Source organism: Actinomycetota bacterium (assembly GCA_030684515.1).
Classification (GTDB): Bacteria; Actinomycetota; Actinomycetes; order S36-B12; family S36-B12; genus UBA11398.
In genome coordinates, this window is the sequence record JAUXVJ010000031.1 from 1 (window position 1) to 115,343 (window position 115,343).

General features: G+C 59.5%; 109 protein-coding genes, 4 tRNA genes and 1 pseudogene (1 of these 114 running past the window's edge). 73 read left to right on the forward strand and 41 right to left on the reverse strand.

The features are described 5' to 3' along the window. Positions 1-207 precede the first annotated feature (207 nt). On the forward strand, positions 208-1,197 hold the full coding sequence (locus tag Q8M73_12405) for a site-specific integrase (protein MDP2289352.1): 990 nt from the start codon (positions 208-210) through the stop codon (positions 1,195-1,197). Positions 1,198-1,255: 58 nt separating this feature from the next. Here Q8M73_12405 and Q8M73_12410 read toward each other — a convergent pair. Continuing rightward, positions 1,256-1,328 (reverse strand) — tRNA-Arg (locus Q8M73_12410). 96 nt (positions 1,329-1,424) lie between these two features. On the opposite strand from Q8M73_12410, the gene Q8M73_12415 reads away from it, so the two are divergent. Further along, positions 1,425-1,664, forward strand: coding sequence for a superinfection immunity protein (locus Q8M73_12415; protein ID MDP2289353.1), 240 nt, complete (start codon positions 1,425-1,427; stop codon positions 1,662-1,664). Positions 1,665-1,673: 9 nt separating this feature from the next. Here Q8M73_12415 and hemL read toward each other — a convergent pair whose 3' ends face one another. From hemL to hemE, 6 genes are read right to left on the reverse strand one after another with little or no spacing between them, the layout of a single operon-like run. Then, a complete protein-coding gene (hemL, locus tag Q8M73_12420) occupies positions 1,674-2,966 on the reverse strand; it encodes a glutamate-1-semialdehyde 2,1-aminomutase (protein ID MDP2289354.1) in 1,293 nt (430 codons plus the stop codon). Between the two features lie 3 nt (positions 2,967-2,969). Continuing rightward, a complete protein-coding gene (hemB, locus tag Q8M73_12425; GenBank protein ID MDP2289355.1) occupies positions 2,970-3,944 on the reverse strand; it encodes a porphobilinogen synthase in 975 nt (324 codons plus the stop codon). Positions 3,945-3,957: 13 nt separating this feature from the next. Beyond that, a complete protein-coding gene (locus Q8M73_12430; protein MDP2289356.1) occupies positions 3,958-5,019 on the reverse strand; it encodes a ferrochelatase in 1,062 nt (353 codons plus the stop codon). Continuing rightward, positions 5,016-5,726, reverse strand: a complete 711-nt coding sequence (locus tag Q8M73_12435) for a chlorite dismutase family protein (protein MDP2289357.1) — start codon at positions 5,724-5,726, stop codon at positions 5,016-5,018. The genes Q8M73_12430 and Q8M73_12435 overlap by 4 nt, the downstream gene beginning before the upstream one ends. Positions 5,727-5,729: 3 nt before the next feature. Next, the gene (gene hemG / locus Q8M73_12440; protein MDP2289358.1) at positions 5,730-7,100 is read right to left on the reverse strand and encodes a protoporphyrinogen oxidase; all 1,371 of its coding nucleotides are present in this window, start codon (positions 7,098-7,100) and stop codon (positions 5,730-5,732) included. 3 nt (positions 7,101-7,103) lie between these two features. Beyond that, positions 7,104-8,174 carry a uroporphyrinogen decarboxylase gene (hemE, locus tag Q8M73_12445; GenBank protein MDP2289359.1) on the reverse strand — a complete coding sequence of 357 codons (1,071 nt, stop codon included), beginning with the start codon at positions 8,172-8,174 and terminating at the stop codon, positions 7,104-7,106. A 76-nt stretch (positions 8,175-8,250) separates the two neighbouring features. Between hemE and Q8M73_12450 the strand changes: the two genes are divergently transcribed. From Q8M73_12450 to Q8M73_12475, 6 genes are all read left to right on the forward strand, one after another. Then, positions 8,251-9,510 carry a glutamyl-tRNA reductase gene (locus Q8M73_12450; protein MDP2289360.1) on the forward strand — a complete coding sequence of 420 codons (1,260 nt, stop codon included), beginning with the start codon at positions 8,251-8,253 and terminating at the stop codon, positions 9,508-9,510. Further along, positions 9,488-11,146 (forward strand): hydroxymethylbilane synthase, encoded by a 1,659-nt coding sequence (hemC, locus tag Q8M73_12455; GenBank protein ID MDP2289361.1) that lies wholly within the window; start codon positions 9,488-9,490, stop codon positions 11,144-11,146. Before Q8M73_12450 ends, hemC begins: the two co-directional genes overlap by 23 nt. A gap of 53 nt (positions 11,147-11,199) precedes the next feature. Then, a complete protein-coding gene (locus tag Q8M73_12460; protein MDP2289362.1) occupies positions 11,200-12,996 on the forward strand; it encodes a serine hydrolase in 1,797 nt (598 codons plus the stop codon). Positions 12,997-13,124: 128 nt separating this feature from the next. Next, positions 13,125-13,670 carry a single-stranded DNA-binding protein gene (locus tag Q8M73_12465; protein ID MDP2289363.1) on the forward strand — a complete coding sequence of 182 codons (546 nt, stop codon included), beginning with the start codon at positions 13,125-13,127 and terminating at the stop codon, positions 13,668-13,670. Positions 13,671-13,721: 51 nt separating this feature from the next. Next, the gene (ettA, locus tag Q8M73_12470) at positions 13,722-15,416 is read left to right on the forward strand and encodes an energy-dependent translational throttle protein EttA (GenBank protein ID MDP2289364.1); all 1,695 of its coding nucleotides are present in this window, start codon (positions 13,722-13,724) and stop codon (positions 15,414-15,416) included. Positions 15,417-15,418: 2 nt separating this feature from the next. Continuing rightward, entirely contained in the window at positions 15,419-15,823 is a 405-nt protein-coding gene (locus Q8M73_12475) for an acyl-CoA thioesterase (protein MDP2289365.1), read from the forward strand. A gap of 6 nt (positions 15,824-15,829) precedes the next feature. On the opposite strand, the gene Q8M73_12480 is transcribed toward Q8M73_12475, so the two are convergent. The 4 genes from Q8M73_12480 to Q8M73_12495 are packed head-to-tail and all read right to left on the reverse strand — an operon-like array spanning position 15,830 to position 20,767. Continuing rightward, positions 15,830-16,246 (reverse strand): globin, encoded by a 417-nt coding sequence (locus Q8M73_12480; protein ID MDP2289366.1) that lies wholly within the window; start codon positions 16,244-16,246, stop codon positions 15,830-15,832. Beyond that, positions 16,243-17,736, reverse strand: coding sequence for an SDR family oxidoreductase (locus tag Q8M73_12485; protein ID MDP2289367.1), 1,494 nt, complete (start codon positions 17,734-17,736; stop codon positions 16,243-16,245). The genes Q8M73_12480 and Q8M73_12485 overlap by 4 nt, the downstream gene beginning before the upstream one ends. Beyond that, positions 17,733-18,698 carry a mechanosensitive ion channel family protein gene (locus Q8M73_12490; protein ID MDP2289368.1) on the reverse strand — a complete coding sequence of 322 codons (966 nt, stop codon included), beginning with the start codon at positions 18,696-18,698 and terminating at the stop codon, positions 17,733-17,735. The genes Q8M73_12485 and Q8M73_12490 overlap by 4 nt, the downstream gene beginning before the upstream one ends. Positions 18,699-18,700: 2 nt before the next feature. Then, a complete protein-coding gene (locus Q8M73_12495; GenBank protein MDP2289369.1) occupies positions 18,701-20,767 on the reverse strand; it encodes a prolyl oligopeptidase family serine peptidase in 2,067 nt (688 codons plus the stop codon). Between the two features lie 22 nt (positions 20,768-20,789). On the opposite strand from Q8M73_12495, the gene Q8M73_12500 reads away from it, so the two are divergent. Next, a complete protein-coding gene (locus Q8M73_12500; GenBank protein MDP2289370.1) occupies positions 20,790-22,202 on the forward strand; it encodes an amidase in 1,413 nt (470 codons plus the stop codon). A gap of 7 nt (positions 22,203-22,209) precedes the next feature. Continuing rightward, entirely contained in the window at positions 22,210-24,348 is a 2,139-nt protein-coding gene (gene malQ, locus Q8M73_12505; GenBank protein MDP2289371.1) for a 4-alpha-glucanotransferase, read from the forward strand. On the opposite strand, the gene pepN is transcribed toward malQ, so the two are convergent. Then, positions 24,349-26,910, reverse strand: coding sequence for an aminopeptidase N (pepN, locus tag Q8M73_12510; GenBank protein ID MDP2289372.1), 2,562 nt, complete (start codon positions 26,908-26,910; stop codon positions 24,349-24,351). It lies immediately after the preceding gene. Between the two features lie 47 nt (positions 26,911-26,957). Here pepN and Q8M73_12515 point away from each other — a divergent pair, with 47 nt between their 5' ends. Beyond that, a complete protein-coding gene (locus Q8M73_12515; GenBank protein MDP2289373.1) occupies positions 26,958-27,545 on the forward strand; it encodes a disulfide bond formation protein DsbA in 588 nt (195 codons plus the stop codon). Next, positions 27,545-28,156, forward strand: a complete 612-nt coding sequence (locus tag Q8M73_12520) for a DsbA family protein (protein ID MDP2289374.1) — start codon at positions 27,545-27,547, stop codon at positions 28,154-28,156. Before Q8M73_12515 ends, Q8M73_12520 begins: the two co-directional genes overlap by 1 nt. Here Q8M73_12520 and Q8M73_12525 read toward each other — a convergent pair. The 3 genes from Q8M73_12525 to Q8M73_12535 form a co-directional block, all read right to left on the reverse strand. Beyond that, the gene (locus Q8M73_12525) at positions 28,153-28,830 is read right to left on the reverse strand and encodes a DUF429 domain-containing protein (GenBank protein MDP2289375.1); all 678 of its coding nucleotides are present in this window, start codon (positions 28,828-28,830) and stop codon (positions 28,153-28,155) included. The genes Q8M73_12520 and Q8M73_12525 overlap by 4 nt on opposite strands. A gap of 70 nt (positions 28,831-28,900) precedes the next feature. Next, entirely contained in the window at positions 28,901-30,508 is a 1,608-nt protein-coding gene (locus Q8M73_12530) for an MDR family MFS transporter (protein ID MDP2289376.1), read from the reverse strand. Further along, positions 30,505-31,002 carry a MarR family transcriptional regulator gene (locus Q8M73_12535; protein ID MDP2289377.1) on the reverse strand — a complete coding sequence of 166 codons (498 nt, stop codon included), beginning with the start codon at positions 31,000-31,002 and terminating at the stop codon, positions 30,505-30,507. The genes Q8M73_12530 and Q8M73_12535 overlap by 4 nt, the downstream gene beginning before the upstream one ends. Positions 31,003-31,110: 108 nt before the next feature. On the opposite strand from Q8M73_12535, the gene Q8M73_12540 reads away from it, so the two are divergent. Then, the gene (locus tag Q8M73_12540; GenBank protein ID MDP2289378.1) at positions 31,111-32,556 is read left to right on the forward strand and encodes a CoA transferase; all 1,446 of its coding nucleotides are present in this window, start codon (positions 31,111-31,113) and stop codon (positions 32,554-32,556) included. 3 nt (positions 32,557-32,559) lie between these two features. On the opposite strand, the gene Q8M73_12545 is transcribed toward Q8M73_12540, so the two are convergent. Further along, positions 32,560-33,192: a response regulator transcription factor gene (locus tag Q8M73_12545; GenBank protein MDP2289379.1), complete on the reverse strand. Its 633-nt coding sequence runs from the start codon at positions 33,190-33,192 to the stop codon at positions 32,560-32,562. 61 nt (positions 33,193-33,253) lie between these two features. Between Q8M73_12545 and Q8M73_12550 the strand changes: the two genes are divergently transcribed. Continuing rightward, positions 33,254-35,287 carry a hypothetical protein gene (locus tag Q8M73_12550; protein ID MDP2289380.1) on the forward strand — a complete coding sequence of 678 codons (2,034 nt, stop codon included), beginning with the start codon at positions 33,254-33,256 and terminating at the stop codon, positions 35,285-35,287. Here the strand turns inward: Q8M73_12550 and Q8M73_12555 are convergent. After that, on the reverse strand, positions 35,233-36,012 hold the full coding sequence (locus tag Q8M73_12555; protein ID MDP2289381.1) for an SDR family oxidoreductase: 780 nt from the start codon (positions 36,010-36,012) through the stop codon (positions 35,233-35,235). The genes Q8M73_12550 and Q8M73_12555 overlap by 55 nt on opposite strands. 69 nt (positions 36,013-36,081) lie before the next feature. After that, a tRNA-Gly gene (locus Q8M73_12560) sits at positions 36,082-36,155 on the reverse strand. 55 nt (positions 36,156-36,210) lie between these two features. On the opposite strand from Q8M73_12560, the gene Q8M73_12565 reads away from it, so the two are divergent. From Q8M73_12565 to Q8M73_12580, 4 genes are all read left to right on the forward strand, one after another. Then, positions 36,211-36,286 (forward strand) — tRNA-Pro (locus tag Q8M73_12565). A gap of 56 nt (positions 36,287-36,342) precedes the next feature. Then, positions 36,343-37,713, forward strand: a complete 1,371-nt coding sequence (tig, locus tag Q8M73_12570; protein MDP2289382.1) for a trigger factor — start codon at positions 36,343-36,345, stop codon at positions 37,711-37,713. A gap of 180 nt (positions 37,714-37,893) precedes the next feature. Then, positions 37,894-38,517: an ATP-dependent Clp protease proteolytic subunit gene (locus tag Q8M73_12575; protein ID MDP2289383.1), complete on the forward strand. Its 624-nt coding sequence runs from the start codon at positions 37,894-37,896 to the stop codon at positions 38,515-38,517. A gap of 8 nt (positions 38,518-38,525) precedes the next feature. Next, complete coding sequence (locus Q8M73_12580) at positions 38,526-39,125, forward strand: ATP-dependent Clp protease proteolytic subunit (GenBank protein ID MDP2289384.1); 600 nt, start codon at positions 38,526-38,528, stop codon at positions 39,123-39,125. 6 nt (positions 39,126-39,131) lie between these two features. On the opposite strand, the gene Q8M73_12585 is transcribed toward Q8M73_12580, so the two are convergent. Next, positions 39,132-40,844 carry a DUF4012 domain-containing protein gene (locus Q8M73_12585; GenBank protein ID MDP2289385.1) on the reverse strand — a complete coding sequence of 571 codons (1,713 nt, stop codon included), beginning with the start codon at positions 40,842-40,844 and terminating at the stop codon, positions 39,132-39,134. Positions 40,845-41,003: 159 nt separating this feature from the next. Here Q8M73_12585 and Q8M73_12590 point away from each other — a divergent pair, with 159 nt between their 5' ends. Further along, positions 41,004-41,516, forward strand: a complete 513-nt coding sequence (locus Q8M73_12590) for a hypothetical protein (protein ID MDP2289386.1) — start codon at positions 41,004-41,006, stop codon at positions 41,514-41,516. A 177-nt stretch (positions 41,517-41,693) separates the two neighbouring features. Next, on the forward strand, positions 41,694-42,971 hold the full coding sequence (gene clpX / locus Q8M73_12595; protein MDP2289387.1) for an ATP-dependent Clp protease ATP-binding subunit ClpX: 1,278 nt from the start codon (positions 41,694-41,696) through the stop codon (positions 42,969-42,971). Here the strand turns inward: clpX and Q8M73_12600 are convergent. Then, the gene (locus tag Q8M73_12600; protein MDP2289388.1) at positions 42,963-45,710 is read right to left on the reverse strand and encodes a hypothetical protein; all 2,748 of its coding nucleotides are present in this window, start codon (positions 45,708-45,710) and stop codon (positions 42,963-42,965) included. The two genes, clpX and Q8M73_12600, sit on opposite strands and share 9 nt — an antisense overlap. Positions 45,711-45,806: 96 nt before the next feature. Here Q8M73_12600 and Q8M73_12605 point away from each other — a divergent pair, with 96 nt between their 5' ends. Then, on the forward strand, positions 45,807-46,604 hold the full coding sequence (locus tag Q8M73_12605; GenBank protein ID MDP2289389.1) for a hypothetical protein: 798 nt from the start codon (positions 45,807-45,809) through the stop codon (positions 46,602-46,604). Between the two features lie 43 nt (positions 46,605-46,647). Here the strand turns inward: Q8M73_12605 and Q8M73_12610 are convergent, their stop codons facing one another. The 6 genes from Q8M73_12610 to pilM form a co-directional block, all read right to left on the reverse strand. Beyond that, positions 46,648-48,867 carry a hypothetical protein gene (locus Q8M73_12610; GenBank protein MDP2289390.1) on the reverse strand — a complete coding sequence of 740 codons (2,220 nt, stop codon included), beginning with the start codon at positions 48,865-48,867 and terminating at the stop codon, positions 46,648-46,650. A gap of 50 nt (positions 48,868-48,917) precedes the next feature. Continuing rightward, on the reverse strand, positions 48,918-49,595 hold the full coding sequence (locus Q8M73_12615) for a prepilin-type N-terminal cleavage/methylation domain-containing protein (protein MDP2289391.1): 678 nt from the start codon (positions 49,593-49,595) through the stop codon (positions 48,918-48,920). After that, positions 49,577-50,923, reverse strand: a complete 1,347-nt coding sequence (locus tag Q8M73_12620) for a type II secretion system protein (protein MDP2289392.1) — start codon at positions 50,921-50,923, stop codon at positions 49,577-49,579. Before Q8M73_12620 ends, Q8M73_12615 begins: the two co-directional genes overlap by 19 nt. 93 nt (positions 50,924-51,016) lie before the next feature. Further along, the gene (locus Q8M73_12625) at positions 51,017-51,706 is read right to left on the reverse strand and encodes a hypothetical protein (protein ID MDP2289393.1); all 690 of its coding nucleotides are present in this window, start codon (positions 51,704-51,706) and stop codon (positions 51,017-51,019) included. Then, the gene (locus Q8M73_12630) at positions 51,703-52,518 is read right to left on the reverse strand and encodes a hypothetical protein (protein MDP2289394.1); all 816 of its coding nucleotides are present in this window, start codon (positions 52,516-52,518) and stop codon (positions 51,703-51,705) included. The genes Q8M73_12625 and Q8M73_12630 overlap by 4 nt, the downstream gene beginning before the upstream one ends. After that, positions 52,515-53,657 (reverse strand): type IV pilus assembly protein PilM, encoded by a 1,143-nt coding sequence (gene pilM / locus Q8M73_12635; protein MDP2289395.1) that lies wholly within the window; start codon positions 53,655-53,657, stop codon positions 52,515-52,517. The genes Q8M73_12630 and pilM overlap by 4 nt, the downstream gene beginning before the upstream one ends. 111 nt (positions 53,658-53,768) lie before the next feature. Here pilM and Q8M73_12640 point away from each other — a divergent pair, with 111 nt between their 5' ends. The 17 genes from Q8M73_12640 to Q8M73_12720 all read left to right on the forward strand — a co-directional run bounded on the left by Q8M73_12640 (position 53,769) and on the right by Q8M73_12720 (position 68,042). Beyond that, the gene (locus Q8M73_12640) at positions 53,769-54,938 is read left to right on the forward strand and encodes a PilT/PilU family type 4a pilus ATPase (protein MDP2289396.1); all 1,170 of its coding nucleotides are present in this window, start codon (positions 53,769-53,771) and stop codon (positions 54,936-54,938) included. Beyond that, positions 54,931-56,610: an ATPase, T2SS/T4P/T4SS family gene (locus Q8M73_12645; GenBank protein MDP2289397.1), complete on the forward strand. Its 1,680-nt coding sequence runs from the start codon at positions 54,931-54,933 to the stop codon at positions 56,608-56,610. The genes Q8M73_12640 and Q8M73_12645 overlap by 8 nt, the downstream gene beginning before the upstream one ends. Before the next feature lie 17 nt (positions 56,611-56,627). Beyond that, positions 56,628-57,905 carry a type IV pilus twitching motility protein PilT gene (locus Q8M73_12650; protein ID MDP2289398.1) on the forward strand — a complete coding sequence of 426 codons (1,278 nt, stop codon included), beginning with the start codon at positions 56,628-56,630 and terminating at the stop codon, positions 57,903-57,905. Further along, entirely contained in the window at positions 57,892-59,109 is a 1,218-nt protein-coding gene (locus tag Q8M73_12655; GenBank protein ID MDP2289399.1) for a type II secretion system F family protein, read from the forward strand. The genes Q8M73_12650 and Q8M73_12655 overlap by 14 nt, the downstream gene beginning before the upstream one ends. 99 nt (positions 59,110-59,208) lie before the next feature. Then, positions 59,209-59,655, forward strand: a complete 447-nt coding sequence (locus Q8M73_12660) for a prepilin-type N-terminal cleavage/methylation domain-containing protein (protein ID MDP2289400.1) — start codon at positions 59,209-59,211, stop codon at positions 59,653-59,655. A 152-nt stretch (positions 59,656-59,807) separates the two neighbouring features. Further along, entirely contained in the window at positions 59,808-60,272 is a 465-nt protein-coding gene (locus tag Q8M73_12665; protein ID MDP2289401.1) for a hypothetical protein, read from the forward strand. A gap of 62 nt (positions 60,273-60,334) precedes the next feature. Next, complete coding sequence (locus Q8M73_12670; GenBank protein MDP2289402.1) at positions 60,335-61,384, forward strand: hypothetical protein; 1,050 nt, start codon at positions 60,335-60,337, stop codon at positions 61,382-61,384. After that, the gene (locus Q8M73_12675) at positions 61,381-62,097 is read left to right on the forward strand and encodes a hypothetical protein (protein ID MDP2289403.1); all 717 of its coding nucleotides are present in this window, start codon (positions 61,381-61,383) and stop codon (positions 62,095-62,097) included. Before Q8M73_12670 ends, Q8M73_12675 begins: the two co-directional genes overlap by 4 nt. Positions 62,098-62,127: 30 nt before the next feature. Further along, on the forward strand, positions 62,128-63,147 hold the full coding sequence (locus Q8M73_12680) for a hypothetical protein (GenBank protein MDP2289404.1): 1,020 nt from the start codon (positions 62,128-62,130) through the stop codon (positions 63,145-63,147). Further along, positions 63,140-63,940 carry a prepilin peptidase gene (locus Q8M73_12685; protein ID MDP2289405.1) on the forward strand — a complete coding sequence of 267 codons (801 nt, stop codon included), beginning with the start codon at positions 63,140-63,142 and terminating at the stop codon, positions 63,938-63,940. Before Q8M73_12680 ends, Q8M73_12685 begins: the two co-directional genes overlap by 8 nt. Positions 63,941-63,979: 39 nt before the next feature. After that, the gene (locus Q8M73_12690) at positions 63,980-64,405 is read left to right on the forward strand and encodes a hypothetical protein (GenBank protein ID MDP2289406.1); all 426 of its coding nucleotides are present in this window, start codon (positions 63,980-63,982) and stop codon (positions 64,403-64,405) included. Continuing rightward, complete coding sequence (locus Q8M73_12695) at positions 64,398-64,727, forward strand: hypothetical protein (protein MDP2289407.1); 330 nt, start codon at positions 64,398-64,400, stop codon at positions 64,725-64,727. The genes Q8M73_12690 and Q8M73_12695 overlap by 8 nt, the downstream gene beginning before the upstream one ends. Beyond that, complete coding sequence (locus Q8M73_12700; protein ID MDP2289408.1) at positions 64,724-66,253, forward strand: AAA family ATPase; 1,530 nt, start codon at positions 64,724-64,726, stop codon at positions 66,251-66,253. Before Q8M73_12695 ends, Q8M73_12700 begins: the two co-directional genes overlap by 4 nt. 20 nt (positions 66,254-66,273) lie before the next feature. Continuing rightward, positions 66,274-66,654, forward strand: a complete 381-nt coding sequence (locus tag Q8M73_12705) for a hypothetical protein (protein MDP2289409.1) — start codon at positions 66,274-66,276, stop codon at positions 66,652-66,654. Positions 66,655-66,684: 30 nt separating this feature from the next. Then, the gene (locus Q8M73_12710; GenBank protein MDP2289410.1) at positions 66,685-67,281 is read left to right on the forward strand and encodes a phosphohydrolase; all 597 of its coding nucleotides are present in this window, start codon (positions 66,685-66,687) and stop codon (positions 67,279-67,281) included. A 117-nt stretch (positions 67,282-67,398) separates the two neighbouring features. After that, complete coding sequence (locus Q8M73_12715) at positions 67,399-67,590, forward strand: CsbD family protein (protein MDP2289411.1); 192 nt, start codon at positions 67,399-67,401, stop codon at positions 67,588-67,590. 212 nt (positions 67,591-67,802) lie between these two features. After that, the gene (locus Q8M73_12720; protein MDP2289412.1) at positions 67,803-68,042 is read left to right on the forward strand and encodes a hypothetical protein; all 240 of its coding nucleotides are present in this window, start codon (positions 67,803-67,805) and stop codon (positions 68,040-68,042) included. Positions 68,043-68,145: 103 nt separating this feature from the next. On the opposite strand, the gene Q8M73_12725 is transcribed toward Q8M73_12720, so the two are convergent. The 3 genes from Q8M73_12725 to Q8M73_12735 all read right to left on the reverse strand — a co-directional run bounded on the left by Q8M73_12725 (position 68,146) and on the right by Q8M73_12735 (position 69,105). Then, complete coding sequence (locus Q8M73_12725; protein ID MDP2289413.1) at positions 68,146-68,313, reverse strand: hypothetical protein; 168 nt, start codon at positions 68,311-68,313, stop codon at positions 68,146-68,148. A gap of 211 nt (positions 68,314-68,524) precedes the next feature. Further along, entirely contained in the window at positions 68,525-68,668 is a 144-nt protein-coding gene (locus tag Q8M73_12730; protein MDP2289414.1) for a hypothetical protein, read from the reverse strand. Between the two features lie 176 nt (positions 68,669-68,844). Next, entirely contained in the window at positions 68,845-69,105 is a 261-nt protein-coding gene (locus Q8M73_12735; GenBank protein ID MDP2289415.1) for a hypothetical protein, read from the reverse strand. A gap of 81 nt (positions 69,106-69,186) precedes the next feature. Between Q8M73_12735 and Q8M73_12740 the strand changes: the two genes are divergently transcribed. Then, a complete protein-coding gene (locus Q8M73_12740) occupies positions 69,187-69,402 on the forward strand; it encodes a hypothetical protein (protein MDP2289416.1) in 216 nt (71 codons plus the stop codon). A 143-nt stretch (positions 69,403-69,545) separates the two neighbouring features. Here Q8M73_12740 and Q8M73_12745 read toward each other — a convergent pair whose 3' ends face one another. After that, the gene (locus tag Q8M73_12745; protein ID MDP2289417.1) at positions 69,546-70,088 is read right to left on the reverse strand and encodes an ANTAR domain-containing protein; all 543 of its coding nucleotides are present in this window, start codon (positions 70,086-70,088) and stop codon (positions 69,546-69,548) included. Positions 70,089-70,339: 251 nt separating this feature from the next. Continuing rightward, complete coding sequence (locus Q8M73_12750; protein ID MDP2289418.1) at positions 70,340-70,675, reverse strand: hypothetical protein; 336 nt, start codon at positions 70,673-70,675, stop codon at positions 70,340-70,342. Between the two features lie 157 nt (positions 70,676-70,832). On the opposite strand from Q8M73_12750, the gene Q8M73_12755 reads away from it, so the two are divergent. Further along, entirely contained in the window at positions 70,833-71,540 is a 708-nt protein-coding gene (locus Q8M73_12755) for a response regulator transcription factor (protein ID MDP2289419.1), read from the forward strand. A gap of 4 nt (positions 71,541-71,544) precedes the next feature. Next, positions 71,545-72,900, forward strand: coding sequence for a HAMP domain-containing sensor histidine kinase (locus tag Q8M73_12760; protein MDP2289420.1), 1,356 nt, complete (start codon positions 71,545-71,547; stop codon positions 72,898-72,900). Positions 72,901-73,146: 246 nt separating this feature from the next. On the opposite strand, the gene Q8M73_12765 is transcribed toward Q8M73_12760, so the two are convergent. The 3 genes from Q8M73_12765 to valS all read right to left on the reverse strand — a co-directional run bounded on the left by Q8M73_12765 (position 73,147) and on the right by valS (position 76,434). Further along, positions 73,147-73,446, reverse strand: coding sequence for a hypothetical protein (locus tag Q8M73_12765; protein ID MDP2289421.1), 300 nt, complete (start codon positions 73,444-73,446; stop codon positions 73,147-73,149). A 124-nt stretch (positions 73,447-73,570) separates the two neighbouring features. Then, the gene (locus Q8M73_12770; protein ID MDP2289422.1) at positions 73,571-73,723 is read right to left on the reverse strand and encodes a hypothetical protein; all 153 of its coding nucleotides are present in this window, start codon (positions 73,721-73,723) and stop codon (positions 73,571-73,573) included. Between the two features lie 131 nt (positions 73,724-73,854). Continuing rightward, on the reverse strand, positions 73,855-76,434 hold the full coding sequence (gene valS / locus Q8M73_12775; GenBank protein MDP2289423.1) for a valine--tRNA ligase: 2,580 nt from the start codon (positions 76,432-76,434) through the stop codon (positions 73,855-73,857). Positions 76,435-76,481: 47 nt separating this feature from the next. On the opposite strand from valS, the gene Q8M73_12780 reads away from it, so the two are divergent. From Q8M73_12780 to Q8M73_12905, 26 genes and pseudogenes are all read left to right on the forward strand, one after another. After that, on the forward strand, positions 76,482-77,852 hold the full coding sequence (locus tag Q8M73_12780; protein MDP2289424.1) for a folylpolyglutamate synthase/dihydrofolate synthase family protein: 1,371 nt from the start codon (positions 76,482-76,484) through the stop codon (positions 77,850-77,852). Next, positions 77,849-78,196, forward strand: coding sequence for a DUF4233 domain-containing protein (locus tag Q8M73_12785; protein MDP2289425.1), 348 nt, complete (start codon positions 77,849-77,851; stop codon positions 78,194-78,196). Before Q8M73_12780 ends, Q8M73_12785 begins: the two co-directional genes overlap by 4 nt. A 28-nt stretch (positions 78,197-78,224) precedes the next feature. Then, positions 78,225-78,632 carry a nucleoside-diphosphate kinase gene (gene ndk / locus Q8M73_12790; protein ID MDP2289426.1) on the forward strand — a complete coding sequence of 136 codons (408 nt, stop codon included), beginning with the start codon at positions 78,225-78,227 and terminating at the stop codon, positions 78,630-78,632. A 2-nt stretch (positions 78,633-78,634) separates the two neighbouring features. Further along, a complete protein-coding gene (locus tag Q8M73_12795; protein MDP2289427.1) occupies positions 78,635-79,993 on the forward strand; it encodes an alpha/beta-hydrolase family protein in 1,359 nt (452 codons plus the stop codon). A 57-nt stretch (positions 79,994-80,050) separates the two neighbouring features. Then, positions 80,051-81,085: a rod shape-determining protein gene (locus Q8M73_12800; GenBank protein ID MDP2289428.1), complete on the forward strand. Its 1,035-nt coding sequence runs from the start codon at positions 80,051-80,053 to the stop codon at positions 81,083-81,085. A 33-nt stretch (positions 81,086-81,118) separates the two neighbouring features. Beyond that, positions 81,119-82,084 (forward strand): rod shape-determining protein MreC, encoded by a 966-nt coding sequence (gene mreC, locus Q8M73_12805; protein ID MDP2289429.1) that lies wholly within the window; start codon positions 81,119-81,121, stop codon positions 82,082-82,084. Further along, entirely contained in the window at positions 82,084-82,593 is a 510-nt protein-coding gene (mreD, locus tag Q8M73_12810; protein MDP2289430.1) for a rod shape-determining protein MreD, read from the forward strand. The genes mreC and mreD overlap by 1 nt, the downstream gene beginning before the upstream one ends. Positions 82,594-82,668: 75 nt before the next feature. Beyond that, complete coding sequence (gene mrdA, locus Q8M73_12815) at positions 82,669-84,798, forward strand: penicillin-binding protein 2 (protein ID MDP2289431.1); 2,130 nt, start codon at positions 82,669-82,671, stop codon at positions 84,796-84,798. Continuing rightward, complete coding sequence (rodA, locus tag Q8M73_12820) at positions 84,798-85,979, forward strand: rod shape-determining protein RodA (GenBank protein ID MDP2289432.1); 1,182 nt, start codon at positions 84,798-84,800, stop codon at positions 85,977-85,979. Before mrdA ends, rodA begins: the two co-directional genes overlap by 1 nt. Positions 85,980-86,024: 45 nt before the next feature. After that, positions 86,025-87,965 (forward strand): TIGR03960 family B12-binding radical SAM protein, encoded by a 1,941-nt coding sequence (locus tag Q8M73_12825; protein ID MDP2289433.1) that lies wholly within the window; start codon positions 86,025-86,027, stop codon positions 87,963-87,965. Beyond that, entirely contained in the window at positions 87,966-88,712 is a 747-nt protein-coding gene (locus Q8M73_12830) for a TIGR03936 family radical SAM-associated protein (GenBank protein ID MDP2289434.1), read from the forward strand. A 141-nt stretch (positions 88,713-88,853) separates the two neighbouring features. Continuing rightward, positions 88,854-90,962: pseudogene (locus Q8M73_12835) on the forward strand (Rne/Rng family ribonuclease). Positions 90,963-91,304: 342 nt separating this feature from the next. Next, positions 91,305-92,054 carry an enoyl-CoA hydratase/isomerase family protein gene (locus tag Q8M73_12840; protein MDP2289435.1) on the forward strand — a complete coding sequence of 250 codons (750 nt, stop codon included), beginning with the start codon at positions 91,305-91,307 and terminating at the stop codon, positions 92,052-92,054. 185 nt (positions 92,055-92,239) lie between these two features. Further along, the gene (rplU, locus tag Q8M73_12845; GenBank protein ID MDP2289436.1) at positions 92,240-92,557 is read left to right on the forward strand and encodes a 50S ribosomal protein L21; all 318 of its coding nucleotides are present in this window, start codon (positions 92,240-92,242) and stop codon (positions 92,555-92,557) included. Between the two features lie 4 nt (positions 92,558-92,561). Next, the gene (gene rpmA / locus Q8M73_12850; protein ID MDP2289437.1) at positions 92,562-92,813 is read left to right on the forward strand and encodes a 50S ribosomal protein L27; all 252 of its coding nucleotides are present in this window, start codon (positions 92,562-92,564) and stop codon (positions 92,811-92,813) included. 95 nt (positions 92,814-92,908) lie between these two features. After that, positions 92,909-94,303, forward strand: a complete 1,395-nt coding sequence (obgE, locus tag Q8M73_12855) for a GTPase ObgE (GenBank protein MDP2289438.1) — start codon at positions 92,909-92,911, stop codon at positions 94,301-94,303. 9 nt (positions 94,304-94,312) lie between these two features. Then, positions 94,313-95,434 carry a glutamate 5-kinase gene (gene proB / locus Q8M73_12860; protein MDP2289439.1) on the forward strand — a complete coding sequence of 374 codons (1,122 nt, stop codon included), beginning with the start codon at positions 94,313-94,315 and terminating at the stop codon, positions 95,432-95,434. Between the two features lie 88 nt (positions 95,435-95,522). Next, positions 95,523-96,224: a hypothetical protein gene (locus tag Q8M73_12865; protein MDP2289440.1), complete on the forward strand. Its 702-nt coding sequence runs from the start codon at positions 95,523-95,525 to the stop codon at positions 96,222-96,224. Between the two features lie 113 nt (positions 96,225-96,337). Further along, a complete protein-coding gene (locus tag Q8M73_12870; GenBank protein MDP2289441.1) occupies positions 96,338-97,606 on the forward strand; it encodes a glutamate-5-semialdehyde dehydrogenase in 1,269 nt (422 codons plus the stop codon). 47 nt (positions 97,607-97,653) lie between these two features. After that, positions 97,654-97,800 carry a hypothetical protein gene (locus Q8M73_12875; GenBank protein MDP2289442.1) on the forward strand — a complete coding sequence of 49 codons (147 nt, stop codon included), beginning with the start codon at positions 97,654-97,656 and terminating at the stop codon, positions 97,798-97,800. Positions 97,801-97,803: 3 nt separating this feature from the next. Then, the gene (nadD, locus tag Q8M73_12880; GenBank protein MDP2289443.1) at positions 97,804-98,427 is read left to right on the forward strand and encodes a nicotinate-nucleotide adenylyltransferase; all 624 of its coding nucleotides are present in this window, start codon (positions 97,804-97,806) and stop codon (positions 98,425-98,427) included. Then, positions 98,424-99,503 (forward strand): hypothetical protein, encoded by a 1,080-nt coding sequence (locus tag Q8M73_12885; GenBank protein MDP2289444.1) that lies wholly within the window; start codon positions 98,424-98,426, stop codon positions 99,501-99,503. Before nadD ends, Q8M73_12885 begins: the two co-directional genes overlap by 4 nt. A gap of 38 nt (positions 99,504-99,541) precedes the next feature. Then, the gene (rsfS, locus tag Q8M73_12890; GenBank protein MDP2289445.1) at positions 99,542-99,937 is read left to right on the forward strand and encodes a ribosome silencing factor; all 396 of its coding nucleotides are present in this window, start codon (positions 99,542-99,544) and stop codon (positions 99,935-99,937) included. After that, complete coding sequence (locus Q8M73_12895) at positions 99,934-100,566, forward strand: histidine phosphatase family protein (GenBank protein MDP2289446.1); 633 nt, start codon at positions 99,934-99,936, stop codon at positions 100,564-100,566. Before rsfS ends, Q8M73_12895 begins: the two co-directional genes overlap by 4 nt. Before the next feature lie 73 nt (positions 100,567-100,639). After that, positions 100,640-100,715: transfer RNA gene (locus Q8M73_12900), tRNA-Ala, on the forward strand. 265 nt (positions 100,716-100,980) lie between these two features. After that, the gene (locus tag Q8M73_12905) at positions 100,981-101,208 is read left to right on the forward strand and encodes a hypothetical protein (GenBank protein MDP2289447.1); all 228 of its coding nucleotides are present in this window, start codon (positions 100,981-100,983) and stop codon (positions 101,206-101,208) included. Positions 101,209-101,463: 255 nt separating this feature from the next. Here Q8M73_12905 and Q8M73_12910 read toward each other — a convergent pair whose 3' ends face one another. Next, positions 101,464-103,644 carry a CoA transferase gene (locus Q8M73_12910; protein MDP2289448.1) on the reverse strand — a complete coding sequence of 727 codons (2,181 nt, stop codon included), beginning with the start codon at positions 103,642-103,644 and terminating at the stop codon, positions 101,464-101,466. 333 nt (positions 103,645-103,977) lie between these two features. Between Q8M73_12910 and Q8M73_12915 the strand changes: the two genes are divergently transcribed. The 4 genes from Q8M73_12915 (at position 103,978) to Q8M73_12930 (ending at position 107,687) form a co-directional block, all read left to right on the forward strand. Then, entirely contained in the window at positions 103,978-105,066 is a 1,089-nt protein-coding gene (locus tag Q8M73_12915) for a YncE family protein (GenBank protein ID MDP2289449.1), read from the forward strand. 347 nt (positions 105,067-105,413) lie between these two features. Then, positions 105,414-106,337 carry an alpha/beta hydrolase gene (locus Q8M73_12920; protein MDP2289450.1) on the forward strand — a complete coding sequence of 308 codons (924 nt, stop codon included), beginning with the start codon at positions 105,414-105,416 and terminating at the stop codon, positions 106,335-106,337. 80 nt (positions 106,338-106,417) lie between these two features. Next, positions 106,418-107,017, forward strand: coding sequence for a PaaI family thioesterase (locus Q8M73_12925; protein ID MDP2289451.1), 600 nt, complete (start codon positions 106,418-106,420; stop codon positions 107,015-107,017). Positions 107,018-107,141: 124 nt separating this feature from the next. After that, on the forward strand, positions 107,142-107,687 hold the full coding sequence (locus tag Q8M73_12930) for a glutathione peroxidase (protein ID MDP2289452.1): 546 nt from the start codon (positions 107,142-107,144) through the stop codon (positions 107,685-107,687). A gap of 6 nt (positions 107,688-107,693) precedes the next feature. Here Q8M73_12930 and Q8M73_12935 read toward each other — a convergent pair whose 3' ends face one another. The 3 genes from Q8M73_12935 to Q8M73_12945 all read right to left on the reverse strand — a co-directional run bounded on the left by Q8M73_12935 (position 107,694) and on the right by Q8M73_12945 (position 110,601). After that, the gene (locus Q8M73_12935; GenBank protein MDP2289453.1) at positions 107,694-108,269 is read right to left on the reverse strand and encodes a class I SAM-dependent methyltransferase; all 576 of its coding nucleotides are present in this window, start codon (positions 108,267-108,269) and stop codon (positions 107,694-107,696) included. A 262-nt stretch (positions 108,270-108,531) separates the two neighbouring features. Beyond that, complete coding sequence (locus Q8M73_12940; protein ID MDP2289454.1) at positions 108,532-109,833, reverse strand: MFS transporter; 1,302 nt, start codon at positions 109,831-109,833, stop codon at positions 108,532-108,534. Between the two features lie 18 nt (positions 109,834-109,851). Then, positions 109,852-110,601, reverse strand: a complete 750-nt coding sequence (locus Q8M73_12945; GenBank protein MDP2289455.1) for a dienelactone hydrolase family protein — start codon at positions 110,599-110,601, stop codon at positions 109,852-109,854. Between the two features lie 49 nt (positions 110,602-110,650). Between Q8M73_12945 and Q8M73_12950 the strand changes: the two genes are divergently transcribed. Next, positions 110,651-111,469 carry a methyltransferase domain-containing protein gene (locus Q8M73_12950; GenBank protein MDP2289456.1) on the forward strand — a complete coding sequence of 273 codons (819 nt, stop codon included), beginning with the start codon at positions 110,651-110,653 and terminating at the stop codon, positions 111,467-111,469. Here the strand turns inward: Q8M73_12950 and Q8M73_12955 are convergent. Genes Q8M73_12955 through Q8M73_12965 form a run of 3 tightly spaced genes read right to left on the reverse strand, consistent with a single transcriptional unit; the run spans position 111,466 to position 114,164 of the window. Next, positions 111,466-112,083, reverse strand: a complete 618-nt coding sequence (locus Q8M73_12955) for a DNA-3-methyladenine glycosylase I (protein ID MDP2289457.1) — start codon at positions 112,081-112,083, stop codon at positions 111,466-111,468. The two genes, Q8M73_12950 and Q8M73_12955, sit on opposite strands and share 4 nt — an antisense overlap. After that, entirely contained in the window at positions 112,080-112,694 is a 615-nt protein-coding gene (locus Q8M73_12960) for a methylated-DNA--[protein]-cysteine S-methyltransferase (GenBank protein MDP2289458.1), read from the reverse strand. Before Q8M73_12960 ends, Q8M73_12955 begins: the two co-directional genes overlap by 4 nt. 33 nt (positions 112,695-112,727) lie before the next feature. After that, complete coding sequence (locus tag Q8M73_12965; GenBank protein MDP2289459.1) at positions 112,728-114,164, reverse strand: aminotransferase class V-fold PLP-dependent enzyme; 1,437 nt, start codon at positions 114,162-114,164, stop codon at positions 112,728-112,730. 57 nt (positions 114,165-114,221) lie between these two features. Here Q8M73_12965 and gabT point away from each other — a divergent pair, with 57 nt between their 5' ends. Then, positions 114,222-115,343: the 5' portion of a 4-aminobutyrate--2-oxoglutarate transaminase gene (gene gabT, locus Q8M73_12970; GenBank protein MDP2289460.1), read on the forward strand. It continues 219 nt past the right edge of the window; only the first 1,122 of its 1,341 coding nucleotides appear in the window; the start codon lies at positions 114,222-114,224; its stop codon lies off the right edge, out of view.

A 115,343-nucleotide genomic window follows, 5' to 3' on the forward strand; every position in this document is an offset into this window, starting at 1 on the left:
CGCAGATGTCCATGGCCAGCCGCCCGCTAAGAGAAGGACGGGCAAACAGGGGAGAGGCAAGAAATGAAGCGCGCCAACGGAATGGGAAGCGTCTTCAAGCGGAAAAGTGATGGGCTTTGGATCGCAGCGATCCAGGATCCCATCACAGGCAAAAGCGTACGTCGATCTGCAAAGACAAAGAACGGTGCGGAAAAGTTGCTGCAATCGATGCTTTCGCGCGTTAGAACGGGCGAGATCGCAGTGGACAAGAATGTCTCGCTTGCGCGCTACGTTGAGGACTGGCTGGTTGATCGCGCTGGATTACGACGACGGGAATCGACCGTTCGTGAGTACGAGCGATGTCTCGTGTCATATGTGCTCCCTTCAATCGGTGGAGTGCGCTTAGCCGCGCTCAACACTCCAATGGTGGAAAGTCTCTTCGATCGGCTTGCGGAGGCCGGACTTTCGCATAACTCAATTCGCAACGTAAAGAAGGCGCTGTCCGCTTGTATGTCCGATGCCGTGGCATCCCGAGTCCTCAGCACAAACCTCGTCCGACACGCTCGACTGCCCGAGAACGCGAGGCCGCCTAAGCCCATCGTTGTGCCGACATCGACGGAAGTCCGCGACCTCCTGGAAAGCACTCAAGGAACGGCACTTGGTCGCCTCCTGGTGCTTTTGGTGTCGACTGGTGCTCGGGTTGGTGAAGGCCTGGCGACGAAATGGTCGGATTTGGACCTCGATGCTGGGACTTGGGTTCTCGCGCAAACCCTGACCGTGAATCGTGCCGGGCAGACTGTCATCGGGCGGCGTACCAAGACGGGGCGTGTTCGTAGCATCCGTCTGACTCCGGCAGCGGTACAGGCCTTGCGCGAGCAGCGAGTGGAGATTGCAGCCAATCGTCTTGCGGCCCTGGCCTGGGAGGACAACGACCTGGTTTTCCCCACCGCAATTGGAACTGTGAGTGACCCTCACAATAAACGGCGCGAACTCAAGAATCATGCTCGCAAGGTTGGGTACGAAACGTCCTTTCACGGGCTCAGGCATTACGCGGCCACAGTTGCTATGGCAAATGTGTCATCGACTCAGGTTCAGCAATTGCTTGGGCACGCCAGTCATCGGACAACGACAGATGTGTACGGGCACCTGCTTCAGGGACCCCAAGAGACGGCGGCCAATGCCATTGCGGAGAGTCTCGGTATGCAGGGGTTTGTATAGCGTTTGTACAAGTTGGGCCCATCTGTGGCATGTGTTATCAGGATTTCCTCACAAAAAGTGCGCCCGGAGGGACTCGAACCCCCAACCGACAGGGTAGAAACCTGTTGCTCTATCCATTGAGCTACGGGCGCGTGCGGTGGTCATTCTTTCTTGTCGTGTTGAACGTGGGGAACGTGGGTGCCAAGTCAATCAGTGCTGACGATGACCGCCGCATACGATCGACCACTATGAGCCAGTTTCAGATCGAACCCGCAAAGCGTTCATGGACTACAACCAAGGTCGTAGCCGTCATCGTTGCGCTCTTGAGCGCCGGATACATGTTGCCTTGGGCGATCGCCGCTGTCCGCGACGTTCCGCACTGGTCGGTGTTCTGGGTCAACTTGCTGCTGGGCTGGACGATCATCGGCTGGATCGTGGCCCTTGTCATGTCACTGCGCGCCCAGCAGCAGCGAATCATTGAAGCCTAGAAGCACCCCCTACTCGGCGGCTGATCTCGCCGAGTCATTCGCTGCTTTCTCGATGATCGCAAGATCGTCGTCGTCGTGCGCTGCTGACACAAACCAGGCTTCATAGGCCGACGGTGGCAGCCACACGCCCTTCTCCAACATTGCGTGGAAGAACTTGCCGAAGACTGCAGTGTCTTGAGTCTTGGCATCGTCGTAGTTCTTCACTTCCTGGCTTGTGAAGAAGAAGCTGAAGAGGTTGCCGGCGATCTGCGTCTGATGCTCGATCCCGTACTTGGTGAAAGCCGCGCTGACGATGTTCGCAACGGCGTTGGCCGTTGCGTCGAGATGTTCGTAGACATCTGAAGTGCAAAGCTTCAGGGTGGCAAGCCCTGCCGTGGTGGCAAGTGGATTGCCGCTGAGCGTTCCCGCTTGGTACACGGGACCGGCAGGAGCCAGCAGATCCATGATCGCTGCGCTACCGCCGACAGCAGCAAGTGGCATGCCGCCGCCAATGACCTTGCCGTAGGTGAATAGGTCGGGGGTCCACTGCTCCTGCTTGCCTTCCTTGCCCCACCAGCCGTCGGCAGCAACCCGGAATCCGGTCATGACTTCATCGAAGATGTACAGCGCACCATGCTGCGCGGTGAGATCTCGAATTCGCTGGTTGAAGCCCGGTGGCGGTGGCACGACTCCCATGTTTGCGGGAATCGCCTCGGTGATCACCGCTGCTATGTCCTGCCCTCGCAGATTGAATAGCGCTTCCAGAGCCGGGACGTCACCGTATGGGAGTACCACGGTGTCTTGCGCGGAACCTGCCGTGACGCCCGGGGAGTCCGGCAAGCCAAGGGTTGCAACGCCAGAGCCAGCCGCAGCGAGCATTGAATCGGCATGACCGTGGTAGCAACCGGCGAACTTCACAATGACGGAACGATTGCTTGCAGCGCGTGCAATGCGCAGGGCCGTCATCACGGCCTCGGTGCCGGAGTTCGTGAAGCGGACTTTCTCTATCGCATTGACCAGATCGACGATGGCTTCAGCGAGTTCGACTTCAGGGGGGCATGGAGCGCCAAAGGAGAAGGAGTCCTGCGCTGCTGCGGTCACTGCTGCTACTACGTCCGAGTTGGCGTGTCCAAGGATTGCTGGTCCCCATGCGCCAACGAGGTCGACGTAGGTCTTTCCTTCGACATCAGTGATGCGAGAGCCGTGCGCTTTCGCCACATACGGAGGTGTTCCGCCAACCGAACGAAAGGCCCGCACTGGTGAGCTCACGCCACCGGGGATCACGTTCTGCGCACGGTTGAACCACTCTTGCGAAGTTGTCATTGGCTATCGATTCAGCAGGTGGGCAACCTCAGTTGCCCAGTAGGTGGCGATGATGTCGGCTCCAGCGCGCTTGACTGAGGTGAGGGTTTCCAAGATCGCCCGTTCGCGGTCGATCATTCCCGCAGCGGCGGCGGCCTCGATCATTGACGACTCTCCAGACACCACATAGGCCGCGACGGGAACGTCGACTTCATTGGCAACTCTGGCGATGATGTCCAGATACGGCAGCCCGGGCTTGACCATCACGATGTCAGCGCCTTCGGCAACATCCAGCCGCACCTCACGGATCGCCTCGGTCACGTTCGCTGGGTCCTGTTGATAGGAGCGACGGTCGCCCTCGAGACTTGATTCCACTGCATCACGAAAGGGTCCGTAGAAGGCGCTTGCGAATTTGGCGGCATACGCCAGAAGAACAGTGTCCGTTGATCCGGCAGCGTCGAGTGCTTCGCGCACGGCCCCGACTTGCCCGTCCATCATCCCGCTCAATCCGAGGATGTCGGCGCCAGCATCGGCAAGGGTGAGTGACATGCGTTGGTACTGAGCCAGGGTTGCATCGTTGTCGACGGTTCCGTGTGCATCGAGCACCCCGCAATGACCATGCGTAGTGAACTCGTCAAGACACAAGTCTGCGATCACTGGCATCGCATCGCCGAGTTCGGCTTTGGTCCATCGAATCGCATTGGCCAGAATGCTGTGTGGATCGCAGGCCGCATCGCCATTGGCGTCCTTTGTTGACGGGACGCCGAAGAGCATGACTGCGCCGACACCTGCAGCAGCTGCATCGTTTACGGCCTTCGCGAGCGATGACTGTGAATGTTGCACAACGCCTGGCATCGAACCGATGGCCACTGGCTCGATCGCGCCTTCGCGCACGAACATCGGAAGGATGAAGTTGCCAGCATCCAAGTGCACCTGTCGGACGAGCGTACGCAGGGCATCAGTGCGACGAAGTCGCCGCGGCCGCTCGTTCAGGTTCATGATGCTGAGGAGCCTAGACCCCAGGGATCGTCGGCAATTCTGATCGGGGGTTGGGGCAGCACGTGCCCGAGCAAAGGCCGGCGAGATCAGTGCGCGTTGGTTCACCCAGCCGTGCATCTTCTATGACATCGGCGAGTGCACTGACGAATGAAGGCGAGATCCCGGGTGTCGGGATTCGCACACAGGCGAGGTTGAGTTCCTCGGCAGTGCCCATCGCCTCAGTGTCGAGATCCCACATCACTTCCATGTGGTCGCTGACAAAACCGATGGGTACGAGCACGACAGCTGTGGTCTGTCCTTGGGCAGCGATCTCGCGAAGTGCATCGTTGACGTCAGGCTCGAGCCAGGGTGTCTCGGGAGCGCCGCTGCGCGACTGGAAGACGAGTCGACTTCGCGGGTGCAGGCCTGTGGCAATGCCGACAACGCGCATCACGTCAGCGATCACCGACTCGTGCTGTTTCACGTACAGACCCGGGTACACATGCGGCGCCGGACCCGAGGTTTCGGCACTTGCAGTGGGTAGGGAATGGGTGGTGAAGAGCACATCGATGGCAGCTTCAAGGTGATTGTCATTGACGAGATAGACAAGCGCGTTGGACAGCACCTCAATCACGTGGGCTGTGAAGCCATGTCGATTGCTGTACGGGAAAGCCATGTCGACGCTGATCTGCGGAGCATCTGCTTCGTCGAGTGCAGCAGCAATGTTCTCGCGATACTGACGACATCCGCTGTACGACGGGTAGGCGCTTGTCGCGATTGCCAGCACCCTGGTTCTGCCATCTTCGTCGAGAGTGCGGATGGCATCAGTGAAGTCGGGATCCCAGTTGCGGTTTCCCCAGTAGATCGGCAGATCGATCCCGCGATCCATCAGTTCATGGTGCAAGGCATTCATCAGCTCGCGGTTCTGCTGATTGATCGGACTGACCCCACCGAAGCGCTGGTAGCGCTGGCTGACCTCGTCGAGCCGTTCGCGCGGGATGCCGCGACCTTGCGTCACTCGCTCAAGAAAGGGAATGACGTCGTCTGGACCTTCTGGCCCGCCAAATGAGGCAAGCAGGATTGCGTCATAGCTCATCGAAGGCTGTCGACCCACTCGGCTGCTGCCAATCGCCGACCCGTGAAGAAGGGCACTTCTTCACGTACGTGCAGGCGAGCCTTTGCAGAGCGAAGAGTTCTCATCATGTCGACGATTTCATCCAGATCATCAGACTCAAGGGCCAGCACCCACTCGTAGTCACCCAGGGCAAAGGCAGCAACGGTGTTTGACTGAATGCCCGAATAGTCGCGACCCATCATGCCGTGCTCGAAGAGCATTTCGCGGCGTTCCTCCTCGGGCAGCAGGTACCACTCATATGAGCGCACAAATGGGTAGACCGACACCCACTCCTTTGGCTCCTTGCCCAACATGAACGAGGGAACGTGAGACTTGTTGAACTCAGCTGGTCGATGCATGGCCATGCCCGACCAGGTGACCTCAATTGACTTCCCAAGCTCGCTGCGACGCAAGTCGCGCAGCGCTTTCTGAATGGCGTCCGCACTTGAGGCGTGGATCCATGTCATGACGTCAGCATCGGCGCGCATCCCGGAGATGTCATAGAGCCCGCGGACCACGATGTCCAGATCTGCCCACTTGGCTAGGAGTTGCTCGAGTTCCTCACTTGCCAAGGCGCTCGGCTGTCCTATGCGCTTGAACGCAGTCCAGCAGGTGTAGCGAATGATCTCGTTGGCTTCGCGCGCCGTGAGCTTGGGCGCCGAAGCGACTCGTACATCAGAAGTGACCATGCCTCAGTTTCGCACCTTGTCGATAGAGGCGCGAGCCTGCCCGATGGTGCCGGCTAGACCATTGCCGGCCATGCCAGACACGGCCACCGAAAGGCCAGGGGTGCCGGCGACTGCCGCGCGCAGTTGCGCGACCTTGGCTCGGTGCCCTACGCGAGGGTGCAGAAGAGACCCACTCCAGCGCGCCACGTAGGTGTCCTCGAAAACTGGGAGAGAGCTGCCGAGCAAGAGTTCCAGGTCGGCGTGCGCGATGTCTGGCAATTCGTTGAGGGATTCCTGGATTACTCCGTCGCGTCCATAGGACAGCCGGATCATGTGTCGTCCTGGGCCATAGGACTCGCGGATCCACCCCCACTTCGACGACGCATGGGTGATGGCCTTGGCCCGCAGGCCTGGGGTACTTGGTGCAATCAATGCTCCGGAGCCGAGCGGGTCCTGGTCGAGAAGTTCGGACGAAATGACGGCAGCGAAGACAATCACGTCACCGACGTACATCTGACTCAGTGGTTCGTGGACTTCAGGAACTGCCGTCAGCACACTCGCTGCACTGCGCGCATCAAGTGCAACGACGACCTGGTCTGCAGTGAAGACGCCGCTAGTTGTCTGCACTGTCCACTGCGTTCCGCTTTGCGAAACGTTGAGCACAGTTACGCCAGTGCGCAGATCCACGCCGCTGGCTTCAAGTGACTGAATCACAGCGGAAGCAAGCACGGACATCCCTCCGCGCAGTCCGCGGATGGCTGAACCCGGAATCCCCGAAGCAGAACGCATTGCCATCGCAGCATTGGCAAGCCCGCCGTGCTTGACAGTCGCCGACGTGATTCCGGGGCTGATGGCCTCGGCTTCGGCAAGGTCAGGATGCAGTGCGTGTACTCCGCCAACGACTGGAGTGGTGATCAAGTCAGCGACCGCATCACCGAGACGTTGACGGACGAGCGCACCCAGCGTGAGTGCTGGATCCCACTCCTTCGGCACTTGCTGCTCGTCCAACTGCGCAGCGAGTTCAGCGGCGTCTTTGCCGATGATCGCCACAACCTCAGGTGCCAGTGGGTTGGTGGGAATACCCAGAAGTGCGTGCGGCATGGCGAAGGTGCCATGAGGGACTACCAGGCGTGAGTCAGATCTGCGCGGTTCAACCGAGAGGTGCGTGAGTCCAAGCTGCTCGATTAGTGCCGAGGTGTCCGGGCGGGTGATGGCGTACGACTCCGCGCCGACATCCACTGTCACCCCGCCAAGGCTCACTCCTTGGACCGCTCCGCCTAGTCGGTTGCCGGCCTCGAGCAGGAGCACAGAGTGTCCCGCGTTGGAAGCCTCCAAGGCGGCCATAAGGCCGCCAGCGCCGCCGCCAACGATGACGACATCATGACGATCGGTCACGCGTCAGCCTTCTTCATGCACGAGAGCGACCATGCGCGTCAGCACATCAGGATCAGTGTCTGGTGGCACGCCGTGACCAAGGTTGACCACGTGGCCGGGTGCACTGAGCCCGCGATTCAAGACATCTCGCACATTGGCAGCCAAGAGATCCCAAGGTCCAGCAAGCAGTTCTGGATCGATGTTGCCTTGCAGCGCGGTGCTACCGCCAAGCAGGTCGTTTGCCATATCGAGCGGCGTGAACTGGTCGACGCCGACGACAGTGGCTCCCACGTCGCGCATCGCAACCAACAGGTGCCCGGTTCTGGTGCCGAAGTGAATGCGTGGAACGGGCAGGTCTTCAACTTGCTGCATTACAGCGGCTGAGTGGGGTGCGACAAATGTCTGATACTCATCGAGAGTGAGCGCGCCAGCCCAGGAATCAAACAACTGCACGGCGCTTGCTCCCGCAATGGCTTGAGTGCGAAGGAAGACACCCGTGGTCTTGGCTACCCAGGCAAGCAGTGCGTGCCAAGTCTGCGGATCCTCACGCATGAGTGCCTTGGTGTGGAGGTATTCGCGTGAGGGGCGACCCTCAACAAGATATGAAGCCAAAGTGAAGGGGGCTCCGGCAAAGCCAATGAGCGGCACCGGGCCCAACTCTGCGACCAGGATGCCGATTGCTTCGATGATCGGTGCCAAGGCCGCAGGGTCAAGCTCTGGCAGATTCTTGACCTGCTCAGCAGTTCGGATCGGCTCGCCCATGACTGGCCCGACCCCGGCGACAATGTCGACGTCGATGCCCGCGAGCTTCAAGGGAATAACGATGTCACTGAAGAAGATGGCGGCATCGACCTTGTGGCGGCGAACCGGCTGCAGTGTGATTTCAGCCACCATGTCCGGTCGAAGGCAGGAGTCCAGCATCGCTGTGCCCTCGCGCAGCGCGCGGTACTCGGGCAGGGAACGACCTGCTTGTCGCATCATCCAAATGGGTCGAGTCTTGGGGCGTCCGCCTCGATATGCCGTGATCAGAGCCGAATTGGAAGTCGATCCGCCGATCAGTGGGTGCCGCGCAGGCAGTCCATCTGGAGAAGTCATGCCTAGAACTTAGTAGAAGCGCGTCTGAGCAAGGTTCCGCGCGATGGCTGGGCGTGCTCGGCCCTAGAATCACAGCATGGTGATGGTCATGGTCGGCGCGAGCCATCATGACGTCACCCTCGACGAAGTCTCACGACTTACGGCCGCCGGAGAGGGCTTGGCCCGGAAGCTGACCCAATCCAGCCCGGACATCAATGGTGCTGTGGTGCTGTCCACCTGCAACCGCTTCGAGATCTATCTCGATCTCGAGCGCTTTCATGATGCGGTCGAACTCACCACCGCGTCTGTCGCGCAGGCGGCGCGCCTTGATCCAGATTTCGTTGTCGATGCCATGCGGGTACTTGTGGGCACAGCCGTGGGCCAGCACCTCTTCTCCGTCGCATCTGGCCTGGAGTCGATGGTGGTTGGCGAGGACGAAATCGCCGGACAGGTTCGCCAAGCCCTTGCCACAGCCCAGGAAGAGCGAACCACTTCACCGACACTTGAGCGGCTCCTGCAGCGCGCACTCGCGACTTCCAAAGCGGTGACGAGTTCAACCGGACTCGGTGCGGCCGGCCGTTCGATTGTCAGCGTGGGCCTGGATGTTGCTGAGCAGCGCTATGGCTCGCTCGCAGGCCGTCGTGCCCTGATTCTTGGTACCGGTTCCTATGCGCGCGTGGTCACGGCGGCACTGCAAAAGCTGGGATGCGTGGACATCCATGTGTATTCCTCGTCTGGTCGTGCAGCACAGTTTGCGCATTCGCGTGAACTTGTCCCAGTCGAAAGCGAGCAGCTCATTGCGGCCATCGCTGATGCGCAACTCATCGCCGCGTGCAGTGGCACTTCTGAATATCTCGTGGACCAGTCAGTGATGGTGGCGGCCCGAGGCCTGCGCGGGTCTGGCGATATCCCAGTGATTCCCATCATCGATCTGGCGCTTACTCCGGATGTTGCACCTGAAGTAGCGCAGTGTGCGTGGGCTGATGTCATCAATCTGGAAGTCATTCGCGAGTTCGCGCCGCGTGAGCATTCCTCAGCGATCCTTGAAGCACAGGACATCGTGCTGCAGGCCGTAGCCGAATTCGAACTCACCGAGTCCGGTCGCAGCGCTGATCACGCGGTCGTTGCCATGCGCACGCACGTCATGTCGATCATCAATGAGGAGATGGAGCGCATCCGCACCCGCGTTGATGCCGACACAGCCGAAGAAGTTGCCCGTGCCCTTCATCGAGTCTCCAACACGATCTTGCACACACCTTCAATTCGCGCGCAGGAGCTTGCCCGCACCGGAGATTTCGCGGACTACCAGAAGGCGATTCACACGCTCTTTGGTATTGACCTCGACGCCCGTGGCTAATCCGATCCGACTTGGCACTCGCGCAAGTCTGCTCGCCCGCACGCAATCGGCTACGGTCGGAAATGCGCTCTCCGAGATCACCGGGCGGCCGTGGGAAGAAGTCCATATCCGCACTGATGGTGATGACACGACAACATCGCTCAATCAGCCAGGCAATCCAGGACTGTTTGTCTCAACTCTTCGTCGTGCGTTGTTGGCGGGTGAGGTTGACGTCATCGTCCACTCGTTCAAGGACCTGCCGAGCGCACCGGAAGCCGGCATCGTGTTGGCAGCTGTGCCTGAACGCGAGAATCCCCGAGACGTGCTGGTCTGCCGAGATGGCCTGACTCTGGCGACTCTGCCTCAGGGCGCTCGAGTTGGTACGAGCTCACCTCGACGTTCAGCGATGCTGCTGGCGAAACGTCCTGACCTGAGGATCGAGCCGATTCGCGGCAATATCGACACCCGAATCCGCAAGGCGCTCGACGGCGATATCGACGCGGTCGTGCTGGCATATGCGGGCATCGCGCGCATTGGGCGCACAGATGTCATAAGCGAGGTATTTGATCCCGAGGTGGTGGTTCCTGCCCCCGCCCAAGGCGCACTTGCAGTTGAGTGCCGCGAAGGAGATCCGCTGGTCGCGTTTCTTGCTCGACTGCAGGATCGGTTTGCTCGACTGACCACTGCCGCTGAGCGTGAAGTGCTTGTCGGTATCTCAGCTGAGTGCACGACTGCCATCGGTGCGTACGCCACGTACGACGGCGCAGAACTCACACTGATTGCAGAGCTCTTCGACGAGAACCAGCATGCTCGAGTTCGGCTTACCCGTAGCGTCGAATCGAATTCGATCGCCATTGCACGGGGGATGGGATTGTTTGCTGCTTCAAAACTCGTGCTCGCCAGCGACATCAATCCAGTGCTCCTTGTACGCGCCAATGACAATGAAGCCGACCGTGATGCCTTGGCTGCACTCGGACTCGGGTCGATCACCGACTCATACCTGAACATGTCTACTTCGCTCTCGCGTTCAAATGCCGACACTCTTCTGTCCAAAATGGCAGAAGGCGTCGATTGGCTTGTGGTCACTTCTCAGATCGCAATGCCAAGCTGGGCGTCACTTGTCGGACGTGACCGATTGGTCAGCGTCCTCGCCGAAGCGCAATCCAAGGGGATGCGGGTAGCAGCAATTGGCGCCAAGACCGCCGAAAGTCTGCACGCACTTGGTGCATCGATTGATCTGATGCCGCAATTGCCATCCGCAGCGGGTCTCTTGGCGGAGTTGCCGACGAAGGCTGGCACCTTGGTGTTCCCGCACGGGAGCATTGCAATGCGGGCCCTTCCCGAAGGTCTGGCGAGTCGTGGATGGTCGATCACCGAAGGTGTGGTCTATGAAACCAGCGTGGTGCGACCAGAGCCGATTTCTACCTCGCTGCTTCGCAGCGGTGATATCAGTGCGATCATCTTGCGCTCCCCGAGCGCTGCGCGTGCTGTTGCACAGCATCTTGGTACCAGGACGTCGATTCCGGTCATTGTCTCGGGTCCAACGACGGCCGATGCAGCCCGATCGTTGGGCTTCAATGTGGCATCTATCGCAAGCAGCCCGGCTGCCGTTGAAATGGCGCGAGCGGTCAGCGAGGCCATCAACTCGGCGGGTTAGCGCGGGGAAGGGTCTGAGGAGTAGATCCTGTGGTGCTGTGGATACTTGCTTGCGTGCGCGCTCGAGTGGCCATCGCAACGCCGTTGATCCTCGTCCTCCTGGTTGCTGCTGGCCCTATGTCAGCGGGCGCGAACACGGTCAGCAATGCGCAGCTCATCGAAGGTTCTGCGCAGGATGCTGGCTTCATTCCCAAGTACCTTGATCAGATCAGGCCTGATGTAAATGAGGGCCTGGCTACGCAGTCCTACGGCCATCCGGCGTATGCGGGAGCCGCAGTCGTTGCCGCCAGACATGGGGTGATCGCTGAGTCATTCAGTACCGGGTTCGCGCTGAGATATGCGAATGCATCAAGTGAACTGCCACGCGACAAATGGTTACCCGTGCGCGAGCGCACCATGTTTGATCTGGCATCCCTCACCAAGGCCTTCACCGCGACGGCTGCTACCCAGCTCATGGCTAGCGGTCGACTGAGGCTGGAAGCACCTGTTGCGCGCTACCTGCCCGAGTTCGCACAGGCCGGCAAAGGCTCCATCACCATCCGCATGCTGCTGACCCACACCTCTGGTCTGCCAGCCGATCCGGTGCCCGCACTTTGGAGTCCGGTGTACACCAGCAACGAGCAGCGGTGGGCTGCGGTTATGGCGACCGTGCCTATTGCCGCACCTGGAGCTCAATATCTCTACTCGGACGTGAACTACTTGACCCTTCAGCGAGTGATTGAAGGCGTCACTGGGTACGGCTTGAGCCGGGTAATTCGCGAAGGCATCACTGGCCCGCTGGGCATGCGCAACACTATGTTCAACCCGCCACGCAGCCTTCGGTATCGGATCGCGGCCACCGAGTATCAAGTGCCCCCGCTGGAGCCGGCTCGGGGAATGGTGTGGGGATCAGTCGACGATGAGAACGCTTGGGCGCTTGGCGGAGTTGCTGGTCACGCAGGACTGTTCTCCACGACACATGACTTGGCGATCTTCAGCCAGATGATTCTCAATCGCGGCAGTTACGGCGGCGTCCGAGTCGTGCCTCGAGCGTGGGCTGATGGATTCTTCCGCGACTACAACAGGGCATATCCAGGCGAGGGTCACAGCCTGATCATGCAGATCAACCAGTACCCAGATTACTTCGGCGCAATGGACACCTTGCACACGATCGGCCATACCGGATTCACAGGTACGAGCATCGTCATCAACCCGGTCGACGACACATTCGTGATCCTGCTGACCAATCGCGTGCATCCGACTCGCACTTGGACAGGTTCCTACGGAAACAATCCGCAACGACGAGCGGTTGCCGATGATGTCGCCAGAGCTGTCGCGGTGCGCCCTCTTGAGGGGAAGTACTCGTGGTTCTCTGGCATGCCGACCAGCCCGCTCGACATGGCTGTGCGCACTCAAGCTTCCACACTGACTGTGCCGGTCGAGCTTGGTTCGAATGATCGGTCAGCACAATTGCATTTCAACCTTTGGTACCGACTCATCCCCTCGCAAGCCGGACCTCAGGCGCAATTGGGAACTCTTCAGACCTCAGTGGATCAAGGTCAAAGCTGGCAGCCACTGCCATTCGCCCTTCGCCAGGGCAACTCTGTGGTCAGGCACGCAGTCGGAACATTCACTGGCCTGAATCAGCCTGGCTGGTCCAACGCGATTGCGAGTCTTCCGGTGCCACCCGAGGGATCATCGAAGTTGCTGGTGCGCGTGCAAGTAGCCAATCAAGCGTTGTGGCAGGGCCGAGGTGTCTACGTCAACCACATCACGGTGCGCAGCGCAGGCAATGTCGTCTTTGACGATGCCCGTGCTCGCGATGCTGACTCCGTGGTCGTGAGTGGGGGCTTCCAACGCAGCGCCGACTAGTCCGCATGTGAACGTTGCTCGAGATTGCGGATCGTGTCCACAGCCGCCAGTTGATCGGTTCACAGTCGGTGAATGGTTCTGCATGGTTGCGACATCGAGAACTATCTCGATCCGCTCAAGGAGGTCCTATGCACGACATCACTCTTACCGTCGTGGGCAATGTGGTCAGCGATGTTTCGCTGAGGTTCAGCGCGGCAGGTGATCCCGTTGCTTCATTCCGTATTGCCTGTACCCCTCGTCGCTTTGACCGAGGCTCGGATCGCTGGGTCGACAGCGACACCCATTACTTCGGCGTCTCCTGCTGGCGCGACATGGCTCAAAATGTCGTGCAGTCAGTGACCAAGGGCATGCCGATCGTTGTGCACGGCAGATTGCGATCTCGTGAGGTGGAACGTCCGTGCGGGGAGTCATCGCATCGCATTCGCTACCAGGACATTGAAGCTCGCTCGGTTGGGCCAGATCTGGCTCGCGGAATCTCAACGTTCAGTCGGGTCAAGCGTCAGGCCGTTGTCGAAAGCGAGGAGCGGCTCATTGCCGACCTGCAAGGCGCAGAACTGGCGATTGCTGAGCTTGATGAGGTTCCTGAGGGGATTGATCCAGAGACGGGCGAGATCATGGGGGAATTCGAACGGCTTGGTTCGGACCAGATGAGCGAGGTTCCCGTCAGCGCCTAGCGGCTCTGGCTCTGAACTCGGCCATATTGGCAGGCCATTAGGCTGGCGTATATGGCCGAGTTCATTTATACCCTCAGTAAGGCGCGCAAAGCGCACGGCGACAAGGTCGTTCTTGACAACGTGACCCTCTCGTTCCTGCCCGGAGCCAAGATCGGGGTGGTCGGCCCCAACGGAGCAGGCAAGTCCAGCTTGCTCAAGATCATGGCCGGCTTGGATGACGTCTCCAATGGCGAAGCGATGCTCATGGAGGGTTTCACAGTCGGCTTCTTGCAGCAGGAGCCCAAGCTTGATGAGACCAAGACGGTGCTTGAGAATGTTCAGGATGGCGTCTCGGAAATCAAGGGGATGGTTGACCGCTTCAACGAGATCTCCGTTGAGCTGGCCAGCCCGGATGCTGACTATGACGTGCTGCTTGCTGAGATGGGCCAGTTGCAGGAGGCCATCGATCACAAGAACGCCTGGGATCTGGATGCGCAACTCGAGCAGGCAATGGATGCCTTGCGCTGCCCACCCGGCGAATCTGAGATCGGCGTGCTTTCTGGTGGTGAGAAGCGTCGGGTAGCGCTTTGCCAACTGCTGCTTCGCCAACCCGACCTACTGCTGCTTGACGAACCGACCAACCACCTTGATGCCGAGAGTGTGCAATGGCTGGAGCAACACCTCGAGAAATACCCAGGCACCGTCATTGCCATCACGCACGATAGGTATTTCCTGGACAACGTTGCCGAGTGGATTCTCGAACTCGACCGCGGCCGGGCGTTCCCATACGAGGGCAACTACTCCACTTACCTGGAGACCAAGGCCACTCGTCTGAAGGTCGAAGGCCAAAAGGACGTCAAGCTGCAAAAGCGCCTGACCGACGAACTCCAATGGGTCCGCTCAAATGCCAAGGCACGCCAGACCAAGAGCCGTGCCCGACTTGATCGCTATGAAGAGATGGCAGCCGAGGCCGATAAGGCACGCAAGTTCGACATGGAAGAGATTCAGATTCCACCCGGCCCTCGTCTGGGCGCAGTTGTGGTTGAAGCCAATGGTCTTACCAAGGCCTTCGGCGATCGCATCCTCATCGACAATCTCAGCTTCACTCTGCCGCGCAACGGCATCGTCGGCGTCATCGGTCCCAACGGTGTCGGCAAGACGACCCTGTTCAAGATGATCGTTGATGCAGCCACGAGCGAAGGCGACATCGATGCGCAGCCCACATCAGGTGAGCTCAAGATCGGCGAGACCGTCAAACTCTCATACGTTGACCAGAACCGCTCCGGCTTGGATGCCTCCAAGAACGTGTGGGAGATCGTCTCTGACGGCCTTGATTGGATCAAGGTTGGAAACGTGGAAATGCCTTCCCGGGCCTATGTCTCAGTGTTCGGCTTCAAGGGCCCCGATCAGCAGAAGGCCGCCAAGGTGCTGTCAGGCGGTGAGCGCAACCGGCTGAATCTGGCTCTCACGTTGAAGATGGGTGGCAACCTGCTGCTGCTTGACGAGCCGACGAACGACCTCGATGTTGAAACTCTCGGATCCCTTGAGAACGCACTGCTTGAGTTCCCAGGATGCGCAGTCATCACGTCCCACGATCGCTGGTTCCTTGACCGTATCGCCACACACATTCTGGCCTACGAGGGTGAATCTGAATGGTTTTGGTTCGAAGGCAACTACGAGAGCTACGAAGCCAATAAGGTCGAGCGTCTGGGTGCAGAAGCGGCTCGTCCGCATCGCGCCACGTACCGCAAACTGACCCGAGGGTAGATATGACTGTCGTACGACTCATGATGCAGCGGCGCATCAGCGACCTTGATGGGCAAGGTCACGTGAACAACGTGAACTACAGCCAATTCATTCAGGAAGCACGCGTCAATCTCAAGAATGTCCTGATGAAGGAGCGTGCTGCTTCTTTCGGGCAGGTTGTTGCCAAGATGGAGATCAACTACAAGGTTTCACTTCTTCATGGCTCTGAGCTCGTGCCGATTGACGCCTGGGTTTCGCGCATTGGCACCAAGTCCTACGACATCAACTATGTGCTCTATGACGAGCAGGGTCGGGTCTCACTCGAAGCCAAGAGCACGATGGTTGCCACATCTGGCGGCGTCTCTTGTGAGATCGCCGATGATGTCCGTGCGATTCTGGAAGCAGCACTGGAGCAGCCCGCTTCCTAGCGCCCCTTAGCTCTGCGGGCCGCTTTGCTGTGGAGGCAGATCGTCATCGACGTTTTGCATTGCGAACGCCGCTGAGGCGAGGTATTCCCAAAGTTCCTGGCCGTACTCGTGGGCAATGTCCTGCTCTTCCAGGGCAGCGTGCATCAGCACAAGCCAGCGATCTCTTGCACGAGAGTCGATGTGGAAGTCAGCATGCCGCATGCGTAGCCGCGGATGACCTCGTAACTCCCCGTAGGTCTTGGGGCCACCCCAGTACTGCTCAAGAAACATGCGCAGCCGATCTTCGGCTGGTCCCAGATCAGCTGGCGGGTACATGGGTCGAAGGATTTCGTCAGTCGCAACCTTGGAGTAGAAGGAATGCACGAGACTGCGAAAGAAGTCGGCACCACCGAAGAGTTCGAATGGCGTGGGTTCGGTTGTCACTTGTCGATTGTGCCTGATGACTCAGGCGTACTTTCCGCATGCTCCACGATGCCGCGCGCCATTGGCGGAAAGATGAATGCGTGGAACGGAGCAACTGCCCACCAGTAGATGTGCCCCGCGAGTCCACGCGGTGCGAATACAGCGCGCTGTCTGAGGGTAGATCCGCCGTCTTCCTTGGCTGATACCCGAAATTCCAACCAGGCCCGGCCAGGCAGTCGCATCTCTGCGCGCAGGCGAAGCAGAGACGGGTACTCGCGTTCCTCCACCCGCCAAAAATCCAGGGGCTCGCCGATCATGACCGTATTTGGGTCGCGTCGACCTCTGCGGAGCCCCACTCCGCCGATGAGCTTGTCCTGAAGGCCGCGCAGCCCCCAAAGGAAGTTGCCCGCGTACCAGCCATGGTCTCCACCAATGCGCTCCACAGCACGCCACAGTTGCTCTGGTGACGCTGAGCTGTTGAGTTCACGCACGTCGTTGTACAGGCTTCCGCCAGCCCAATCCGGATCGCTGGGAAGTGGCTCGCTTGCCACATTGGTCAGAGTTGCGCCGCTCCAGCGAGTGGCAACTTTGGCATCCCGCACACGCGCGAGTGCAGCTGCTACCGCCTGTTCGTAGGTGAGCAGCCCTCCGGGCGGGTCGGGCACGAACTGTTTGATGTCATCGTTGGAGCAAACGGCCGCGTGCTTCAACGAGCGCACTAATGGTCGCGCAATTGATCGTGGCACTGGAGTGACCAGATTCACCCAATGACTGGAGAGCTCTGGGGAGAGCAGGTTGATTGGAAGGATGATGCGTTTCTTGAGTCCGGCGACCTTTGCGTAGAGCTGCATCATCTGCTGGTAGCTCAGCACGTCGGGTCCGCCGACATCGAATGAGCGACTCACGCTTGGGGGCAGGGTTGCGCAGCTGACCAGATAGCGCAAGACGTCGCGGATCGAAATGGGTTGAGTCTTCGTACGTACCCATCGTGGAGTGATCATCGCCGGCAGGCGCTCAGTGAGGTATCGAAGCATCTCGAAGGAAGCTGAACCAGAGCCGATGATCACAGCGGCACGCAACTCAATGGTTGGCACGCCAGAGGCCCGCAAAGCCTGCCCCACTTTCATGCGCGACCGCATGTGAGGTGACATGTCCTGCTCGCTCAACGGTGGAACGAGGCCGCCCAGATAGATGATCTTGCCGACCGACTGCTGCTGCGCGGCCGTGGCGAAGGTCTGTGCCATCGCAAGCTCAGTCTGCTCCAACTGCGGACCTTGCTGGAGCGAATGCAGGAGGTAGTAGGCGACATCGACACCATCGAGTGCTTCCACGACTGATGCTGGATCCAATGCGTCGCCGCTGACGATCTGGACCTGTCCTACCCAAGGAATGTCACGCAGTTTCTCGGGCGATCGCGCAAGCACTCGCACGGTGAAGCCTCGTTCGAGCAACTCGGGGATGAGTCGTCCTCCGACGTAACCGGTAGCTCCTGTTACCAAGCAGAGAGTCATGGCTGCATCGGAGTCTCTGGATGATCGCCGCGCGGATCCTGCGCAAAGCGTACGGTCTGCACCGGCATCTTGATGCCTGCGGCATCCAGTGCCTGCTTCATGGCTTGCCTCAGCACTCGCGTTGCAATGAACTGCTGCTCGGGGGCCGTCTTGGCCACGATACGGATGATGACTGCATCGCCTCGGACGATTTCCACTCCGGCATACGAGGGAGCGTCAAGCAGAATCCGGTCGTACTGCGGATCGGCGCTCATGCGCTGGCCTTCGGCGTCGATCACTGCTCGGACCTGCTCCAGATCGGCGTCGTACGAAAGTGGGAAATCGATGCGTGCGATCGTCCAGCCCTTGGATTGATTGGCGACGAATGCCATCTGGCCGTTTCGGATGTACCAGACAGTTCCGTCGAAATCGCGAATGCGAGTGCAGCGCAGTGCCACATCCTCGACAGTTCCTGTGACGGTGCCGACATTGACGACATCCCCGACCCCGAGTTGGTCCTCAAAGATCATCGAGATGCCGGCGAGATAGTCAGCCACCAGTTGCTGTGCTCCAAAGCCGAGAATCACGCCTACGACACCGGCGCTGGCGAGCAGTGGAGCCAGATTGATGCCGACGGTCGTCATCATCGTCAGCACTGCGATTGTCCAAATCGTCACGATCGAGATGCTGCGCAGGAGCGCACCCATAGCTTGGGCACGCTGCTCGGTGCGTTGAGTCATGACGACAGCGGTCAGTTCTGAAGTGCTGTCCAGCGATCTCAAGTCGCTCGTACGGGGGGCACGGGACCTGGACACCATGCTGGCAACGATTCTTCGAATGGCGCGCGTGATGACCAGCTGTGCCACGACGGCGCTCACCACAATGATCAGCAGCTTGAAGGGGATGTTCCAAGGCCACTCTGTGATGGTGGTCCAGATGGAATCCCAAGTGGACTGCTCTTCAGCCAGCGTAATCATCGGCATCGTCAGACCTGCATTCCTGTCCACCTTGCCATGAAGGCAAGGGTCTCAGCAGATTCCTGAACAGATTTGCTCATCGAGCGTGCACCGTGACCAACATCTCCTTCAGCGCGCAGCAGGATCGGACGGTCACCGGACGTAGCGGCCTGCAATGCGGCGGCCATCTTGCGCCCATGCATCGGATCGGTGCGCGTGTCGTTGTCGAACACTGCAATCATTGTCGCGGGGTAATCGACCGACTCATCCACGCAGTGGTACGGGGAGTAGTTGATGAGCCACTTGAACTGCTCGGGATCGCTCGGATCACCATATTCAACTGTCCACGTGGGTCCGAGCTCGGATTCGACGTATCGAATCATGTCGAGCAAGGGCGCGACACAGACCACGGCATTGAAGAGCGTGGGTTCCTGCGTAATTGCTGCACCAACGAGCAAGCCGCCGTTGGATCCGCCGTAGACCGCGAGTTGCTGTGGGGTGGTCCAGCCCTCGACCGCCAAATAGCGAGCAGCTGCATGGAAGTCGTCGTAGACATTCTGCTTGCGATCCAGCATGCCGGCGCGGTGCCATTCCTCGCCTTCCTCACCGCCACCTCGCAGGCAGGCAACGGCCCAGACGCCTCCGGCCTCCACCCAGGCCAAAGTGGCAGCGGAGTAGCCCGGTGTCATGCCAATTCCGAAGCCGCCGTAGCCGTACAACACTGTGGGACGCGGTCTATCGGGTGCTTGTGTCGGCGAGATGATGAACATTCGCACGACCGTGCCATCTGGCGATTCGTAGGTGACAAGCGATGAGTGAACTTTGGGGACGTCGACTGCCCCAGGTGGCGATGCAAAGAGCGTCACCTCGCGGGTGCGTCCATCCAATTGGTACACATGCGGAACTGTTGCGTGGTCGGTGTAGACAAACCAGATGACGGGGCCGCCATCGATGTGCTCGATGGGTCCGCTTGTCGTGCCGGCACCCGGCAACGCGATCTGCTCTATGAAGCTTCCGTCATCGGCTCGGTGCAATGCCATTTCGCCGACCCCATGACGGGTTCTGGAAACCACGAGCATTGGAAACTCGAGTTCGTCGCCGTCGAGAAGGGCGAAGGAGTCAAACACTGCACCGGGATCTTCTGGGATGAGATCAGTCCAGTTGGACCAGTCGTTCGGATCAACCAAGGCAAGACGTGCGCGAGGCGCATCAAGGTCAGTGGAAACATAGATGCGCCCATCTCGCCCAAAGGAAATCGAGGATTGCGCATCGACATCACCCTGCACAAGGGTGAACGATGGCTGCTCGGGGGAGCACTCGTGCAAGTCTGCAACCCACAGATCGTTGCGTGGCTCGGTGCCTTCAGATGCGCTGATCTCCAGCCATCGGCCGTCGCGACTGACGTGCACGCCGTAGTAGTTCGTCTTGTTCATGCCAGCACCGAACACCAGTTGATCTTCATCGGATCCAACGCGATGGAGATAGACGCGACGATGGAAGTTCTGTTCCGACTGTGGCAGGAGTTCAGGTGCAATGCGTCGCACGTAGTAGAAGGCGTCACCACCAAGCAGCCACGCAATGGGTGAGAAGCGGCAACGATCAAGTGGACCATCCAGAATCTCGCCGCTTGCAACGTCCATCACATAGAGCACGGACTCCTCTGTTCCGCCTACGGAGATCTGATACGCAATTCGGTCGCCCTCTTTGGTGGGCTGCCAGCTGTCGAGAGTCGTGAGGCCACTGGGATCAAGCGCCATCGGATCAATGAGGGTGCGCTCCTCACCGTTCTCGCGTACCAGGAGCGAGGCGAACTGCTCGCCAGGCAGGCGGCGCAGGAAGAAGGTGCGGTCACCGCGGTAGTACGGCGGTGAAATCGTGCCAGCGCCCAGCAACAGCTCCATGCGCTCGGCGAACTGCTCGCGCATCGTCCAGCCACCGCGCTCTTCCTGCATGAGCAGCGCCTGTGCCTCAAGCCAAACACGCGTGGAGGGGTCCGTGGAATCCTCCAACCAGCGATACGGGTCGGGCACGACAGTCCCGTGATAGGTGTCCGCAATATCGGAGCGCGGGGCAATCGGGTAGGTCGGCTTGGTCACGTATCCACCATAGGCTGCTCCTGTGGCGCAGTTGCATGACCTCACGGCTCTTGAGCAGGGCCAGGCGATCGCCAGTGGTGAGGTCTCATCCCTTGAGCTCACTGACCACTACCTGGCCCGCGCCGAACTACTCGACGAAGAGCTTGGTGCCTTTGCTATTCGCACCCCCGAATTGGCTCGCCAGCAAGCCATCACAGCTGACGGCGAACGAGAGCGGGTCGGGCTTTCGCCGCTGCACGGTGTGGTCATCCCACCCAAGGATTTGAACTCCTGGGCCGGTGTGCGCTGCCGGATGGGGTCGCTGGCCTTTGACTTTGTTCCTCACACCAACGACTACACAGTGATCCGCATGCGTGAGGCTGGCTTTGTATTCACGGGCAAGACGAATACCCCGGAATTTGGATTGCCCGCCTACACCGAGTCCAATGTTTGCCCGCCTGCCCGCACGCCTTGGGACTTGGCTCGATCGGCGGGAGGCTCCAGCGGTGGGGCGGCAACCGCTGTTGCATCGGGGCTCGTTGCTGCTGCTGTTGGCTCTGATGGCGGCGGCTCGATTCGCATCCCAGCAAGCTGCTGCGGCCTCGTTGGCATCAAGCCAAGTCGTGGGCGAGTGTCAGTTGGGCCGGCTGGTGAAAGCATCGGAGAACTCGGCGTGCAAGGCCCGCTGGCTCGAACTGTTGCAGATGCCGCAGCAGTGTTGGACGCTCTGAGTGGTTCCTTCGTCGGCGACCGATCGCCAGCACCAGCGTTGGCTCGCGGGTCTTCCTTTCTCCAGGCCAGTCAGCAAGACCCGCCCAAGCTGCGCATCGGACGCCTTGCCACGCCAATCCTGGTTGAGACCGAGGTTGATCCCGAATGCCTGCTTGCATACGAGCGCACTTCGACTCTTCTTGAGCAGTTGGGTCATCGGGTGGAAGACATCGCTATGCCTTTTGATCCAGAGCTCTTCGCGGTCTTTGAAATGTTGTGGAGCTGCCTAGCTGCTGCGATCCCTCTCGATGCCGTTCAAGAGCAGCAGGTCACCCCACTGACACGCTGGTTGCGAACTGAGGGAAGTCGGGTGACAGGTCCAGAGCTCACTGTCGCCGTCTCAGTTCTGCGCACTCTTGCGCGAAAGGCGATGCAGAGCACAAGCGATGTCGATGTGATCCTGACACCGACTCTGGCGCAGCTTCCATCTGCAATTGGTGCTCTTCGCAATGATGCAGACCCGGCAGCAGACTTCGCAGCCCAGACGGCGTTCACGCCGTTCACTGCTCCCTTCAATCTCACTGGGCAGCCGGCCATCAGCGTGCCGGTGCAATGGACCGCAGCCGGGCTGCCCGTGGGTATCCAATTGATTGGTCGCCTATATGACGAATACACGCTGATTTCACTGGCCGCTCAACTTGAGACTGCGCAGCCTTGGAATACTCGACATCCAGCGAACTGGTGAGGTGCTCATGACAGATTCCACTCGACCTCCCGGATTGGTGGAGTTGGCGGCTGCCTGCGGCGTGGCCACCGAGTACTGGGATCAGGCTGGCAATCAGATCGAGGTTCAGCCGGACACGCTCCTGGCTGTGCTGACTTCAATGGGACATGACACCTCGTCCCTTGACAAGATCGAACAGTCCTTGGTTGAAGTGCAGCTGCGCAATTGGCGTCGAATGCTCCCCGTGTACGTCGTTGGCGTGCAGGGCCAGGAGCGTCGACTCTGGGTGCATGTACCAGATGGACAACCAGCGCAAGCGTGGGTGAGCTCTGACTCGGGCGTGCGCACGGAACTCACTCAGATGGATTTCTGGGTTGCACCGCTGGAAGTCGATGGCGCAATGGTTGGTGAGGCGAGTTTTGCCATTCCGGCTGATCTGCCAATTGGCTACTACACGGTTCACGCACTCTCGGGTGATGTAGAAGCCACCACGAGTTTGGCCATGACTCCCGATCGCTTGCAGCCCGAAGTCATGGCGGGCGAGCGCCAGTGGGGATTCATGACGCAGTTGTACGCCACACGTTCGCAGCAATCCTGGGGCCTTGGCGATCTGCATGATGCTGGGCAGTTGGCAGCGTGGAGCGCAAAGGAGTTCGGAGCGGGTTTCCTGCTCATCAATCCGCTGCATGCGGCGGCCCCTTCAGGGCCGATGGCCCCATCGCCATATCTGCCCGTCACCCGGCGCTTCGCCAATCCGATGTATCTGCGAATCGAAGACATCCCCGAGGCCTTGAGTCTGCGTCGCAAGGATCGCAAACACGTCGGACATTTGGCGGCAAGGCTCCAGGTCACCAACCGATCAACGGAGTACCTGGAGCGAGATGCGGTCTGGACGGCGAAGCGCGATGCACTCCTGCGGATATTCCAGGCGGGGCTTTCTCAGCAACGAGCAGCGCAATTCGCCGAATACTGTGTGAATGAAGGCCAAGGATTAGTTGACTTCGGCCTGTGGTCAACCTTGTGTGATGTCTTCGGGCACAAGCCTGCAGACTGGCCAGAGATCTATGCCGATCCGCATTCGCCGGCACTACGTGCATTCTTGAACGAGTACTCACTGGACGTGCAGTTCCACATGTGGATGCAGTGGATCCTCAATGAGCAGCTGGCGGTTACCCAAGCAGCCGCAAGATCCGCAGGCATGGCCGTCGGCATCATTCACGATCTTGCTGTTGGCGTGCACCCTGAAGGCGCCGATGCCTGGTCGCTGCGCCACGTGCTCGCACAGGGCATGGGTGTTGGAGCGCCGCCTGACATGTACAACCAGCTCGGGCAAAACTGGCACCAGCCTCCTTGGCAGCCTGAGGCACTGGCCGAGTCTGCCTACCTTCCGTATCGCGACATGCTGCGCACAGTGATGCGCAACGCGGGTGGCCTGCGCATCGATCATGTGCTGGGGCTGTTCCGCCTGTGGTGGGTCCCGTCTGGCATGCCTGCGGATCAAGGCACCTTTGTCACCCTTGACCACGAGGCAATGATCGGCATACTGCTTCTGGAAGCCCATCGCGCAGGGGTGCTGGTCATCGGCGAAGATCTGGGCACAGTCGAGCCCTGGGTGCAAGAAGTCTTGCGTGAGCGCGGAATTCTGGGCACCAGCATTCTGTGGTTCGAGCAGTGGGAGTCCGGCGCGATCAAGGTTCCGACCGATTGGCGACGTGAAGTACTCGCATCAGTCACCGTTCATGACCTGCCGCCGACAGCTGGATTTCTTCGCGATGAGCACGTGCGTATTCGCCATGAATTGAATCTGCTTTCACAGACACTTGAAGACGAACGAGCCAATGCCAGCAAGGACCGCGAGCAATGGGCCACGTACCTGCGCGAGCGCGAATGGTTGGCTGCGGATGCGGATCTGAGCACCGATGCCGGCCTTGATGCCATGGCTCTTGCTCTTCATCGAGCCCTGGCCGCGTCACCGGCTCGACTGCTGGGCATTGCTCTGCCAGATGTGATCGGGGACCGGCGGGCACAGAATCAGCCGGGCACAGATCAGGAGTACCCGAACTGGCGGGTCCCGATGACTGATGCCCAAGGCACCCCTGTGCTGCTGGAAGACTTGTTTGCGCGGACGCCTGCGGTGCGAGATTTCGTCGGCTCGTTGCTCTCCTAGTTAGGCATCGCGAGCCTGGGTGCGTATGGAGCGCTCAACTCCATCGCGACCCTCACTGATCAAACGGCGGCCTGCGGTACTCAGGTCTGCCGCTTCGGGGCTGGCCAGCAGCTCATCGGTGAGGCGCAAAGTCTCGGTGTCGGCCAGCAGGAATGGGTACATGCCGACGGTCAGCTCCTGGGCGATCTCATGCGTGCGATCACGCCAGATCCGGGCAATCTGCGTGAAGTACCGCTGACGGAACTCCGCGAGCAGTGCGCGCTGGTCAGGTTGCACAAAGCCGGCAAGTGTCGCACCGACAATGGCATTGGGAAGGTCGGTGCGCTCGAACAGATCGTTCCAGGCCGTCTCCTTGGCCTGGAGTTCTGGCCGAGCTGCCCTTGCTGATGCTGCGTGCCGGCGACCTGTGGCGGTGTCGTCGGTCGCGAGCTCGGCATCGATGGCGGATTCGTCGAGCTTGCCAGTGACGACCAGTCGGTGAAGCAAGAACCAACGCAGATCAGTGTCGACCTCAAGGCCGGTCCATGACGTGCTGCCGTCCAGAAGTGAAGCAACAACTGCGAGATCCGCATCGGTGCGTGCAGCGCCGACAAATGCTCTTGTGTACGCAAGCTGATGATCGCTTCCGGCCTCTGCTGCTTGAGCCAGTTCCAGCATGGCCGTTGCCAGTCGATCGTTATAGGCATCGCGATTCGCGATGGAGGCATACTGATCAATTGCGCTCTTCAGCTGTCGAAGTACGCCTTGGACCACGCCGATATCTGTCTCGTGTGCCGTGCCACTGAGGACTAGAGCGAGGTAGTCGCCTGTGGAGACTTCAGCGTCTCGGGTCATGTCCCAGGCAGCACCCCAGATCACCGCTCGTGCAAGCGAGTCGTCGATGTCACCGAGGTGATCAACTGCAGTGGACCAGGAGCGTTCGTCGAGCCGGATCTTGGCGAAGGTGAGATCACCGTCGTTCAACAGCAGGAGGTCGGGCTGCTTCAGGCCTACCAGTTCGGCGATGTCAGCTCTGGCCCCGTTGATGTCCACTTCAATTCGCTTGCGCAGCAGCAGACGATCGCCGCTGAGGTCGTACAGCCCAATGCCCAGTCGATGCGAGCGCAAGATCGGAGTGATGCCAGCTGGTGAGGTCGGTGGCTCCTGCTCGACCACGACTGACGTGTACCTGCCCTCAGCGTCGATTTCCACGAGGGGACGCAGGAGGTTGACTCCACTGGTCTTGAGCCATTCATCTGTCCATGAGGACAGATCACGTCCCGACGTTGCCTCGAGTTCCACAAGCAGATCGGGCAGCTGGGTGTTCTTCCATGCGTGCTTGACGAAGTATTGGTGCAGACCGTCGAGGAATTCCTTTTCGCCGACCCATGCAACGAGCTGTCGTAACGCGGAGGCACCCTTGGCGTAGGTGATGCCATCGAAGTTCACGCGAACTGAGTCCAAGTCGACCATGTCAGCTGCGATCGGATGAGTTGATGGCAGCTGGTCCTGCCGATAGGCCCATGCCTTGCGCTGGTTGGCGAAGGTGGTCCATGCATCGCTGTAGCGGGTGGCGTGAACGTTGGCATAGTGCGCAGCCCACTCCGCGAAGGATTCATTGAGCCAGAGGTCATCCCACCAGGTCATCGTCACCAAGTCGCCGAACCACATATGTGCCATCTCGTGCAGGATGGTGTTTGCGCGTTGTTCGTATGAAGCGTCGGTCACTCGTGACCGGAAGATGAGGTCTTCGAGGAATGTCACGCAGCCGGCGTTCTCCATGGCACCTGCGTTGAACTCGGGTACAAAAAGCTGGTCGTACTTGGCAAATGGGTAGGGCACTTTGAACTGCTCTTCGAAGAAGGCGAAGCCCTGCTTGGTGATCAGCAGGATGTCATCGACGTCCAGGTACTGCGCCAGAGAAGAGCGGCAGTAGACGCCCAGCGGATAGCTGCCATGGGCCCCTTCATAGACGTCGTCCACGCGGTGGTAGGGCCCGGCCACGATTGCGGTGATGTAGGTCGACATCACCGGTGTGGCAGCAAATTCCCAGCGGGAGACGCCTTCGCGCACTGGAATTGCTGCGGGGGAGGGGTTGTTGGAGACGACCTGCCAATGCGAAGGGGCTGTGACCCGAAGTTCGAATTCGGCCTTGAGATCTGGCTGCTCGAAGCAGGCATACATCCGGCGGGCGTCGGCAGATTCAAACTGGGTGTAGAGATAGGTCTCATTGTCGACCGGATCAACGAAACGGTGGAGACCCTCACCGGTATTCATATACGTGGCATTGGCGGTGATCCTTGCGGTGTTGTCCGCGAGCAGGTTCGGCAACTCGATGCGGGCGCCGTTGACGACTTTGGACACATCGAGTTGTTCGCCGTTGAGCTCGACTGACTGCACATCAGCAATATGGTCCAGCCAGGTTGATGAACCCGGAGTCACACAGCCAAATGTCACGGTGGTGGTCACCGGGAAGGTCGCTCCAGATCCCGAGAGGTCCAGATCCACGACGTATCGGTGACTGCTCAGCAGTGCCGCGCGTTCGGCTGCCTCTGCCCGGGTGAGGTTCTCGTTGTTCGCCATGAGCCGATCCTGCCATCCTCTGTTTGCCGCTGAGCTAGCGTGGCGGTGTGACCACTTCCGTTGACTTCTGGATCGACCCGTCGTGTGACTGGGCGTGGGTGACGGCGCGGTGGCTCCAAGAGGTGCAGAGCATGCGGGACATTGAAGTGCACTGGCGGGTGATGTCCCTTGGGCTGCTCGACGATAGCGCCGCTGCCAGCATCAAGCCGGTGCGCGCAATCGAAGCTGCTCGCGCTCAAGGCGGAGATGAGTCTGCTCGCAGATTGCTGTTCGCCATCGGGCAGCGGATCAATGTCCAGGGCAATTCAGATATCACGGCAGTCATTGCGCAAGCAGTTGCCGAATGCGGCTTGTCTTCCTCTGTCGCACAGGCGGTAGAGACGACAGAATTCGATGCTGCCGTGCGTGCGAGTCATGACGCGGCGCTCTTGCTCGGTGGTGAAGGAGTCGGCACACCGATCATTGGCATTCCCGGGCCAGGTGGTGAGCGGGTCGGCTACTTCGGCCCAGTGGTGACGCAGACCCCGCGCGGTGAAGCTGCCGGTCGCCTCTGGGACGGCCTGTTGATTCTTGCCTCGCACCCAGGTTTCTATGAATTGAAAAAGGAACGCCAAGCGAGAGTGGTGTGCGACTGATGCAGGCAACATTCTGGATCGATCCGATGTGCCCTTGGGCCTGGATCACCTCGCGCTGGATGGTCGAAGTCGAGAAGGTGCGAGACGTCAGCGTTACTTGGAACATCATGTCTCTGGGCGTGCTCAATGAGAACAATGATGTCTCCGAGGACTACAAGCGACTCATCGCGCGCACTTGGCGTCCGGCTCGCGTTCTGTGTCGCGCGCGAGAATTGCACGGAGACGCCGTTGTCTTCCCCCTCTTCTCCGCTTTGGGAACACGGTTTCACGTGGACAAGCGCAAGGACATGGACGCGGTCATTGCCGAAGCGCTAGCCGAAGTTGGGCTCGAAGCCGAACTCGCGTCGGCTGCAGATGATCCGCAGTACGACCAGCTCGTGCGCGCCGCGCATGCCACGGCAGTGGAAATCTCCGGTGCCGGTGTCGGCACGCCGGTGATCGCAATTGAAGGACTTGATGGAAAGCCGGTTGGCTTCTTCGGTCCGATCATCACGCCGATTCCCCGTGGTGAAGATGCCGGCCATCTCTGGGACGGATTTGTACTGGTAGCTCAGGTGCCTGGCGTTGTTGAGATCAAGCGTGCGCGCACCCTGGGTCCAGTCGTGGACTAGGCCCAGATGGTTGGTCCTCGGCCTTTAGCGGGCCAGCGCTGGGCAATGCCGTGATCAATGCGAAGTGCGCCAGCCAGTGCGGCAAGTGAGTCCAGAGCGTCGTCGACTGGCACGTCAGGTGGGCAGTTCTTCATCAGGAGAGCGCAGCTCGTTCCAAGAGTGGTGAGCCAAGGATCAAGAATGCGAATACGCGTTCCGACTCCCCGCGCGCTCTTCTTCGGTGGCGGGACGACCCCGCCATCGAGTGCGGCAAAGACCAGTTCTGGGTGTACCTCGTGCAATCGCTTGTCAGGTAGCAGAGCATTCGCAGCCAGAATTCGTTCGCTCAGTGCCAGCGCCTGACGACTCACCCCGGAGCCAGTGAGTGCAATGCTGAGGGCCTGAGTGCTTTCGTTCGGAGCTTGCAGCCCCAGTTCGAGCACCGGGCGCGGCGGGATCATGAACACACGTGAGTGATGTGCGCCGAGTGCAGCCTTGGTCTGGCGGTCACAGTCACGCCAGCCTGTCGCCACCAGTTTGAGTGGGATATCGATTGCGACGATTGAGCAACTCCGCACAGTGGCTTTGAGTTCGTGGATACCACAGGTGTGCCAGCTGATCTGTTGATCTGCAAGAACGGCAGCGATCCAGCCCTTGGGGTAGCCATCTATGCCGACCAAGGCCCCCGAAGTCACGTCCGGATCCTTGCACTGACCTGTCAGGGCTCGTGCATCGTGTCGGCGCTTGCGTGGATTCGAAGCGAACTCAATCGAATGGCAGGGGCTCCAACTCGCGTTCCTTGCCCACCAGTGGCGACAAGCGAACTTCCTTCAAGAAGAGCGCGAGCACGAATCCGATCAGCAGCAATGGCGAGGCAACAAGGAACACGTGAGCCATAGCGCTGGAGTAGGCATCAAGCACGATGTCATGCAGCGCCCCGGGCAGTGAATCAATCTTAGAAATGGCCGCAGTCAACTGCGAGACATCGGTGTTCCTGGCAGTAGTTGCGGGAAGCGCTTCAGTGATGTTCTTGGTCAACTGTGTCGCCATGATCGCGCCGAACACGGCAGTGCCGAAGGTTCCTCCGATCGATCGGAAGAAGGTGCTGCCGCTGGTGGCTACACCCACATCCTTGACATGCACCGAGTTCTGCACGGACAACACCAAGACCTGCATCGTGGAGCCCATGCCGACGCCGAGAACGAACAAACTGACAGCGAGGTACCAGTAGGGAGTTTCGGTTTGAATCCGGCTCAGCAGCAGCATTCCGGTGAAGGCCATCGCCGTTCCGAAAATCGGGAAGATCTTGTATCGACCAAGTCGTGAAGTCAGTTGACCCACGGTGATGGATGCCGAAGCCATACCGGCCATCATCGGCACCATCTTGAGCCCGGCCTGAGTCGGTGTCGCGCCTTGCACGATCTGCATGAATACCGGCATGAAGATGATCGCGCCGAACATGGCCAGGCCCACGACAAAGCCAATAGAACTGGAGACGGCAAATATCGGGTTGCGGAACAGCGACATCGGAACCATGGGCTCCTCAACTCGCAACTCATGCCACACAAAGACAGACAGCAGGATGATTGCAGCGGCGGCCATCAGCAGAATCGCGGATGAGCCCCAGTCGTATCTGCTGCCACCCCACTCGGCGATGAGCAGCAGTGTGCTGACGCCAGCGACCATCAGCGCAGCACCGATGTAGTCGATCTTGTGCTGGACCTTCTTGGTTGGCACATTGAAGACGGCAGCGATGATGAAGAAGGCTGCGATACCCAGCGGAATGTTGATGTAGAAGATCCATCGCCAGTTCAGTGACTCAACGAAGAATCCACCCAGCAATGGGCCAGCCACGCTGGCGAATGCAAAGACTGATGTGAACAGGCCGGTGTAGCGGCCACGTTCGCGAGGCGGGATGACGTCGGCGATGCTCGCCATTGCCAGGACCATGATTCCGCCGCCGCCGAGTCCCTGGAGCCCTCTCGACAGGATCAGCCATTCCATCGATTGGGATGCGCCTGCCAAGAAGGAAGCCAGCAGGAACAGCACGATGGCGATCTGCAACATGATCTTGCGGCCGTAGAGATCTGAAATCTTGCCCCAGATCGGTGTTGATGCAGTTGATGCAAGCAGATACGCGGTCACCACCCAGGACAGCGAGCTCAAGCCGTTCAAGTCACTGGTGATGGTGGGGAGCGCAACCGACACGATGGTCTGGTCGATCGCGGCGAGAAACATCGTGAGCATCAGCGAGCCCATGATCAGCGCAAGTCGTCGACCGACAATTCGATCCTCCGAAGGTGCCCCCTCGGCAATCAGTGCTGCAACCGGATCTGCAGTCAGACCAGGATCCTGATCCTGGGTAGTGCTCATGCGTGCTCCGATTCAGCAATGGTGCGATCAAAATCCAGAACGAATTTCTCGAGTAATTGGCCAAGTGCGACTCGTTCAGCCTCGGGCCATTGGGACATGACTTGCTCAAGAAGCGCTACGCGTGCACGTGTAGCTGCTTGCAGGTGCTCACGGCCACTTTGCGAAATGTCGACCCACTGCACCCGGCGGTCATTGGCGTCCGGGGTGCGGGTGACAAGGCCATCGTCAGCCATCGAACAGATATGGCGACTCACAGTCGACGGGTCCAGCATGAGGAACTGTGAAAGGTCAGCCGAGCGCATCGGGCCTTCGTTTGAGATCTTGCTGAGCATCGCATTGACCGTTGCCTGCTCGCGCTGGCGAGCGTTGAAGCGCTTGCCGATGTTCATGAGCTCGATCAGGGAGAAGGCGACCTGAGAGTTCGCAGAATCATGCACGGCGTCGGCAACAACAGCCCGGGTCCGCTCGCGATGGAGGTTAGTTGGTTGCGGCATGCAACTATCGTAGTGAACGAGTGTTCACTGAGCAAATCAGGGCCGGCCTCTGCTGACTCGCCGGCCTGCACCGCTAATCTCGCCGTACTTTCCATCTAAGGAGCAGCAGTGGCCACGGTAGACAGCCCAAGCACACAACAGGCCCTGGACATGATCCAGACTGCGCTGGGTAGAAATGAGGCGAAGTATTCCGGCAAGGTCTGGATCACTGGACAGGATCCAGTGCTGGCTTCCCGTCATCGTTTCGGTGAAATCATGGCCGCTGCTCAGGCTTCCCTTGGCATGGCGCTTGGGGATATCTGGGTTGCTCGCGGTGGTCAGCCGCAGGACGTGCGGACGGATGTCACCAATGCTGTGCACCAACACCACGGCGTTGCGTTCATGCGCCAGAATGGCCGTCAGTTGGGCTTCACGGATACCGGTACTCCGGGCTCCTTTGATGACCCGATCGCTGGTGAGTTCTACCCAACTAAAGATGGCCGGTTCATAAAGTTCGAACTGCTCTACCCCCGGCTTGGCGACGCTGTCTACCGCGTGCTGAAGTGCGCACCGACCCAGAGAGCAGTCGAGGCAGCGACCATGCAGTGGAACGCAGAAGAACTCGAGTTGGCCATCCGCGACGAAGGCGGCGCGGTCGGTGTTGTCCGTTCCCCTGAGGAATGGCGTCTGCATCCCGTTGGGGCACGCTTGGCCGCCAAGCCAGTTGTTGAGTTGACCAAAATCGGTGAGAGCGATCCAATTCCACTACCAAGCGGACTGCCGGCTGGCGGACAGCCACTGGCCGGAATCAAGGTGCTCGACAGCACCCATGTCATTGGGGGCCCGATCACCGCTCGGACACTTGCCGAATTCGGTGCTGATGTTCTCCATCTTTCGCGCGTTGACTATCCCGACCACATGAACTGGCGAATGGAAACAGATATCGGCAAGCGCGCGGCCTACTGTGATTTCAGAGATTCGGCAGATCATCAGCAGTTCGCTCGTCTCCTGCAAGATGCCGATGTCTTCACCTGCTCCTACCTGAATCTTGATCAGAAGGGGATATCACCGCGCACCCTTGCCACCATGAGGCCAGGCATCATCGCCCACGAGCTTCGATGCTTCGACTTTGAAGGGGAGTGGGCGAACTTCAGGGGCTTTGACATGCTTGCGGTGACGGTATCGGGCTACGTGGACGTTGAAGGTGCAGTCGATGCGCCGATGATGCCGGTCCAGGCGATCTTTGCTGACTATCTAGCCGGATACGTTGGCGCCGCAGCAGTCAGCGCGGCGCTGTTGAAGCGCGCTGATGAAGGTGGCAGCTATCAGGTGCGCGTCTCACTGACTCGGATGGCGATGTGGGCCCAAGAAATCGGATTGCTGGACGAGGCAGCGCTTTCGGGAGCGAAGGCGTGGTCGGATCTTGTGCGTGAAGTTGATCTGCCTACAGCGCTGATCGATAGTCCTTTTGGTGAGATCACCTATCTTCCCAGTTTGATCCAGATGACCGACGTCCGACCTGGTTTTGTGCGTGGACCCCAACCGCTGGGTTCGTCGCTACTCGCCTGGGAGTAGCGATCAAGGGAGCATGCCCTCCGAGCGTGCCTGTTGATAGAGCTCTGTCTTGGTCGAGAGCGGATTGCCAGACCTTGCGTATTTGGCTCGCACTCGCTTGATGTACTCCTGTGCAGTGCCAACGGAGACATCCATTTGTCGCGCAACGGAGGTCATCTTCAGGCCAGATGCATACAGGGTCATGGCCATTCGTTCGCGTTCGGACAGTTCTACGGTCAATTCGGGGCTCGCCAACAAGGCTGCAGCGATCTCTGGCGACATGTACTGCTCGCCGTTGATGGTGGCCTGTACTGCGTGCATGAACAGTTCGACCTCGGCCTGCTTGGAGATGAATCCGAGCGCTCCAGCCAGCAGCGTTGAACGCACAAGAGCTGGATCGCCGAGCGCACTGACCACGAGAATCGGCACGCCGCTTGCTTGGAGGGCTTCGACATTGCTCACCGGTGATCGGTGATCGCCAAGGTCAAGATCCAAGATTGCGCAGTCGCAACCAGCCGCGTCGATTTTGACTACGGCCTGCGCGACAGATGCACCTTCGTAACAGATTTCGATCTCACCGAAGCCGCGACTGAGATTGTCCGCGAGGGCTCGTCGCACCAATGGGTGATCATCGAGAATCACAAAGCGCAGCGCCAATCGAACCCCCGGTGTGTGTCAGCAATTGGATACTATCGGCCCCGAGAGTGGGGGGTTTGGCGTGGAACGAGTTGTGCCGCAACTTCCTGGCGCAGGAGAAGCGCTTCGAAGCCTGGCTAATCTCGTTCTGATTGTGGCCGGAATTACGGCCTACGCAACACTTGCTCTTACTCTTGTCCCAAATCTTGCGCTCGTGGGCACTGCTTCGACTTTGGTGCTGTTTGCCAGCATCGCAGTTTGGTGCTGCGGTTTTCTCCCGGCGTTTGCAGCCGAACGTGCGGGGATTCAGTGCTACGCCTTGGTGGGGCTCCTCGCCGCACCGTATGTGTTGAGCACGACCTGTCTTCTTCCATGGATAGACATGGGTCTCATCGGTATCAGTGCCATCCTGGGCGCGGTTATCGCAATGCCTTTGCCGAGAGCTCTGTGGGTAATTGGCTACGTGGTTGCGCTGGACATTGCGCAGATTTACCTGCCCCGACCGACGGTGGCCATCTCAGATAATTCACTTCCCGTGATCGGGCTCTGGGCGGGGCCTGCATTCTTGCTGGTGGCTGGCGTTGGACTGGCTATTTGGCGCAACAACTGGGCGGCGTCTGCAAAGGCAACAGATGACGAATTCGTCTCCGCTCAGCAGGCGCTGCTGAACGGCCGACGGGATCAATCCGTACTGGCGGCGCAGCATCAGAGCCAACGTCGGCTCCACGAAACCATGCTCAACACCCTGTTCGCGGTCGGAAGTGGAGTTGGCCGAACCAATCGGAGTCTTGTTCAGCAAACATGCAAGTCCGACCTCGGCCACCTTGATCCTGGGTCGCGATACGTGACCGCGGTTGCCGTGGAAACAGTCGCGCTCGACGCAGCCGATGTGATGCAGGGGCAATTGCTTGTTGAGATCCTTGGTGAAGCGGATGTCCAGGTCTCTGCGATTGCTGCTGGAGCGCTGCGTGATGCCATTGTTGAAGCGCTTCGCAATGTGTTGCGGCACGCGCACGCAACCCGTGCTGAGATCCACCTCTTCCAAGGAGGCGCATCTGTCTTCGTGAGAATTGTTGACCACGGGGTTGGATTCTCCAGAGTTGCAGATCAGCGCTTTGGTCTGAAGCAGGCAATCCAGGAGCCAATTGAAATCTTGGGCGGATCTGTCAGGGTGACTTCTGAGCCGGGGGAGGGCACTGAGGTAGAACTGACCGTGCCCATTGAAGCCGTCATTGTTGAACCAGAGACTGGTCCGCCGGTTCTCAATGTCGTCGTCGGACCACGCTCGGCGCGCTTGGCCGCCATCAGTCCAGTTTATTTTGGCCTGGCAACCGTGGGAATGGTGTGCACGCTGTACGCACATTGGTGGATCTTGTTGAGCGCCTATCTGGTGTTTGCGGCATGCGTGATCGCTGGAGCTCTCTGGTGGGATTCCTGGTTCATGCGCCCGTTGGCAATCCTCACTTTCGTGGCATTGGCCATCACATTTCTCGTCCTGTTGATCCCCGCATTGCATGAGAATCACTCCGCCGGGCATGACGAGGCCGGAACCATCACCTTCTATTGGCTGGTGAATGCCGGCTTCGTGGCAACTGTGATCGCAATGCTGGCGCTTCCGCCACGTGTCTACGCATGGCTTCCGTTAAGCCTGCCGTTTGCCGCCGCAGCGTTGATCATCATGAAGAGCGCTGAGACTTCCTCCATGGATCGATTCGCGTCACTTGTGCAGGCGCTGGCCTTCATGGGTCTTACGGTCTACGCCGTCACGACGATCTTCAAGGCCATCGAAGTCCAGCGCGGTCAAGCGCTGGCAACCTGGAGCCGAGTCCACGATTTAGAAACGCGCACTCAAGAGGAATTCCATTGGGACAACACCATCAGAGGCGTGCCTGATTCTGTCGTCTCCCTTGTCTCGGGCATCGCCAGTGGGGAGTTGGATCCCGGCGATGAAGGGGTGATTGCCGCTGCTCGCGAACAGGAGCGCGTCCTTCGCTGGTATCTCCTGGAGATGCGCGAACGGGGCAGTGAACGGCCAGCGAGCCTGCGTCCAATCGGGCGACGTCAGATAGCCGAACTCATGCCGCCATCGAGATTCAGCGCCGAACCGGTGACGTAAGAGGAACGATCCGATAGCAGGTAGGCGCCGAGGTCTGCGAACTCGTCAAGTTCGCCCACTCTTCCCAGCGGAATCTGTGAGTTCCTGGCCAGATTCTCGTAGATCCCTCCAAGGGGCTCACCGCTTTCTTCTGCGCGCCGCTCCCATTGATTTGACTTGATGATGCCGATGAGAATGGCGTTGACCCGGATTCCATCGGCGGCCAATTCCTTCGAAGCAGCTTTTGTCATGGCCAGCCCCGCTGCCCGAGAAGCGCTTGAGGGAAGTGAGCCCGCTGCGGCAGCCCGGGCCGCAATTGCCAGAACATTGATGATCGAGCCGCCGCCGGCGCTTCGCATATGGGGAAGCGTTAGACGAATCAGGCGCGCAGCGGCGACAACCTTGAGATCAAAATCGTCTGTCCATTGCTGATCTGTCAGATCTGAGACGCGGTTGCCTGAGGCGGCTCCGGCATTGTTGACCAGGCCGTCAATTCGACCCCAAGCATCGACAACCGAACTCACGAGCCGCTCCATGTCGTCGGGCTCAGTGACGTCCGCTGTGATGGCAAGGAGTCGATCGCGATAGGCCGCAAGCCCGCTTTGTGCCTGGGCAAGTCTTTGTGGATTCCGTCCGCAGATCGCCACCCGTGCGCCTTCCACAAGCAGGCCCCTGGCCAGAGCGGCCCCGAGTCCGTCTGTTCCACCCGTGATCACCACGACCTTGTTGTGCAGGTGCAGATCCATTCTTGGATGCTAACGACCAGCCACTGGCCCCACCGGCCCTCGCGGCCGTTCGGTGGCGAATACATGCTGTGGAGCGGGTGACCGGGATCGAACCGGCATGGCCAGCTTGGAAGGCTGGGGCTCTACCATTGAGCTACACCCGCGGGCAGTGCGAAGTGGAGTCTAGCGGTACGTCTAGACTGCTCACTCGGCCAAACGCGGGGCGTAGCGTAGTGGCTAGCGCGCCTGCTTTGGGAGCAGGAAATCGCAGGTTCGAGTCCTGTCGCCCCGACCATCAAACCGAGCTATTTGCTCGGATTTGGTTGCCCCACCAATCAGGAGTGAACTGTTGTGAAGAGCGACGTCGAGAGCCTTTCCCCCACGCGAGTCAAGCTGACCATTGAGGTCCCGTTCGACGAGCTCAAGCCCTCATTTGATGAGGCCTACGCGACGATCGGCAAGCAGGTGAGCGTGCCTGGCTTCCGCAAGGGCAAGGTGCCCGCTCGCGTGATCGAGCAGCGATTTGGTCGTGGGGCGGTAATCGACGAAGCAGTGAACAATCACGTGCCCAAGGCGTACACCGAGGCCCTTCGCAGCAACAACATCACGCCGGTTGGTCGCCCTGATGTTGAAGTCACTGAGGTCAAGGATGGCGAGCTCATCTCCTTCACAGCTGAGGTTGATGTCCGCCCAGACTTCGAGCTTCCTGCCCTGGACACAGTCCGAGTCGAGGTCGGCAATGCCGTGCCGTCAGACGAAGACATCGATGCACAGTTGACCTCTCTTCGCACCCGCTTCGCCACCCTCAAGGATGTTGAGCGCGGAGCCGAGGACGGCGACGTGCTGCTGGTTGATATCGCAGGCATGACACCTGAAGGCGACACTGTCGAGGATCTGGTTGGCAACGCGCTGTCCTATGAGCTCGGCAGCGAAGGCATGCTGCCTGGCTTTGATGACGCTGTGCGCGGCGCTGCAAAGGATGGCGAAGTCACCTTCACATTTGTTCCGCAGAACGGCGACTGGACCAATGTCGAACTCGATGTGCACGTCAAGGTTCAAGCAGTGCGCGAGCGCGAACTTCCGGAATTGAATGACGATTTCGCCCAGTTGGCTTCAGAGTTCGACACGGTTGACGAACTCCGCGCGGACCTCTCCACGCGTCTGGTGCGCATGAAGAAGATCGAGCAGGTCGGTGAGGCTCGCGAGAAGACCCACGAGGCACTGCTGGATCTCCTTGACATTCCACTGCCTGAAGGCGTCATCGCCGCTGAGGTCGAAGATCACTTCCACGATGGTCATGAAGGCGACGAGACCCACCGGGCTGAGGTTGAAGAGCAGGCGCGTAAGTCACTCAAGAGCCAGTTCATTCTTGACAAGATCGCCGAGACCGAAGAGATCTCGGTTGGCGAGTCGGAGCTGTCATCCTGGTTGGTGCAGAACGCGCCTCGCTACGGCATGGCTCCAGAGCAGTTTGCTCAGGCACTGGTCGAAGCCGATCAGGTCCCGATGGCCATTCAGGACATCCGACGTGGCAAGGCCCTGGCCGCTGCCATGAAGCAGGTGTCTGTTGTTGACGCAGACGGCAATGCGGTTGATCTGGATGCGCTTGAGGCTGAACTCAATGAGATCCCAGGCCTTGAGGATTTCTCGATCGCAGATGCCGCCGAAGACGATGATCATGACCACGAAGGCCATGATCATGAAGGTCACAGCCACGCCTAGTCAGCTCGGTTTCTCATAGTCCTAACGCGGGTGCGGCCTTCGGGCCGCACCCGCGTTTTGGCTGGCGGCGAACATGCGCCATCTGGGGAAGTTCTCGCAGGGCTTGCAGGTTAGGGTCAGTGCAGTTCTCTTCAGGAGGTTCGCGTGACGCAACAATTTTCAGCTGGTTCGGGTCCAGTCATGGCTACCGGAGGCCTCTCAGGTTTCGGTGACATGCTCGACGAACGACTCCTGCGCGAGCGCATCGTGTGGCTCGAAGGTGAGGTGCGCGACGAGAACTCCAACCGCATTGCCAAGCAACTCCAGGTACTCGCGGCCGAAGATCCCGATGCGGACATCACGCTGTACATCAACTCACCGGGTGGCTCGGTCACTGCGGGCATGGTCATCTACGACACCATGCAGTTGATTCCCAATGACGTCACCACCATTGCGATGGGTCTTGCAGCCTCGATGGGTCAATTCCTGCTGTGCGCTGGCACGACGGGCAAGCGATACGCGACACCCAATACGCGCATCCTTATGCACCAGCCTCTTGGCGGCATCGGTGGCACGGCCAGCGATATCAAGATCCAGGCTGAGCAGATGCTGTTCATCAAGAAGCGTCTGGCCAAGTTGATCGCTGAGCACAGCGGGCAAACAGTGGAGCAGATCGAAGCCGACTCTGATCGCGACCGCTGGTTTGATGCCGAAGAGGCAAAGGCCTACGGGATCATCGACCATGTGTACGCGGGTCCGGAGTCAGGCCCTGCGGACGCACCGGAAGCGACAACGAAGAAGAGCTCCAAGGGAGAAGACAAGTGAATAACCTGATGCCTCAGAGTCGCTACATCCTGCCGGAGTTCCGTGAGCGTCATGCCAACGGTGAGCGCACTCACAATCCGTACACCAAGCTCTTCGAAGAGCGCATCATCTTCCTGGGCGTGCAGATTGACGACGCCTCGGCAGATGACGTGATGGCTCAGTTGCTCTGCCTTGAGTCGATGGACCCTGATCGTGACATTCAGATCTACATCAACTCACCGGGCGGCTCGTACACCGCGATGACGGCGATCTACGACACGATGCAGTTCGTCAAGCCGCAGATCCAGACCGTGTGCCTTGGCCAGGCAGCCTCCGCAGCAGCCGTGGTCCTGGCTGCGGGAACTCCGGGCAAGCGCTTTGCTCTGCCGCACGCGCGCGTGCTCATCCACCAGCCTTACACCGAGGGTGGTGGTCAGGGTTCTGACATCGAGATCCAGGCCAACGAGATCCTGCGCATGCGACTTGAGATGGAAGGGATGCTGGCCAAGCATTCCGGCCGCACTCCTGAGCAGGTTGCCAAGGACATCGAGCGCGACAAGATTCTGACCGCTGCTGATGCCAAGGAGTACGGCATCATCGATCAGGTCATTGCCTCGCGCAAGGGCTAGCCGCTCTCAGCCTGCTGCTTCAGGGCACTTGGTCACCTTGAAGACCATGCGCAGCTCAGTGGATTCCCCGCGCTTGAGTTCCACGGGCACCATCCAGTTGGGGCGCCCCGAGGTTCCGCCGTATGCCGGCTCAATTGCCTTGCCGTCCTTGTTTGCTTCCTTCAAATAGGAGGAATCCTCAAGAGTGGTGCCGGGAGCATAGGCAGTCACAAACGTGCGAGTGAAGCCGCTGGGCACAGATGGGTCAGGAATGCCATCCTGGTCAAGAGTCACGTCGACGTAGGGCGGCAGATTCTTTGGAACCTGGTTGTGCATGCGGATCGTGGTTGAAACCGTGCCGTCCGTCGGGCAGTTGCTGGAGTCGATGTCGATTTGGCGCGTGACGTATGGGTCCAGCTTTCCGCCGGTCCCATTGACGAAGCCAATGATCAAATCCTGTGGATGCTGGGCGAAGGCTGCCGCAATTGGCAGGGTTTCCAGCCACGCTTGATCGATCCTGTTCTTTGACCAGACCTTCAAATGACCTGCTTCGACTGCTTTGCTCATCGCGCCCCACAGTGCTGACCCATCCAGCGGTCGTTTCAGTGCGGCGTCGATGGTTGCGTAGGTCAGGCCCATCGCCAGCTCGTCCTTGGCCGCAACGTCGCTGAAACCGGGAAACTCCTCGTAGAGATCCTGGGTGAAGAACCTCTCTGCTGTAGAGGAGTCGATCGTGACGCCCTTGTGCTCGACCGGGCCGGTGCCGGCCAGGATCGCGGCGGTCACCGACGGATCGATTGCGATGACGCCGTCAATTGGAGTGCCGCGTTTGGTCATGCCGGCACTGGCCAGCCTTGCCACCGTCGGGAAGTCAGCCGCGATGTTGAATGAGGCCCACTCACCCAAGGCTGGGCCCCACGTTCCGGCAGTCTCTGGACTCACGGCCTTCCAATACGGAATCTGCTGGGCCCGCGGGAATTCCTTGTCCAGATTCTTGCGACTTCCAGCCTCGATGATCTCCATGTTCCCGTTTGTGAAACGAACAATCAGATATGCACTGAACAGACCACCAGAACCGCGCAATTCGGCGGGGTTCTGCGCCATCACCAGCCAGGTTGTGGGCCTACTGGCCCCCAGCATGTTGCGCAATGGGCCGCCTGCCTGAACTGCCGTATTGAGGGCCGTCACCAGATTCGGCAGGGACTGCTTGGCTGAGGCGATCGAATCAGACAAGCCGATCGCCTTGCCCAGTGGATCCGTGAAGCCTCCACTGGAGACCGACGCCAGTTGCGTGTTGGCGCGGTCAGCTGCCACCCGCAATTGCTCGATCAGGTCTGGCGAATCCAGCGCAGCCATGATCTTGCCAACTGTCGACTCCTGCCCTCCGATAGCGGCCATCAACGGCACAGCGGCGGTGGCCAGTTCGTCCGCGGCTATCGCGGCAGCCGTGGTCGCCCGGGCACTTGACCCCAAGAACGGGAGAATCTCTGCCACTTGCCACACCGGCTTTTCAGTGGCGGCCCGAAGCTCGGCTGCGGTAGCGGCAAGGGCCGTCAGATCGGTCGCTGCTTGCTTGGTGTCCAAGGTGCTGATGGACTTCTGAGCGGCGTCGACCTGGCTCTGCAGCTGGTGCGCTTGGCGCGCTGTGGCAACGATATTGAAAGCGAACCAGGCACCTACAAAGAGGAGAACCAATCCCAGAAGAACAGGGAGCAAGCGTGAGGCGCCGCGCGATTGCATCGCACGAGGGTACGTCAATTCCACTTGGGCTCGGTGGCGCTACTCCCTCGCGTCTTTTTGACCCGAATAATCTTCTGAGGACTGGTAACAAAATTGCAACACGTCTGGGGTAGTCTGACTCCCAGTTTCGGATCGCAGCCGCTCACGCCTGGGGGATACATGTCGAAGATCAAAGCAACCGTTGGTGCAGCCATTGCCACCATCGCCATTGCCGGGATGGTTGTCGTAGCACCGCCAGCCTCTGCTGCGCTGTGTGGCTACCCACCAGTTGAGTGCCCGGCAGGTGCTACCAATCCGCCCGAGGACCAGAGGATCGGCGCCACTCCTGCAGCTGCTGCTCAGGCCGGCATGACTCTGCCTTCCGAAGAAACTGCCAAGGAGACTCCTCCCACGCGAGCTCCCGAGCCGGCCAAGAGCATCGGTGAGTCACCGAAACTCCCTGCCACCAGGGGTGACGTTGTGAAGGTGCGGGCAGTTGTTGATGGAGGAGTGACGTACCGGGTGCTCGTCAAGCGCAACGACGGTCCGTACAACTTCGTCGGAACAGTGACTTCAGGCCCCAATGGAGCCGTAACGCTGCCTGCCATCCAGTTCGACCGCAGAGGCACCTACACGATCGCTCTGCAGGACGGCAAGGGTGGCACGGACTACATCAAGGTGAACGTCGCATAGTGTTGCTTTCAATGAAGGCCGCCCACTTAGGGCGGCCTTCATTGCGTTGAGAGCGGATTCGGCGTGCCGCGAGGCTGCAATTGGGCCATCGGGAAGGTACGGTCATTCCTAGTCGGGCTGTAGATCTGACTGGATTGCAATGGACAAGCCCCTTGGGGCGTTGAAAGGGGCATGGGCGTGGCGCGCATCGGCGAGAGCGGCGATCTGCTCAAGTGCTCCTTCTGTGGAAAGAGCCAGAAGCAGGTCAAGAAGCTTATTGCTGGCCCTGGTGTCTATATCTGTGACGAGTGCATCGACCTGTGCAACGAGATCATCGAAGAGGAGTTCAGCGAGAGCCTGGAGCTCGGGCTGGGTGAGCTTCCTAAGCCTCGCGAGATCTTCGAGTTCCTGGACCAGTATGTGATTGGCCAAGAAGTCGCAAAGAAGGCACTGGCCGTTGCCGTCTACAACCACTACAAGCGCGTGCAGGCTGGCGGCGAAGGTGGCAAGGATGACGCCATTGAACTTGCCAAGTCCAACATCCTCTTGCTGGGTCCAACTGGCTCTGGCAAGACTTTGCTGGCCCAGACCCTGGCACGCATGCTCAATGTGCCGTTCGCCATTGCAGATGCCACTGCGCTGACCGAGGCTGGCTATGTCGGTGAGGACGTTGAGAACATCCTGCTCAAGCTCATTCAGGCTGCTGACTTCGATGTGAAGAAGGCCGAGACCGGCATCATCTACATCGACGAGATCGACAAGGTCGCCCGCAAGAGCGAGAACCCGTCGATCACTCGCGATGTGTCGGGTGAAGGTGTGCAGCAGGCACTGCTCAAGATCCTGGAAGGCACGACAGCATCTGTGCCGCCACAGGGCGGGCGAAAGCATCCCCATCAGGAGTTCATTCAGATCGACACGACCAACGTGCTGTTCATCGTCGGTGGAGCATTCGCCGGTCTGGATCACATCATTGAGCAGCGCACCGGCAAGAAGGCCATGGGCTTCACCTTCGACCTCGTCGATGGCGAGCGCCCGGAGATCGACACCAACCCCGCGGACATCTTCAGCCAGGTGATGCCTGAGGATCTCCTGAAATTCGGCATGATCCCGGAGTTCATCGGCCGTCTTCCCGTCTTCACCGCCGTGAGCAAGCTCGACCGCGATGCCTTGGTGGCAGTGCTGACCGAGCCGCGCAATGCGCTCATCAAGCAGTACCAAAGACTCTTTGATCTGGATAACGTCGAACTCGAATTCACCGATGGGGCTCTGCAGGAAATTGCCGATCAGGCCCTGTTGCGTGGTACTGGTGCTCGTGGTCTGCGCTCAATCCTTGAAGAAGTACTGCTCAATGTCATGTACGACGTTCCCAGCCGCGACGATGTCGGCAGGGTTGTCATCAACGACGAAGTCGTGCGCGACAACGTGCATCCCACACTGATCCCTCGTGAAGAGGAACGTCGCGACAAGTCAGCCTGACGCGAATCCGCGCTGATTCACTGCATCGACTGCCAGCATTAACTCGCGCGAATCGCGCAGGGCTGTTGCTACCTCATCACTTGTCTCGTCGGGACTGATGATCCAGGTGATGCCTTGGCGCAAAAGTGCCCGAGGATCGATGTAGCGATCCACCTCGCCGATCAGGCGCGTGCCATGCCCGGAAATTGCGGTGACTGTCTGTTGGATTGTCAATGCGTCCACGCCCGTCAACCCCTGCAGCATCGCTTGGGGAAACATGATCGCCCAGCGAGACCAGCCGACGAGATCGTCAGGATCAGCTTCGGCGGCAGCAGATGCACTGACGGCGATGTGGAAGCCACGATCTGCAAGCACGCGCAGCGACTGACCGCTTCCGCCTGCGATTCGGTCGAGAAGTACAACGGTGCGCGCACTTTGGCTGCGATCCAGCCGCGGGCTGACCAGATTGGGCAGGGCAAGGTGCCCCACATCTGGTCCCAGCAGGACAGAAGGCAAGGGCAGCATCACGGGAAGTCGCGCGCTGCAGTGGCGATCAACCTGACTCATGACTTCCAACAGCTGATCGATCATGATCTGGGTGCCGACTGCCGCCAGTTCCGGCTGTCGATTGATCAGCGTCGTGAAATCTGCGGGTCGGCTGAGATCCACATTGCCGATCACGCGATTCCATCCGACTTCCAGCATCAGAGCCTGCACCGCCATTGTGGATGCGTCATCAATTCGACGCAGTTGCAATGGAAACGCAGACAGGTCTTGCTCATCCTTGAGCTGCTGCAATACGTCCAGAGCAGTGAGTGGCATCTCTGACTCTCCGATGATGTCTTCTGGGCGAATGTCGTAGGTCAGCATCGAGTCGATGATGAAGGAGTTGCGCGTGCTCGCATCCGCAGCCAGACGACTCTCGGCTGTGGCTATCAGTCCTTCTTGAGTGAAGTCATCCACCTGATGTGCGGCGTAGCCCATCGAGATGCTGACGTGCACATCGACAGCCAGGCGATGCGCGGGAACCGAGCCTTGATCATTGATTGTCTGCTGCAGTTCTCGCAGGAGTGTGATGCTGTTGCGCACGATGGGTCCACCGGCGAGAGCCAGCCAGATGCGACCAGGTGCTTGGTATGCCATGAAGATGTCGTGCCCTGCGAATGGCTCATGAGCCATGGCCATTCGCGCAATCTGGGCTACTGCAGCCTGCTCAAAGCGACCGCCATTGAGGGCACCGAATTCGTCGATCGCGAGCACTGCGACAACCAAGGAGTCGCTGTGCGGATTGGTATCTGCGCGAGCCTGCATCCGCTGCACGGCCTGCCCGAACGCTGCCAGAGTCGGCCATTGGTGAATTGCATCGAAGAAGTGGTCGAAGGACTTCTCATCGCTGCTCTCGGCATCGCCGAGCATGGGCATCACCAATGTCAATGCCGCGAGGTTGGAGAACTGCGCGAGTATCGCGGGTGAGCGTGTGATGAACCAACCGGGCCAGAGCCACGACGCGATTGTCACCCCTGTCATGTTCAAGACGCTTGGATTCGGATAGCAGTTCACATGCATGTGCGGAAAGGCCTGCAGTGCTGAGGCGTCAAGCACAGGTGTGCTTTCGTAGCGGTCACGTCCCACTAGACAGGTGTTCATGCGGCCACCGCCGTAGTCGACTACAGACATCGCGCGGGTGGCGCCGAAGATCGCGATTGCCATGCGCGCAACTGTGGGCAGCGCGGCCCTTCGAGCAAGTTCATTGCTGAGTGATCCTCCTGCCAGACGAACCACGATCTGTGCCTGATGCTCACCCCAGAGGCTCAACGTGCGCTTGGCATCGCGCCTCCACATCCAGATAGAGGCGCACCACAGCAGCAGCCATCCGGCAACGAACACTGCCAGGCTGGAGAGCTTGATCTCCAGCAGCGGACCGGAGTTATCGAGCGTGCGCATTGCAGAGTCTGCCCACGCAACGCTCCACGCAAGCCCTGCGCTCACTAGGGCCACGATGATCCGGTGCGAATCGGTTGCGTCGATGAGCAATGCCCACGGACGCGCCGTCGCATAGACCCAGCGCTGGGTGGCATTGAAGCCAAGGCCAAGAGCCATCGCGGCCAGACCGGCGAGCACCATTGGCCACGGTGATCTGTTGTAGTTCACGGTTGCAGCCAGCGGGCTGACGATTACGAAGGCGACCAATCCAACTGCGGCTGACATCCAGGCCTCGATCAGCACGTGGAAGCGTGCGTTGGGGTCGGCCTGCAGCCGTGGTCCAGTCGTGGTCAGCATCTTGACGACTAAGGCGATGATGAACAGATCCAGGGTGAGCCAAGGCTCCAGGTAGAGCCCGGCAAGCATGCCGCCTACGAGCACGGCATCGAAGTTCAAGGTCGACGCCTGCCAAGGTTGAATCGGAGTCGATGGATTATCGAGCAGTTCACGCGTGCGCGCGGCGTTGCGGGTGCGAAAAATGGCCTGAGGCGTGAACACGCTGAAAGCAATCAGGATGATGGCTACCAGCGTGGTCTGTCCCGCCGAGTCTGCAGCGCTTGCATCTGCGTTCTTGGACATCGCCAATTCGCTGATTCCCAGCGCGAGGGCGGCAATTGCGCTGGCGATGCACACAGCTCCGACGACGCCGGCCCGAAACTGGGTGCGCGACTCTGTGAGGCCTGCTGAGCGACCAGAAGTCTCCGGATGCAGCCAGGCTCCAAGCGTGGCAATGAAGCCGACTGGCATGATGGACGTCCGAGGGCGCATCGCCGACATCACCCACCCTTCGCCGACCTGAGGTCTCAGGATTGGTTTCGGACCGATTGCCGCACGATGGCCACGTACTATTGAGGGTCCAAGGGTGGGAGTCCAGTGCAGATCGGTGATCAGTTCTCCGCTGATGCGATCTATGCCCAGACTCTGCACCGTGCCAGGGTCTTCGAACGAGCCTCCCGTCGGAAGGCGGCGGCTGGGGAGGCCCTCAGTGCCCTGATCTTCGCTTGGGGCGCAGACATCTCGCTCATGCAGACAAGCCTGTTCGAGCGCGTTGTGCTCGGTGCCAAGGCATTGACCCGGCAGTATTTTGCTGAGGCGCAGACCCTGCTGGCCGCATTCGACCCGACTCTGCCCGACACTGTCGGAGTCGAATCCGTGGCGGATATGCAGTTGCGGGTGCGCGAGCAACTGTTCCGCGCCTTGCCCCGTGACTTGGCGATGGACGTCACTGGGCGCCTGCCAGACATCACCTACTTGGCTGCATTGCCCGCACCCACCGCAGATGCGATGCGGCGGGGAGTGCGCGAGCGCCTGCAGGGGCTCTCATCTACGCAGTTCTGTGCACGCCGCAGACGCGATGCTGACGAGCTGATGTTGCAGGCTTTGGCCGCGCATGCGCGTGCCGACAAGCGCTCAGCTGCTGATCTGTCCTACCAGAGTGTTGTGCTCTGCTTGGAGGCGTACCTCGTGGAATCCGCTGAGGCAGCCGGCGACCATGGGCTCTGGACCGTGGAACTGCGCTGGGAGCTTGGGACGTGCGCGATGAGCGAACTCGTGGGACTCCCGGATGATTTCCACTCAGCAGTGATCACTGTGCGGGAAGCCTTGGCTCACGGCCTGGGTGAGCCTGACGGAACACGTTTCCTGAGCATGCTTCCAGACCTGGGTAGTTAGGTGTGCAAGGAAGCCTGATCCAAGAGTGCAGGACTCAGTGCGTCTAACTGATCGAGATCGCCAGGACTTGTGCAACTTTGGTGCGGTCTGGCTTGGTAATCACGAACTCCGCTGAAACGGTGCTGATTCCGCCGGGACTGGTGAACGCCACGCGATTGTTGACCACAGCGACGCTTCCGAAACCACTGGTAATTCTGGCGAAGTCCAGGGTGCTGCCTGCTGGAGCACCAGCGAGCACGTCGTAGGTCACGACAGTGTTGCGGCCCTGCGTTGCGGAAATGGCCGCCACGTCAGTTCGCGCCTCAGCATCACGTCGGACATCGGTCTCGGACACCGCAAGCACGTGCCAGGGCTCCTGCGAGAGCTCTTGCATGAATGGAGGCGGGCTCAATGTCTTGAATCGTTGGTCGTAATGGACGATCAGGTCCTGGTAGCCGGCATTGCTTCCGGTATTCGTCAGTTTGCATCGGTAGTTCTGCCCAATCGAGCCGACGATGTCAAGGTTGCCCATCGTGGGGGATGACGTGTAGTCCTGAACTGCGAAGCAGCCTTCACGCGACAAGATCGCCATGTTGATGATCAAGTTCTGCATGTTGGCCGAGATCCACTGGTTGTTGCCTGAGGTCACAGACGGATGGAAGATGTAGAGGTAGGCCTTGGGCACCACGCCGAGCAGGTTTGTCGAAGTCAAGGGCGGCACGCCGTAGTCATCCGCTGGTGGTGACGTGTAGGTCGTGTTGGTCACGGTGCTGTCGATCGTCCTGCCCGTCACAACGATGTCACCGTCGGCCACGACCGTGTACTGCCCGGTGTAGGAGCCCTGCATGTACGTCGTTCCGCGACGACACATCGTCGAAGTCGGCGTGGACCATGTGTCGATCTGCTGACCGCTTGGATTGGTCGTCTCGATGGGGAAGCCCAGATTGGTTCCCGACCCCGAGAAGAGGGAGTTGTCGTTCAGGCTCAATGTGGGATCAGGGATCACGAATGGATAGGGATTGGACCCGTACTTGATTTCACACGTCGGAGGCGTCACGCTCCAGTAGTTAGGGTCCGTCGTCGCAGTTGGGACATCCTGCACATAGATCACGCCATTGAATCCGGCCGCGACCATGGTGGCGTAGTCCAAGATCGCAGTCGGGTGGCGCTGGCCTGAAGTAGGCACCGTTGCATGCGTTGCGCCTTGCAGGACTGTTCCCGCCTGGCAGAAGGCGTTGGTCGACTTGGTATCCGGACTTGTCACAGCGATCTTGCCTGCACCACTGACGGTGTAGAAGCGCAAGCGAGTTGTGCCAGTGAACAGGCAACCCGATGACTGCGCAAGTTGCTTCATGGTCGAGACCTGAACGGTAGAGGGCATCTCCAAGGTGCTCTCAAAGCTGGGATTCCAGAGCTTGGGAGCCACGGTGTCGATGATCTCAGCGCCTAGGTAACTCTGATTGGAGTTCGAGTTGAGGTATATCTGGTCGATCCAGTCGTGGTTGACCGGACACCCCGCTGTTGCGGCAGTCGGCAGCGGACACGAGCTCGTGATGCGACCGTGAAACGTCTGGCCGGCCACACCTGGGATGGTCGAGGGGTCAATATTGGCGATATCGGAGTTGAAGTACCAGACATCGTTGGTGTGCATGTCGCCGTACCAGCTCTCTGAAGAGTTGATCGCGTCGTGCTTGCATTTCAGCGAGTTGCGATGCATACCGTTCTGCGTCACGTTTACCGTGCCCCCAGTGGTATTCACGAGCACTGGACCGGCAGTTGCCCACAGTCGGTTGCACATGACTGCGGCTTCGGCAGCCGTGAGTGTTCCCGATTTTCCGTCATAGGCGCCGGGGTAGCTCGCTGGCCAGGTCTCGAGGTTGCTCATGTACGAGTAGTCAGCCGACGAGCGCTTGACGATCACGGCCTCCACAGTTCGTATGACTTGTTCCGAGCCTGAGTTGGCGCGACCCGATGCGGTCACGCGGATTCGACCGGTGCGCGATGCCGCTGCGGAGTCGATGCTGTAGGTGAACTGCGCGGCACTGCTTCCACCAGGTACATCAACCCATGACGTGAGCGCGGCATTGCTTGGATCATTTGTCTTGTAGTAGTCGATGTTCGCTGCGAGCCGCGCGCGGTAGTCGTCGATGCCCGCCTCAGCAGCGGCCCACGCCTGATAGGAGATCTCGCTTCGCTCAGATGGCCGAATCTGGTTTGTCACCGCCTGCGCGATGATCGATGAAAGCGACAGGAGCACTGCCGACCAGATGATGACCAGGATCATTGCCGCACCCTTGTCTCGCTCGGTCGCGGGCGTTATCGAATCTGGGGAAATCATCTTGGGTTCTCGAGAAAGACAGTCTGCACCAGTGACTGGACTGAGGCGGAATCGCTGATCGTGATGTCGACAGTGGAGATGGCTCTCATCTGCTCGGCCGTGAGCGAAGCACCGGCAGGTGGCACGAGTTCTGTGGAAACCTGATTGGAAAGACTCCAATAGCGGAAGCTGATCGTGGGAGATTGCTGTGATGTCGTTTGCACGAGAGTGCGCGTCGCCGGCACACCTGTATAGCTTGGGAGTCCATTGGTGAGCACCGCAGTGCCGGATGCGTTCGCCGGCGTGTGAATCTGCGAGATGACGCCTGCTGAAGTCCTGGCAATGTGCACCAGATACGGCAGCCGATCTACCGGGCCGGTGCCTGAGTAGGTGGTGAACGTCATCGAGTTTGCGGTGGCCTCAGTGACTGCAGGCGGTGGGGACGCCCCTTCGACCGGATTGTCTGCGTAGCGGACCAGACGGGTGAGCCATTCCATCGCATTTTGCTGCTGCGCTTGAGATGTCGACCCGAGTTGCGCTACCTGCATCGTGCGAATCCCGCGCACGAACAGCGTTGTGACGATCGCCATCAGAACAGCGAACACTCCGATTGCGACCAAGAGTTCGATCAGCGTGAAGCCCTCATCACGCCCGCGGATCCGGAATCTGTTCATCGTCACGCCGGCAGAGGGCATGGGTCGCTCACTGTTGGGTAGATCAGCAGTGGGGAGTTGGACGGCGACGGCGACGCAGTTGGGGTTGGAGTGGGAGAAGGAGTCGCGGACACAGAGCCAGGGATCGGCCACTTGGCGCTGCACACACCAGTTTGTGGTGATGTCTGGATGCTGATGGTCGTGGAACTTGTGGAGCTTGAGAGCTTCCATGCTCCGAAGGGAAGCTTGGTCTTGAGCACCATGCTGCTGCCGACGGTCCCCACGGCGATGGACTCCACACAACCTCCCGAGCCGCCGAGTGCGTCGGTGTGAGAGGCAATGATCACGCTTCCGCCAGAGGCGACCACGTCGATTCTGGCGCCATTCAAATTGGCATCTGTGGTCTCACCGGCGCTGGTATTGACCGAAGTGGACGCAGTCGTTGCCGAGTCTGAACACTGTCCAAGCCAAGTCGAATAGCCGGCTGTCCTGGGCCATAGCCCAGTGACGGTAATCGGGTAGTCCTGAATCTGGGATGGTGCGCGTCCCAAAGGATCAGGGCTGAGGGTGATGGGGACATTGGGCGGCACGCGATAACCGTCTGATGCGGTGCTCAACCGGATCGACGCTGGCAGGTCATAGGTGAAGGTGTAGGGCGTGTTTGCCAGCGCCTGCACCTGCTTGACCGCGGTGTTGGTACCCGGCGACTCGGTCATGTATCCCGCTTTGCTGATCCCCACTTGCCATTGCGTGCTGATAGGAACATTGGGGATGAAGACACAACCGTCTGCGCCAGTGGTGTAGGAGAACGCGCTCGACATCCCTGTCAGATCGGTCCCAGAGATTGCGACTCCGCTCACTGGCTGCCCGTTGACGTTGACGACTGAGATGGTCGCGGTGCCGGTGTTGTTCACCGTCGGGATCGGATCCTTGGGGTACACCAGAAAGTCCGAGGTCTGCGGTGCTCGGAGTTTGTTGCTGGTGACCTCTACATGCACCCTGACATAACTCTGACCCGACACCATGCCAGTACCGACGTTGCATGGATTCATCGCCTGTCCGATGCCCACCCAGTTCGCAGTCGTGAGCACCGTGTACTGGCCCTGGCTGGTGATGACTGCTCGCGAGGACTGCCCGATGGGGATTGCATAGGCGCCGCTGGCTCGCAGAGTCTCGGCCTGGCTTCGGGCAACCGTGGCTGCGGCGACCCGGTCTGCATTGGCGCCCACGGTCTTCAGCGCTCCAATAACCATGGTGAGAGCCGCACCGGCAACGACGAGGAACACGGCCATTGCGGCAATCACTTCAATCAGGGTGAAACCTTCCTGTCCTGATCGGCACAGGTCTCCACGGTTTGGCAGATCGCACATGGTCGCTCCACCTTCCGCTGATAATCCGCAGCCCTCAACGAGTTTCGGACGGAATCAATAGCGTCACACCCAAGGGTCGAAGTCGTTCAAGAGCTAGTTGGCTGTCGTGGAATCCTGAGCATCCTGCTGCGCCTTCTGGATGATCTGCTGTGCAGTCGCGACCAGATCGGGGAGCTGGGACTCCAGTACAAACATGGTGCCCGTCACGGTGAGGGTGCCAGCGTTCGACTTCGCGCCATCGCTCACCGTGTTGGCTCCCGTGATCAGCAGTTCGCGATCCAGTCTTCGAAGCAGACTCAGGAATACCAGACGTTGACCGTCGGATCCGCTCACGGTGACCTCGATGGTCATCGTCGCCAGATGCACCCCGAGATCGACTTTGGCGACAGCAGTTGTGGGCTGCGCCGCGCTGCCTGTCTTGTCCACGCTCTCGGGGATCGAGGCATTGATGACCTGCACATTGCGTGAGCTGATGCCTGCCTGCCGAGCAGCCGCGGTTATCTGCCGAAAGACTTCCGGCAGCTGCGCGGACTGTGGCATGCGCGAGAACAGGCGCTGGGCCTCCTGGGCCAACTGCGGCGCCTGCTCCCCGAGCCGCAGGATCTCCTGATGCTTCTTCACCAAAGTGATATTGGCTGTTTCAACCTGCTCGGTCTGAGTCTTCAGCTCCTGAGCCGTGGCGATTCTCGGTGATAGCACCAGGGTCCACATCGCCAAGGCCAGCAGCCCAAGTACCGCGCACGTGATGATGCCGGTCACTTGCTCTTTGCTGAGACTCCTCACTGCGCACCACCATTGCCTGAGCCCGGCGGTGCGGGCGGATTCAGCAGCTGAGCGACTTGCTCCTTTGTCAGCGGGGTCGCCAACCCTGCCGGCGAGATGCCCACTGTTCCCGTGAATGAGACAGCCTGCTGACCGGTACCTGCCGCGTTGGCCAGGGTGGAGGAGTTGACGTAGGGACCAACAAACAGTGGATCGCGACCGAGTGCTACCAGCAGCCGAGAAACCTGATCGCGACTCTGCGCACTGGCATTGAAGGTCGCGCAACCGATGGTCACATGCTGGGCGAAAGGATCGGGGTCCGGACAGGCCGACTGCGCTGCGCGGTTTGCCGATGCTGGCGTGTAGACCACGGCCAAGGTGGTGAATCGGACTGCGGGGTAGCCAGCGGCGCTGGCGGCCGCCAGGAGTTGCTGGTAGATGGCTGCAACTTTGGGCTGCGAAGCCATCGTGGTGCGAACCAGGTCTTCTTGTCGCCGGATCTGCGTCACCATCTGTGCGATCGGTGCCAGGGCCTGCACTTGAGCCTGTTCGTTGGCGTTGGTGCTCTGGGCTTGGACCAGCGCTTCCTGCGACGCTCGGATTGCCGGGATCTGAGCAGCCCAAAGGAGCCCAGCGATCAGCAGAATCACCATGCCTGCGAAAGTTCCCGCTCGGCGAATCTTTCGCATAGCAATGCCGGCAGCAATTGATGTGGGAAGCAGATTGACCTGTGGGAGTTCCAGCGGGAGATCCTCGCGCAGGCTTGATGGCTGCGGGGATCGGCTGAAGATGTCCCCAATGCTCTTGTTTCGCCAGCTCGTGTCGGCGCTCATCCCACCCTCGCTGTCGCCAGGCCAATGGCCAACGCCAAGCGTGCGTCAGCCGGCTGGTGTTTGAGCCGTTCACCGCCGGGCAGGCCCATCCATGGCTGGCCGCTTGTGATCGGATAGGGCAGTTGTGTGGCGATGCGTTCCACGAGCCCAGGCATGCTGGCTGCCCGGCCGACGATCGTCAGTTCCGTGACTGCAGCCGAATTCTCGTCGGAACGGTAGTAGTCAAGGGAGTTGCGAATCTCTGTCACAACGGTGCTGGCCCAGGAGTTCATCGTTGCAATCACCCGAGAGTCCTGTGCTTGCTCCAAGGAGGCAGGACTGTCGAATGCGGCACTGAACACACTGGATTCGGCAACCGGGACAAGCACGGGAACGGGAACATTGAGTTCAGTGGTCACTTTCAACTGCTCGGCCTGATGAATGTCAATGCCGAGTTCTGCTGCAATCTCTTGAGTGGCACCCGATCCGCCTCCTGGGCTGAGCACCCTGATGAACAAGGGCTGTCCCTGTGACTGGATGGCCACTGTCATCTGCTCGGCGCCAATGTCGACGATCGCACGTGCTTGCTCACCTTCTGGGACCTGGCCTTGGCACATTGCTCGAATCAGTGCCAGGGGTGCGTGATCAGCGATCACCGGCTCGAGCTTGGCCTGGCTGATAGCGCGGGCTATTGCGGTGGTTTGCTCACGCTCGGCGGCGACAACAAGGATGCGGTTCTCATCCACCGCCTGTGCCTTAGCGCCGGCTCGAGACCTCCGTTCGAGCAGGTGGTAGTCAAGTTCCACTGAATCGATGTCCATTGGCAACGCATCGATGACCTGATAACGCAGAGCCGAGCGGAAGTCTGCTGGCTGCATCCAAGGCAGATCGAGCTGCCGCGTGAGAACACTGGGCGCAGGCACGGCAAAGGCCACCTTGTGCCGTGTGAAGCCGCCACTTCGCCAGAGTTGGCGCAGGGCCTTGGTCAAGGCCTGGGGATCCACAAGCACGCCTTCGTGCATGATGCCCGGCGCGAGATCGACCCAGGCTGCTCGTGCGATCTGCGGCTGGGCACTCTTTCGGGCAGAGCGCAATTGGACCGCGCGGATTCCACTGGATCCGATGTCCAGCCCTACCAGGCTGAAGCCGGCCTTGGCCATGCGTGTCCTCCTCACCTCTTCGGCGTGGGTATCGGCTGGATTCAGGTGGAAGGGACGAAGGCGTCTGCCGCTGGAGTGCCGAGAACCCGAATCTGAGCCGAAACCCAGAGCATGTCTGCTCACCTTGCAAAGCCGCCTGATGTGACAGATCACATCGAGGTGTCAGAAGGTCTGTGTACCGCACAGGAGGCGACCACTGCGCGGCCACAGTTGCGCGAGATTCTGGCTGCGGCCATCTCGCACGGGGCATCCGATGTGCACATCCGACCCGGCAATGCCCCGCTGCTGCGCGTCTCAGGGCAGTTGTACCCACTCGACCTTCCTGAGCTATCTGCGGCGGACACCAGAGATCTGATCGACGAGGCACTCGTAGTGCAGGCCGATCGAGCCGCCTTCGAACAGCGTCATGAATGCGACTTCGCTTTGACGATGGAGGGTCTCGGACGCTTTCGGGCCAATGCTTATCGAACGCGGGGCGCCGATGCGATGGTGCTCCGACACGTACATGAGCAGGTGCCATCGCTGGACGAACTTGGGCTGCCGCGCTCGGTGCGAAGTCTGGCCCTGGCCACTGGCGGCATCCTGCTGGTCTGCGGCCCCACTGGGTCCGGCAAGTCGACTTCGCTCGCAGCAATCGTCGATTACATCAACAGCAATCGACGATGCCACATCCTTACGATCGAAGATCCAATCGAGTATCTGCACCCGCACAAACTTTCGACAGTGAGTCAGCGCGAACTGCATACAGACACGAGCGAATTTGCGAGTGCCTTGCGGGCCGGCATGCGGCAGGACCCGGACGTGATCCTCATCGGCGAGATCAGGGACGCGGAGACTCTGCGCACTGCCCTGCAAGCTGCTCAAACAGGACACTTCGTGCTTGCCAGCATGCACGCCCGATCGGTCGTTGATGCCGTGCACCGCATCGTGGACTCATTTCCATTGGAGGAGCAACGACAGATCCGAGCTTCCTTCGCCGAGTCGATGCAGGCGATCATCTGTCAGCATCTGGCGAAGTCCGCGCGCAATGACGGTCGCGTACTCACTTGCGAGATCGCGGTCTCCACACCACGAGTCAAGGACGCGATCTGCGATCCTGAGAGAACCGCACAGTTGCACGACATCATCGCCGACGGCGATTACTACGGCATGCACACATTTGAGCAGGATCTCGTGCGACTGGTGCTTGTAGGCGATTTGGCAGTTGAACAAGCGGAGACAGTGTCCAGTCGGCCTGCAGACCTTCACGTCGCCCTTCGCAGGGCAGGTCATCGTGACTAGCGTGCAGGATTCAGTGAGCGATGTGCTGATCGCAGGTGGTCTTATCACTCGCGAGCAATGGCAGGCCGCCAGCGCAAGCGCCGATCAGCGTGGCGAACCAGTGCTCAATGTGCTGGTTGAGCAAGGGAGTGTCACTCGGAAGGATGTCGTGCGCGCCACTGTGCAGGCAGCAGGTCTTGAGTTCGTCGACATCATGAACGTCCCCATAGACCAAGGCCTAGCGAAACTGATCACTGGTGATCAGGCGCGCAAGTATCACGTCATTCCGATCGCGCTGGATGGCGACACCCTTGTCGTGGTGGCTGACTCCCAGACCGCTGCCAATTGGCAGGTGGCTGAGGACCTGGAAGCGATCACTCGACGCTCGATCCGCTTCGCATGCGCTATGAAATCCGAGATCGCCATTCGGCTGAACCAGATCTATCGCGCAGAGTCCGAACTCGGGGAGCTCGTCAAGGGAATGCTGGATGACGAGCGAGTCATCGACATCCAGGCACCTGTCGTCGCCACAGCAGATGCGCCGCTGGTTCGCTATGTGAATTTGTTGTTGAGTCAGGCAATCTCAGACAAGTCCTCGGACATTCATATTGAGCCAAGTGAAGATCACATCCGCATTCGCTTCAGGATTGACGGAGTGCTCAAGGAGCAGTCGCCAGCACCGAAGGAAATGCAATCGGCTCTCATCTCTCGGCTGAAGATCATGGCTGACATGGACATCGCGGAGCGACGAGTGCCGCAGGATGGGCGCTTGTCCCTGTACTGGCAGGGGAAGAAGATAGATCTGCGCGTCAGTTGCCTGCCCACAGTGTGGGGCGAGAAGATCGTCATGCGAATCCTTGACAATTCCTCTGCTCAAATGACTCTGGCCGATCTTGGATTCTCGGCTCCCAACCTTGCGCATTGGACACGCGCCTACGAGCGACCCAATGGGATGCTCATCGTCAGCGGGCCAACGGGCTCCGGCAAATCCACCACTTTGTACGCGACTTTGAACACCGTCGCCCGACCTGAGATCAATATCGTGACGGTGGAGGATCCGGTCGAATATCGCATTCCAGGGATCAATCAGATTCAGACGCATGCCAAAGCCGGACTCACCTTCGCCTCGGCATTGAGATCCATTCTCCGGGCGGACCCGGACTTGATTCTCATCGGCGAGATTCGTGATCACGAAACTGCGCAGATCGCCATTGAGTCCGCATTGACCGGGCACTTGGTCCTGACGACCCTGCACACGAATAATGCGCCGAGCGTGATCACCCGTCTCATCGAAATGGGGATCGAGCCCTTCCTCGTGAGTTCAGCTCTCGCCTGCGCCACGAGTCAGCGACTGGCGAGGCGACTGTGCCCTACTTGCAAGCGCCCGGCGCTGAAATCAATTGCGGAACTCTCGGCTGCGCAGTTTGAGTTTCCCCCTGGAGTGGATCCAACATTCTTCGAGCCGGTCGGCTGCTCGAGTTGTGCGAACACCGGATATCGCGGTCGGCTGGGATTGCATGAAGTGATGCCGATGTCTGAGGCGATCGGCCAGCTTGCTTTTCAGCGCGCCTCGTCGGACGAAGTGCGCCGAGTGGCCATCGAGGCCGGCATGCGAACACTTCGTCAGGACGGCTGGCTGAAGGTCTCGCAGGGACTCACCACGATCAGCGAGGTGCTGCGTGTCATCGCCTAAGGAAGCCAGGCCTAGTCATGGATGAACAGGAGTTCGTGCTGCCTTTGGCAGCTGCACCCGTCATGGTTTCCACGCTTCCAACAGCACCCTCTGGTCCACCGGACCGCGTGGCAATGATGCCGAAGTCGTGGCCCGACATCGAAGCTCCCGCGTTGCCGCCATTGGCCTCCGACGTCGGGATCCTGTCTTTGGAGCGCGATCCAGCGCAGCAGTCAACACTGGAACTGGACTCCCTTCTACTGCGATTGCTGGAAGCAGAAGGCTCCGATCTCCATCTGAGCATGAATGCTCCACCGATGGTTCGGATCAAAGGCGAACTGCAGCCCTTGCCTGGTTATCAGGCACTGACCGCTCGTGCGATCAGGGAGTCGGTCTACTCCATCCTCACCGACCGGCAGAAGCAGGTCTTTGAGGAGAACAAGGAGCTGGATCTGGCCTATGAACTGCCCGGCGCTGCCCGTTTCCGCATCAACCTGCTACAGCAGCAAGGCTCCATGGGTGCAGTGATCCGCTCGATCCCTTGGGAGATACGCAGTCTGGAGGCTCTTGCGATGCCGGCTCGCGTTGCAGAGCTCACCGAACTTCCGCGCGGGCTGGTGCTCATCACTGGGCCCACGGGTTCAGGCAAGACCACGACCTTGGCTGCCCTGATCGACCGCGTCAATCGCACTCGCAAAGGGCACATTGTGACCATCGAGGATCCCATTGAATTTGTGCATGCCCATAAGCAGTGCGTGGTCAACCAGCGCGAGGTCGGAACTGACACCTGGTCCTTCGCAAATGCCCTCAAGCATGCTCTTCGACAAGATCCCGATGTCATCTTGGTGGGAGAGATGCGCGATCTGGAAACCATTTCCATCGCGCTGACGGCAGCAGAGACTGGGCACCTGGTGTTCGCAACATTGCACACCAGTTCTGCGGCGAGCACTATCGATCGCATCATTGATGTCTTTCCCGGTGACCAGCAGGCCCAGATCCGCACCCAACTGGCGACCTCTTTGGAGGCTGTGGTGTGCCAGACCCTGTGCAAGACCAGTGACGGACAGGGTCGAGTGGCAGCGACTGAGGTGATGATCGCGACTCCAGCGATACGCAACCTCATTCGTGAAGGCAAGCTCCAGTCCATTCCATCAGCACTCCAGACCGGATCGCGACACGGGATGCACACCTTGAATCAGCATCTGGCCGAACTGGTCATAGGGGGCCAAGTTCAGTTCGAACACGCTCTGGAGAAGTGCTCTGACGCAGCAGAGCTCCGCCAATTGCTCGGACGGGACACAGATGACTCAGACTGAGTACTTCGTTCGCGCTCGTTCGCGCAATGGCAGTCTTGTCGAGCAGAAGATCAAGGGCTCGAGCGAGGCTGACGCTCTCACCAGGATTCGTCAGCTTGGACTTACACCGATCTCGGTTGAGGCTCAAGTTTCGAGCTGGAACCGCGAGATTCATCTGCGCAAACCCAGAGTCAAGGCCAAGGACCTGGCGATCATGACTCGGCAGTTCGCCACCATGCTTGGGGCAGGACTGCCGATCCTGCGCTGTCTGGTCATCTTGGCCGAACAGACACAGAGTGTGCGCTTAAAGGACCTTCTCCTTCAGGTGCGTGACGATGTTGAGCGTGGTACGTCATTGTCTGAGTCATTAGCGCGCTACCCGGAGTTTCCGCCTCTCATGGTGAACATGATTCGTGCGGGTGAGCTTGGCGGTTTCCTTGACGAGACCATGCTGCAGATTGCTGAGTCGATCGAAGCAGATGTACGGCTGCGCGGAAAGATCAAGGCGGCGTTGACGTATCCGGTGGCCGTCGGTGTGATCGCGGTCGTGGTGACCACGGCAATGCTGGTCTTCGTCGTTCCAGTCTTCTCGGAGATGTTTGCCTCGCTCGGGGGACAGCTGCCAGCCCCAACGCAAGTCTTGGTCAACATCTCGAACTTCGTGAAGAACCCGATGTTCATGCTTCCAAGCATTGCCGTGGTACTCATCCTCATCGGCTGGTATCGACGCAGTAAGAATGATCCGCGATTGCGTGCGGTAATAGATCCTCTGAAATTCCGCCTTCCCGTCTTCGGTCAACTGTTCCACAAGATCGCACTGTCTCGCTTCTGCAGAAACTTCTCTGCACTGCTGCGTGCTGGAGTGCCGATCCTGTCCGCACTGGACATCGTGGGCGGCACCGCAGGCAATGTGGTGATCGTCAACGCGGTGCGTGACGTAAAGGCAAGTGTGAGTCAGGGTTCAGGGATGTCGCGTCCACTGCAGGATCACCCGGTGTTCCCCGACATGGTGGTCCAGATGATTGCGGTAGGTGAGGACACCGGAGCCCTGGATCAGATGCTGGCAAAGATCGCCGACTTCTACGACGAGGAAGTCGAAGCCACCACCGAGCAGTTGATGGCACTCATCGAGCCCATCATGATCATGCTGCTCGGTGCGCTGGTCGGAGGAATGATCGTGGCGATGTACCTGCCGATCTTCAACATCTTTGAGTTGGTCAAGTAGTCCGGTGTGCTTGGCGTCAATTGGTCCGAAACAGATGTTGTCAGTCCATTGGGGACCGACACCCCTCAGAAGAGGGATTGTTCGATCAGGAGTAATGCCATGATCACTCGCCTTTCACGGATGCGGGACGAACGCGATTCGGGTTTCACCCTGATCGAACTTCTCGTCGTCGTCATCATCATCGGAATCCTTGCTGCAATTGCTATCCCGGTCTTCTTGAACCAGCGCAACTCGGCTCGTACGGCGTCGGTTGAATCCGATGTGCGCAACGTCGCAACGCTCATGGAGACGGCCTACACGCAGAACGGGGTGTACCCGGCTGCGGGAACCGATCTCATCGTCACCAACAACGCGAAGATCTCTGATGGCAACGTCCTGGTGGCCACAATCACTGGCGGCGGAGCTGCATTCACCATCACGGCCTGCAACGACGAGGCAGCGGCCGACAGCTTGACGTACTACGACTCAGCCGGTGGTGGACTCATCACTCCGCCTGCCCTGGTCGCCTGTCCGGCCACGGGCGGACCCGCAGCTGACGTGGTGTAACTGCACTCTTCTGCACCATGCGAAGTGGACTGGAGGCTCTGTGCTTCCAGTTCACTTCGCGTTTCGCCAGTGTTTCGAAGTAGCCCACAGAGTTCATCAGATTGATACGGCTGCACCTTGCGCCTGACTGAACCTCCTGCTTTACTTACAGCATGACCAGTCAAATGACCGGACAATCGGACTTGACCGATACTGTCCTTCCCCCCATGGATCTGCAGTTCGCCGGGATGGACAAGGAAGTCGAACTCGCAGTCCGTTTCGCCCCAAGTTTTCAGGCAGCAGGTCGAGCCGCCGCCTCTCTGGCGCACATGATCGCCCTGAACCCCGGCATACCTGTGCGTCTGGCTGGCATCGAGGTCTCACGCAGCCGGGTGCACTTGACGATTGCCGTGACTCTGGGATTCCTTGACGAGATCAAGGTTGCCGGACCACTTGCCTGCAGCAGTGTGGCGTTCATGCGCGCCCTTGTGAAGTCGATGTCAGCCTTTGATCCAGCCTTCGTGCAGGTGCCAGATCCCGCCTCTCGCGAGGCAATGCAGGCTCGAGCGACACCGATTATCGAAGGATCCTCGGCCCATCGCGCCGCTCGCGGTGAACAAGCTCTGCGATCGGCATAGGAATGGCAAGAGTCGAGCAAGACGAGGTTATTGTCACTGCGCAGCACAGGCTTGGACGCAAGGTGCCTGACCTTTGTGTTCGGGAGATGCATGAGCAGCAGATTCTGGATATGGCTCCGGCGATGACATGCGATCGCATCCACTGGGATGCAGTAGACGGATGCGATATGCCCGCACTCATGGAACATCTGGGCCCTGGAGTGTTCACCCGGCAGTGGAGCGATGGCCAGTTTCGCGTATGGGTTCCGCAGGGCGCCGGCTATGACTTTCGAGATCAAATACGAGTGTGGGCCGCTGCGAACGGAGTGGAGCTAGTCAATGCTCGTGTCGAGCCCAAAGTTCCATTTCGCGATCTTGACTCCGTTCCGGATGGACTCATACCGGAGCTGATTGGCGCGTGTACAGACTGGCTCTTTTCTCGTTCCTATCTCGTCCGTCGCAAGTTGGTCACTGAGCTGGAGTTGGTAGAGGACGACGATGTCCGTTCGTTGATGTACCTGTTCGTACATGATCACGCCGACCGATTCGACTCAGATCGCACCGGACGCAATGGAACGCTCAACTTCACGGCCTTCATGTTTGGCAAATTGCGAACCTGGCCGCAGGACGCTGCAAGGACTGCCTACGGCAGGACGATTGTCAGCGACCGCATTGCACTTCATCGAGCGCAAGAGCATTCACTTGCGGCGCATGGCCGTTCGGCCAACGAAACTGACAAGGCGGCAGCTCTGGGCGTGACTGTCATGGAGTTGCGCAGACGAGAAGAGGCAATTGCCACACTTGCCGGCTTGCGCAATCACGAAGAGCTCATTGGCTGGGAAGTCGACCGCGATCTCGGTGTGGATGTCGATGGCGGGCACTCTGGCAGTGACGGTGTGGACTCCTATGACCGGGCTGCTGAAATAACGAAGGCGATTTTGGAAGCCGTGTCCGACGACAGCCCCAACGCGCGTCGAACTCACGATCCGCTGGCACTTGCCGCTACATATCTCACATTCTGGGAGGGGCAGAGTCGGGTCCAGGTCGCCAAGGAGCTTGAGATCCTCCCTAAGACAGCTTCTGCAGCACTCGCGCGCGTGCTGGAGCGTCTGCATGCTTCCGGATTGGAATGAACCCGCGAGGACTGCCTGAGATTCCGTGGATATTCACGGATGCCTCGGGCTTGTTGATGTGGAGTTGGGTCACTGCGCATTTCGCAGCGCGAATACAAGGCCGCGAGACTGAGGATCCCCTCAATCCGACTCTCCGAAATGTGGTGTCATATCGCTGGGAGCTGCTGGATCTGATGCGCACGCATCAAGGTGTGCCGCGACAGTTGGTCGAGGGTACGAGCGGATCCTTTGCTCATGCCGAACAGTTCGTGCGTGAGCATGTCGGCAAGTGCTATGACCTACGTCTTGGATATATGCCGTTTGCAGGGGCACTCGCGCTCACATTCACGCTGGCCACAGGTGAAATGGTTGATGTGACCGCCTTGCTCGGAACGCGCTGCGCAGTGACGGTGCTGGGGTCCGATGGTACGACCCGAACGGTTGCAGGTGACTTCGCTGTCGATCACTACCGCTGGCGGATCGACACCCCCAGTGAACGACTCCAGATCGTCCCCGAGCATGTCACTCGGATCACGAATCGCTCTGAGATTGCCGAGATGGCCTTCAAGGTCGTGCAGCATGACGCCTACACCGGCGTGGGTCGGATGTATCGCGAAGAGCCTGGACCTGGTTGCTCTGGGCGCCCAGGATTCACGATCGGCACAGTGGATCATGCGGGAGCAGCCCGATGCCCTGTCCATGAGTCAGGTCTTGCACAGGATTCCCTGCGCTGAGCAGTCCGATACTCCAGACAGGAGGTCAACATGCTCAAGCTGCTCAACCGAAAGTTCGCGCGCACGCCCAAGAATTACCCGCCTGATATTGACGATCACGTGCTCATGCGCGCCCTTGAGGAGATTGCAGCCAAAGGCGCAACTGGTCGCCTGACAGTTCGAGGCGCAGCCGGCAGCAGAGCGCACATCTATGCCTTCGACGGCGAGCTCTACGCAGTTGAACTGGAGGGCTATCAGCCCCCAGTTGATCTGCGCCTGCATTCTGGCGGTCACCTTGATCGTGCACAGCTGGCGGAACTCGTCCTGGCTGAGCCCGGCTCACCGGCGCAGAGGGCTAGAACAGCTGCCACGCGCGGTTGGCTTTCAATTGAGGATCTAGGGCTGGTCCACCATGAGTTTGTTCTCGCGGCCTTTGGCGCGTTGTTGTTGACTCAGGTGACCTCGACCAGTTTCACGGAGGGAGCCGCTACGGGGGAGGTGTGTGCGGTTCCCGTGCCCATCGACGTCCTTCGGGAAGCTGCTCAGTTTCGTCAGACTCGGATGGCCGAGGACTGGTCGCACGTCACCGACTTGCAGCCCGCGGAGGAGCGCATCCTGCAACCGACGACTGGTCAATTGCCCGATGACTGCCAGTTGCCAGAGTTCGTCGCGCTCTTTGGGGAACTCGATGGTCAGAAGTCATTGGCACAGGCGGCCTACCGCTGCGGCTACACCCTCGCTGAGGCGGTCCATCTGGTCAGCGCTTTGAAGATGCGAAGCCTGCTGACAGCTGGCGGGTCAACAGCGGAGTCGGAGGCCCTGCTGGTTCCCGAGGCTTTCCCGTATTTCGCCGGTGTGATCGCGGTCGATTCAGCGGAGGACCAGCCGGAGAATTCCGAATTGTCTGACCGCAATGTCGAAGAAGTCCTCACGCAGGATGAGGGACGCACGCATGACGTTGATACAGCTGTCGTTGAGGCACTGCGTGAGGAGCTCGCACGTGCGCTGGCGCACGTGGAAGTCATTCGCGCACAGTTGGAGCGTGTTGATGTCGTGCTGACTGATGCCTGAAGAACTGCTGATCGTCATTGCGGCTGGCGTGCTTGGATTGCTCATCGGATCCTTCCTCAATGTGGTGATCGCTCGTGTACCCGAAGGCAGATCGATTGTGCGTCCGGCTTCTGCCTGTCCGCGCTGTCGAGCCACATTGGCCTGGTACGACAACATTCCCCTCCTGTCCTGGTTCGTCCTTCGGGGGTGCTGTCGCAATTGTGCGACTCCCATCTCGGCCCGCTATCCCTTGGTCGAGGCAATCAGCGCTGTGCTCTGGCTGGTGTTGACGTGGTGGGCTCTGGGCGTTCCGGAACGCATGTCGCTTCTTCCATTGCTGCTCGTACTTGCCAGTGCCGGGCTCGCTCTGGCGGTCATCGATCTGGACCATCATCGACTTCCTGACGTGATCGTGCTCCCGCTATATCCGGTCACGTTGCTAGGTCTGCTCCTGAGTCAGCTGATCGATGGGCACAGTCATTGGCTCCAAGCCCTGATCGGTGCGGCGATCTGGGGATTGACGATCGGTGGACTGTGGTTGATCACTGCGGGTCGCGGGATGGGACTTGGCGATGCAAAGCTTGCACCTGTATTGGGCGCAACCGTCGCATGGCTGGGGATCGCTGAGTCCGCGATAGGTTTGCTGGCTGCATTCGTATCGGGCGCATTCGTTGGACTTGGGTTCATCATCCTGGGCCAACGAGGGCGCGGGGCCCGTATTGCCTTCGGTCCGTTTCTGCTCTGTGGCGCCCTGATCGCCGTGCTCTTTGGCGAACGGCTCTGGGAGAGCTACTCCAAGGCAATGGGACTGTGACGCATGCTTGGGGCCGATACCTTATTCGAGGGGGCGTGAATGCTTGGCTGGGTTGAGGACGATGCCGATGGGCGTTCTGTTCTCATGCGGTCAGGGCTGGGACGCATCGCGTCCCTGCTGCCAGTGGGTTCAGGCGATGAGCACGAAGAGCATCTCTTTCACACCGTGGTGATCGAAGTCGAACCGACTCCTGGTCGTCCGCGCTCCGTGCGTCTGAGCACCAAAGCGCGCGTCATAGAAGGCGCTGCCCTCCATAGGGAGGCGCAAGCCGGCTTGGCCGATCAGGAGAAGCGTGCTTGGTTGATCGCCTGGCATCGGCATAGCTGGGTCCCGGTAGAGGTTCCGATCACTTCTTTGGATCTTCAGTCCGATACACAGGCATGGCTGGTCTCTTTGGAGCAGGTGAGGACGGACGTGGAGGACGCGTCCAACTTCCAGGGCGCGGGAGGGCAGGGCTATGAGTGAGCGACCAGATGTTGTCGTCTCGATGTTCAGCAGAGTTGATCAGGCCGTGATGCGAATTCGACTTGAAGAATCTCCACTGGAGGATGCTGAAGTTGGCTTCCTGAGCGATCGTGATGCGACGGGCCAGCCTGAGGTCTCGGATTCGCTCTTGGCGGGGATCCGGATCTTTGCAGGTGTCGATGACACTCATGACAAGGATCAAACCGCGCTGGAGGCACAGGGCGCTGATGCTGACAGCCCGCAGGAATTCGTCGCAGATGAGGGGACTCGGGAGAACTTCATTTTGTTCGGTCCTGCTGGCAAAACTGCGAGTTCGGCATGAACGCGGGTCGTCTTGTGAGTGTGATTGTCGTTGCGGAGCCGAACGTTCATGCCCTGCTCGTCGCAGCTGGTGCCCAATGGCATATCGAGCCGCGGCAGGAGAGCGTGTCCCAGATGTGGTCTGGTCTGTCCTCGGGTCAACTGAATGCGCAGTCCCGCATTCTGGTGTTCTCTGATTCACTCGCCGAAGGCAGCGCACACGCTCCAGCAGAGACGCGTGACACCGCGCTCGCCATTGTCACCATGGCGCAAGCCGGTGCCAGGGTGTTTGTCGCGAGTTCTGGGGCGGCAGCTAGGGCCGCATTGCTGGCCCGCATTGATGCGGAGGCCTCAGCCCGCGGGGTTGAACCGGGCAGTCTTGCGGTGGGCATACTCGATCTTGAACTTGGAGCGCGCGCGGTGCTTGAGGAAATCGCCGATCGCACGCGGGATCTTGTGCAATTCCCTGAGAGCCTGCCATCTGAGATCGATGTGATGCTCGGACAGTCAAGCGCACCCGCGCCTGCTGCCGCTGAATTCATCCGACTTCGCATGCCTGAACTTCCGCCGATCGGTGGCGCCCCTGCCCCGTTTGCTACGGTCGACCTGGTCGACGAACTGCCTCCTTCTGCATCGCGCGAGCTCCTGGATCGACCGCGCCTAGAAGGTCAGATGACCATCACCGTGACGTCGAGCAAGGGTGGCTCGGGCAAGTCAACGGCGTCGATCATGCTGGCTGCTTCGATCGCTCGAGCCTCAATGCGCGCAGGCAGGCCATTGTCAGTGTGCATCGTGGATCTGGACACGCGCGATGGCCAAGTGGCATCACTCATCGGTCGCTTCATGCCGACGGCACTGAATATCCGAGTGCAGCCGGTCTGGGATGAGGCGAGCATTCGGCGCAATCTTGTGCGGGCCGAGGCCTTGGGCATCGACTGCCTGCTTGCCCCCATTCGCCCTCGCACAGCGGATACCGTCGGCCCGGACTTCTACCGTGCAATCGTGCGCAGCCTGCAACGCATGTATGACGTCATCGTCATGGACACCAGCGTCCAGTACTTGGAGCCCTTGATTGCAAAGGTGGCACTTGTCGAGGCTGACGAGATCCTCTTCGTCACCAACCTCGCATCGACAGCGGTACAAGGAATGGCGCGCGCCTTGCGCGAGATCACCGCACCCATCGATGAATCCGGTTTGGGAATCCCACGCGAGAAGTTGGGGATCATCGTCAATCAATCAGCAGCCAATGTCGGCATGGAGCAGGAGCAGGTGCTGGCCGCCGGATTGGGCATGCCAGTTGTCGGGGTGATTCCACTGGCGACTCGTGATGTGCTCACCGCCACGAATCTCAATCGCATGCACGAGTTGCTTGACCATCCCTTGGTCGGTCCCGGTTACCACGAACTTGCGGTCTCGTGTCTGCCCAATGCGCTGTTCGCGCCATGGGAGGGCCCCGAGGTTCCGTCGGCGTTGGACGAAACCGGACAGCCGGTTTACGAGAAGTTCGATCCCGAGACTGAGCGACGCCAGATGTCGTACAAGCGCTGATCGATGAAAGCTGGTGTGCCATGTCCGAACTTGCTGATGTTGCCTTTGCGGTATTCGCCTTGCAGCAACCCGTGTCCTTGGATGCCATGGCCGAGCAAGCACGCGAGCATCGGCTGATCATGGCCAGTGCGAATACACCCGGTTGGTTTGCTGCTGCTGCCTCCTCCAGCAGCCTGCCTGAGATCGCACCTGAGCTTCATGAGGCGCAGTCGGCCATAGACGCTGAAAGCCGTGAGGTGATGGATCTCGTGTGGCTCTATGCGCCGGAGTTGAGAGATGTCGAACCGGCCAGCTCGGACGCCGTTGCTCCTGCGACGCCGCTCACCCCGGAGATCCATGAATCCTCGGCTTCGTCGGTGCAGATCGGTCTGTTGCGCCAGCTCTCGGACTTCGACAGCTGAATTCGCCCGCGCCACAAGTACGCTGGGAGAGTGCAGGAGTCAGTTGAACTTGAGCCGGATGTAACGGTCAGCGGCCACATGCAGTTCCACCGCATGGATGACATGACGCCGGCAGACTTCGAAGTCTTGCGTGAGGTTCATCAGCAGAATCTTCAAAAGCTGCCCGATTTGCTTTTGAGCATGCTTGATCTGCTGGGTGGCGACGAGGCATATCCCGTTGATCGCAAGGTGCACAGCCTGCAAGCAGCAACTCGTGCGATGCGCGACGGTCGCGACGAGGAGTACGTCGTTGTCGCACTGCTGCATGACATCTCAGAGACTTTGGGGCCCCTGAACCATGGTGATGTCATCGCCGCGATTCTCAAGCCCTTCATCAGTGTGTCCAATCATTGGATGCTCGAACACCATCCGTTGTTCCAGACCTACTTCTATGGCACGAGTGTTGGTGTTGATCCCAATGGGCGCGATAAATATCGCGACAGTCTGTATTTCGACCAGACGGCAGAGTTCTGTGCGTTATACGACGAAGTTTCCTTTGATCCGGACTACGCCAATGAGCCGATCGAAGTATTTGTCCCGATGGTGCATCGAGTGCTGAACAAGACCTGGTCGCCACCGACCAGCTAGATCCGGCGCTGCTCCTTTGACAGGGAGGTGCGACAGAGGTGCGACTCGAGCGGGGTCGATTTGAGGCGCATGCGCCAAGATACTGAAGAGTCACATTTACAAGAGAAGGCGTGCATCATGGCAATCAACCCGGATGAAGCAAAGGGTCGCGTAAAGAAGGCCGTTGGAGACCTCACTGACAATGAAGATTTGAAGAATGAAGGTCGTGCGGATCAAGCCTCGGGCAAAGCCAAAGAAGCACTGAAGAGCGTGGAAGAAACTGCTGAAGAAGTAGTGGACAAGGTGCGCGACGCCGTCAAGCGCGATTGAATCTGCTGAGCTCAGGGGATTCGGGCAGCTTGCTCTGTCGTAATGTCAATTGAGATGACGGCAGGGATTCCGGTCGTGAAATCAACTGCCGTGTCGCAGTTGCCTCGCAGGGGAATCGCGGCTTGTGTCAGGCATTTCTTTCGATAGGTGTGGTTGTTACTTTCGACGAATCTCCTGAAATTCGCAGGGAGTCCTGTTGAAAGGAAATTCTCATGGGAATTGGAATCAGCCTGTTAATCATTGCTATCGGAGCGGTCATGAAGTTTGCCGTGACAGCCGATGCAAGCGGATTCAACATCGGCGTCGCCGGCGTTGTACTCATGATCGTAGGTGGGGTTGGTCTGGTCCTGTCGATCATCTTCTGGTCCACCTGGGGTGGTATTCATCGCGGAGACGCCGTCGCGGTCGCCCAGCCAGTTGCACCTGTGCAAACCCGCGACCCTCGCGTCTGATAGCGCTCTGCTTCAGGACTCACCTCGTCGTGGGTCCTGAAGCAGTTTGCGGGCGTGCGACAACTCGCCATTCGTGAACATGATCGCCAATGACTAGGGAAAGCTAGGCATTGGTGGCGCTTCTCATCAAGTCAACAACGCTGGTCTGATTGATCGACTCAGGTACATTCTGATGTGATTCCTCGATGTGCTGGTATGCATCATCAAGCAATGAATCTGCGCTTGCGGCTTCAAGCTGTGCCCCACATGTGCACGTCACCACGATGGACATACATCCTCCTTTGGCTAACACAATTTTCGTACTAGAGGCCGCTGCGCGCAATGGAAGATCCGTCGCGGATCAGTCTCAAGCAGCAGCCAGAATTTCGATATGCGCTGCTTCATCCGCATACGCGAGGGTGGATATTTATCAGCGCGAGGTCCGACCAGTGGTCAGCAACTGCTGAAAGTCCTGCGGGCAGGAATCCTTGCCTCTTGGTGAGTTACTGACTTTTCTTGGAATCAACAATCGGCTGATCTGTCGGCGTGCTGGGCTGAGCGCCACCAATATCAGGCATGTCCTCAGATGGCTCCTGGAGTTCCTTCTCGCGAGGGAGATCCTCGTGGTCCTTCGGTGCATCAGGCATGTCTGAATCCCTTCCACGGTTTCAAGAATGTGCGCTTGGGATGACTGCGTATCTGCACAATGGCCCTGATCGCTATTGCGACACCGATAGCCAACATTAAGGCGCTGAATATCAGGGGAGGATCTGCAGCCAAGGCCTTGGCTACCAAATGCTCGGAATCCATTGGATTAACGGCGTCAGATTGGCTCATCATTTGGCTCACTTCTTTCGATAACGGCCCCAACCGAGCGGGCGACCTTGGGTTCGACCTTGCTGGTCGCAGCAGTCCTCGACGCGTCTCCATCTGAAGCAGACCCGCGTTCCTCTGACTTCATCACGCTTTGCAGTTCGGCGCTGAAGGCATTGATCTGTGGGGCATTCAGATGTATGGCGAGCATCTCCACGAACTCGTGCTCACGTTGGAGTTCCAGACGAACCAGACTTGACAGTGTTTCCATTCTGAGTTTCAGCTGCAGGCGCTGGGGGGGTGGGGATTGAATCTCCCGGCCTATCGCAGCAATTGCGTCACGCAGTTGTTCATGACCTTCGACTTCTGTGAAACCAGAGACGCTTTGAACCAGGCCGCGATAGCGCGCGAAATGCCTCATGTATTTGGTGATGCGAGCATTCACGGCCCGAAGCGCTGCCGGTTCCGCGATGAGTGGGAGATCGACCGTGAATCGCAATTCGTCAATTTCGCGCTGCCATGCTTCGAGGGGGTCCAGATCAGTGTTGATGTCATCACCATCCTCTGAGTAGCGTCTGGCCGGTGCTGGACAGGCTTTTCGGTGTCAATCCATGTTGTCGCATCTGTCCCACAATGTGGGTCTGGCAATGACCGCAAGTTCGTCGCAATAGCGATCTTTTGCACGAATCGTGAACCTGCACGGATTCGGCGTCAGCCAGATTCGGTCAAGGCTCCCGTATAGATCACATCGTCAGCTATCGCCCGCAACTTGCGATTGGATCGCTGACTTACGGCCTTCAATCGCGAGAATGCTTCCTCGGATGTGACCTTCTGGGTGGCCATCAGGATTCCCAGTGCGATGCCGATTGAACGGTTCGTGGCCAAAGCCAGCTCAAGGTGAGCAGCGCGTTCGGAGGCTCGCACCAAGGCGAACTCGCTCCTGGCCCGCGCTGCGAGCAAACTTTCCGTCCTTGCGCGAAGCACGTCGCTCTTCAATGGGAATGCGAGGTAGTCGTCAGCTCCCAGAGTCAATGCCGTACGTATGCCCTCGTCCACCGGGATCGTTCCGATCATCAGGATTGGCATGCATACAGAAGCATCAACTCTACGAACGAGGTTCACGACTGACTTGTCCTCAGATGATCCCGGTCCAATAGCCACAAGGTCGAACAAGGTCTGCGTATCGGCGATGGAGTCAATGCTCGGATATGTCTGGAGCGGCACACCGAGCCTTGCGAATGAGGAGGCCAACATCCTTCGAGACTGTGGATTTGCGTCAATCAGCAGCACAGGCCGTGTCATGAGGGCTGTGACTGATCATTTGCAATGCCCAGGATGGGGTTGATGTGCAATGCCGGTACCGCGCCTGGCTGGACCAGTTGCTGGTGCATGTGTGACTCCTCGCCTTTGCTCTAGCCAGAGGATGGCGCATCGATGGCCTCACGCGGCACGCGCGCACGTCGCAGTACCGTCGCAATGATTCTCATGAGTTGCGCCTATTGCTGCTATTGGGGTGGCGCAGAATGAGGCACTTCAAGCAGCATTGAATCGACCGCGGCAGAAAGACGGAGCATCGTTCCAGGATGGATATGAATCGTCTGGCCTGGGCTCATGTCAGTTCGCCGCAATGAATCCGCGTCGTCGCCTATCTCAAGCAGTACAGCGCCAGACATGAGTGACACAACTTCCTCAGCAGCTGTGTGCATTTGGAGTGCTAGTCGTTGCCCGGCCCGCAGGTGCAGCACCTTGCCGACGAATTGTCCCTCGACGTTCGCGAAGATCTCTTCCTTGCCCCACGGCTGTTGGATAGTCCTCACCTCACCAAGTTCGGTGTCATCCATGCAGGAGTCAGCGCCTCTCTGATCAATCCTTCGGAATGCGCAAGTGTCAATTGTTGCTCGGAATTCCGCGCAAAACGAAGCAGAAGATCGCAAGTGTGTCCCAAGGCCGTCGCACGCAACTCCTATTTGCGCGTTGTGAAGTCATAGAGTGGCAGCCATGAGCGATTCGGTATTGAATGTTCGCATGTTGCGATCAGTGCTCGTTGTTGAAGATGATGACGCGATTCGCCTGGTTCTCCGGATGAATTTGGAGGAGGGCGGCTTTAATGTGATTGAAGCTGCGGATGCCGAGAGCGCGTTGGTGATTCTTGAGAAGCAACCGCCAGACGTGATGATTGTGGACATGCGCTTGCCGGGAATGCACGGCTTGGACCTGGTGCGAAAGGTGCGCTCCGACAGCCAAATGCCAATCATCATTGTGACGGCGAACACCGACAGTCACGACGTCGTTGTTGGGCTTGAAGCGGGGGCCGACGACTATGTGACGAAGCCTTTCGTGGCTAAAGAGCTCATGGCCCGAGTGCGAACTCAATTCAGGAAGACCCTGCCGCTTGAGGTCGTTCCGGATGTTCTCACCTGCGGCCCCATTGAATTGCGACCCGATACAGCAGAGGTTCTGAAGGACGGTGAACACGTCGCAGTCTCGCGCATTGAATTCTTCGTTCTCTCCGAGCTCATCAGCGCGCACGGCAAAGTGCTGAGTCGCGACTATCTTCTGCGCAAGGTGTGGGGTTATGGCAATGCTGGCGACGGGCGAATCGTTGACAACCTGATCTATCGCCTTCGTAGCAAGATTGAGAAGGATCAGGCGAATCCTGAAATCTTGTTGACTGTGCGCGGTTTTGGATACCGCATGGCTGTCTAACAGCATGCGTCGATCCCCTCGGCTTCGCACACGCGTTGCTATCTCATTCGCTATTTTGGCCTTGGGAATCTCCACGGTGCTCTGCATTGCCTCGTACCAATTCGCTCGCAACTACCTCATGCTTGCCAGAGAGAGCGTGGCGCAGACCCGCGCGTTGCTTGATGCGCAAGCAGTGAGCTATTCCATCAACAGCAAGGGAAGTTCAGCGGAGCAGGCGATTGCAGAACTTCCGCTCGTAGGCAGCAGGGTTTCGCAGCAGATGTACTCCGTTGATGCCAAGACCTGGGTCGGCTCGCAAAGTCCAGTGCCGGCTTCAGCCCTGCCGCCCGCGCTCCTGCTTGCCGCATCAGATGGGGGCGGAGCCAAGCAGCGATTCGGATATCAAGGACAGCCCTACCTGGCGGTTGCAACTGACCTGTCGGGTGCGACCTACGTCGAGGTCTTCTCGTTCTATGAACTTGATTCAGGCCTGAAGCGCGGTGCTTGGCTCATCCTGGCGATCATCATCGTGTCCACAGTTCTGGGCGCACTGCTGGGTCTGTATTTCGTCAACTATCTCTTGAGGCCCGTTCGGCAATTGGCCGACGGCGCCCACAAGCTTGCCGCCGGAGAATTGGGTGCACGCGTGCAACTCACTGGCGATCCGGACCTGGATCCGCTTGCAGTCACGTTCAACAGTGTTGCTGACGCCTTGGAGTCGCGGCTCGCGCGCGAGCAGCGATTCAGTGCCAACGTCAGTCATGAGTTGAGATCACCTGTCACTTCAGTGCTGGGTACTGCGGAGCTCTTGGAGACTCGCAGTGCCGAACTGCCAGCGCGCGAAGCTGGACTGGTGACGGTGCTGGCTCAGCAAGTGCGCCGCCTGTCACAAGTACTGCTCGATCTGCTTGAAATCAGTCGGATCAATCCGGAGACTCCACCTCAGTGGGAGAGCGTGAACATACGACAACTATGCGTAGACAGCGCTATTCAGCGTGGCTTTGACGAAGCCTTGGTTCAAGGAGATGACGCCACAATCCGCACGGATGCTCGTCGGGTGGAGCGAGTTGTCGGAAATCTGATGGAGAACGCGCGGACTCATGGCGGCGGAGTCGTCCGAGTACAGGTCCTCGCCCAGTTCGACTCTGCTCAGGTGTTGGTTGACGACGCCGGGCCAGGGGTGCCTGAAGAACTGAGAGAACGAGTGTTTGAACCATTTCACCGTGGAGTTGGCAACTCCAGCAGGGAAGGTGCAGGCCTTGGTTTGGCAATTGCGCGCGATCAGGCCATCAACATTGGTGGGGACATCGTTATCACCAGTTCGCCTGAAGGCGGTGCGCGCTTTATTGCGCAATTCCCGACTCACGAAGTTTCGATATGACGAGAGGGCCACGCCTGATTGGTGCTGTTCTGACCGGTCTCCTCCTGTCATCGGCGCTAGCCAGCTGTGGAGTGCCTGTGGACGATCAGCCGCAGCAAATCGACGTACCGTCGCTGGATTCGCTCGGGTCATTGGAATCCCTGTCCAGCGGTCAATTCTGAATCCTTGTGAGGCAGTCAAAAGAAGGTGGCATCGACAACTGGATTGCAGTTGTCGACACCACCTTCAAGGTGCAGTTGTTGGCCCTTATTGTGCGTACCAATCAGCTGCGGACGCATCGTGTACCAGCACTCTGGAGCAGACCGGGCCACCAGCGCCGTTGTTGATCCATCGCGCCCAACTCAAGCCCCAGCCGCCGTAGGCGACTCCGGCCAGATTGAGGCTGGGCTCCGAGACGGCAGCACATCCACCAATGGCAGGCACGCCCACTTGTTGGAGATAGCCAGCTGGCGCAGCACTGGCAGGAGAAGTTCCAATGAGACCGAAGGCTGGGATGGCTGCAAGTGCAGCAACTGCTGCAAGCTTCTTTACTCGAGATGTAGTCATATCTGTCTCACTTCATGCGAGTTGTATAAGTTCTGATCGACATGTGTTTTCAGTACGATCTCTTTGCAGCGTAGGGGTATGTTCGACGCGATTCGATGGAAGAGGCTTCTCTATCCTGTCGCAATCACAGTCGGGAGCGACTCTTTCCCGTGACAAGTCCAACGAGTCCGATCACCAAGACAATGACTGCCAAGATGAACAACCACTTTGCAACAGTCGCAAAGCCAAGGATGGCGATAATTACTGCTGCGATCAGAAGAACGATCCATAAGGACATGACTACTCCGCTCACTCAGAGTGCAAATCACCGTTGCGCGGTAAGCGCAAACGCCGAATCCACTTTTGATTCAAAGGCTCTTTGAGCGTATTGCGAAAAGCGTTGAGAAGGTGTCCGTGCTGTGTCGCAATTCAAACGCTGATCGGTGCGAGCACGACTTCTACTTCGATGCTCTCACCGGTGCTGAACGTGAGTTCGCCGATGGATCCAGCGGCCTTGAAATCTGCAACGGCACCTTGCAGGCGAGCCAACTGATTCTCCGAAGCAGAGATATTCGCCGACTCCACGACAGCGCGCATACTGACCTTCGCCTCAGACTTCGCCTTGCGCACCTGCGAGAGTGCATTGGCAATTTCACTGATGAGGGCTGGGTCGGCGCCATGCGCGAGGGAATGCAAATGGCTGGCATCGGGCCATGTTGATCGATGGATTGAGCCTTCTTGCCACCAACTCCACACCTCTTCGGTGACGAAGGGCAGGAAGGGTGCGAAGAGTTTGAGAATGGCATCAAGAGTCACGGCCAGGGTCGCCTTGGCCGATGCGGCAGCTTCTTCGCCTTGGCCGCCGTACGCACGTTCTTTGACCAACTCGACGTAGTCATCCGTGAAGTTCCAGAAGAAGGACTCAGTCAACTCAAGAGCTCGTGCGTAGTTGTAGTCCTCAAATGCCGCAGTTGCCTGTTCGACGACTCCAGCCAATTGAGCCAGGAGAGCGCGATCCAGGTCTGCAGTGATCGCTGCATCGTTGAAGCCGGCATCAAAGCCAAGGACGAATTTGCTCGCATTGAGAATCTTGATTGCGAGGCGACGCCCGATCTTCATCTGACCAACATCGAAGGCTGTATCAGTGCCGGGGCGGCCCGAGGCGGCCCAATAGCGCACTGCATCAGCGCTGTACTCGTCCAGTAGGCCCATCGGGGTTACGACATTGCCCTTGGACTTGCTCATCTTCTTTCGGTCCGGGTCCAGGATCCATCCTGAGATGGCGGCATGTCTGAAGGGCAGGCGATTGTCCTCGAGGTGGCTGCGCACAACGGTGCTGAACAGCCAGGTCCGGATGATCTCGTGCGCTTGTGGCCGCACGTCCATGGGCGAAACGCGGCTCCAGAGATCGGGGTCTCGCTCCCAGCCCCCGGCAATCTGAGGGGTCAGACTTGACGTTGCCCAGGTGTCCATCACATCGGGATCGCCGATGAAGCCGCCGGGCTGATCGCGTTGGTCATTGGTGTATCCGGCGGGGGCGTCGGTGCTGGGATCCAAGGGCAGCAAAGACTCTTCTGGGATCAGAACCTCGTCGTAGTTCGGGTTGCCTTCGTCGTCAATGCGGTACCACAGCGGAATTGGCACTCCGAAGAATCGTTGGCGCGAGATGAGCCAATCGCCATTGAGCCCTTCGACCCAGTTCTCGTAGCGCACCTTCATATGCGCCGGATGCCATTGCAATTCGCTGCCACGCTTCAGTAGTTCTTCGCGCAATTCAACATCGCGACCACCGTTGGCGATGTACCACTGTCGGGTCGTCACGATCTCAAGCGGCTTGTCGCCCTTTTCAAAGAACTTCACTGGATGAGTGATCTCGCGGGGCTCGCCAACCAGATGGTCGCCCTCGCGCAGCATGGCCACGACTCGTTCTTTCGCCGTGTGACTTGTGGCGCCGGCGATGGCTGCGTAGTGCTCCTTGGCTGAATCGTCTGTGATCCAGTCAGGAGTGTCGGCGATGATGCGTCCGTCCCAGCCAATGACTGGTCGGGTCAACAGCTGCAGTTCACGCCACCAGATCACGTCGGTGAGGTCGCCGAAGGTGCAGACCATTGCGATGCCCGAGCCCTTTTCGGGATCGGCAAGGCCATGCGCCACCACGGGAACGTCAACACCGAACAGTGGTGTGGTGACCGTTGAACCGAAAAGAGGCTGGTAGCGCTCGTCGTCGGGGTGGGCTACTAAGGCCACGCAAGCGGCGAGCAGCTCAGGGCGAGTGGTCTCAATGAAGACTTTGCTTCCCGGGTCAGCCGTGGTCGCAAATCCAATGCGGTGATAAGCACCTGGCCGCTCGCGATCCTCGAGTTCGGCTTGTGCCACTGCGGTGCGGAAGGTGACATCCCAGAGAGTCGGCGCTTCGGCTTGATAGGCCTCCCCGCGCTTGAGATTGCGCAGGAAGGCAAGTTGGCTCACGCGCTGTGAATTGGAGCCGATGGTCTGGTAGGTCTGCGACCAGTCAATGGACAAGCCAAGTCGGCGCCACAGATGCTCGAAGACCACTTCGTCCTCGACGGTGAGCTGCTCACACAATTCAATGAAGTTGCGTCGACTGATGGGAATCTGCTGTTTGGCGTCTGGCTCGGCAGGTGGAACAAAGTCCGGGATGTACGGAAGGCTCGGATCGCAGCGGACTCCGTAGAAGTTCTGGACGCGACGCTCGGTGGGCAGTCCGTTGTCGTCCCAACCCATGGGGTAGAACACCTCAAAGCCGCGCATCCTCTTGTAGCGCGCCATGCAGTCGGTGTGGGTATAGGAGAAGACGTGGCCCACGTGCAGCGATCCGCTGACGGTCGGGGGAGGCGTATCGATGGAAAAGACCTGATCGCGAGTCTTGGTGCGATCAAACAGGTAGCTGCCCTGCTCATCCCACGAGGCTGCCCAACGATCCTCGATACCGTCCAGAGTTGGCTTTTCGGGCATCGTTGCTTTGAAAGGGGTGCGTGGGCCGGTCATGGTGGTCCATCTTATGGAGGCCTTGATGCTCCCTAGACTGCTGCGTCGTGGCCACAACTCCAGCATCTGAGGATGCCGAGCTCAATGAGGTCTGGCAGAACCTGCTGAACCGCTGGCCCGAAAGCCAGCTTGAGCCCTCGCTTTCTCGAATCGCGTCGATCATGACCTTGCTGGGTGATCCGCAGGCGGCCTATCCCGTCATTCACGTCACTGGCACAAACGGCAAGACGTCCACTGCTCGCATGATCGAAGTGCTACTGCGCTCATATGGTCTGCGTACAGGCTTGTTCACCTCGCCGCACCTGGTTGATCCGCGCGAGCGCATCTGCCTGGATGGCGAGCCGGTGAGCAAGGAGCGCTTCCTGGAGACGTGGCGCGATCTGTCGCCCTATGTCGACTTGGTTGATGCGAATTCGCGGGCCGATGGTGGCCCAGCGATGTCCTTCTTTGAGGTCATGACCGCGCTTGCCTTCGCCACCTTCGCTGATGCCCCAGTCGATGTGGCAGTGATTGAGGTCGGCATGGGTGGTGCCTGGGACGCCACGAATGTTGCCCACGGACAGGTGGCCGTGATCAGCACCATCTCATTGGATCATCAACAGTATCTGGGCGACACGATCACCGAGATCGCCAATGAAAAGGCCGGGATCATCAAGCCCGGAGCATTCGCCGTCGTTTCTGCACAGGATGAAGAGGCAACTGCGGTCATCGCCAAGCGCATCGAGGAGGTTGGCGCGATAGCGATTCGCGAGGGCGTCGATTTTGGCCTGATGAATCGAGTCATTGCCGTGGGCGGGCAGATGCTCAGCCTGCAAGGCATAGGTGGACGCATTGATGAGGTGTTCCTTCCGCTCTTCGGCGAGCATCAGGCGCGCAACGCAGCACTGGCCCTGGCTGCTGTTGAGGCATTCATGGGAGCGGGCAAGCCGCCAGTTGACGATGACGTGATTCGAGCAGGTTTCGATCAAGCCTCATCGCCGGGCCGCTTGGAGATTGTGCGCCGGAGCCCGACGGTGCTGATCGATGCTGCACACAACCCGGCTGGGGCAGTCGCACTTGCTCATGCTCTTGAGGATTCCTTCGAGTTCGGCACCCTGGTTGCAGTGATTGGTGTACTGGCCGACAAAGACCCGCTCGGGTTCCTGATCGCGCTGGAAGCAATCGTCTCCACGGTCGTGGTGACTGAGCCGGCCTCGCCGCGAGCGCTCTCGGCAGAAACTCTGTACGAAGTCGCCGTGCGCGTGTTCGGTGATGACCGTGTGATCTTGAAGCGGGTGGTTGCGGATGCAATCGACGAAGCGGTGACCTTGGCTGAGGCAGATTCGGAATATGGTGGCGGTGGTGTGCTCGTGACCGGGTCGATAGTGCTGGTGGGTGAGGTCAAGCAGATGATGCAGCGCGGCCGGCGGCACCTATGAAGATCCTCTGCTCAGCTGTGCTGAGTCTGGAGGCGATCGCAGTCTTTCTGGCCATCCCTGTGGTGGCCACAAATGGCACCGTCCAGAACACTGCCCTGGTGGTGGCCTTGGGCCTGCTCCTGACCGTGCTGCTCTTCCTGGCTGTTGGAACCCTGCGTCGAAGTTGGGGTCTGACCTTGGGTTGGCTGTTGCAGATCCCGGTCCTGGCCATTGGCTTTCTGGCACCTGCAATGTTCATTGTCGGCGGGGTTTTCCTCATCCTTTGGTACGTCGCCATTCAGCAGGGCAGTCGCGTTGATGCGATCAAGGCGCAGCACGGGGGAGCGGAGCCACCGCTAGGCTGACCGTTCCACAGGTGACATAAGGAGCAGGATGACTGAGCGCACATTGGTGCTGATCAAGCCCGACGGGGTTGCCCGCGGGCTGGTCGGTGAAGTTCTGGCCCGCATCGAACGCAAGGGCTTCACGATCGTCGCGCTTGAGTTGCGCACCCTTCCGGCTTCAGTCGCAGAGGCGCACTACGCCGAGCATGCCGATAAGCCCTTCTTCAAAGACCTGGTTGCTTTCATCACCAGTGCACCACTGGTAGCTGCTGTGGTTGAAGGCACAAGCGTGATTACCTCGTGGCGAGCAATGATGGGCGCCACCAATCCCGCCAATGCTGCTCCGGGAACGATTCGCGGCGATCTTGCCTCCGAAACCCAACAGAACGTGACTCACGGATCTGACTCACCGGAGTCGGCAGCTCGCGAAATCGAGCTCTTCTTCCCCGGCCTCTAGCGATGCGCGCTCGCACCCTTGGGCTTGCTGTTGGCCTGGCAGTGGGGGGAGTGGTGGGCGTGGCCGCGCGCGGACAGACTCTGGTTCCCTGGCCGGCCAAGATCGATGCAGCCTTTGCTCCCGGGCTTGGCCTGTTGGCCGGCACGGTCGCCGCAGTCAAAACCGATCTGCTGATCGGGGCAGTTCGACACCCCAAGCGGATCCCCCTGGTGCTGGTCGGGGTGGCTGGGATTGCGGCTGTGAAAGCAGTCGCCGGACCATCGATTGCGCGCACACTTCTGGCGGGACTCCAGCAGAACAGTCGCGAACTGGATCCGGGCTTTGCCACGCCGCCTACCTCCAGTTTCGTCACTGGCTCGGCGGCCTCAGGCATTGCGCTGCAACAGTTGGGCCGTGAAGGCGCGCGCTACGTCGGGCAGGTCACGACCCCTGGGGACGTGATAGCGGTGACCGGCCAGCCGATGCTTGCCGAACCCATCCGCGTATTCGTCGGCGTTGAATCGGCACCGACGATTGCCGAGCGCGTGCGTCTGGCAATGTCAGAGCTGCGGCGCACCGGAGCATTTGATCGCAAGTACCTGCTGATCCAGTCACCTGCGGGTACCGGCTACGCCAACTCCTCGCCGGTCGACGTACTGGAAATCCTCACGCGCGGAGACTGCGCAGCAGTGGCCATCGGTTTTGGACTGTTGCCGTCCTTCTTGTCGCTGGGCAAGCGCAAGGACGCAGCTCAAACCCAGCGGGAGTTGCTCGATGCGATTGTGGCCGAGCTTGCAGATCGCGCCACCCCGCCGATCCTGTTGATGTACGGCGAGAGCCTGGGGGCGGGAGTCCAAGAGGCCGCGGTGCCAGGTGGGCTGGCTGATCTTGATGCCTACGGCATCGCCAATGCACTCTGGGTTGGAACGCCGGGCAGCCGGACGGCCGATGAATTCCATGCTCGCTGTGCCGCTTCCTCAGTGACGATGGATCGAGCCGAGCAGGTGCCGCTTGATCGTGGCACCGAAAGAGCCCGCGTCTGGTTCCTTGAGCACGACGGTGATCCGGTGGTGCGGTTCCGGGGTGACCTGATCGCCAAGCGGCCATTCTGGCTGGATCCGCATGCTCCACGCGGCCGCAATATCCCGCAATCCATGACCTGGAAACCAGGCATCACCTGGGCGCAGGTGCTGGTTGATGTGCTGTTCGCCACCAACGTACAACCCGGACAATTCGAAAGTATCGGACATGATTACCGCGCTGATCTGGGCGCAGTCACTACGGCTGCCTTTGGGCTGGCGGCCTCTGCTGAGGTCGCCACGCGGCTGGAAAATCACCTCCGTGAACTTGAGTTGGCCCGAGCCGCCCGTATCGCAGGCTAAGCAGCACTCGTCGGGGACGTAAGATGAGGACCCCCGATCAGGAAGGCCACTTCCCCTATGGCTAATGCTTCGTCCTCATTCGTTGGCCGCGACATGGCCGTCGATCTGGGTACGGCAAACACATTGGTCTATGTGCGTGGTCGCGGCATTGTCCTCAACGAGCCCTCGGTTGTAGCAATCAACAACAACACCGGTGGCATTTTGGCAGTGGGGTCTGAAGCCAAGCGCATGATCGGCCGCACCCCAGGCAACATTGTGGCCATCCGCCCGCTCAAGGATGGCGTGATTGCTGACTTCGACACCACCGAGCGCATGCTGCGCTACTTCATCCAGAAGGTCCACAAGCGCAGACACCTAGCCAAGCCACGCCTGATCATCTGTGTTCCTTCAGGCATCACCGGCGTTGAGCAGCGCGCGGTGAAGGATGCTGGCTACGCGGCTGGGGCCCGCAAGGTATTCATCATCGAAGAGCCAATGGCAGCCGCGATTGGCGCCGGGCTCCCGGTGCATGAACCCACCGGCAACATGGTTGTGGACATCGGCGGTGGCACGTCTGAAGTTGCTGTCATCTCCTTGGGCGGCATTGTCACCAGCCTCTCAGTCCGGGTCGGTGGCGATGAGCTCGACAACGCGATCATCCAGTACGTCAAGCGTGAGTATTCACTGATGCTCGGCGAGCGCACTGCAGAGGAAATCAAGGTTGCCATCGGCTCGGCCTTCCCGATGCCAGACGAGCCGCATGCCGAGATTCGCGGCCGCGATCTCATCACTGGATTGCCGCGCACGATCGTTGTCTCAGCCGAAGAAATCCGCCGTGCCATCGACGAGCCCGTCAACGCGATCGTCGCGGCAGTCAAGGCCACTCTTGATCGCACCCCTCCAGAGCTTTCCGGCGACATCATGGATCGCGGAATCGTGCTCACCGGTGGCGGAGCGCTCCTGCGCGGACTCGATGAGCGGCTGCGCCACGAAACAGGCATGCCGATTCTGATCGCGGATCGTCCTTTGGACTGTGTTGCGCTCGGATCTGGCAAGTGCGTCGAGGAGTTCGACGCACTTCAGGCAGTCCTCGTCTCCGAGCCTCGGCGATAGGGCGGCTGGTCTTCAGACCTGCCGTTTATTCACATGTTGCAGCGCCGCGCCAGGGTGGTCATTGCGATCCTGGTGGTCATCACGCTGACCTTTGCGATCCTTGATCTGCGCGGTGGCAAAGGCCCCTTTGCCACGTTTCGATCTGTTGTCGGCACTGCACTTGGCGGAGTCGAACGTGCTGGTGCCACAGTATTTTCACCCATTCTTGGCATCGGCAGCTGGTGGGCAACCTGGGGCGATCAGCGCGAGGCCATCGCGGCCCTGGAAGCCGAGAACAGCTCACTGCGCGGGCTGGTACGCCGGGCTGCCGAAGACCGAGCCCGGGCGGATGCGCTAGACGGTCTGCTCAAGGTTGCCGGCGCCGGTCGCTATCGCATCGTTCCAGCAGAGGTCATCGCCGTGGGACCAGTCCAAGAGTTCAGTTGGACTGTGACAATCGACATTGGAACTCAAGACGGCATCGAGCGCGATATGTCAGTGATCAATGCTGATGGGCTCGTTGGTCGAGTATCTGCGGTATATCGCACTACTTCAACAGTCGTGCTGATCGTTGACCCTTCGGTTTCGGTCGGCGCGCGCATTGCAGGCAGTGAAGAAGTCGGCATCCTGTCGGGCACTGGCGACCTGAATTCCCTGGAATTCCAGATGTTGAATCCGCTCGCCGACGTGAAAGCGGCTGAAGCCCTGGTGACCTTCGGGTCCAAGAACGGCAAGCCCTATGCCCCCGGTATCCCTATCGGACAGGTGATCGAAGTACGCGGCACCGCCGGACAGCTCACCCGGGTAGCGACCATTTCGCCCTTTGCTGATCTTTCTTCGCTGACCATCGTCGGTGTGGTGATACGCCCACCACGGACAGATCCGCGCGATTCGGTCCTGCCAGCGCGTCCCGATGTGACCCCCACTGTCGCGCCGACTCCGACTCCGACGCCGTCTGAATCCACGTCAACGCCGACACTGAGTCCGGCCACACCTGTCCCGTCGCCCGAGGTCTCCTGATGTGGCTGCGGCAGCTCATCATCTTGACGACCACGCTGCTCATCGCGGTGATGACTCAGAGCGCTTTTCTGAGCCGGCTCGGGCTGCCCGGCGCTACCCCTGATCTGATCCTCGTCTCCGTCGTAGCCGTTGCTCTGGCCTACGGCCCAGCGATGGGGGTGGTCTATGGCTTTGCCTCTGGGATGCTCATCGACCTCTCGCCCTCCACTTTTGGTGTCCTTGGCGTCAATGCCTTGCTGTTCATGGCAGCGGCATTTCTCGCTGGCCGAGCCATCAATCCCCGTGACCGCACTGTGCCACTGATCATCGCACTGGTGGCTGGCACCGCTGCTGGCGTCACACTCGCGCGAGCGGTGCTGGATTCGCTGCTGGGCCAGCCCACCGTGGTCTGGGCCAATGTCGCGGAGTTGATGCTCACTGGTGCTTTGTATGCGGCATTGTTGGCGCCCATTGTCGTGATGCCCCTGGGCGTGGTGGTGAAGAAATTTACTCCTGAGGTTGCGATATGACCCTGGAGGGAACCGCATGGGGCTGGAGCAAGTCACAGTTCGAAGCTCAACATTGCCTCATGAAGGGAGCACCGGGTGCGTGACCGCTCCATGCTGCGCCTCATGGTGCTCGGCGTCCTTGTGCTGTCCCTCATGCTCACCCTGTTCGCCCGTTTGATGTACCTGCAGGTCATCAGTGGTGATCTCTTTCGAAGTGCGGCCGAGAACAACTCGGTGCGCGAGATCGTCCGCCCTGCTGTGCGCGGCCTGATCCTGGATCAGGCCGGGCGCCCATTGGTGTCCAATCGCACCGCACTGGAAGTCACCGTTGATCGGGTGGCTCTTCGGCGTGCCAAGGACGACGGTGCGAGCGTGATCAACCGGTTGGCGCTGCTGCTCAATGTGCCCGCGGAGAAGATCAGCGATCGACTCCTGACCTGCGGGACGGAAGGGGCCAAGCCGCCGCCGACCTGCTGGAATGGCTCCACTTACCAGCCAGTCCCAGTCGCAGTGGGTATTGATACCCAGACTGCACTGACGATCATGGAGCGCCGAAATGACTTCCCAGGTGTGGCTGCCCGCTTGCAGGCCAATCGCATCTATCCCGCGCCCTTTGGCGTCAACGCAGCTCACATCCTGGGCTATCTCGGCCCGGTGACGGAATCACAACTGGAGAATCAAGGGGACTCTGAGTTGTACGACCGCTTGCGCCGGACTGACGTGGTAGGCCGATCGGGCTTGGAGGCCCAATATGACTCCACTCTTCGGGGAAAGCCTGAAGTCACCTCCCTCGGCATTGATACCTCGGGCAATGTCACCAAGCAACTGGACCTCAAGGACTCAGTGGCTGGTAACTATCTGGTGAGCACCATCGATGCTCGGCTGCAATCCTTGGTTGAACGGCAACTCGTTGCTGCAGTGCAGCGAGCGCAGGCGCAGGGCTATCCAGGCAAGTCGGGTGCTGCGGTGGTCATCGATGTGCAGACCGGCAACGTCCTGGCCATGGCCAGTTACCCGACCTACGACCCGTCCATTTGGATCGGTGGCGTCACAAAGAAGCAATACCAGGCACTTGAAGACTCCCAGGCGCTGTCGTCAAATGCGATTCAGGGCACTTTCGCTCCGGGCTCCACCTACAAGGTGATCAGCACCGCGGCTGCCGGCAAGGCTGGCTTCAATCTGCGAGGTCAGTACGACTGTCCCAATCAGTTCAAGGCCGGCAACCCTCCCCAGACCTTCCGCAACTATGAGTCCCGCGGCTATGGGGCGATTTCACTGGCGCGGGCAATTGAGGTCTCCTGCAACACAGTCTTCTACGGCATAGCTGACCGCTTGTGGAAGAACGGCGGCGGTATTGATGCTGCGCGCACTGCACCAGACCCGATTGCCGCGATGGCGAAGTCCTTTGGCCTTGGCAGTAAGACAGGTATCGATCTTCCGGGCGAGGCAACAGGCGTCGTCTCCAGTCGACTGTTCAAAGCCGAGAACTGGGATGCCAAGAAGGACGGCTGGTGTCAGAACGCTCTTGATGGTTACCCCGAAACGCGCAAGACCAATCCATCGCTCGCCGACTTCTACACAGCGTTGGACAAAGAGAACTGTGCGGACGGTTTCCGTTGGCGTGAGGGTGACGCTTTGAATGCCGCGATCGGACAGGGAGACACAGGAGTGACGCCATTGCAGATGGCAATGGTCTACTCGGCCATCGCAAACGGCGGCACCGTCTATCAACCGCGAATCATCAAGGGTGTGATTGGCCCTGAGGGCAAAGTCGTTGAAGAGTTCGCCCCGATTGTGAAGTCCAAGGTCGCCGCGCCAAAGAGCACGGTCAGCTTCTTGCAGAGTGCGCTGCCCGGCGTCACGTCTCGTGGTTCAGGTGAGACGCCGTTCCAAGGCTTCCCGCTTGATCAGATCCCAGTGGCATCCAAGACCGGTTCAGCTCAGGTAACGGGCAGCAAGGTCTCCACGTCGTGGTTCGCCTCATATGCACCGGCCAACAACCCGAAATACGCCGTGGTGATGATGGTGACGCAGGGAGGCACTGGGTCCAAGACCTCTGGGCCAAGTGTGCGCAATATCTACGAAGGGCTCTTCGGCGTGAATGGACGCAGTGTGAATCCGGCCAATAGCGTGCTCGTGGGTGGCCAGCCCCGCGCTGAACTGCCCAAGGTGCGATCCGATGGAACACCGGTCGAGCTCAAGGGCAAGCAGTCAGGAGTTCAGTGATGAGCATGTTTGCCGTAACGGGCTCCACTGACCAGCAGTTGCTTCCAAGTCGAAAAGGTGGGGCCTACTGGCGCGATCTGGACTGGATCCTGCTCGTCGCTGCGCTGGCTGCGACAGTCTTCGGCTCGGTGCTTGTGTGGTCAGCTAGCCGAGCAGATCTCGCCTCGCCGACAGATCCTCAGTCCTACTTGAAGAAGCACATCATCAACGTGGTGCTGGGCATCCTGCTGTTTTACGTCGCTTCGCGGGTCGACCATCGCTGGCTGCGCGCGTATACCCCTGTGATCTACGGGCTTTCCGTCTTCTCGCTGTTCCTGGTATTCCTGCCTGGCCTTGGCACCAAGATTGCTGGCGCCCGAGCCTGGATCCAGCTGCCAGGTGGATTCACCATTCAGCCCTCAGAGTTCGTGAAGATCGCTGTCATTTTGATGATGGCCGCAATCTTGGCTGAGAAGGATCGCGCCGAACATGAGCCGCGCGATCGCGACGTGTTGTTGTCACTTGGCGTTGCGGTGTTGCCGCTGTTGATCATCTTGGTGCAGAACGACACCGGCAGCGTATTGATCCTTGGGTCGGTTGCCTTGGCAGTCATCGCTGTCAGCGGCGCTCGCAATCGATGGGTCGGCGGTCTGCTGATCGGTGCTGTCGTGGGCGTGCTGATGGCGATTCAATTCGGCCTGCTCAAGCAGTATCAAGTCGATCGGCTCACCTCCTTCATCAACCCCACAGCGGATGCGGGCAGCATCGCGTACAACTCCACCCAGGCTCGAATTGCCATCGGTGGCGGAGGCTGGTTCGGATATGGACTGTTCAACGGACCACAGACTCAAGGTCGCTTCGTCCCGGTCAATGAGAGCGACTTCATCTACACCGTTGCCGGCGAAGAGTTCGGCTTCATCGGCGCCGGCCTGCTGATAGTGCTGCTTGGCATTGTGCTGTGGCGGGCAATCCTGATTGCGATGCGAGCCGACGACATGTACGGGCGTCTCGTTGCCACTGGAATCGTTGCGTGGCTGGCATTTCAGACCTTTGAGAACATCGGAATGACACTTGGCATCATGCCGATCACGGGTGTTCCGCTGCCCTTCGTCTCGGCTGGTGGCACGGCGATGATGGCGGTGTGGATCGCGATCGGACTACTAGAGAACATCCGATTGCATTCTCAGCAGATGATCCCCTAGCTGAGCAGCACGTAGTATTCGGGCGTGACAGTCATGGATGCTCGTGTGCGCGGCGCCTCGCTCTTCAATGAAATTGAGGCTCTGCTGCCCCTGGTCTCAAAGCCGATCCAGTACGTCGGCGGCGAGCTCAATGCGACGACCAAGCCGTGGGAGTCAGTTGAGGTCCGTTGGGCATTGATGTACCCCGATGCCTATGAAGTCGGTGCCCCGAACCAAGGTGTGCAGATCTTGTATGAGGTAGTCAACGAGCTGCCATACGCATTGGCCGAACGCACCTACGCCATCTGGCCAGATCTGGAAGCGTTGATGCGTGAACGAGGATTGCCGCAGTTCACCGTCGACGCGCATCGCTCAATCGCCGACTTCGATCTTCTCGGCGTTTCGTTCTCAACGGAACTCGGCTACACCAACATGCTCACTGCCATTGATCTCGCAGGCATTCCGGTGCTGGCTCGTGATCGCACAATCGAACATCCGATCCTGATTGCCGGTGGACACTCGGCCTTCAACCCAGAGCCGATCGCCGACTTCATTGATGCTGCTGTCATCGGAGATGGCGAAGAAGCCGTGATTCGCGTGACCGAGCTTGTGCAGGCCTGGAAGCAGCAGGGGCAACCCGGTGGACGCGAAGGCTTGCTGCTGTCACTTGCCACTGCCGGAGTTGCGTATGTCCCGCAGTTCTATGACGTGACCTACCTGCCCGACGGGCGCATTCAGCGCGTAGCACCGAATCACCCGGATGTGCCCTGGCGCGTTGCCAAGCACACGCTCATGGATCTGGATTCGTGGCCCTACCCCAAGAACCCGCTGGTTCCCTTGGCCGAGACTGTGCACGAGCGCATGAGCGTTGAGATCTTCCGAGGCTGCACGCGTGGATGCCGTTTCTGCCAGGCAGGCATGATCACGCGCCCGGTGCGCGAACGCAGCCTCAGCTCTATCGCTGAGATCATCGACAATGGCTTGTGCAAGACCGGTTTTGCTGAAGTGGGCCTGTTGTCTTTGTCGAGCGCGGACCATTCAGAGATTGCAGAAATGTCCAAGGCATTGGCCGATCGCTACGAGGACACGCAGACCTCGCTTTCCCTTCCGAGCACTCGTGTCGACGCCTTCAACATTGATCTCGCCAACGAGTTGTCGCGCAATGGTCGTCGCAGTGGCCTCACCTTTGCCCCTGAGGGTGGCAGTGAGCGCATGCGCAATGTGATCAACAAGCAGGTCACCGAAGAAGACCTCATTCGCACGGTGTCCACCGCCTACGGCGCTGGCTGGCGGCAGGTGAAGCTCTACTTCATGTGCGGCTTGCCAACCGAGACTGACGACGACGTCCTGCAGATCGCAGCCCTGGCGCGCGAAGTCATCAAGGCTGGCCGAGCGATCACGGGCAGCCGCGATATCAAGTGCACGATCTCCATCGGTGGCTTCATCCCCAAGCCGCACACGCCCTTCCAGTGGGCGGCGCAGCTTGATCATGAAGCAACCGATGCTCGTTTGCAGAAGTTGAAAGAGGCCATCCGCAGTGATCGTGAGTTCGGCAAGGCGATCGGCATGCGTTATCACGATGGCAAACCCGGCATCATCGAAGGCTTGCTCTCCCGAGGAGATCGCCGCGTAGGCAAGGTCATTCTGGAAGCGTGGAAGAACGGTGCGCGCTTTGATGGTTGGAGTGAGCACTTCTCCTTCGACCGCTGGATGGCAGCAGCGCAGACCGGGCTCGCAGACGAGCTCGTTGATGTGCACTGGTTCACCACACGTGAACGTCTGCGCACTGAAGTGCTGCCTTGGGACCATCTGGATTCGGGCTTGAGTTCTGAATGGCTCTGGGAGGACTGGCAAGCGGCTCTCTCAGAATCAGAGGTTGGCGACTGTCGCTGGACTCCATGCTCTGACTGCGGTGTCTGCGATCAGCTTGGCACCGAGATTCAAGTGGGACCCACCGGAATTACCGAATTGCCGATGCCAATGATGCGACCGACTGTGGTGGGCTAGTTGGCTCGTCAGGCTCCGGTGCGCGATTTTGCACCTACAGTTCAGCGATTGCGACTCCGGTACGCCAAGCGGGGTCGGCTGCGCTTCTCCTCGCATCGCGATTTCCAGCGAGCATTTGAGCGGGCACTGCGGCGGGCTGGAGTGCCGATCGCCTTCAGTGCAGGCTTTTCTCCTCACCCCAAGGTGTCGTATGCCAATGCGGCACCGACCGGAACGGCGAGTGAGGCTGAGTATCTGGAAATCGGTGTGACCACGGAATGTGATCCGGAGCGACTGCGACTGGCGCTGGATGATGCCTTGCCATCGGGCCTGGACATCGTAGATGTCGTGGTGGCCAGTTCACCAGATTTCGCAGCTCGGCTGGAAGCCAGCCTCTGGCAGATCGAGTTCGCTGGCATGACGGTGGCGACCTTGGCTGAGGCAATTTCGGCATTTCTGGCGGCCGATGAAGTCCTGGTCGAGCGGGTCATGAAGCAGGGCAAGCGAGTCTTCGATGCCAGATCAGCGGTGTTGGTGGCGCGTGTTGGAGCATCACCGGAGCCAGTCCTGGGTTTGGAGTGTGCGATACTCACCTTGGTAGTTCGGCATAGCACCCCCGCCGTACGACCTGACGATGTTCTTGCCGCGCTGCGGCGAGTGGCTGACCTCGTGCCGCCCACCCCTCCAAGGGTGACCAGGCTGGCGCAGGGGCCGCTTGCCCCCGACGGTCAAGGCGTGGGAGACCCCCTCGAGCTTGATCGCGAGTAGCGACGAAGAGAACTCCATGGCTTTGTGCTTCACCTGTTGACAGGAACTACGGGTAGGAGCACCTGACTGGCGAATTGCATTTGCCGCTGAAGGAGGGTCGACCACATGGTCGACAACGAAAACTCAGATTCCACCCAAACTGACCCACAAACGCCTGCTCCGCGCACACGTCGCCGAGCAGCGAGCCGACCCGCTGGGCCACCTGTGCTCATCGAAGGCGAAACCGCTCCGGTAGCCCAGAAGCCCACCCGCAAGTCCGCGGCAGCAGACAAGGCCGCCAAGGCAGCGACGGCGGAGCCATCGGAGAAGCCGGTGAAAGCGCCGGCGAAGACCAAGGCTGTTCGAGCAACCAAGAAGTCCAAGATCGAGTCCGAGGCTGTTGCTCCCGTGAGCGACGACGCTCCTGTGGAGAGTTCACGCCCAGCGCCGAGGGCGGCATTTGTTGCCCCCTTGTTCATTGCTCCAGAACCAGTAGCAGCAGAAGCAAGCCCTGCCCCTCGACGCCGTCGCGGCAAGCAAGCCGTGGCCGAGGATGCAGACGAAGCACTTCCCATCGCGGAGCCGGCTGAGTCGTCCACCATTGAGGCTGAGGACTCTGAAGAGGAGTCCGAGGACGGCGCTCCACGTCGTCGACGTCGTCGTGGTGGCCGCGGCCGCCGCCGCCGCACAGGTGAAGGCGAGACCGAGAGCACTGACGATGGCGAAGAGCCCTCCGAAGACAACGCTGACTCTGCGAACACCAATGATGATGCTGACGCGGTCGAAGGAGAAACCGAAGAAGCTGCCGAGTCACGTCGTCGCCGTCGTCGTCGCCGCCGCGGAAATGATGACGCTGAGCCGTCAGCCGATGACCCACCAAACACGGTGGTCAAGGTTCGCGAGCCGCGTCAGAAGAACGATGATGTGAATTCAATGCGTGGTTCAACGCGCCTTGAGGCAAAGAAGCAGCGCCGCCGTGAAGGTCGTGAAGCCGGTCGCCGTCGCCCACCGATTCTGACTGAATCCGAGTTCCTGGCCCGTCGCGAGTCGGTCAATCGCGTGATGGTCGTGCGTCAACAAGGTGATCGCACGCAGATTGCCGTTCTGGAGGATGGGGTGCTCGTGGAGCACTACGTCACCCGCGGATCCTCTGGCTCACTGGTGGGCAACGTCTATCTCGGACGAGTCCAAAACGTGCTGCCGAGCATGGAAGCTGCCTTCGTTGACATCGGTCGCGGACGCAACGCTGTGCTCTACGCCGGTGAAGTCAATTGGGATGCCGCAACTCTTGATGGACAGCCAAAGCGCATTGAGTTCGCTCTGAAGTCCGGTGATCCCGTCCTGGTCCAGATCACCAAGGATCCAGTCGGGCAAAAGGGCGCGCGCTTGACCAGTCAGGTCTCCTTGCCGGGTCGCTTCCTTGTCTACGTGCCAGACGGCTCGATGACCGGCATCAGCCGCAAGCTGCCCGACACCGAGCGCTCACGACTCAAGGGCATTCTCAAGCGCGTGATGCCTGAAGAGGCTGGCGTGATTGTGCGCACAGCGGCTGAAGGCGCACCTGAAGAGGCACTTGAGCAGGATGTCGAGCGCTTGAAGAAGCAGTGGGAAGAAATCAGCTCGCGCGCCAGCAGCGCGAGTCCGCCGACCCTGCTCTACGGCGAGCCAGACTTGGCCATCAAGGTCGTACGAGACATCTTCAACGAGGACGTCAACAAGATGGTGGTCTCCGGCAGCGACGCCTGGACCCAGGTCCAGGACTACGTCACCGCCGTTGCCCCCGATCTTGCCGGAAGAATTGAGCATCACGTTGCTCCGGTTGATGTCTTTGCTGAGTACCGCATCGATGAGCAGTTGGCCAAGGCCCTGGATCGCAAGGTCTACTTGCCGTCAGGTGGCTCACTTGTCATCGATCGCACTGAGGCAATGACCGTTGTTGACGTCAACACGGGCAAGTTCACCGGACAAGGTGGCAACCTCGAGCAGACAGTGACCAGCAATAACCTGGAAGCTGCCGAGGAGATTGTTCGCCAGCTTCGACTGCGCGATATCGGCGGCATCATCGTTGTCGACTTCATCGACATGGTGCTGGAAAGCAATCGCGATCTCGTGCTGCGCCGCATTGTTGAATGCCTTGGGCGCGATCGCACCAAGCATCAGGTCGCCGAAGTCACCAGCCTTGGTTTGGTGCAGATGACCCGCAAGCGCATCGGCTCCGGACTGCTCGAATCCTTCTCAAGCACCTGTGAGGCGTGCAACGGCCGCGGCATCAAGGTTGATCTGCACGGACACGATCACTCTGAATCGCCAAAGAGCCGTCGCCCGGCGAACGCAGTTGATCCTGCCGACGTGGCCGCTCGTGCACTGGCGCCCCTGGATGAGATTGACCTCGAGCCGCTCGACGATTTCGATATTGAGACGCAGACCGAAAATGAGCTTGAAGTCCAAGATGCCGTGTCGATCGCGAACGAGATCTCTGAAGGGGCTCCCGTCTTGAACGAAACAGAGATTTCCGCCTGACCAAGTCAGATCAGCGCAGACCCTTGCGCTCCTCACTCATCACCCAAGACAATCTCGTCTGAGCGTGGTCTCTTCGTGCTAGGGAGTCTGAAGGTGGATGAACCGGAACTGCTGATAGCCGACGATGGTCCGGTTCGCTTTCTCACGCTCAACCGCCCGCACCGGCTTAACGCCTTCACCTCTGAGGGCTATTTCGGATTGTCAGCAGCCTTGGATGCTGCTGCGGCCGATGATGAAATTCGCGCAGTGCTCGTTCGAGGTGCAGGCCGTGCGTATTGCTCGGGTGTTGATCTCGTGGCACTCGGCGAGCAGACCGACCCCACGGCATTCAGTCGTGGCATTCGTGCAGTGGTGATGTCTCTGGTCACTTTTCCCAAACCGCTCGTTGCGGCCGTCCACGGTCCCATCGTGGGATTCGGCGCAACCATGTTGCTGCACATGGACATTGTGATCACTGCCGAGGATGCTCGGTGGCGCTTCCCGTTCAGCGAGCTCGGCACTTCCCCTGAAGCGGGGAGCACATTCATGCTGCCCAAGATGGTGGGGGAGCGCAAGGCTGCCGAGTTACTGCTCACTGCACGCTGGGTCACCGGGAAAGAGGCCGCGCATATCGGCCTGGCCACTGAATCCGTGCCCGCTGAGATGCTCACGATCCGAACTCAAGAGGTACTGGATGAGATCGCCCACTTGAAGTTGCCGGCCAATATTGGCGCCAAGACCTTGTTGCGCCGTGGTTGGGCAGAAGAGATCTCTGACGCTATCGATCGCGAGACCCGCACTGCCGGTGAAATCAGCCGCAATCTGGGTGGCCACAGCATTGCGCGACCATTGAAGACCCCGTGAGCACGATTGATTGAAACAACGGGCTCCAAGTAGGCCAAATCCTGCTTGCGTGCCCTGAACTCAGGGGCCGGTTTGACCCTATGCGAGCACTTCCGTACGCTAGGACCCGGGCATTTTTCTGTCCTTGGTTTTTTTGTTGTCCTGTGCTGCATGTTCGCAAGTACAGATCTTCGAGGTAGGAGTACGTGGTGTACGCGATTGTGCGCGCTGGCGGCCGTCAGGAAAAGGTCGCAGTTGGCGACGTTGTTGTGCTCGACCGAGTCTCCGGTGCGCCGGGTGCCTCCATTGCTCTGCCATGCCTGTTGATCGTTGATGGCGCCACCGTCACAACCGACACCGTCGCGCTGTCCAAGGTGAAGGTTTCGGCCGAGATCATCGATCACAAGCGTGGACCAAAGATTGACATCCTGAAGTACAAGAACAAGACCGGCTACCGCCGCCGTCAGGGCCACCGTCAGGAGCTCACAACGGTCAAGGTCACCGACATCTCGATCGGAAAGTGAACTCATGGCACATAAGAAAGGTGCATCCAGCACCCGTAACGGCCGCGACTCCAATTCGCAGCGCCTTGGCGTGAAGCGTTTCGGTGGGCAAGAGGTCAACGCCGGCGAGATCATCGTGCGCCAGCGCGGAACCCACTTCCACCCCGGCGACAATGTCGGCCGTGGCAAGGACGACACCCTGTTCGCGCTTTCTGCGGGCAAAGTGGAGTTCGGTTCACATCGCGGTCGCCGCGTGGTGAACATCCTCGCTGAGTAGCTCAGCACCGCACCAGTACAGACCTGAAACGAGGCGAGCTACGGCTCGCCTCGTTTGTCTTTGGTCCCTTGTGGCCGTGTAAGTAAGGAAGTCAGATGACCACCTTCGTTGATCGCGTACAGCTGTACGCGCAGGCGGGCGACGGTGGCAACGGCTGTGCGTCGGTGCTGCGAGAAAAGTTCAAGCCTCTCGGCGGACCAGATGGCGGCAACGGCGGCAAGGGCGGCGATGTCCTGCTCGAGGTCGACCCGCAGATCACCACTCTTTTGGAGTTCCACCACCGTCCGCATCAGAAGGCTTCAAGCGGTAAAGCTGGGCAAGGTGGCAACAAGCACGGTGCGCAAGGACACAACGTTGTCCTGCGCGTCCCCTCCGGCACGGTCGTCACCACACCCACCGGTCAGATCCTCGCGGACCTCGTAGGTGGCGGCATGACCTTTGTGCTGGCTCAAGGAGGTCGCGGCGGCCTCGGAAACGCGGCATTGTCCAGTGCCCGTCGCAAGGCTCCCGGCTTCGCATTGCTTGGTGAGCCCGGCGACTACCGAGAAGTCGTGCTTGAACTGAAGACGGTGGCCGACGTGGCACTTGTTGGCTTCCCGAGTGCCGGTAAATCAAGTCTTATCGCGGCTATCAGTGCGGCTCGGCCCAAGATCGCCGACTATCCCTTCACCACCTTGGTTCCCAACCTCGGCGTCGTGACTGCCGGGGACACCGTCTACACCGTCGCCGACGTCCCGGGTCTGATCCCCGGAGCCAGCCAAGGCAAGGGCCTGGGGCTTGAGTTTCTGAGGCATGTCGAACGCTGCAGTGTGTTGGTGCATGTGTTGGACTGCGCGAACATGGAGCCTGGGCGCGACCCCATCGATGATCTGGACGCGATCGAGCATGAGCTTGAGTTGTATGGCGGTCTGGCTGATCGTCCGCGCATCGTTGCCCTGAACAAGATCGACGTACCCGATGGACGCACGCTTGCTGAGCTCGTGCGCCCGGCGCTCATCGGTCGGGGCTACCAGGTATTCGAAATCTCCGCCGCATCGCGGGAAGGCCTGCGGGAACTCAGCTTCGCCATGGCAGCCCTCGTCTCGCAGGCTCGTGCCAATGTGGTGCATGAACTTGCCCAGCGCGTGGTCATCACTCCGCGGGCTGTCAATGACCAGGGCTTCACTGTGACGCGTGAACTCGAAGGTTTCCGCGTGCGCGGTGATCGGCCAGAGCGTTGGGTTCGTCAGACCGATTTCTCAAATGACGAGGCCGTGGGCTATCTCGGTGATCGCCTTGCCCGCTTGGGTGTCGAGGAAGCGCTGATTTCCCAGGGTGCGGTACCTGGCGTTGCAGTGATGATCGGCCCTGACGAGAACCCCGTCATTTTCGACTGGCATCCATCGATCATGGCGAATACCAGATCTGAAGCTTCGCCACGCGGCACCGATGTGCGGGTGGATCAAAATTTGATGCATAACATTGAGGACAATGCTGTCCATGACGACTGAGCGTGGTCTATGACGCCTGAGGTTCGCCGTGCCATTGCCAATGCCTCGCGGATCGTCGTCAAGATCGGTTCCTCATCGCTGACCAAACGCGGGGGTGGCATCAATGACGATGCCATCTCGGCTCTCGTTCAGCACCTTGCCTTGCGCAAGGCGGCCGGCAGTCAGGTCATTCTCGTGTCCAGCGGTTCAATTGCTGCGGGATTCCCGGTGCTTGGACTCACCCATCGTCCTCGGGATCTGGCGACTCAACAGGCGTCGGCGAGCGTCGGCCAGGGCATGCTCATCGGGCGTTACGGCGCAGCCTTTGGCGAATACGGCATTGCCGTGGGACAGGTGCTGCTGACCTCAGACGACGTCACTCGCCGAGCGCACTATCGCAACGCGCAACGCACCCTGTTCAGGCTGCTTGAGCTGGGTGTGGTGCCAATCGTCAACGAGAACGACACGGTTGCCACAGACGAGATCCGGGTGGGTGACAACGATCGTCTCGCAGCTCTCGTGGCGCTTGTGGTGCAGGCCGACGCTTTGGTGCTGTTGTCTGACGTCGACGGCCTTTACGACGGACCGCCGAGCAAGGGCGGAGCCAATCTCATCGCGTCTGTCTCATCCAGCGCTGACCTCGAAGGCGTCAGTATTGGCGGAACGGGATCATCGGTGGGTAGAGGCGGGATGGCGTCCAAGGTCGAGGCTGCCGAGATCGCGACATCGGCGGGTATCCCTGTGTTGCTGACTTCTGCTGAACTCGTCGGCTCGGCATTGCAGGATGCCAGAGTTGGAACTGTCTTCTCGCCTACGGGTGAGCGAACATCAACTCGCCTGCTCTGGCTCGCGCATGCCACCACTGGCAATGGTCGAGTTCACATTGATGCCGGGGCAGCGCGCGCGGTCACCAAGCGCGGCTCATCGCTGTTGCCTGCTGGTATTACGTCAGTTGAAGGCACCTTCTCCGCTGGGGATCCGGTGGACCTCGTTGATGATCAAGGCCGCACGGTGGCTCGTGGCCTCGTCAATTTCGACTCAAGCGAACTTCCCGGACTCCTTGGCCGTTCGACCAAGGATCTGGCCAAGGAGCTCGGACCTGCCTACGAACGTGAGGTCGTGCACCGCGATGACCTCGTACTTCTGAAGTAGTCCGTCACCACTGCTCAGGCAGGCTCGGTAGCGGTTGGTGTCACGCGAAAGCTCGCCGACGCAGCAAATCGTGTGCAACGATCCGCAAATGATCATTCCGGAGCGCTTTCGGGGACCGCGTGATGCGGCGCACGGGGGCTACGCCTGCGGCGTGTACTCGTCGCTGCTTGACGGCCCAGCTGAGGTGACTCTCCGCAACCGCACACCGCTTAATACCGCGCTTGAGGTGCAGGAGTTTGAAGACGGCGTTCGGGTGATGCAAGGTGAGGACGTGCTCGCGGTGGTTGCGCCCGCCACTCTTGAATTGGATGTGCTTGCGCCTGTCAGTGTGGACGCTGCCTCAGCCGCCATGGCTGGATTTCCTTGGTACGAAAAGCATCCTTCAGATGGCGAGTGCTTCGCTTGCGGACCCGGCAGGGCGATCGGCGATGGCTTGCGCATCTTTCCTGGACCAGTGGCTGGCCGTGAGGTTGTCGCCGCCCCATGGACACCTACCGCCTCGGACGCAGACGCTGACGGAACAGTTCTTTCTGAGATGCTCATCGCGACATTGGACTGCACTGCGTTCTTGGGCGGGGTGTGCTTCGACCCGGGGGGAGGTCCCAGTCTGCTCGGAAGGCTTCGCTCGGAGGTGTTCCACCAACCGCAGCTAGGTCAGACGTGTGTCAGCGTGGGCTGGTTCCTAGGTCGCGACGGACGCAAGCTTGATGTGGGGTCAGCACTGTTCAATGAGAAAGGTGACCTGCTCGCCCTCGGTCGCGCCACGTGGATCGAGCTTCGAAGCGCGTGAGCACAGCTTCGCGTTGGCCTGCTAGATGGTGCGCGGACCCACGAATGGTGAGATCGTCAATCTTGACTGGGGCTTCGGAAAGTCGACGCGGCAGAAACTAGTCTTGGCACGTGATGGATGAACGCGAATCAGTGCTGGATGTCGCTCGCCGTGGCCGTGCGGCAGCACGTGTCGTTCGACAGTTGACGCGAGACGAGAAGGACGTCGCGCTCCTTGCACTTGCCGACGCGCTCGAAGCAAGTACAACGCGGATCGTTGAAGCCAACGATGGCGATGTGGCGCGAGCTGTTGAGGCAGGCACAGCGGCCGGCATGATCGATCGGCTCACCTTGAACGCTGCACGAGTCAGCGCAATCGCCGCTGCTCTGCGCGAAGTGGCAGCCTTGCCTGATCCGATCGGCGAGGTCGTGCGCGGCTACACCTTGCCCAATGGCTTGCAGATTCGGCAGTTGAGAGTGCCGATGGGTGTTGTCGGGATCATCTATGAAGCTCGACCAAATGTCACGGTTGATGCGGCGGGCCTGTGTCTGAAAAGCGGCAATGTCGCGCTGCTGCGCGGCTCATCCTCGGCAGCAGCGACCAATGCCGCTCTGGTTGAAATCATGCGCGAAGCACTCGTCGTGCTCGGTATTCCCGCTGACGCGATCCAGCTTGTGCCAGGTCTCACGCACGATTCGACTAAACACCTGATGACAGCTCGTGGCCTGGTCGACGTGCTGATCCCTCGCGGCGGCGAAGCCTTGATTCGCAATGTTGTGGAGAACTCAACCGTGCCTGTGATTGAAACTGGCGTCGGCAATTGCCATGTGTATGTCGATAAAGATGCAGACCTCGAAAAGGCTGTGGCGATTGTGATCAACAGCAAGGTGCAAAGACCCAGCGTGTGCAACGCGGCCGAGACTTTGCTCGTGCATCGGGCCGTTGCTGACGAGTTCCTGCCCAAGGTTGCCAAGGCTCTCCATGCAAGCGGCGTCACCTTGCATGCCGACGCAGCAACGCTGGCCCTGGTTGATGCCTCGGGTGTCGTCGCGATCCCGGTCACCGATGCCGACTGGGCAGCGGAGTACATGTCCTTGGACATGGCCGCGGGAGTTGTCGATTCAATCGAGGAGGCCATTTCCCACATCCAGAAATGGACCTCGGGCCACACGGAGGCAATCGTCACTGACAGCCAGTCAGCGGCAGCTTCGTTCATCGCCGGCATGGACTCGGCGGCCGTCATGGTCAATGCCTCTACGCGCTTCACTGACGGAGGCGAGTTTGGATTTGGCGCCGAAATCGGGATTTCCACCCAGAAACTGCACGCCCGGGGCCCAATGGGCCTGGCCGAGCTGACCACCACGACCTACATCGTCACTGGGGACGGTCACGTTCGGGCTTGATGTGTCGCTAAAGTGAACCTGCTTGCCATCCAAGAAAGGAACATTTCATGGGCTTGATCCAGACCGCGTTCGAAATCGCTCAAGAGGCGCCGATCGACAACCCATCGATTCCCGTTTGGGCATTTGGAGTCTTCACCTTCTTGGCCTTGGGCGCACTGCTCGGTGTCACGATGATGCTCAAGGTTGGCCCCTAGTCCGTGAAGGTTCGGCGCCTCGGCGTCTTTGGTGGCACCTTTGACCCGATCCACTCGGGACATCTTGTTGCCGCAGTCTCGGTGCAGTCTGCATTGGAATTGGACTACCTGATCTTCGTCCCGACCGGAAACTCCTGGCACAAGGAGCCCGGGCCAGAGGCCTCGGCGACAGACCGGCTCGCCATGGTGGACCTGGCTATCGCCAATCACGAGGGCTTCACGACCTCATCAGTGGACATTGAACGTGCAGGACCGACGTACACAATCGACACCCTGACCGATCTACAGCTGCAGTGGGAGCATGACCAGCCCGACACTGAGGCCGATTGGTTCTTCGTAACCGGAGCCGATGCATTGCTCGACGTGCCCAACTGGCGCGATCCGGCGGGTATCTTGTCGCGAGCGCAGTTGGTCGGCGTGACGCGACCCGGACATACCAAGCCGCAGCCAGATCTGCTGAATGGCGCTTTCACACTCGTTGAAGTGGCCACTCCTGACGTGTCATCAACGCAAGTTCGCGAATGCGTGCGCTCGGGTCAATCCATCGACGGACGTGTGCCGACGGCTGTGGCTGAGTACATCTATGCGCATCGCCTCTACCTCGCGCCCTCTCAAGGCATTTCATGAGCGACCCTTCACATGTACAACAACCACATTGGCGACGTTGGGTTGTCATTGGCGTGGTTGCTGCGATTGTTGCTGTGGGTGTTGTGGTGGCAAGTCTGTTCAGCCAGACAGAAGTTCCGGCGAGCCGCCCCACTCCCACGCCCTCCGCTTCGGTTTCCGCATCGCCAACAGCAACGACCCCTGTCTTTCGCGCGCAGCGCGTCCTGCTGTTAGAAGTGCGCGACGACGACCGACATGTGGTCTTCGCTCAGATCATGGCCACCGGTTTCGGCAAGACTCCGGGCAAACTCATCCCGCTGACTCCAGATCTTTTGGTACCAACGCCAACGTGGTCGCAATTGCGATTCACGGGCGATGCCAATGACACCCTGCAAAGCCAGCACGCCCTCGAGGAATTGCTCGGCATCAACATTGATATTTCACTCACCCTTGACCGGCTCGCCTTTGCGGGACTCATCGATTCAACACTGACTCCCAGCCAGGCGGCCAGGGCTCGTGAATCAGCGGACATCTCCAGTGTCGTGAATTCGATCATCGCCAATTTGCCCGCCACACCTGAGGCAGCGGGACAAGTGGTGTTGAGCCTTGGACATATGGCACGTTCGAGTGCGTCCAACAGCGAGCTCGTTGATCTGATGCTCACTCTCCGCAAGGACGCGATCAGCCAGACCCAGAAGAAGGTGACGCTGCCCACTTCCGCGGTCCGAGCCAGTGGGGCAGTCGTGGTCGACAGATCCGCCACCGACGTACTGATGAAGAGGCAATTTCCCGTCAGCCTGTTGAATCCTGGCGAAGCCGTCCGGCCCAGAGTTGTCCTCATCCCCGCTGGGGCCAGTGCAGCCCAACTGGCCTTGGCGACCGAGAACCTCATCGACGCTGGCATGACCGTGATTCCGGGAGAGACCTCCACTCGGGTGGTCGCCTCCCGAATTCGCGTTCCGCAGAGCCCAGTGTCGCTCAGAATCGGCCAGCGAGCGGCCTCAGCAGTCGGCTTGTTCCCTCAGGAGGTCAAGCAGGCCAAAGGGGTCCCGGTCGATGTGGAAATTGCGCTGGGTCCCGACGTACCGGCCCTGTGAGAGGCTCATCCCTTGAACTCTTCCCTGAAAGGACTGTCTTGACTGCAACCGATGAGGCCAAGAATCTCGCTATCCAGGCCGCGCTTGCAGCTTCTGACAAGTTGGCAACCGACATCATCGCCATTGATGTGAGCGAGCACGTCGTGATCACTGACGTGTTCGTGATGTGCTCCGCGGCCAATGAACCACAGGTTAAAGCTGTGGTTGACGCCGTGCAGGAGCGCCTCTTGCAGCATGGCGCAAAGCCCTTGCGGCGCGAAGGCGAGCAGCAGGCGCGATGGGTGCTGTTGGACTACGGCGACATCGTCGTGCACGTGCAGCTCGTCGAGGAGCGCATCCACTACGCGATTGAACGACTGTGGAGTGACTGCCCTCTGATCGCACTGCCAGCCCAGGTGAGCCTTCCGCGCCTGGTGCCAGGACTCGCAGAGTGATCGAACCGCGTCGAGTGCTGTTCTTGCGTCACGGACGAACCAACTGGAACGCGACAGCACGCTTCCAGGGTCAGTCAGACATCGATCTCGACGAGGTTGGCATCGCGCAAGCGGGTGCTGCGGCAAGGCAGATCGCCCTGTTGCAGCCCGCGCTGGTGATGTCCTCTGATCTGCGTCGTGCGCATGACACCGCGAAGCCGTTGGTGGAGTTACTCAATCAAGATGTGGTGCTGGATCCCGATCTTCGCGAGACCTTTGTCGGGGTGTGGGAGGGCATGCATCGCGCTGACATCGAAAAGGAGCACACCGAGGATTTGCAGGCCTGGTTCGCCGGGACAAATGTGCGTCCAGGGCTGCATGGCGAGACGCGGACTGAGGTTGCCGAGCGCGTGCGCAATGCAGTTGATCGGGGACTGGACAAGATCGGCCCGGGGGAGTTGCTCGTGTGCGTCACGCATGGGGCGGCAGCGATGTCCGGCATGGCTTCATTGCTGGATCTGCCGCTGGATCATTGGCCAATATTCGGAGTCACGCCGAACTGTTCGTGGTCGATAGCGGCCGAGGCCAACCCTGGGGTGACGCTGAAGTGGCGCCTGCAGGAATACAACGTGCGAGCCCCCGAACTCTGATCGATGGGGTCGCCAGAGCACAGGTGGTGACCCCGGTATGATTCTCATTCCCGTGTCAGCCTTGCTGACGTATGGGGCTGTGGCGCAGCTGGTAGCGCACCTGCATGGCATGCAGGGGGTCAGGGGTTCGAGTCCCCTCAGCTCCACCAAAGAAAGTCTTGCCCAGGGGTCCTTTCCCGGCTGGGAGAGGACCTTCGCCATTGGCGCACTCAAGTACCTGGCGAATAAGTACGCCTGTGCCTTGCACGCTTGCGGCAAGATCGTTTTCACACCTGCGCCCCATTGCCGAGTCGTTCTCCCCAGAGGCCGTGTCACTACTTGTGTGTGCTCGGTCGCGTGTTTGCTGCGCCGCTTTCCTGCCACCCTGCTCGCAGGCACAATGAGGAAAAGCGAGCTCAGGAGAGGTGGTAAGCGATGGATCAGCAAGAGGAATACACCGGCATGTCGGAGGCAGAGGTATCGGACGTTGACACGTTGCGACTGGTCAATGCCCTTGGGGCCGTCGATTTCAAAGAGCGCTCACTCGTCGATGTTCTGTTCGCCTGGGGGAAGCTGTATGGGGCCTCCGCACACACCGATGAGGTTGACAGCGCTGTTCTCGCCTCGCTCATTGCCGTGCGAGCCGGCGAAGAGTCTCGGTAACCACAGCGGTAGAGCCTTATGCGACTCCACAACAGGCCTCGCTGCTATTTGACGACCACTCCGCGCGAGACTCCAGCCTCGCCCACGCCGGCTCCTTGTCGGTTACATGCATCCAAAATGGTGATGCAGAGAGGGATTTGAACCTTGGCGAACGTCAACGCCCCATCATGCGGACCTATGGCATGCAGGGGGTCAGGAGTACGAGTCCCCTCAGCTCCACCAAGGAACAACCCGAGCATCTGAGGAAGCCCGCATTCAGCCGCGCTGGAGAGCAGCGCCTGATGCGAGCATGCTGTCGATCAAGGAATCGTCCAGTCCGAATTCCCGCAGACATTCGACCGTGTGCTCGCCCAGGGCTGGCGCCGGCCGTTCGTGGCGGAGCTCGATGTCGCCGAAATTCCACAAGCCGGCAGGCTGAAGCAGCGTTCCCCACTGCGCATGATCGGTCGACACGATGAGACCGGCCTTGTGATTTGCCTCGCTGTCGAAGAAGGCCGCTCGCTGATTGAGACGGACGAGCTCGGCTGGCACACCTATGGCAGCAAGTTCTGCCAGTACTTCTCCAGTGTTGCGTCCCGACAACTCAACACTGCGCAGTGCCTGCAACTGATCGTCTTGGTCGGCAGCGATCATCACCCATCCATCGACGAACTGGAGGATGCGATGCCCCTCGTCAAGAGTCAATTGGTCGGCACTCAATTCAGCGAATGGAGCGGTGTTGCCATCGGCTTGTATGAAGGTCTCACTCACGGTCAGGACACCTGCGCCCAACAGTGAGCCCGCGACGTCCTGGGCCACTCCTGTGCGATCGCGGTGGTACAGCGCAAGCACGACTGCCAATGCCGAAGACATGGCACAGAGGTGATCCATGAAACCGACGCGTTGCCACATAGGAGAGTTGCCCTGGCCGGCTGTCAGGACTTCCCATCCGCATTGGGCTTGGAACAACTGGTCATAACCGGGCCAATCGGCTCGAGGCCCTGTCGGCCCGTACGAGCTGGTATGGCAGAAGATCGCATCGGGATTGATCTTGCGGACCGATTCCGCGTCCAGCCCAAGGCGTCTGGCAGCTGGCATCCGCATGTTGTGATGCACCACGTCTGCCCACTGAATCGCTGCTTCGAGCGCAGCTTGCGCCTCGGGCGCCTTGAGATTGAGCGCAAGGCCGCGCTTGCCTCGCTGGCACCCAAGAAACGCGCCGATGCCCCGCATGGGATCACCGGCTGTGGTCTCCAGCTTGATCACTTCGGCGCCCAGATCAGCCAGCATTTGGAGGGCATACGGGCCAGCCAGATGACTGCCGAGATCCAGCACCTTGATGCCCTCGAGGGGCCACTGGCGCGTGTGGTCGTCGCCAATCGGCCCTGGCGTGGCAGCCCACGTGGCGAGGACTTCCTGCGTGTGCGCGCCGTGCGCGGGCGCGGGACTGACGATCTTCTGGGGCGGGCTGATGGTCAGGGGTGTCCCAGCGACTGTGATGCGACCCTCCTGTGGGTCGTCCAGCTCAACCAGGTAGCCGTTGATGCGTGCCTGCTCGTCGCCCAGGATTGCCCCGAACTCCGTGCAGGCCTGCACCGGGACGTCGCTTGCCCAAAGGTGCTCCAGCCAGTTCGCCCTGGTACCAGTAAGGAAGCCAGCGACAAGTGCCTCTTGGGTCGGTCCGTCATGGCTGGCAACGAATTCTCGGACGCGTGGGCTGCGCATCGGGTCAGGCATGATGTGCATGTACAGACCGTCGCTGCATTCGTAGATCCAGTCCTGCACGACGTTGATCTTGGGGACCCCATCGGCCATTTCCGGTGGCAATCCCTGTCCGCGGTTCCAGAGCATGGCCAGGTTGACCATGGCTCCTTGCGCCAGGCTTGTATGTGCTGGTCCAGCGATACCTGAGCGATTGCGCAGCAGCAGTCGTGCGACGATGCCGATGGCCTCGATCCACACGGTGTTCCACGTCATCAATGGGTAGCGCAAGTAGACCGGTCCGTCGCTGCGAGTTTGAGGCCGTTGTTCATCGCAAAGCCCAAGGCGTGCCTGCACCAAGGACTCATTCACGGGTAAGTCAGCATCGGCATGGTTGATTGGCCACCCCAGCACGGAACTCACGATGAGCTTGGGATTCAACGCGGCCAGCGAAGCGTCATCGAGGCCATACTCTCGAGCCTTCTTCGGACCCAACTCATGTACGAAGACGTCAGCGGCCGACAGCAGCTGCTTCAAGGATTCCAAGCCATCTGGCGTGGCAATATCGGCAATCACACTTCGCTTGCTGCGGTTCCAGGTGCGAAATCCGGGAAGGCTTCGCTCACGGCCTGGAGTGGAGGCTTCAATCTTGACCACATCTGCCCCACACTCGGCCAACAGCATTGTTGCCGCCGATCCAGCAGTGCCGATGGAGAGATCGATGATCTTGATACCGGCCAGAATGCTCTCAGTCATTGATTCTCCAATGCTCGACGTGGCGAACTTCCCTCCAATTCGGAGCCTGGCTGGGAATTGGAGGATTCAGCTAGGACGTCGCCAATTGACCAGCACCGTACTGCTCGGCAGGCTTCTGCTGCGTGGGTTTGTTCGAAGAGCTCTTCCTCTGACCCATTGATCCCTTGCTCGCGTGCTGCCTGTGTGAACTTCGGACATCCATCGCTGGGCTCGACGCAATCCTGAAGTCGGATTCCGCGCAGAGAACGAACAAAATGGGGCTTGGCAATGTCAATATTGCGCATGCTTCGAATTGGTCAAGGAAACCGCGTCCCGTCGACCAAGATCACACGGATGGCTTTCGCAGCCCCCGCGGTGGTCGGTCTACTGGTTCTTGCGGCATGCTCAAGCACCACATCCAGCGTCACAAGCACCGACAGCGGCACGAGTGCGGGTGGCCTCACTGCGTATGTGACGAACTCTCAGGACAATGGAAAGACACCGGGCATGGGGACGGTCTTTCCCATCAGCCTTACCGATCAGATGCCCGGCACTGCCATTGAGATGGGCGAAGGAACAGGGCCCAACGACATCGTGATTACCTCGGACGGCAAAACGGGCTGGGTAACCAACGAGTACACCAACTCAGTTGCAAGCATTGATTTGGCCACAGGGGCGGTAGGCAAGGCGATCACCGTGGGTGCCGAGCCGGTCGCGATCTCAATCGTTCCCCAAACAAACGAGCAGTGGGCTTGGGTCTCCAATTACCAAGGTCAAACGGTTTCAACTATCAACTTGGCCACCGGAACTGTGGGGCAGACCATCAAGGTGCCTTATGCAGGTCCCAACACCGTCGCCTTTACTCCTGATGGTAAGACCGCCTACGTGGCGAACTGGGGCACGGGGGATGTGGCTGGCAGCACTGTCACTCCGATCCAGGTCACTGAAGGTGGGGCTTCCGGAAAAGTGCTCCCCTCGATCAATGTGGGCCTCAATCCCAATTGGATCGCGATCACCAGTGATGGCAGTACTGCCTATGTGGCGAACAAGGGCAGCAACTCGATCACGCCCATCAATGTGGCCGACAACACCGCAGGCGCTGTGATCAAGGTCCCCGGTCCACCCATCGAGATCGAGATAGCCCCGAACGGCGAGGTGGCCTATGTGGCCATCGCCGGCAGTAAGCCCCAGCTGGACGAGGTTGTGCCGCTCAATCTGACGACCACTCCTGCGACAGCGGGCACGGCCATAAAGCTGGTCGCCAATTCGCAGCCGCATTGGATTGCCTTCACTCCCGACGGGGTGACGGCTTATGTGGTTGGCAACGGCAACAGCACCGTGACACCAATCACCGTCGCTAGCGGAACGCCCGGAACTCCTATCCAGGTTACGACCGACCCAGATGCCGACTTGCTTGCAATTGCCATCACACCAAGTTTGTAGGGCAACGGAAACCTGTGGACCGCCTTTGGAGGAGCCACAGATTTCTTGAGCATTGAGCGGGTAGCGGGGAGAAGATCAGCGCGTCTTCACCACGCAGGGAAGACATGACTCGCGTTCCGATGATCGCGGGCAAGAAGTTCGGCTGCTGACGCTTGCGCGGACTCAACGGCGAGGCGAGCGAATAATCCAGCCGAACCGCGCACAAGTTCTGCAGCCCGAGTCAGATCTTCAATCGGGGCAATGCACCACGCAGGCGACCAAGCTGTGGCACTCTGACGCCTACCGACTGCCCCGGTTATGAGGCGCATTGGCGTGCCTACCCCAAGTGAGAGCGTTGGAGGCAAGTGATGGCTGCACACGTCGCATATGACGAGTTCGGGATGTTCCACGAGAACGCCGAGGAGTTCGGGATTGCATTCCGTGCGCCGACAGTACGACGCGAATCCGTGGTGCTGCCGGACGGTCGTGAGTTGAGTGCCTTGGTATGGGGCACAGGAGATCCCGAGATCGTGCTGCTGCACGGTGGCGGCCAGAACGCCCATACCTGGGACACAGTCGCCTTGGCGTTGGATCGCCCGCTGCTGGCAATCGACTTGCCAGGGCATGGGCACTCCGATGCCGGTCGTCCGGGAGTGGTCGTCACGCAAGGCAATGCCGAGGATGTCGCACACGTCATCCGCGCGCTCGCGCCGAATGCGCGCGGGGTCGTTGGCATGTCGATGGGCGGATTGACCACCTTGGCCCTCTCACTGCATGCCCCTGACCTCGTGAAGTCCGCGATCCTCGTGGACGTAACGCCAGGGGTCACTCGTGATCAGGCTTCGCAGATCATCGGTTTCCTGAGTGGACCGGTGACCTTTGCCGACTTCGACGAGATCCTGGCTCGCACGGTGCAGTTCAACCCGACGCGGTCCGAGCAGTCACTCCGGCGCGGGATCCTGCACAACGCTGAGCAGTTGGACGACGGCAGTTGGGTCTGGCGCCATCAGCGTCACCGACTCGGCGCCGATACCGATCAGCGGTCTCCTGCTGAAGGCAGCCTTGACGATCTCGGCTTTGGAGATCTCTGGGGCGCCGTTGAGCGGATGAAGGGCCCGATCTGCCTGGCCCGAGGGATGCGCGATCAGTCTGTTGTGAGCGACGAGGACGAAGCCGAGATGCTGCGCCGCAATCCTTCGACGAAGGTCATCCACTTCGAGGATTCCGGCCACAGCCTCCAGGGAGACGAGCCCGTGAAACTGGCTGCCCTGATTGATGAATTCATCGCGTAAGGAGCAGGTGGCCGCACGCAAGTCACCGATGTCACCGATTGCCTGGCGTCAGCTGATTTCGCACGCAAGAAGCTGCTGCTATGAGTGACGACAGCCGTAGCCTGGAAATCGACTCGATGGAGACTGACGACAACGACTCCGCGCTTGCCGGCATGGGCAAGGCTCTTCGCGCGCTTCAGGACTCGGCGACCGCCACAAGTGCTCCGATGTCAGTTGCTGCCCAGGCTGCGCAAGTCATTGCTGAAGCCACCAGCATGCTGGAACCCTTTGCAGCCAACGCCGAGTCAAAGGGAACGGACTTCCCGGCGTATGTGCGCGCTCGTGCGGCTCACACCCTCATGCCGCAAATGACAGTCATCGCTCGAACAGCGCAATCGGTTGAGTTCTCGGTTCTCTTTGGAATCTTCTATCGCAATCCCTTTGGCCAGGTGCATGGGGGAGCGATCGCAATGGTGTTCGACACGGCTATTGCCCGTCTTGGCCTTGGTGGCACGAAGCGATTTCTCACTGCGAACCTGAGTGTTGACTACCGTGGAGCAGCTCCCACTGATGTTGAGCTCACGGTGAAGATTCGCCTGGCCAGAATTGATGGCAGAAAGCGCTTCATCGAAGGCGAACTCATGAATGGCGCAGATCTCCTGGCCGAAGTGAGCGCACTGTTCATTGAGTCTCGGATTTGAGGGCAAGATCCGCCCGTATGCCTTATGTGCGGCCTTGGTGAGCGATCAGAATCCCTGGAACTGCATTGATTCTTGCGATTAGGTAATATATTGTGCACAATCTACTTTGCCTAGGAGGCTTTCGGTGTCAACACTTCAAGAGATCCCCGTCGACTCGATCAATTCGGAGCCAACTTCACTAGGCGACTACGCAGGTTCGGTGCTGCTCGTGGTGAATGTCGCTTCCAAGTGTGGGCTCACCCCGCAGTACGAGGGGCTTGAGGCGCTCTACCGTCAGTACAAGGACCAAGGCCTGGTTGTCATGGGCTTCCCCGCGAATAATTTCCGCGAACAGGAGCCCGGGGACAACGCTGAGATCGCGGAGTTCTGCAGCCTGACCTACGACGTCACGTTCCCGCTGTTCTCCAAGATCAGCATCGTCGGAGACGACAAGCACCCGCTCTACGCGGAACTGATCGAACAAGCCCCACCAATCACGGGTGACACCGAGTCCCACCGCACGCGACTGCGCGAGTACGGCATCACGCCAACTGAAGACCCTGATGTCACTTGGAACTTCGAGAAGTTTCTCGTGTCTCGCGATGGACAGGTGGTCGGTCGCTTCGCTCCTTCCATCACCCCCGACGATTCGGCAATCGTCGATGCAATTGAGGCCGAGCTCTCGAAGTAAGCCTGCTCAGCGAAAGGCGCGGAGCAGGTCGTCAGCGATGCGCAGTTTTTCGGATGCCTGACGCACTTGTGCGTATCGTGATGCGAACTTCACGATCGGTAGGTGCTTTACTTCCGCAGAATTCGTGAAGATGAGATCTTTGCCGATCGATCCCACGACATGTGGCAGCAGCGAGAGGACGCGAGTGATGCCCGCTGACACTTCTGGCTCCTGCCAATCATCGAATATGACGGTGATTTCGTCTGCAAAGTACGGCTGCCAATTGCGGATGTCCTCTTCAACGGCATCTGCTGAATGCCAGCCATCCACGAAGAGAAATCCAATTGGCGGTCCGGAGTATTGCGCGGCTGCGCTGACAGACATCATGCGCATCGGCGTGATCTTGTGCAGCGCGCCGGCCGCTTCAATGTTGTGCATGAATTCCGAGTACGTATCGACGAGTTCGCCTCTTTGCGCCTCAGTGATGTCTCCAGTGTGGGGATCAACGGCATAGATCGGAGCTCCGGAAACGCCTGAGGCAATAGCAACCGTCGAGCGACCCAGATAACTGCCTATTTCCACCACGGCGGAACTTGAGCGCACAGCGCCACTGACACTCCAGAGCAAGAACGCCTCCGGCTCAGTCAGCCATCCTTAGACAGGATCGATGTGATGAAGAAAGGCCTGTTGAAACGACTCCGGTCTCTGGGGCTCACGCAGCACGGTTCCGAGTAGTTGGTGCTTTGAAATTGCCATCACTCACCTCAGCCATAGATCTGGATCAGACTCCCAGTCTGTCAGTGAGTTCCTGGATTCGATGCCATCCACCGGCACTGGCTTCGGCCCTCTGTTCGAAGGAGGTGCATCAGGCTTCGACGGAATCGGCTGCTTCCGCAGAAGCTGCTTGCGCAACGCGCCCTGCTTCCATTGCTGCTCGCCCTGAAGGAACTGAGACTGCAATGAGCATCACCAGGATCGTTGCGACTCCAGCAATGACGAGAAGCCATTGCACGCTGATCACATCGGCCATCGGTCCGAAGACAACCATGCCGATGGGAGTGGCCAAGGCCATGACGATGCCGACGTAGCTGAACGCGCGACCTTGCATCTCGGGCTCCACCGTCTCCTGCACAAGCGTCATGAATGGCGCAGAGAACAAGGGAACGAGCAGGCCAAAGGCGAACATGAATCCGTAGAAGACCCATAGGTTGGGGCTGAGCCCTAGTGCGATGGTCACCAATGCGAAGCCAAAGGTTGCAAACAGGATCAGGCCAATGCGACTTCGCTTGGCAAGGACGGTCGAGACCAGGATGCCGCTCAACAGCATGCCGACGCTGAAAGATATTTCCAGCACAGTGAGCATCCAGACCTCAGTGCCGAAACTGCGCGCGACCATCAAGGGAGTGACAAAGCTAGGCGCGACAGTCAGCGTGAAGATGATGGCAAAGACCACGAGCAGCCAACGCACGATGGGGTGTGCCCAGATATAGCGGGCACCCTCGACCAGGTCAGTGCCGTAGTTGCTCGTCTTCTCGCTGATCGCTGAGAGTGTTGGTACAGCGACCATGGTGAGCAGGCCGATTCCGATGATTGCCGTCACGACGTCAATGAAGAATGCCGGCACAATTCCGAAAAGTCCGAATATCGCGCCAGCTGCCACCGGTGCGAGCAGCATCATGGCCGACTGAATCGTCTGGAAGATCCCATTGATGCGGAGCAGTTGGGCTTCGGGGACGATTTGCGGAATGACTGCTTGCACTGCCGGCTGCTGCACTCCTGCCCCAACTGATCGCACTGCGACAGCCAGGAGCAGGATCCATAGTGCGGTTACTCCATTGAGCATCAAGATGGCCAAGCCGAGCGTGACGAGCGCGATGGTGCCATCGGCAATGATGATCAGGACCTTTCGGTTCATCCGATCGGCAAGGACACCACCAAAGATCGAGACGATGCCTTGTGGCATGAAAGCGGCGACTGCATAAAGCGCGATGGACACGCCGGACTCCGTCTCGAAGACCACCCACCACATGACCACGTACTGAACGAGCATCGATCCGAACATCGAGACGGTTTGGCCACCAAGGAAGAATGAGACATTGCGCTTCCAATGAGGGTGGTCAGATGACTTCAGATCTGGGACATCACTTTGCTCCTGTCTGCCATCCACGGGTACCCCATCTGCCAGCTAGTGAGTCCCCGCAAGTGTGTCAGTGAGTTCCAGGATTCGATTCCAGGCATCGGCACTGGCCTCGGCCCACTCTTCAAAGGCGCGATCAAAGAAGGAGTGCGGGGCACCGTCGTATACGACGGTGATGACCTCGGCGCCGCCCGATCGCATGGTTTCCGCGAGCGCAAGCTGCTCCTCGACTGGGGTGAAGTCCTCGCCAGCGAGAAACATGTAGGTGAGCTTCTTCGCGTGCTTGGCAGAGCGACCAACGAAGTCAGGTCGGCCATAGAAGCCGACTACGGCGGCGAGATCGAGATCACTTGAGGATTGGCGCCAGGCTTGGCCGCCACCGAAGCAGAATCCAACGCTGATGATCGGCATGCTCTCGCCGTGCTGCGCGCGCAAGAAGTCGATGGCGGCTTTGGCGTCCAGGATCAAATCGGCTGGAGCTGCCGCGTTGACATGGGGCTGCCAATCGAAGTCCTCGGGGCGCCACCCATCTTCGGCAAGCCCGGCGGTGCGCCCGAAGTAGTCAATGGCGACGGACGCAAGACCGGCTTCGGCGAAACGCTCGGCCAGTGATCCGTAGTACGGATGCAGACCTCGCACGTCTGGCAGGACCACTACTCCTACCTTTGGCGCTGCTGCCGAGGCATAGAAGGCAGAGAACTCGTTTCCATCGTCACTGGTCAGCGTCAGCTTCCGGGCTTCAGTGATCGCTTCAGAGCGAGGGGATGAGGGTGGTCGGCTGTCGTCTGCATGGCACATGTGCGGGATCGTACGGTTGATTTGAGGTGTGCGAGATCCAGTTGAGAAAATGCATGAGACTGTTCCCGTGATGTGTGACGATGCGCCTCGTGTGCAGTGGGATCCGAAGGTCTACGAGCTGTTCGATAGCGAGCGCACTCAACCCTTTGTCGACTTGATCTCACGTGTGGATGCTGCTTCGCCTCCTCGCATCGTCGATCTTGGTTGCGGTACTGGTTCGACCACCGCGCTGCTGGCTCGTCGTTGGCCAGAGGCAGAGGTGCTGGGCATCGATGCTTCGACAGAGATGCTGGGCAAGGCCAGGGCCATGGCGGCTCTTCCGCCAAACCTTCGCTTCGAGCAGATGGATTTCACTGAGTGGATGCCGTCTGCTGGCGTCGAGCTCGTCGTGACCAATGCTGCACTGCAGTGGGTGCCCAACAGTCTTGAGCTCATCCCGCAGTGGTGTGCTGCGCTGGATTCGGGTGCATGGTTTGCCATGCAGGTTCCGCACAGCGCGCAGTTGCCATCGCACGTCTTGCTCAATCGACTTGTCCGCTCAGATCGATGGCGCGGGCAACTGGGAGAAGGCATTCGCGCGGGCGGGCAGGTTGCACAGCCGTCGGATTACCTGGAATTGATGCTCGCTTCTGGTCTTGATGCCCAAGCATGGGAGACCGAGTATCTCCATGTGCTCAGTGGGCCAGATCCGGTGCTCGACTGGGTTCGTGGCACAAGTCTTCGTCCAGTGATTGCTGCTCTCGGTGCCGATGAGGCCGAGATCTTCGAACAGCAGTATTCAGCACTCCTGCGTGAGGCCTATCCGCGTTCGGTCAACGGCACCATCTATCCGTTCAAACGAATCTTCGCTGTTGGGCGCAAGCGTTAGCTCGTCCAGATGCCCGATGTTCCTCGTCGATGGCTGTCGATCAAGTGGGTATCGATCATGCCAATCGATTCCATCAGCGCGTACATCGTGGTGGGCCCAACGAAGGTGAAGCCCTTCTTCTTCAATGCCTTTGACAGCGCAATCGAATCAGCGGACTGAGTGGGGATCTCGCGGATCGTACGAGGCTCAGGTGTCACCGCCGGCTTGAATGACCAGATGAAGTCTGCTAGGCCACCTTCTGCTCGCAAGGCGATGGTGGCCTTGGCGTTGGTGATCGCCGCGTTGATCTTTGCCTTGTTGCGCACGATCCCTGCGTCGGCCATCAACCGCTCGCGGTCAGCGTCAGTGAACTCGGCAACCTCGTCAGGAATGAAGTCGTGGAAGGCAAGCCGAAATGTCTCGCGCTTGCGCAGGATGGTGTCCCACGACAACCCAGCTTGGAAGCCCTCAAGGCTCACTCGTTCGTACATGCCTCGCTCATCTGTGACGGGCATTCCCCATTCAGTGTCGTAGTAGTGGCGACGTAGGGGATCTGTTGCCGCCCAGACCGGCCTGCGAAGGCCGTCATCGCAAAGCACGGTTCCATCGCGTTGGAGATCGTCATTGCTCGTCATGCCGCGCGCTCCAATGCCAAGAGAGTGCGCTTGGCATCAAGACCGCCGGCGTATCCGCCGAGAGATCCATCGGATCTGAGCACCCGATGGCACGGCAGCACGATCGGCAGCGGATTGGTGGCGCATGCACTGCCAACTGCGCGCGTGGCATTGGGATTGCCGACAGAGGCAGCAACTTCCTTGTAGCTCCTGGTCATGCCGTACCCAATGTCGACCAGATGCAGCTGCACCACTTGACGGAAGCCACGCGTAAGTGACAGATCCAGAGTCAGATCGAAGTCCGTGCGCTCACCGTCGAAGTACTGCCTCAGTTCGCGCTCGACTGGCGCAAGCCGCTCTGGCGCATGCAGCAGGCGTGGTCCGATCCGTTCGCCCAAGTCCATCAGCACCTTGTCGAAGTCCTCGTTCTCAAAGGCGACCTTGATCAGGCCGACGTCAGTCGAGACCAGCATCAGCTTGCCGATGGGGGATTCCATGAATGAGTACGAGGCATCCAGCAAGCCCTCGATTGATGAAAGGGCAGCCAGGCTTGCATGCAGTCGGTCCAGTGTCGCCTGATCTGTTTTGGTCACCGACTCAATGGCTTCGATGACGTGTGCGTCGCTGGTCATCATGCGATCTCCTTGCCTGAACTGAGATTCCGACTACTGAGAAGCGACAACTCGGTAGGACTGCAGGCTTGGGTCAGTGGCATAGGCAATGCGTACGCCCGCTGTCCGTGAGGCTGTCAGTCCTTCAACGATTGCTGCCGTCAGGATCTCTCCTGGAGCCACGACGGCAACACCAGGGGGGTAGGGAGCGATCAGGTCCGCTGAGATGCGACCCACCGCCTGCTCGCTGGTAACGGTCTCAGTATCGGCAAAGTAGGCGTCCCGCAATGAGATGCCGATTTCTGGCACGACCGACCAGCTCAGTGCTGTTGCGCTGGCACGTGGCTCGGACTGCAAGTCCTTGAGGATCGGGATGAGCGCATCGCCGAGGGTCGCAAAGTCCTCAGCGTTGTCGGCAATGGTTGCAAGAAAGATCACGGTGTCCTGATCGGCCATCTCGATGCGAATGCCGTGCTTCAGCAGGGCCTGCTCAATTGCGATGCCCGTAGTGCCGAGTTCGTTGGCGCGCAGCACCAGCTTGGCTGGGTCAAATCGATGATCTGCGAAATCCCGGGCGTTGGAAAAGAGTTGCGGGGCGAACTCGGCCTGAACTCTGGCCTTGAACAGTGCGACGTTGACCAGCAGTTGGTCCAGCAGCTCTTCGCCTCGAGTTTCCAACAGCGCGCGGCAGCCATCGATCGACGCCAAAGGCGCCCCGGCGGGTGAAGTGGTGTGTGTGGTTTCAAATCCATGCTCGAGTCGATCGGCATTCAAGTAGGTCGTGCGAGCAACGAGCAGGGCAGAGGCGCTGTAGCCCGGCATTGCTTTGTGCATGCTCGTGATCAAGGCATCTGCGCCAAGTTGCATTGCATGCTGCGGCAGCGAGGGATGGAATCCGTAGTGCGCCCCCCATGCCGCATCGACGATGACGGGTGTGTGGTGCAGATGGGCGAGATCGATCAATGACCTGAGGTCAGACATCGTGCCGAGATAGCCGGGCTCGGTCAGCAATACGGCAATCGGCTTCTGGTCGAGCGCAGCCTGCAGAGTCTCCAGAGCAATGCCGGTCGGAACACCGGAACTGTGGCTGATGTCGGGTGACATCCAGATGGGCTTGAGCCCAGCGAGTACCAAAGCGCTGAGCACAGATCGATGCGCAGTGCGGGTCACTGCCACACGATCACCTGGCTTGCCGAGGGCAAAGATCACCGCTTGATTGGCGTGCGTGGAACCACCGGTGGAAAAGCGAGCGAAATCGCCACCCCAGAGACGTGCTGCGAGAGCCTCTGCCTGTTTCAGTATCTGACCTGTGAGCTTGACCTCATCGAGCCCGCCATAGAGGGGTGTGTCGACATCAACGACCTGACCAAGCCCGGCGTCCAGCCGTGTTGCCTGCTGCTTGTGTCCAGGGATGGTGAAGGGCGTGTGCTTGGTTTCGAAGTATGAGAGATAGGCGTCGAGCAAGGGAGCGCTGTCGCGCAATTGGCTCACTTGGGGAGCCTAACTTGCCGCGGAAAGCACTCCCGGGCGAAGGCCTACTATTTGCGCATGACGGTTGAGACCACCCTCGTGCAAGAACGTCGCCTGGTAACGGCGATTCCAGGACCAAAATCCCTCGAGGCGCTGAAACGTCGAACTGCCGCAACTTCTGCTGGGCTTGGCATCGCGATTCCAGTCGTCATCGCGCGAGCACATGATGCAATTCTTCAAGACCTCGATGGCAATTGCATCATCGATCTTGGCTCAGGCATCGGTGTCACCAATATCGGCAACTCTGCTACGCGTGTTGTTGATCGCGTCATCGATCAGGTGCAGTCCTTCACGCACACCTGCTTCACCGTGGCTCCATACCTCGGCTATATCGAGGTGTGCGAAGTCCTCAACCGGATCACGCCCGGTGACAACCCGAAGAAGAGCCTGCTTGTGAATTCCGGCGCGGAGGCTGTTGAGAACGCAGTGAAGATTGCGCGTCACTTCACCAAGCGACAGGCAGTTGTGGTCTTCGAGCACGCGTTTCACGGTCGCACGAATCTGACCATGGCACTCACGGCCAAGAACATTCCGTACAAGGATGGCTTTGGCCCCTTTGCCAATGAGATCTACCGGATGCCTATGCCCTATCCCTTCCGGTGGATCGGCGACCCGGCAACAATCACCACCGACGCCCTTGACCTTGTGACGCAGAAGATCGAGAAGGAGATCGGTGCTCAGAACGTTGCAGCGATTCTGATCGAGCCGATCCAAGGAGAAGGCGGATTCATCGTGCCGCCAAAGGGCTTCCTGCCTGGTCTTGCTGACTATGCAGCGCAGAATGGCATCGTCTTCATTGCCGATGAAGTGCAGTCAGGCTTCGCTCGTACCGGGGATCTGTTTGCCTGCGATGATGAGGATGTCGTCCCAGATCTGATCGTGATGGCCAAGGGCATCGCTGGTGGATTGCCGCTTGCGGCAGTCACGGGTCGCGCCGAGATCATGGATTCGGTGCATGCGGGTGGTCTTGGAGGCACCTACGGCGGCAACCCTGTTGCCTGTGCGGCTGCGCTTGGCACCTTTGAGACCATCGAAGAAGAGCATCTGGTGGCTCGCGCAAACGAGATCGGCGTGATTTTGCAGTCCTCATTGCTGGCGCTCGCCGACCGTTTCCCGGTCATCGGTGAAGTACGTGGGCGG

What these genes read in the sequence shown, in the direction of transcription:
- Q8M73_12405 (MDP2289352.1), top strand. Translation starts at nt 208, where the DNA reads ATGCTTTCGCGCGTTAGAACGGGCGAGATCGCAGTGGACAAGAATGTC.
- Q8M73_12415 (MDP2289353.1), top strand. Translation starts at nt 1,425, where the DNA reads ATGAGCCAGTTTCAGATCGAACCCGCAAAGCGTTCATGGACTACAACC.
- hemL (MDP2289354.1), bottom strand. Translation starts at nt 2,966, where the DNA reads ATGACAACTTCGCAAGAGTGGTTCAACCGTGCGCAGAACGTGATCCCC.
- hemB (MDP2289355.1), bottom strand. Translation starts at nt 3,944, where the DNA reads ATGAACCTGAACGAGCGGCCGCGGCGACTTCGTCGCACTGATGCCCTG.
- Q8M73_12430 (MDP2289356.1), bottom strand. Translation starts at nt 5,019, where the DNA reads ATGAGCTATGACGCAATCCTGCTTGCCTCATTTGGCGGGCCAGAAGGT.
- Q8M73_12435 (MDP2289357.1), bottom strand. Translation starts at nt 5,726, where the DNA reads ATGGTCACTTCTGATGTACGAGTCGCTTCGGCGCCCAAGCTCACGGCG.
- hemE (MDP2289359.1), bottom strand. Translation starts at nt 8,174, where the DNA reads ATGACTTCTCCAGATGGACTGCCTGCGCGGCACCCACTGATCGGCGGA.
- Q8M73_12450 (MDP2289360.1), top strand. Translation starts at nt 8,251, where the DNA reads ATGGTGATGGTCATGGTCGGCGCGAGCCATCATGACGTCACCCTCGAC.
- Q8M73_12465 (MDP2289363.1), top strand. Translation starts at nt 13,125, where the DNA reads ATGCACGACATCACTCTTACCGTCGTGGGCAATGTGGTCAGCGATGTT.
- ettA (MDP2289364.1), top strand. Translation starts at nt 13,722, where the DNA reads ATGGCCGAGTTCATTTATACCCTCAGTAAGGCGCGCAAAGCGCACGGC.
- Q8M73_12475 (MDP2289365.1), top strand. Translation starts at nt 15,419, where the DNA reads ATGACTGTCGTACGACTCATGATGCAGCGGCGCATCAGCGACCTTGAT.
- Q8M73_12485 (MDP2289367.1), bottom strand. Translation starts at nt 17,736, where the DNA reads ATGACTCTCTGCTTGGTAACAGGAGCTACCGGTTACGTCGGAGGACGA.
- Q8M73_12490 (MDP2289368.1), bottom strand. Translation starts at nt 18,698, where the DNA reads ATGCCGATGATTACGCTGGCTGAAGAGCAGTCCACTTGGGATTCCATC.
- malQ (MDP2289371.1), top strand. Translation starts at nt 22,210, where the DNA reads ATGACAGATTCCACTCGACCTCCCGGATTGGTGGAGTTGGCGGCTGCC.
- pepN (MDP2289372.1), bottom strand. Translation starts at nt 26,910, where the DNA reads ATGGCGAACAACGAGAACCTCACCCGGGCAGAGGCAGCCGAACGCGCG.
- Q8M73_12520 (MDP2289374.1), top strand. Translation starts at nt 27,545, where the DNA reads ATGCAGGCAACATTCTGGATCGATCCGATGTGCCCTTGGGCCTGGATC.
- Q8M73_12530 (MDP2289376.1), bottom strand. Translation starts at nt 30,508, where the DNA reads ATGAGCACTACCCAGGATCAGGATCCTGGTCTGACTGCAGATCCGGTT.
- Q8M73_12535 (MDP2289377.1), bottom strand. Translation starts at nt 31,002, where the DNA reads ATGCCGCAACCAACTAACCTCCATCGCGAGCGGACCCGGGCTGTTGTT.
- Q8M73_12555 (MDP2289381.1), bottom strand. Translation starts at nt 36,012, where the DNA reads ATGGATCTGCACCTGCACAACAAGGTCGTGGTGATCACGGGTGGAACA.
- Q8M73_12575 (MDP2289383.1), top strand. Translation starts at nt 37,894, where the DNA reads ATGGCTACCGGAGGCCTCTCAGGTTTCGGTGACATGCTCGACGAACGA.
- Q8M73_12580 (MDP2289384.1), top strand. Translation starts at nt 38,526, where the DNA reads ATGCCTCAGAGTCGCTACATCCTGCCGGAGTTCCGTGAGCGTCATGCC.
- Q8M73_12585 (MDP2289385.1), bottom strand. Translation starts at nt 40,844, where the DNA reads ATGCAATCGCGCGGCGCCTCACGCTTGCTCCCTGTTCTTCTGGGATTG.
- Q8M73_12590 (MDP2289386.1), top strand. Translation starts at nt 41,004, where the DNA reads ATGTCGAAGATCAAAGCAACCGTTGGTGCAGCCATTGCCACCATCGCC.
- Q8M73_12600 (MDP2289388.1), bottom strand. Translation starts at nt 45,710, where the DNA reads ATGTCGGCGATGCGCCCTCGGACGTCCATCATGCCAGTCGGCTTCATT.
- Q8M73_12610 (MDP2289390.1), bottom strand. Translation starts at nt 48,867, where the DNA reads ATGATCCTGGTCATCATCTGGTCGGCAGTGCTCCTGTCGCTTTCATCG.
- Q8M73_12615 (MDP2289391.1), bottom strand. Translation starts at nt 49,595, where the DNA reads ATGCCCTCTGCCGGCGTGACGATGAACAGATTCCGGATCCGCGGGCGT.
- Q8M73_12620 (MDP2289392.1), bottom strand. Translation starts at nt 50,923, where the DNA reads ATGTGCGATCTGCCAAACCGTGGAGACCTGTGCCGATCAGGACAGGAA.
- Q8M73_12630 (MDP2289394.1), bottom strand. Translation starts at nt 52,518, where the DNA reads ATGAGCGCCGACACGAGCTGGCGAAACAAGAGCATTGGGGACATCTTC.
- pilM (MDP2289395.1), bottom strand. Translation starts at nt 53,657, where the DNA reads ATGGCCAAGGCCGGCTTCAGCCTGGTAGGGCTGGACATCGGATCCAGT.
- Q8M73_12640 (MDP2289396.1), top strand. Translation starts at nt 53,769, where the DNA reads ATGTCTGCTCACCTTGCAAAGCCGCCTGATGTGACAGATCACATCGAG.
- Q8M73_12650 (MDP2289398.1), top strand. Translation starts at nt 56,628, where the DNA reads ATGGATGAACAGGAGTTCGTGCTGCCTTTGGCAGCTGCACCCGTCATG.
- Q8M73_12655 (MDP2289399.1), top strand. Translation starts at nt 57,892, where the DNA reads ATGACTCAGACTGAGTACTTCGTTCGCGCTCGTTCGCGCAATGGCAGT.
- Q8M73_12660 (MDP2289400.1), top strand. Translation starts at nt 59,209, where the DNA reads ATGATCACTCGCCTTTCACGGATGCGGGACGAACGCGATTCGGGTTTC.
- Q8M73_12665 (MDP2289401.1), top strand. Translation starts at nt 59,808, where the DNA reads ATGACCAGTCAAATGACCGGACAATCGGACTTGACCGATACTGTCCTT.
- Q8M73_12675 (MDP2289403.1), top strand. Translation starts at nt 61,381, where the DNA reads ATGAACCCGCGAGGACTGCCTGAGATTCCGTGGATATTCACGGATGCC.
- Q8M73_12680 (MDP2289404.1), top strand. Translation starts at nt 62,128, where the DNA reads ATGCTCAAGCTGCTCAACCGAAAGTTCGCGCGCACGCCCAAGAATTAC.
- Q8M73_12685 (MDP2289405.1), top strand. Translation starts at nt 63,140, where the DNA reads ATGCCTGAAGAACTGCTGATCGTCATTGCGGCTGGCGTGCTTGGATTG.
- Q8M73_12690 (MDP2289406.1), top strand. Translation starts at nt 63,980, where the DNA reads ATGCTTGGCTGGGTTGAGGACGATGCCGATGGGCGTTCTGTTCTCATG.
- Q8M73_12695 (MDP2289407.1), top strand. Translation starts at nt 64,398, where the DNA reads ATGAGTGAGCGACCAGATGTTGTCGTCTCGATGTTCAGCAGAGTTGAT.
- Q8M73_12700 (MDP2289408.1), top strand. Translation starts at nt 64,724, where the DNA reads ATGAACGCGGGTCGTCTTGTGAGTGTGATTGTCGTTGCGGAGCCGAAC.
- Q8M73_12705 (MDP2289409.1), top strand. Translation starts at nt 66,274, where the DNA reads ATGTCCGAACTTGCTGATGTTGCCTTTGCGGTATTCGCCTTGCAGCAA.
- Q8M73_12715 (MDP2289411.1), top strand. Translation starts at nt 67,399, where the DNA reads ATGGCAATCAACCCGGATGAAGCAAAGGGTCGCGTAAAGAAGGCCGTT.
- Q8M73_12720 (MDP2289412.1), top strand. Translation starts at nt 67,803, where the DNA reads ATGGGAATTGGAATCAGCCTGTTAATCATTGCTATCGGAGCGGTCATG.
- Q8M73_12725 (MDP2289413.1), bottom strand. Translation starts at nt 68,313, where the DNA reads ATGTCCATCGTGGTGACGTGCACATGTGGGGCACAGCTTGAAGCCGCA.
- Q8M73_12730 (MDP2289414.1), bottom strand. Translation starts at nt 68,668, where the DNA reads ATGCCTGATGCACCGAAGGACCACGAGGATCTCCCTCGCGAGAAGGAA.
- Q8M73_12735 (MDP2289415.1), bottom strand. Translation starts at nt 69,105, where the DNA reads ATGGAAACACTGTCAAGTCTGGTTCGTCTGGAACTCCAACGTGAGCAC.
- Q8M73_12740 (MDP2289416.1), top strand. Translation starts at nt 69,187, where the DNA reads ATGACCTTCGACTTCTGTGAAACCAGAGACGCTTTGAACCAGGCCGCG.
- Q8M73_12745 (MDP2289417.1), bottom strand. Translation starts at nt 70,088, where the DNA reads ATGTTGGCCTCCTCATTCGCAAGGCTCGGTGTGCCGCTCCAGACATAT.
- Q8M73_12750 (MDP2289418.1), bottom strand. Translation starts at nt 70,675, where the DNA reads ATGGATGACACCGAACTTGGTGAGGTGAGGACTATCCAACAGCCGTGG.
- Q8M73_12755 (MDP2289419.1), top strand. Translation starts at nt 70,833, where the DNA reads ATGAGCGATTCGGTATTGAATGTTCGCATGTTGCGATCAGTGCTCGTT.
- Q8M73_12760 (MDP2289420.1), top strand. Translation starts at nt 71,545, where the DNA reads ATGCGTCGATCCCCTCGGCTTCGCACACGCGTTGCTATCTCATTCGCT.
- Q8M73_12765 (MDP2289421.1), bottom strand. Translation starts at nt 73,446, where the DNA reads ATGACTACATCTCGAGTAAAGAAGCTTGCAGCAGTTGCTGCACTTGCA.
- Q8M73_12770 (MDP2289422.1), bottom strand. Translation starts at nt 73,723, where the DNA reads ATGTCCTTATGGATCGTTCTTCTGATCGCAGCAGTAATTATCGCCATC.
- valS (MDP2289423.1), bottom strand. Translation starts at nt 76,434, where the DNA reads ATGACCGGCCCACGCACCCCTTTCAAAGCAACGATGCCCGAAAAGCCA.
- Q8M73_12785 (MDP2289425.1), top strand. Translation starts at nt 77,849, where the DNA reads ATGAAGATCCTCTGCTCAGCTGTGCTGAGTCTGGAGGCGATCGCAGTC.
- ndk (MDP2289426.1), top strand. Translation starts at nt 78,225, where the DNA reads ATGACTGAGCGCACATTGGTGCTGATCAAGCCCGACGGGGTTGCCCGC.
- Q8M73_12795 (MDP2289427.1), top strand. Translation starts at nt 78,635, where the DNA reads ATGCGCGCTCGCACCCTTGGGCTTGCTGTTGGCCTGGCAGTGGGGGGA.
- Q8M73_12800 (MDP2289428.1), top strand. Translation starts at nt 80,051, where the DNA reads ATGGCTAATGCTTCGTCCTCATTCGTTGGCCGCGACATGGCCGTCGAT.
- mreC (MDP2289429.1), top strand. Translation starts at nt 81,119, where the DNA reads ATGTTGCAGCGCCGCGCCAGGGTGGTCATTGCGATCCTGGTGGTCATC.
- mreD (MDP2289430.1), top strand. Translation starts at nt 82,084, where the DNA reads ATGTGGCTGCGGCAGCTCATCATCTTGACGACCACGCTGCTCATCGCG.
- rodA (MDP2289432.1), top strand. Translation starts at nt 84,798, where the DNA reads ATGAGCATGTTTGCCGTAACGGGCTCCACTGACCAGCAGTTGCTTCCA.
- rpmA (MDP2289437.1), top strand. Translation starts at nt 92,562, where the DNA reads ATGGCACATAAGAAAGGTGCATCCAGCACCCGTAACGGCCGCGACTCC.
- obgE (MDP2289438.1), top strand. Translation starts at nt 92,909, where the DNA reads ATGACCACCTTCGTTGATCGCGTACAGCTGTACGCGCAGGCGGGCGAC.
- proB (MDP2289439.1), top strand. Translation starts at nt 94,313, where the DNA reads ATGACGCCTGAGGTTCGCCGTGCCATTGCCAATGCCTCGCGGATCGTC.
- Q8M73_12865 (MDP2289440.1), top strand. Translation starts at nt 95,523, where the DNA reads ATGATCATTCCGGAGCGCTTTCGGGGACCGCGTGATGCGGCGCACGGG.
- Q8M73_12870 (MDP2289441.1), top strand. Translation starts at nt 96,338, where the DNA reads ATGGATGAACGCGAATCAGTGCTGGATGTCGCTCGCCGTGGCCGTGCG.
- Q8M73_12875 (MDP2289442.1), top strand. Translation starts at nt 97,654, where the DNA reads ATGGGCTTGATCCAGACCGCGTTCGAAATCGCTCAAGAGGCGCCGATC.
- Q8M73_12885 (MDP2289444.1), top strand. Translation starts at nt 98,424, where the DNA reads ATGAGCGACCCTTCACATGTACAACAACCACATTGGCGACGTTGGGTT.
- Q8M73_12905 (MDP2289447.1), top strand. Translation starts at nt 100,981, where the DNA reads ATGGATCAGCAAGAGGAATACACCGGCATGTCGGAGGCAGAGGTATCG.
- Q8M73_12910 (MDP2289448.1), bottom strand. Translation starts at nt 103,644, where the DNA reads ATGACTGAGAGCATTCTGGCCGGTATCAAGATCATCGATCTCTCCATC.
- Q8M73_12915 (MDP2289449.1), top strand. Translation starts at nt 103,978, where the DNA reads ATGGCTTTCGCAGCCCCCGCGGTGGTCGGTCTACTGGTTCTTGCGGCA.
- Q8M73_12920 (MDP2289450.1), top strand. Translation starts at nt 105,414, where the DNA reads ATGGCTGCACACGTCGCATATGACGAGTTCGGGATGTTCCACGAGAAC.
- Q8M73_12925 (MDP2289451.1), top strand. Translation starts at nt 106,418, where the DNA reads ATGAGTGACGACAGCCGTAGCCTGGAAATCGACTCGATGGAGACTGAC.
- Q8M73_12945 (MDP2289455.1), bottom strand. Translation starts at nt 110,601, where the DNA reads ATGTGCCATGCAGACGACAGCCGACCACCCTCATCCCCTCGCTCTGAA.
- Q8M73_12950 (MDP2289456.1), top strand. Translation starts at nt 110,651, where the DNA reads ATGCATGAGACTGTTCCCGTGATGTGTGACGATGCGCCTCGTGTGCAG.
- Q8M73_12955 (MDP2289457.1), bottom strand. Translation starts at nt 112,083, where the DNA reads ATGACGAGCAATGACGATCTCCAACGCGATGGAACCGTGCTTTGCGAT.
- Q8M73_12960 (MDP2289458.1), bottom strand. Translation starts at nt 112,694, where the DNA reads ATGACCAGCGACGCACACGTCATCGAAGCCATTGAGTCGGTGACCAAA.